The organism is Methylorubrum populi (assembly GCA_036946625.1).
GTDB lineage: Bacteria > Pseudomonadota > Alphaproteobacteria > Rhizobiales > Beijerinckiaceae > Methylobacterium > Methylobacterium populi_C.
In genome coordinates, this window is sequence record JAQIIU010000001.1 from 1 (window position 1) to 112,217 (window position 112,217).

Consider the following 112,217-nt stretch of genomic DNA (forward strand, 5'->3'; position numbering starts at 1 on the left):
CAGGCCGACGCTGACCTTCTCCGGCGTGTTGAGGTTGGCCCGCACGACGCCGAGCGCCAGGGCCTGCCGCGGGTCGGGGAAACCGATCGAGCCTTCGAGGTCGTGATGGACCGAGGAGCGGTAGCCGACGCCGATCACCGTGCCGGCGGCGGGGGTGACCGTCACGCCCGCGGTGAAGCCGACGCCCCAGGAATCGCCCTTGAGGAAGCCCGACGGATAGAGGGCCGGGGACAGGCCGGGCACGGGCACCGCCTGGCGCAGGGTCAGGCGGAAATACTCGATGTTCGGGCCGGCGGCGACGGACAGCCAGTCGTTGACCTTGAAGCCGACCACCGGGTTGAAGGCGAGCGAGAAGATCCGCGAGGAGCGGGCGTAGACCGAGCCCGCCCAGTCGTTGCGCGGCTTGGTGACGAGGCCGTAGGGCGCGCCGGTCTGGAGGCCGACCCAGAGCCGGTCGGTGAGCTGGTAGGAGGTGGCGCCCGAGGGCACCACGGCGCCCTGGCCGATCTCGCCGGAGGAGCCGAAGGGCAGCAGCCCCGGCGCGGTGCCCACCGTCGGCGTGATCTCACCCGAGAGGTTGATGAAGGTCAGGCTCTGCTCGCTGGCAAATCCCGGCCGCATCGTCACGGTCGCCGGGTTCCAGAAGATCGACGAGACGCCCGCCCCGCCCGAGGCCGCGCCCGCGAAGGCGACGCCCGAACCCTGTGCACTCTGCTCACGCAGGCCGAAGGCACCGGCCTGCGCTCCCGTCACGCCCGCCATCGAAGCGGCCGCAACGGCTCCCGCGAGCCCGAGCGCGCGGATCGTCCCCCAGTCATCTTGTCTCTCCGAAGCGTCTTCTTGCAGACCCAAGTTGCACCGACGATCGAAGAGGATTGCGCGCTCCCGGTCCAGAGGGAAAAAGCCGAAAGCTGAATTATAGATCAATTGAGGAGTTTATGTCACGGAACCACGGCTGTCCCGGGCGCTCTCGGGAGGCAGAGGCTGAACCGAGGCCCCGCTTGCACCCCGGACCGGCGACGGCCATGGTCGGGCGCCCCAAGGCAGGCCTCGGGCAGGACGGAGACGCCGACGATGAAGTTGATCCGGCACGGTGCGAGCGGTGACGAGAAGCCGGGCCTCGTGGACGCGAAGGGCGGCTTGCGCGACCTCTCGGGGACCCTGCGCGACATCGCGGGAGCGGGCCTCGCGCGGGAATCGCTCGACCGGCTCGCGCGAATCGATCCGCAGAGCCTGCCGCTGCTGCCGCCCGACACCCGCCTCGGCCCCTGCGTCGGCGGCACCCGCAACTTCGTGGCGATCGGCCTGAACTACGCCGACCACGCCGCCGAGACCGGCGCCGCGATTCCGCCCGAGCCGATCGTCTTCAACAAGGCGCCCTCCTGCATCGTCGGCGCCAACGACACGGTGATCCTGCCCAAGGCCTCCGCCAAGACCGACTGGGAGGTGGAGCTCGCCGTGGTGATCGGCGCCCGCGCCTCCTACGTCCACGCCAACGAGGCCCTGCGCTACGTGGCGGGCCTGTGCATCTGCAACGACCTGTCCGAGCGCGAATTCCAGATGGAGCGCGGCGGCACCTGGACCAAGGGCAAGGGCTGCCCGACCTTCGGCCCGCTCGGTCCCTGGCTCGTGACGCTGGACGAGATCCCCGACCTGAAGAACCTCTCGATGAGCCTCGACCTCAACGGCGAGCGGATGCAGACCGGCTCGACCGCGACGATGATCTTCGACGTCGCCCAGATCGTGGCCTACGTCTCGCACTTCATGATGCTGGAGCCCGGCGACGTCATCACCACCGGCACCCCGCCGGGCGTGGGGCTCGGCATGAAGCCGCCGCGCTTCCTCAGGAGCGACGACGAGATGGTCCTGCGCATCGATCGTCTCGGCGAGCAGCGCCAAAGGGTCGTGGCCTTCGACGACTGGACCGCGAAGGTCGCCGCGGGCGAGCCGACGAACTGACGGCCCACCGGTCGATGAAGGGCGCGGCGGGCCGCTTCGAACAGTCAGGCGCGGAACGGCGAGGCTTGATTTTCCCCCGCCTTCGCCCTCAAGGATGCGCATGAGCGACGCCGTGGTCTCCCTCGCCTCTTCGCCGGCCTCTGGCCCGGCCCCCGCCGCCATCCGTCACGACTGGACGCTGGCCGAGATCCAGGCGATCCACGACATGCCGCTGCTCGATCTCGTGCATCGGGCGGGCCTCGTGCATCGGGCGCACAACGACCCCGCCGACATCCAGCGGGCGGCTCTGCTGTCGATCAAGACCGGCGGCTGCCCGGAGGATTGCGCCTATTGCCCGCAATCGGCCCACCACAAGGGAGCCAACCTGCCCCGCGAGCGGCTGATGCCGGTCGAGGCCGTGCTCGAGGAGGCCGCCGCCGCCAAGGCCAACGGGGCGCACCGCTTCTGCATGGGCGCGGCGTGGCGCAAGCCGAAGGACGGGCCGGACTTCGACGCGGTGCTGGAGATGGTGCGCGGCGTGCGCGGCCTCGGCATGGAGGCCTGCGTCACCCTCGGCATGCTGACCCGGAGCCAGGCCCAGCGCCTCGCGGAAGCGGGGCTGACCTCCTACAACCACAACCTCGACACCGGCCCCGAATTCTACGGCGACATCATCTCGACCCGCACCTACGACGACCGGCTCCGGACCCTGGAGCATGTCCGGCAGGCGGGCATCGGCGTCTGCTGCGGCGGCATCGTCGGGATGGGCGAGCGGGTGCGCGACCGGGCCGAGATGCTGCTCGTGCTCGCCAACCACGCGCCGCATCCCGAGAGCGTGCCGATCAACGCGCTCGTCGCCGTCGAGGGCACGCCGCTGGCGGACCGGCCGCCGATCGATCCCCTCGACCTCGTGCGGATGTGCGCCACCGCCCGCATCGTCATGCCGAAGGCTCGCGTCCGCCTCAGCGCCGGCCGCAAGAGCCTGACCCGCGAGGCGCAGATCCTCTGCTTCCTCGCCGGCGCCAACTCGATCTTCTACGGCGAACGCCTGCTCACCACCGCCAACAACGAGGCCGACGCCGACGCCGAACTGCTGCGCGACATCGGCGTGCCGGTGCCCGAGGTGACGCTCGCCGCCGCGGAGTAGGCGGCACGGCCCGAGGCGGGTCCGCCGAGCGGCCCCGTCGCCTTGACTTCACCCGCCTCCCGTGAATGGTGCCGGCTCCTTCTCAAGAGCCCGTCATGCACCGTTACCGTACCCATACCTGCGGGGCGCTTCGCCCGTCCGACGTCGGCGCGAGCGTCCGCCTGTCCGGCTGGTGCCACCGCGTCCGCGACCATGGCGGCGTGCTCTTCATCGACCTGCGCGACCATTACGGCCTGACGCAGTGCGTGATCGATTCCGACTCGAAGGCCTTCAAGGCCGCCGAGACGGCGCGCTCCGAATGGGTGATCCGCATCGACGGCCGCGTGCGCACCCGGCCCGCCGGCACCGAGAACCCGGAACTGCCGACCGGCGCGGTCGAGGTCTATATCGACGACCTCGAAGTGCTGGGCCCCGCGGGCGAACTGCCGCTGCCCGTCTTCGGCGATCAGGAATACCCGGAGGAGACCCGGCTCAAGTACCGCTTCCTCGATCTGCGCCGGGAGAAGCTGCACGCCAACATGATGAAGCGCGGCGCGATCATCGACAGCTTGCGCCGCCGCATGCGCGAGGGCGGTTTCTTCGAATTCCAGACGCCGATCCTGACCGCTTCGAGCCCCGAGGGCGCCCGCGACTACCTCGTGCCGTCCCGCGTGCACCCCGGAAAGTTCTACGCGCTGCCGCAGGCGCCGCAGCAGTTCAAGCAGCTCACGATGATCGCGGGCTTCGACCGCTACTTCCAGATCGCGCCCTGCTTCCGCGACGAGGACGCGCGGGCCGACCGCTCGCCGGGCGAGTTCTATCAGCTCGACATCGAGATGAGCTTCGTCACGCAGGAGGACGTGTTCCAGGCGGTCGAGCCGGTGCTGCGCGGCGTGTTCGAGGAATTTTCCGCGGGCAAGCGCGTGACGGACAAGTTTCCGCGCATCACCTACGCCGATGCGATGCTGAAATACGGCGTCGACAAGCCGGACCTGAGGAACCCGCTCCTCATCGCCGACGTCACCGACGAATTCGCCGACGACGCGGTGGCGTTCAAGGCGTTCAAGGGCGTGATCAAGTCGGGCGGCGTGGTGCGCGCCATCCCCGCCACCGGGGCGGCGGGCCAGCCGCGCTCGTTCTTCGACAAGCTCAACGACTGGGCCCGCTCGGAAGGCGCGCCGGGCCTGGGCTACATCGTGTTCGAGGAGGAGGGCGTGCATCTCTCCGGCAAGGGGCCGATCGCCAAGTTCATTCCGCCTGAGATCCAGGCACGGATCGCCGAGAAGGCCGGGGCGAAGGCGGGCGACGCGGTGTTCTTCGCCGCCGGCACCGAGGCGAAGGCGGCGGCGCTCGCGGGCAAGGCGCGCATCCGCATCGGCGACGAACTGAAGCTCTCCGACACGGACCAGTTCGCTTTCTGCTGGGTCGTCGATTTCCCGATGTACGAGTGGAACGAAGAAGACAAGAAAATCGACTTCTCCCACAACCCGTTCTCGATGCCGAACTTCGACCGCGACGAGTTCCTCGCGCTCGGCGACGGAGACTCGGAAAAGATCCTTGGGATCAAGGCGTTCCAGTACGACATCGTCTGCAACGGCATCGAGCTGTCCTCGGGCGCGATCCGGAACCACCGCCCCGACGTGATGGAGAAGGCCTTCGCGATCGCCGGCTACGGCCGCGACGTGCTGGAGGAGAAGTTCGGCGGCATGCTGAACGCGCTGCGCCTCGGCGCCCCGCCGCACGGCGGCATCGCGCCGGGCGTCGACCGCATCGTCATGCTGCTGTGCGAGGAGCCGAACATCCGCGAGGTCGTGCTGTTCCCGATGAACCAGCGCGCCGAGGACCTGATGATGGGCGCGCCGGCCGAGGCGACCCCGAAGCAGTTGCGCGAGCTGCACATCCGCCTCAACCTGCCCGAGAAGAAGGGGTGAGGGGCCCAGCAGAGTGCCGAGCGCATCGTCCTGGAAATCGGCTCCAGGACGATGCGCTCGGCTCTTGTTTTTGCATCGTCTTTTTCCGAAAGCCGGAGGCCACCTTTCGGGACGATGCTCTAGCGAGACTGAGCCTCGCGCACAAAATTTCGTTCATAACTCCGAATCCCATCGCCGATGCCGGCAGGGAGGGCGTTCTAGTGATAGCCTCTGGAAGGTGGAGTGATCGACATGAGCAAAAAACTTACCAATCTTCTAGATCGGGCCAAAGCGATTGGAATGTCGTTAAATGAGCGTGAAACACAGCGCAGAAGCTTTGCTTATGGATCCGCTCATATCGAAAATGAACGCGTAACACGCGACACAATCCGATTGGCTGAAGAAGATCTCAAGCGCCACAAAGGTGCGACAGGCGATGTCAGATAGACACAGCGAAACTGATGAGCCGGATCTGATCAAGGATCCGGCAGAGCGAGCATTTGCAGAAGCACGGAATGCTCTTCGACAGTTTGATGTCGGAATGCTTTTACTTGACCACTGGCTTGATGTGGGCCGTCCCTACATCAGGCCGTCGGATCTATTAACTCTTAATCGCTTTGCCATCGCCGGTATTCATAAATTCGCTGGGACATTTCGTAACAGTGAAGTTCGGATTGGAGGCAGCCAGCATCAGCCGCCAAACGCCGCATTCGTGCCTGAGCTCGTCGAAGACTTTTGCGCATATCTAAATGCCAATTGGGATTCGAAGACCGCCGAACATTTAGCAGCCTACGCCCTCTGGAGAATGAACTGGATACATCCCTTTGCAGATGGCAATGGAAGAACTGCCCGCATACTCTCCTATATCGTACTATCAGCAAAAAGCGGGTTTCGGTTACCTGGAACAACAACTATTCCAGAGCAAATCGCGGCCAACAAATCGCCGTACTATGCCGCCCTTGAAGATGCGGATCGCGCCTTTCTGAGAGGACGCATTGACGTATCTAAAGTCGAAGATTTGATTGAGGAATGTTTAGAAAAGCAAATTCTTTCGGCAGAATCACGGCCGGCTACCTCTTCAAAGAGTGAAGATAGGCGCGTCATCATAGACTCGGAATTGCTAGACTCATTGATACCGACAATCGAGCGATCGTTGCTAACGGTACCTGGACGCGAGAAGCACATTTTAAAAATAATCGAGAAAAATCCAGTACTTTTCAATGGATTGTTCAGTCTGCTTTCGGGGATTGGAGGTGCAGCGCTCGGGGCGATTCTAACTCTCACGCTAAGCAAGTAATGCACCTCGAAGCGCTGTGCGCGATCGTTGTCGCCCACGACAGCGCGGACGCCCTGCCCGCCTGCCTCGCGGCGCTGGCCCGCGAAACCGTCCCGGCGATCGTGGTCGACAACGCCAGCCGCGACGGCTCGGTGGCGGTGGCCGAGGCGCACGGCGCGCGGGTGATCGCCAACCCCCGCAACGAGGGCTACGGGCGGGCCAACAACATCGGCGTGCGCGCCGCCGACGGGGCAGGGCACGTCCTCATCCTCAACCCCGATCTCGTGCTGCAACCGGGCGCCGCCGCCGCGCTTCTCGCCGCGGCCGAGGCATGGCCCGATGCCGGACTGCTGGCGCCGCGCATCCACGAGCCGGACGGGCGCTTCTTCTACCAGCCGCGCTCGCTGCTCGCGCCCTACCTCACGAATCCGAAGGGCAGGCGCGCCCTGCCCGAGGGCGATGCCTGCGCCCCGTTCCTGTCCGGCGCCTGCCTGATGGTCGAGCGCGCGTTCTTCCTCGGACTCGGCGGCTTCGACCCAAAAATCTTCCTGTTCTACGAGGACGACGACCTCTGCCGCCGGGTGGCCGAGGCCGGCCGCACGCTGGTCCATGTCCACGGCGCGGTGGCCCTGCACGGGCGCGGGCGCTCCTCGGCGCCGGAGCCGGGCCGCGTGTTCCGCACCCGCTGGCATCAGGCGTGGTCGCGCGCCTACGTCTCGAAGAAGTACGGCCTGCCCGATCCGAGTCCCGGGATGCTCGCCACCAACGTCCCGAAGGCGGCGCTCTCCGCCCTCGCCTTCCGCCGCGCGGGGCTGGAACGCTACGGCGGCTCGGCGGCGGGCGCCCTGGCGGCGCTGCGGGGACGGAGCGCGCTCGCCCGCGAGGGTTTGGAGCCGTGAGCGGCCTCCTCTGCGGTCCCACGGTCGCACAGGCGCTGGCGCGCCCGCACAACGCCTTCTCGGCCCTGCGGCTGGCGCTGGCCCTGATGGTGGTGGTCTCCCACGCCTTCAGCGTCGTCTCCGGCCAGGCGCTCGACGAGCCGCTGGCCCGCGCCACCGGCTTCTCGCTCGGCGAGCACGCGGTGAACGGCTTCTTCGCCGTCTCCGGCTTCCTCGTCACCATGAGCTTCGACCGGCGCGGCTGGCGCGACTACGCCATCGCCCGCTCGTTGCGCATCGTGCCGGGTCTCGTCGCCGCGACGCTGCTCGTGAGTCTCGGCCTCGGCGCGGCCCTGACCCGACTGCCGCTCGCCGAGTACTACGCCGCGCCGGAACTGTGGCGCTTCGTGCGCGGCACGCTCCTGTCCTTCAAGAGCCACGCGAGCCTGCCCGGCCTGTTCGAGGCCAACCCGTTCCGCAGCCCGCTCGGCACGGTCTGGACCCTGAAATACGAGACGATCTGCTATGTCGGCGTGCTGGTCGTCGGCTTGTTCGGATTGTTGCGGCGGCGCTGGGCCGTGCCGTCCCTCACCGCCGCCCTGGCGCTGACCCTGGCCGGGCTCGAAACCTTCCGGCCCGACATGCCGAAGGGCGCCGAGACGGCCCTTCGCCTGCCGCTGATCTTCGCGGCCGGCGCCTGCCTCTACCTGTGGCGCGACCGCGTGCGGCTCGGGGCGTGGCCGCTGCTCGGCCTCGTCGCGGCCGCCCTCCTCCAGGGGCACGCGCCCTCCCGCACGCTGCTGTTCCTCTCGGAGAGCTGCGCGGCGATCTGGCTCGCCTTCCTCCCGGCCCTGGCCCGCCCCGCCTTCGATCCCCCCGCCGACCTCTCCTACGGGGTCTACCTCTACGGCTGGCCGATCCAGCAGAGCCTGCACGCGCTGTTCCCCGCGGCCTCCGCTCCGGTGCTGCTGGTCCCCGCGCTCGGGCTCGCCCTCCTCGTCGCGGCGCTCTCCTGGTACGCCGTCGAGAAGCCGGCCCTGCGCCTGAAGGCGCGGGCGCTCGGGCGGCGCACGCTGGGCACCATCGAGCCCGCCGCGCCCTGACGCGCGATCGATCCGATGGCCGGCTCGCCGCGTTTCCCGCTCCATCGGGAGCGTCAGGCCGCCGCCGTGGCGAGCGGACGGCGCCGCCCTAGCTTATCGCGTCGGCCCGCCGGTTCCGGCGGCCTCCCCGCATCGGCACAGGCAGAGCGAAAGCCTCCCCATGAAGGTCGTCGTGGATCTCAACCGCTGCCAGGCCTACGCGCAGTGCATCTACGCGGCGCCGGGGCACTTTGCGCTGCACGGGCGCGAGGCCCTGGTCTACGACCCCTCCCCCGACGAGGCGGCGCGGGGCGCGATCGAGCGAGCCGTCCAGGCCTGCCCGGTCCGGGCGATCACCGCCTTTCCGGACGCCCCCGAGCAGGCCGGAGAGGCGTCGTGACCGCACGACCCGAGCGCATCGTCGTCGTCGGCGCCTCGCTGGCGGGCCTGGCCGCCGCCCATCGCTTACGCGAGCGCGGCTTTGCCGGCTCCCTCACCCTGGTCGGCGACGAGCCCCACCTCCCCTACGACCGGCCGCCGCTCTCCAAGCAGGTGCTGCGCGGGCTCTGCACCGCCGACACCACCCTGCCCCGCCATCCCGACCTGCGAGCGGAGTTCCGCCTCGGCCGGCCGGCGACCCGGCTCGACCCTGCTGCGCGTACGGTCGAACTCGGCGATGGCAGCCGCCTGCCCTACGACCGCCTGCTGATCGCCACCGGCACCCGGGCGCGGCCCTGGCCCGCATCGGAAGAAGCGGCCCTCGACGGCGTCTTCACCCTGCGCGGTCGCGACGACGCACGGCGGCTCGGCGCACGACTTCAGGCGAAGCCGCGCCGCGTCGTCCTCGTCGGCGGCGGCTTCATCGGCTTCGAGATGGCCTCGACCTGCCGCGACTTGCGTCTCCCCGTCACCCTGCTGGTGCGCGACGCCGTACCGTTGGCCGCCGCCCTCGGTCCGCGCCTCGGCGGCCTCGTCGGCGAGGTGGCGCGCGAAAAGGGCGTCGACCTGCGCCTGAAGACCGAGATCGAGCGGATGGAGGCGGAAGGCGACCGGCTCGCCGCCGTGACGCTGAAGGACGGCGAGCGGATCGAGACCGACTGCCTCGTCGCGGCGATCGGGACGCTGCGCAACGTCGAGTGGCTCGACGGCTCCGGGCTGGAGGCCGACGCCAAGGGTTTGCGCTGCGACGCCTTCTGCCGAGCCCTCCTCCGCGACGGGAGCGTGGCCGCGGGCGTGTTCGCGGCCGGCGACGTGGCGCGCTGGCCGAACCCGCACGACGACGACGCGCTGGTGGCGGTCGAGCACTGGGGCAACGCCCGGGCGCAAGCGGAGACCGTTGCGGACAACATGCTGGCCGGCGACGCCTCGGCCATGCGCCGCCACGACCACCTGCCCGATTTCTGGTCGCAGCAATTCGGCCTGACGATCAAGCTCGTCGGCCTGACCGAGGGCGCCGATGCCTTCGCGGTGATGCACGGCTCCCTGGAGGAGCGCCGCCTCGTGGCCGCCTTCGGACGTGACGGCCGCACCATCGCCGCGGCCTCGATCGACAGCGCCCGCTGGCTGCCGGCCTACAAGGCCGCGATCCGCGAGCGCGCCCCCTTCCCGCCGATCGGGGATGCCCTCGACCAGACCCGCATCCGTGTGCAGGACCCGTGATTCACATTCCAAAGCCCGCGCGGCGCCTGAGCGAAGCGGATTTTCCGCATCGCGCAGCGATCCATCGGAAAATCCCATGAGCGGAAGCACGCTGTTCGAACGGATCCTCGATCCCGCCAACCGGGCGAACCCCTACCCGCTCTACGCGGAGATGCGAAAGACCCCGGTCGCGCGGCAGGAGGACGGCACCTACGTCGTCAGCACCCATGCCGAGCTGGCGCGGCTGATCTCCGATCCGCGGATCAGCTCGGACGATCTGCCCGACCCCCGGAAATTCCGCTGGACCGGGCATCCGGTCACCGACCTGCTGGTGCGCCCGGTGCGGGCCGAGATCCGCAAGCGGCACCGCCCCTTCATCTTCCGCGATCCGCCCGACCACGACCGCCTGCGGGCGCAGGTGATGCGCTGCTTCACGCCGGAGCGGGTGCGCGGCATGCGCGACAAGACGCAACGCATCACCGACGACCTGATCGGCAAGATGCGGGGGAAGGGACGCATCGACCTCGTCGACGACTTCTCCTACCCACTGCCCGTCACGGTGATCTGCGAGCTGCTCGGCGTGCCGCCGGAGGACGAGCCGCGGTTCCACGGCTGGGCGACGCAGCTCGCGACTGCCTTGGAGCCCAACCAGCGCGACGACGCGGAGACCCAGGCCAGGAACGAGGTCTGCTTCAATGAGATCGCCGACTACATCCGGGACCTGATCAAGGACAAGCGCAAGGCGCCGCAGGAGGACATTCTCTCCGATCTCGCGACCGACCGGGACGGGATGAACGACTACGACCTGATCGCCACCGCCGTGCTGCTGCTGGTGGCGGGCCACGAGACCACGGTGAACCTGATCACCAACGGCATGCTGACGCTGCTGCGCTTCCCCGGGCATCTGGAGCGCCTGCGGGCCGAGCCGGAGACCGCGCCGCGCCTGATCGAGGAATTGCTGCGCTACGAGCCGCCGGTGCACTACCGCACCCGGCTGGCGCTGGCCGACATCCCGGTCGCCGGCACCACCATCCCGAAGGACGCGCCGGTGATCCTCCTGCTCGCCGCCGGCAGCCGCGATCCCCTCCGCTTTCCCGATCCCGACCGCTTCGACCCGGACCGGCCCGACAACCGCCATCTCGGCTTCGGCGGCGGCCTGCACTACTGCGTCGGCGCCCCGCTCGCGCGGATCGAGGCGGAGGTGGCTTTGGTCTCCCTGGTGCGGCGGCTGAAGGGGCCGTCGCTGGTCAAGGACCCGCCGCCCTACCGCCCGGGTGCGTCGCTGCGGGGCCCGCGGCATCTGCCGCTGGCGCTGGAGGGGGTGGCGGACGAATGATTTCACCCGGGCGCCGGGCCCCTCTCCCCGCAAGCGGGGCGAGGGGATGCGCACGCGGCGCGCCGGAAAAGATGCGTCGGACGCCATCCGGTCGATGCGTTCGTGTCCTGCGTCCTTGCGAGGCGAAGCCGTGGCAAACCAGGGCGCGCCCTTTCCGGACCTGTCGCGCCCTGGATCGCTTCGCGGCCGCTCGCGATGACGGCGTGAGGCGAGACCCGAAGCGATCAAGCGGAAACGGCAAAAAGAAAAGCGCCCGGCCTCTCGGTCGGGCGCTCTCGCAAAGACGTCCCTGCGGACGCGTCCTACGCGGTCAGGACCGTGGAGGGTTCGACCTTCACGCCCGGGCCCATCGTCGAGGTGACGGCGATGCGCTGGATGTAGGTGCCCTTGGCGCCGGCGGGCTTCGCCTTGGCGACCGCGTCGGCGAAGGCCTTGATGTTCTCGACGAGCTTCCGCTCGTCGAAGGACACCTTGCCGACGCCGGCGTGGATGATGCCGGCCTTCTCGACCCGGAACTCGACCGCGCCGCCCTTGGCGGCGGCGACCGCGCCCTTCACGTCCATGGTGACGGTGCCGACCTTCGGGTTCGGCATCAGGCCGCGCGGGCCCAGCACCTTGCCGAGACGGCCGACGAGCGGCATCAGGTCCGGTGTCGCGATGCAGCGATCGAACTCGATCTTGCCGCCCTGGACGATCTCCAGAAGATCCTCGGCGCCGACGATGTCGGCACCGGCTGACCTAGCGTCGTCCGCCTTGGCGCCGCGGGCGAAGACCGCCACACGGACCGTCCGGCCGGAGCCGTTCGGCAGGTTGCAGACGCCGCGGACCATCTGGTCGGCGTGGCGCGGGTCGACGCCGAGATTCATCGAGATCTCGACGGTCTCGTCGAACTTGGCCGAAGCCTTCGACTTCACCAGCTTGACCGCCTCGTCGATGGCGTAGAGCTTGGTCGGCTCCAGACCCTCGCGGGCGGCGCGGATGCGCTTTCCTTCGCGTGCCATGTCGCCCTCCCTCAGGCCGTGACTTCGAGGCCCATGGCCCGCGCGGAACCGCGGATCATGGCGACGGCGGAATCAACGCTGTCGCAGTTGAGGTCGGGCATCTTCTTCTCGGCGATCTCGCGGAGCTGGGCCTCGGAGATCTTGCCGACGGTCCCGCCCTTGCCCGGGGTCTTGGAGCCGGAGGCCGGCTTCTTGCCGAGCTTCAGGCCCGCCGCCTTCTTCAGGAAGAAGGTGACCGGAGGCTGCTTCATCTCGAAGGTGAAGGAGCGATCCTGATACGCGGTGATGATCACCGGGATCGGGGTCCCCTTCTCCATCTGCGCGGTCTTCGCGTTGAAGGCCTTGCAGAATTCCATGATGTTGAGGCCGCGCTGACCGAGCGCGGGGCCGATCGGCGGCGACGGGTTGGCGGCGCCGGCCGGGACCTGAAGCTTCACGTAGCCCGTGATCTTCTTCGCCATGGGACTGCTCCCAAGATTTGCGCGTCCCCGCGCTGCCTCGGCACGGACGGACGGGCGGTTGCAGGTCGCGGTGCGATCCGAACGCGATCCCGGAGGCGAAGCCGGGCGGATCTCCCGCGGTCGATGGCGAATGGCGAATGGCGAATGGCGAATGGGGCCGTGCCCCAGCTCGCCGGTCGCCAACGACATTGCCGGAGGACGATCGGCGGATGGCTCGGCGCCGGAAGGCCTGACACCTTCCGTTCGCCATTCGCCATTCGCCATTCGCCCCTTACGATCAGGCCTTCTCGACCTGCCCGTATTCCAGCTCGACCGGGGTGGCGCGGCCGAAGATCGACACCGCCACCTTGAGGCGCGAGCGGGCCTCGTCGATCTCCTCGACGGTGCCGTTGAAGGAGGCGAAGGGGCCGTCTGAGACGCGCACCGTCTCGCCGATCTCGAAGGAGACCGTGTGCTTGGGGCGGTCCACGCCCTCCTGCACCTGCCCCTTGATGCGCTCGGCCTCCACATCCGGGATCGGCACCGGCTTGGCCTTGTCGGCGCCGAGGAAGCCGGTCACCTTCGGGGTGTTCTTGATGAGGTGGTAGACCTCGTCCGTCAGGTCGCACTTCACCAGCACGTAACCGGGGAAGAATTTCCGCTCGGCATCGACCTTGCGGCCTCGCCGGACCTCGGTGACCTTCTCGGTCGGCACCATGACCTCGTCGAACAGCTCGGTCAGCCCGCGCTGGGCCGCCTGGTCCTTGATGGACTGGGCGACCTTGTTCTCGAAGTTCGAGTAGGCGTGGACGATGTACCAGCGCTTCGACACGGGTCTTCTCAACTCCTCGGCGTTCTCGAAGAACGCCCGCGATGATTCAGGCGCCGATCCCGAGGATCAGGCTGACGGCGAAGCGCAGCACCTGATCGACGGCGACGAAGAACAGGCTCGCCACCACCACCATGATGAACACCATCACGGTGGTGATCGTGGTCTCCTTGCGGGTCGGCCACGTGACCTTGCGGGCCTCGTCGCGCACCTCGCCCAGGAACTCCGCCGGGCCCACGCGCTTCGGCGCGGGACGGGCCGGCGGGGTCGCGCGCTGGGGCGCTGCGGGCGCCGCGCCGCGATGGGGTCCGCGCGCCGCGTCGGCTTTCTTGGTCGCTTCGTTCGATGCCATGGCGCAACTGAAACCGGACAGGGTTCCGGGAACCGCCGATCGCGGTGCGGGGACGGAAACGTCCCGCACCGACGGCCTCTGAGGATCTCGGAATGCGCCCGCTCTAGCGCAAGTGATCCGGCTTGTCGATGGGTTCGGAAGGGCTGCCGCTCGCGGGCGGTTCGCGTGCGCCGTGGCAGGAGTGGAGGGACTCGAACCCCCAACCCCCGGTTTTGGAGACCGGTGCTCTGACCAGTTGAGCTACACTCCTACGGCGCGCGCGGCGCGGTTCGCCTCATGCCGCAAGCGGGCGCTCAAAGCAAGGGCGGAACGCGGCGTCACCAGGGCCATCGCTTGAAGCGATGGCCCTGGTTTTCTTGCCAGCCTCAGTCGCCGGCGCCCGCCTCCGCGGGCTCAGGCTTTCGCTCCGCTCGATGTTTCTCAGGACGAATGTCCTGACAAACCCGCTCCGCGCGGCGCTCTTGCCCGTGTCCCTTGGCGCCGCGAAGCCGCTCGAGCGGCTTCGAGCGATGCCCTGGCGGCATCACACGGGGCGCCGGCCGTCTTCTCCCTCGTCCGGCTCGCATTCGCCATCCGCGAACGGATAGGCCGCCTCCACGAGGTAGGGACCGCCGCCGCGGGAGGTTCGGGCCGAGAACAGGGCGGCGCGGTGCGCCGTGAAGGCCAGGCGGGGAAACACGCCGGCCTGCGTCAGCACCCGCGCCACCGCCTCCGGCGTGGCCTCGCGGTTGAGGCGGGCGAGCGTGACGTGGGGCGTGAACTTGCGCCGCTCCGGCGCGGCGCCGGCACGGCGGGCGATGCGCTCGTGCTCCTCCTGCAGGCCGGCCAGCTCCGGCGTGGGCACGACCGAGGCGTAGAGCGCCCGCGGCCGGTCGCCGCCGAAGCTCGCGAGCCCGTCGAGCGTGACGGCGAAGGCCGGGCGCGCCCGCGCCTCCCGCAGGCCGGCATCGACATCGGCGGCGACCACGTCGTCGATCTCGCCGAGGAAGAGCAGGGTGACGTGGTAGTCGCCCGGCTCGATCCAGCGGGCGCCGGGCAGGCCGCCGCGGAAGAACGACAGCCGTTCGGCGATCGCCGCCGGGATCTCGAGACCGGTGAACAGGCGCGGCATCGCTACGGACCCTTCCGCTCCAGGCGGTCCACGAAGGTCTCGGCGGTGGGCAGGATGCCCTCGACGATCCGCTCGACGCCCTTGGCCGTGGGGTGCAGCCCGTCATCCATGGTGTCGGCGCGCCGGCCCGCCACGCCGTCGAGGAAGAACGGGTAGAGGACGAGGCCGTGCGCCTTGGCGAGATCGGGATAGATCGCGTCGAAGCGGGCGCGGTACTCGGTGCCGAGATTGGGCGCGGCCAGCATGCCGGCGAGCAGCACCGGGATGCCGCGCTCCTTCAGCCGCACGATGATCGTGTCGAGCGCCTTGCGGGTCACCGTCGGATCGATGCCGCGCAGCATGTCGTTGGCGCCGAGTTCGAGGATCACCCCTTGGGTGCCCTCGGGCACCGACCAGTCGAGCCGGTCGAGCCCGCCGGTGCTGGTGTCGCCCGACACGCCGGCATTGGCGATCTCGACCCGGTGCCCCTTGGCCTTCAAGGCCCGCTCCAGCACCGCGGGGAAGGCGGCCTCGGCCGGCAGGCGGTAGCCCGCGGTGAGGCTGTCGCCGAAGGCGACGAGCTTGAGCGGCGCGTCGGCGGCCCGCCCGGCGCCGGGAAGGAGGCCGGCGGCGCCCGCGAGCGTGGCTGCGGCGAAGAGGAGCATCAGCACGGCCCTGCGCCGGGGGCGGGGCGGCCCCACATCGGGGCGGGGCGTCTCGCGCCGGGGGCGCGAGCGTGACACAAGCCCGTCACCGGATTCGGCTTCCGCCTCGTGCGCGTGGTGCAAGGCCGTGTCCTGGTGCAAAGCCGTGTCCTTTCGCTCGAACCTGTCCGTGTGGCTCTCAAGCCCCTTGCCAAGATCGGTCGGTGCCTGATGTCGAACAAGGCCGTCTCCCTGTCGCAGATCGAGCTGAGCCTCGGCCGTGGCCCGGCGCGGGTGCATGTCCTGCGCGGCATCTCGCTCGATGTCGAGCGGGGCGAGGCGGTGGGGCTCGTCGGCCCCTCGGGTTCGGGCAAGTCGACCCTGCTCACCGTGATGGCCGGGCTGGAGCGGCCCGATACCGGCCGCGTCACCATCGCCGGCACCGATCTCGGCGGCCTCGACGAGGACGGGCTCGCGCGCTTCCGCGGCCGCAACATCGGCATCGTGTTCCAGGCCTTCCACCTCGTGCCGACCATGACCGCCCTGGAGAACGTGGCGCTGCCCCTTGAACTCGCCGGCGCGGCCGATCCGCACGGGCGGGCGGCGGCGGAACTGGAAGCGGTGGGGCTCGGCCACCGGCTGCGGCACTACCCGGCCCAGCTCTCCGGCGGCGAGCAGCAGCGGGTGGCGATCGCCCGCGCGCTCGCGCCCGATCCGGCGATCCTGGTCGCCGACGAGCCGACCGGCAACCTCGACGAGGCGACCGGGCGGCAGATCGTGGAGCTGCTGTTCGGCCTGAAGCGCGACCGCGGCGCGACCCTGGTGCTGGTCACGCACGATCCCGGCCTCGCCCGGCTGTGCGACCGCACCGTGCGCCTGCGCGCCGGCCGGATCGAGGCGCCCGCCGAGGCCTGACGGCAGCGCCTGGAGCGTCGTCTTTTCAGACAAGCCGGCAGCCACCTTTCGGGACGAGGCTCTTAAGCGGAAAACCTCTCGGAGCGCGGCAACCTCCGAAAGGCGAGAAAGCCCAAGAAAGCCGTTGAGTGGTTCAGCCGACCTTCCTCGCACGGCGTCTCGACGCGTGCCGAGGGCGCGGAAAAGCTCAGGCGCTCGGCGGTGCGCCGATTCGGGCGCGGAGCCGGGCCCGCAGGTTCTGGTTGGCGGCGCTGCGGTCGGCATCGAGCGCCCACATCAGGCGCAGGAGCCGGCTGATCGGCAGGGCCCGGTCCTCGATCGCTTCGGCAACCTGCTGCTGGAGGGATTTCGAGGTCGTCATCACCGTCTCGGCCGTGCTCTGCATGGATCGCATCCGGAAGCGGGCTCGCCCCCGCGGGGCGCGCTCTTAAACGGTTCCAAATCGCGACGCCATAGGTTTGCCGGCTCGCGGTTAGCGGCTCCCTCAAGCGGCGGATCGACAGCCCACGGGTTTTCGACGCCCGCTCCCCTCATGCGAGCGGCGAGCGGCCGTAGCCGTCGAGCAGATCCTGCGGATCGCGGTAGATCGCGACGCAGCCGGCCGCCGACAGCTCGGCCTCGGGGAAGCCGCCGCACAGGACGCCGATGGTGGAAAGCCCAGCGCGTGCAGCGGCTTGCGCGTCATAGGGCGTATCGCCGACCACCATCGCCGCCTCCCTGGGAATGCCGGAGAGCTTCTCCAGCACCGCCTCGAAGATGTCGGGATGCGGCTTCGAACGGTCGGCGGCGTCGGAGGTGGTCACCACGTCGACGAGACCGGCGATGCCGAGGATCCTTTGGTACTTCTCCACTTCGTCGGCCTTGCCCGAGGAGGCCAGCGCGACAATCTGGCCTGCATCGCGCACATGGCTCAACAGCGCCTGCACGCCGGAAAACGGCTCAGCCTGCGCCAGATAGGCCCGCTTGAACAGGTCGGAGCGGTAGGATTCGATCGCTTCGCCCTCCCGGGCGAGCCGCGCCGCGTCCACGAAGACGGGCAGAAGCTGGTCGCCGCCCTTGCCGATCTGGCGGCGAACGTCCGCCTCCTGCACACGAATCCCGAAATGCGCGAAGGCCTCGGCCCAGGCACGGGCGTGCAGGTCGACGCTGTCGAGGAGGGTGCCGTCGATGTCGAACACGACGGCCCTGATGCGGGCGCTCATCCGAAAAGCCGGCGCTCAGCGCGGAAAGATCCGAAGGCCGTCGTCCGGCAGGAGGTTGCGGGCCGGACCGCCGGTCTGCTGGCCGCGGCCCTGCTGGTAGTAGGGCAGTTCGGGCCGCCGGTCGTTGCCGCTGCCGGAATCGTATTCCCAGGGCGCATTCCAGGGCGCCCGGCCGCCGACCGCCGGGACCGCGGGCGCGGCGTCGAACGCCGCGTCGCCACGCCCGGGCCCGGCCGCGGCGGGCAGAATCGCCAGGGTCGCCGCGCCGAGCAGCGCGACCGCAACACTCCGTCCGATCAGCGCCTGCATCGCGAAGTCCGTCCCCGGTCCGTGAGATCGCCGCCGCGCGTCGCGGGGCGTGCGATGGGCAACGGCCGGGCCTGCCCCGCGTTCCCCGCGGCCGTTCGTGTGCGCGAAAAGCCTCCCCGAAAAGCGAAAAGCCCGCCGGCCCCGAGGGGCGGCGGGCTCTCGAACCGCATCGGCCTGAAGGTTTTCAGTGCAGGACGGCGGCCTCGGCCCCGGCGCGGGCCTTGGCGCGGCGCGCGGCCGGCTTCTCCGCGGATTTCGCGGAGACCTTGGCAGGAGCCTTCGCCGACTTGGCAACCTTGGCAGCCTTGGCGACGCCCGCCAGCACCTCGGCCGGCGCCTTCACGGCAACCGTTTTCGCCGCGGCCTTGGCTTCCACGGTGGTCTTGGCACGGTCGGCCCGCGGCTTGGCGGCCTCGGCCGGCGCGGCGTCCGCCCTGGCCTCGACCGTCACGCCGGTCCGGCGCAGCTCGGCCTCGGCCTGCAGCCAGTGGGCCTCGGCCCGGCCGAACACCCGGCCCTCGCCCTCCCAGATGTAGTAGGCGCGCTCGCGCACGCTCGTCTCGCACAGCACCATGAAGCTCTCCTGAAATCGTCCGACCCGAGCCCGAACGATGGAAGCCGATGGTTAAGGTACGGTTAACCGCGTTTCGCACCGCGGGAGAGACGGCGCTGGTTCGCCCGGACCTTGCGACGGTAGCCGGCCACCACCGTGCCGTGCGAGGCGCCGGTGGCGAACTGCATCGCCGCCTCGCCGGCGGCGAACACCTTCTCGCTGACCATGCGCTGCGCCTCCAGATGGGCGGCGCTGCCGCCGGTCGCGAGCTTGGCCATCCGCAGGGCGATCACCGACTGCGCCTCGAAGGCGAGCATGGTCGTGTCGAGGCCGAGCTTCCACCACGATGCGAACATCGAATCTTCCCAAGCCGTCCCGAGACATCGTTTCCGAGCGCGACGGCCGCCTTCGGGAACGATACGCATCACAATACGAGGATCGAGGCCGCTCCCGTTCGCCCGGCGAACGGGAGCGGCCCGAACTCAATCGAAACTGCGGCCCTTGGCGGCGGAGCCGCCGAGGCTGATCTTGACCTTCTTCGGCGGGGCCGCCTGGGCGCCCCGGCCGGCGGGAACCTCGACCTCGGGGGCGGCCTGGGCGGGTTTGAGCCGCGACTGGCCGTAGATCACCGCGCCGATCTCGCCCACCGCCCGGATCAGGTCGTCGCGCTCGCAGGCGCGGGCCACCTTCAGGCCGAGCTGGTGCATGTGGCTCTTGCCGTAGAGATAGGCCGCGAGCTTGGCCCGCGTCAGCGCCGGGATCGTCTCCAGGATATAGGGCAGGTCGTACTCGTCGGCACGGTAGACCGCGCCGAGTTGTTCGAGGGAGACCGGGCATTCCGGATCGACGGTCGCGCCGGTGGTCGGATGGGCCTGGGTCATGGATCACCTGCTGTCGGTGCGAAGGGTGAGGGGACGGGCGGAGGCGTGTCGGAGCCCGGGGCTTCCGCCACGGACGAGGGCATGAACGCGCGCAACGTGGAACGCGGGGCGAGACATCCGGCGCAGACCGAGGCGATCGCGATCCGGGCGCGCCGGTCGCTGCGCTCCCACACGGATTCTTCGCGCGGGGGCGCATCGGCGGCGGGCCCGGATGCCGGCCCGGATGTCGGCCCTTGCGCGGCGGCCCCGTCGAGCGGGGCCTCCGGGTTCGAGCGGATTCGCAGGTAGAGCGGTTTGCTCGGCCCGGACAGCGGGGACAGGCCCGCAGAGGCTCGCGAACAGGGCGGCGCAGAGAAGCGTCCGCCTGCGCCCGCCCCGATCGACCGGGGCCATCCGCCGTGCGGTGCGGACTGTCGTGCCGGGTGTCATGCGGATGCCGGGTCTCGCCGTGGCGGTTGCGGGCGCCGGCGCGCGGGCCCCGTGCCGGCAGGATCGGCCAGGATGGTAAGCGAGACCTTAACCGCGGCCGTCGCCCGAGGCGAGGCGCCCGACGCGAAAAAGCCCGGCGCGCGGCCGGGCTTTTCCGAGGACGACCGGCCGTCCGATGAGGGACTGCCGGCTGTTCGGTCTCAGTACGAGCCGAACTTGTAGTTCAGGCCGGCGCGGACGACGGCGAACTCGGTGTCGCGCACCTGCTGGCCGCCGCTGACGAGCACGACGCCCGGGCTGGTCACGGTGACCGTGCGGCCCTGGTTGTCCACCGCGAAGGCGCCACGGCCGCCGGTGCCGCGGTCGAGGTTCACGTAGAGACCTTCGACCTTCAGGGTCACGGCCGAGGACTTGAAGAAGTTCAGGAACGAGTCGGTCGGGAGAGCGTACTCGATACCGCCGCCCGCGGCCCAGCCGGTCTGGAAGTCGTCGCTCGACACGCCGGTGCCGAAGTCGCGGCCGCCGCCGGAGCCGTAGGCGAAGCCGCCGGTGCCGTACACGAGGGTGCGGTCGAAGGCGTAGCCGAGGCGGCCGCGGACGGTGCCGAAGAAGTCGAGGCCCGAGAGACCGGCCGGGTTGAACACCTGCTGGGCGGCCAGCGGGCTGGTCGTCAGGAAGCGGTTCCGGCTACGGCCGAAATCGGCGTACTGGGCGTCGGCCTCGACACCGATCACGAAGCCCGAGCCCGGGGTGAACTGGTAGTTGTAGCCGATCTGGCCGCCGCCGACGAAGCCCTCGTTGGCCTCGCGGTTGTTGAAGGCCACCACGGCCGTGGTGCCGGCGGGGACGAGGAGCGAGGCCGGGCCGACGCCGAGCACGGTCGGGGCACGGTCGTCCTGGGTGCCGAAGCCGTAACCGGCGTTGAAACCGGCATAGAAGCCCGTCCAGGTGAAGACCGGCACCGGCTGGAACACCGGCGGGGGCGCCGCGCGACGGGGCAGGTCGGCGGCCGAGGCGGCGACCGTGGCGGCAACGAGCGCGCTCGAAGCGAGAAGCAGGCTTTTCATCGTGTCGTGTCCTGGTTTGGCGGGAGCCGGTGCTTGTGTGAAGTGGTCCGGGGGATCTCCCCGGTATCCGTCGCCCTCCTGCGATGAAGCGATGAATGCACCCGAACCCGTCAACGAAAGGTGAAGCTTACCCGGCCGTGAGCGTCCGCCCCGGCCCGATGTGCCGTTGCGCACATCGGCGGCTCGCCCTGTCGAAAACCGGCAACAGTCAAACGTTCGGACGAAACCTAACGCCGATACGGTTAACGGAACCCTGCGGCGCCTGGGCAGGTCCTTGGGGCGAGTCCTTGGGGCAGGTCCTCGGGCAAGTCCGCATTAACCCTGTCCGGGCGATGCTGGCCCCTGCCGGCACTCCGCTTCCGGGAGCGGCCGGGCGGACGGATGCGCGCCCATGTCCCTCGATTCCGGCTCCTCCAGACCGCGCGGTCCCCTCGCCTGGTCGATCAAGGTGACACTGGTCCTCGGCCTCGCCGCCACGGCGCTCGCCCACCACGCCGCCAAGCCGACCGACCCGCACCGGCGCTCGGCCCGCCTGCCCGGCGACCCGGAGGTGACCGGCTCGATCGGCCCCCGGGCGCAGGCGACGCGGCTCGACCCATGCGCGCTGGGAGCGCCCCTGCGCGCGGGCGTGCGGTAACTGACGGCACCGGTCCCCGCCGGGCGAATAACAGCGTTGCGGACGCGCGCAGGATGTCCACGGGTGCAGCCGTGCCTTCCCGATGCCCGCGAAGGCCTCAGGCCGCCGCAGTCGATTGACAAGCAGGCACAGGGGTCTAAGTGTCGCGCGCGTTCGGACGCGTGACGGCGTACCGCGCACGGCTCTCGCGATCAGCCGCCGGCGCGAGTTCTGAGCCCCCGATCGGCCCATCCCACGCGCACAATGGTTTTTCCGACCCGATGTCTTTCGCCGATCTTGGACTGAGCGACAAGGTTCTCCAGGCCGTGTCCGCGGCCGGCTACACCGAGCCGACGCCGATCCAGGCCCAGGCGATCCCGCACGTGCTCGCCCGGCGCGACGTGCTCGGCATCGCCCAGACCGGAACCGGCAAGACCGCCGCCTTCACCCTGCCGATGCTGACCATGCTGGAGTCGGGCCGCGCCCGGGCCCGCATGCCGCGCACCCTGATCCTCGAACCGACCCGCGAACTCGCCGCGCAGGTCGAGGAGAATTTCGAGCGCTACGGCACCAACCACAAGCTCAACGTGGCGCTGATCATCGGCGGCGTCTCCTTCGCCGACCAGGACGCCAAGCTCACCCGCGGCACCGACGTGCTGATCGCCACGCCGGGGCGCCTGCTCGACCATTTCGAGCGCGGCAAGCTGCTGCTGACCGGCGTCGAGCTCCTCGTCATCGACGAGGCCGACCGGATGCTCGACATGGGCTTCATCCCCGACATCGAGCGCATCGTGAAGATGGTGCCGTTCACGCGCCAGACGCTGTTCTTCTCCGCGACCATGCCGCCGGAGATCGAGCGGCTGGCGGACATGTTCCTCTCGAACCCGCAGCGGGTCGAGGTCGCCCGCCCCTCCTCCACCGCCACGACCATCGAGCAGCGCCTCGTGGCCACGGGCGCGGAGGGCCACGAGAAGCGCAGGATCCTGCGCCCACCTCATCCGCTCGGCGGATGCGTTGAAGAACGGCATCATCTTCTGCAACCGCAAGCGCGACGTGGCCCAGCTCCAGCGCTCGCTGACCAGCCACGGCTTCAACGCGGCGGCGCTGCACGGCGACATGGACCAGCGCGCCCGCATGGCCGCCCTCGACGGCTTCCGCACCGGCGAGACGCCGCTGCTGGTGGCCTCCGACGTCGCCGCCCGCGGCCTCGACATCCCGGCGGTGAGCCACGTCTTCAACTTCGACGTGCCGCACCACCCCGAAGACTACGTCCACCGGATCGGCCGCACCGGCCGCGCCGGCCGCGCCGGTCACGCCTTCACCCTGGCGAGCCGCGCCGACGAGCGCTCGCTCTCGGCGATCGAGAGCCTGATCGGCCGGCCGATCGAATGGCTCGACGGCGGCCTCGCGACCCTGCCCGAGGACGCGGAGGGCGACGAGCCGCGCCGCCGCCGCGGCAGCCGCCGGGCCAAAGGGCCCGAGAAGGGCGGCGACCACGAGAGCGACCGGGGCGGTGAGAGGGCGGGCGAGGGCCGCTCCCGCGGCGGGCGCCGCCCGGCCGCCGAGCGCGGCCGCGGCGAGGATGCGCGGCGCGATCCGGTCCGCGAGCCGGAGCCGGTCCCGCCCGTGCGCGAGGCCGCCCGCGGCGTCTCCGAGCGCCCGCGCGGCGAGCGGCGCCCCTCCCGCCGGGACGAGGACGACGACACGCCGGTCGGCCTCGGCTCGCACGTACCGGCCTTCCTGCTGAAACCGACCGGGTTCGGGAAGAGCAAGTAGCGGCAGGTTCGCGGATTCAGCCGCGGGTTGCGACGGGGATCGGCGGACGGCGCTTTCCGGCATCTTCTTAACGTCCTGGCGAGGTTCTGGAGCGACACTCCGGGCGCCGGATCAGATTTCGAGGGCGCCGCGCCCCGTCCGGAGGAGTCCACGTCACCGGATGAGCCACGGCCCCGATCCCGACCGTGAACGCAGCCTCGTCCTCGCGCAACGCAGCTTCGAGTTGATGCGCGACTACTGCACCTGCGCCACCCCGCGCGCCTACGCCGTGTGGTATCTCTACGTGGCCGGCACGCAGCCGCTGATGAACGACGCGATCAAGCGGCTCACCACGCAGCACGGCACGCTGACGAGCGCCGACATCGAGCAACTGCACGACACCTACATCGACCGGCGCCGCCTCGCGGTCGAGGTGGACCGGATGAATTCCAGCCTGATCGCCGAGGTCGAGGGCATCATGGAGATGATCGAGGTTTCGATCCGCTCCACCGCACAGTACGGCGAGTCGCTCCAGGCCCTGACCCACGACATCGCCAACACGGCGACCAGCCGGACGAGGCTGCGCGAGATCGTCACCACGATCATCGCCAACACCCGCGACGTGACCGCCAACAACCGCACCCTCGAAGCGCGGATGCGCGAGAGCCGCAGCGAGATCGAGACGCTGCGCGAGACGCTGGAGGCGGCGCGCCTGGAGAGCCTGACCGACGCGCTGACGGGATTGGGCAACCGCAAGAGCTTCGAGGAGGCCCTGCGCCGGACCGTCGGCGTGCCGTCGGCCCCCGGGCGCGGCGGCCGGCCGACCAGCCTGATCGTCCTCGACATCGATTTCTTCAAGCGCTTCAACGACCTCTACGGCCACCTGACCGGCGATCAGGTGCTGCGCCTCGTCGCGATCGTGATGCGCGAGCATGTGGGCCACGAGAACGCCACCCTCGCCCGCTTCGGCGGCGAGGAGTTCGGCATCGTCCTGCCGGAGACGGTCGGAACGGAAGCCCGCGTCATCGCCGAGCGGGTGCGCACCGGCGTGACAGGCCGCGAACTGGTGAAGCGCTCGACGGGCGAGTCGCTCGGCAAGGTCACCGTCTCGCTCGGGGTCGCGACCCAGCGCGAGGACGACAACGCCGTCTCGCTGCTGGAGCGGGCGGATGCCTGCCTGTTCGCCGCCAAGCGCGCCGGCCGCAACCGCACCCTCGACGAGACCGAGGTCGCCGGCTTGCGCGACGTGGCGTGAGGCGGGCCGGCTCCGTCGTCGCCGGAGCGAAGCGTTCCGGCACCCGCGACCTTTTCGGACATCACGGCGCACTGGATTGCTTGCGCCGAGCCTCGCAACGACGGAGAGGCAGACCAGAACCGTCCGCGAGGCGTCAGGCAAAGCCATCTTAAGGGCGCGACGGCGCCGGGAGGGACCATTTCAGGGCTGCCCGACATCGTTCGCCCGCCGTATCGGTCTCGCCTAATGACGGGCGGCGGACTTCCGATCAGGCCGGGGCGCCGGCCGCCAGGCGGTCGGGATTCGCCGGCGTGATCGCCACGGACTCACCGCAGCCGCAGGCCGAGGTCTGGTTCGGGTTGTTGAACACGAACTGGGACGACAGCTTGGTCGTCCGGAAATCCATCTCGGTGCCGAGCAGGAACAGCACCGCCTTCGGATCGATGAACACGGTCACGCCCCGGTCCTCGATCACGTCCTCGCCGGCTTTCCGCGCCTCGGCATATTCCATCGTGTAGGACATGCCGGCGCAGCCGCCGTTCTTCACGCCGACGCGCAAGCCGGCGATCGGCCTCTCCGCATCGGCCATGATCGCCTTGATCCGATCCGCCGCCCGGTCGGTCAGCGTGATCACCTTGAAACCTGACATCGTCGTCTCTCTCCTGCGGCCGGGTTCAAGGCCCGGGCGGGTGAGTCTTTTTCGGGTCTCGAAGAGATAAGCACTCCCGGGGCGGGGGTCCACTGCGAGACCCGATGCGCCGAGTGATTGCAGCCGTGCTATGCTGAATCGGTGACGGAGGGTGCGATGGCCGATCCTGCGCAGCGTCTGATGACGCCGGACGCGTTTTTCGCGTGGCAGCTCCACCAGGACGAGCGCTACGAACTCGTCGACGGCGTTCCGATCCTGCGCCATCGGATGATGACGGGCAGCAGCCCGCAGCACGACCGAGCCACCGTCAACATCATCGCTTCGCTGCATGCACAATTGCGTGGCTCGGGCTGCCGGCCGACGACGGCAGACATCGCGATCCGAACCGGCATTCGCGATCTGCGACGCCCCGACGTGATGGTCGAGTGCGCCGAACTCGTCCGTGACACCGACGAGGCCCGCGAACCGCGGCTGGTCGTCGAGGTCGCCTCCCCCTCGACGAGTGCCGTCGACCGAACGCGCAAGCTGGAGGAGTACAAGCGCCATCCCACTCTGCGCTGCATCCTCCTCGTCGAGACAATCCTGCCGCAGGTTCTTCTCTATCGCCGCAACGACGAGGGCTGGGCGATCGAGACGTTCGACGGTCTCGAGACGATCGTCGATCTGCCCGAGATCGGTGCGCGGCTGACGCTGTCGGACATCTACGACGGATTGACGTTCGGACCGCGCTGGGACCCGGCCGCCCCCTCGCCGGAGGGCTGAATCCTGCCGACCTTGCGGGGGGACGCAAGGTCGGTCGATTGGATCGTCCCTCACCACATGTCCAGCGCGACGCGGGCCTCGTCGGACATCCGGCTCTGGTCCCACGGCGGGTCGAACACCATCGTCACTTGGCAGGACTGAACGCCCGGCACCGCCGAGACCGCGTTCTCGACCCAGCCCGGCATCTCGCCGGCCACGGGACAGCCCGGGGCGGTCAGCGTCATGTCGATCAGCACGCGCCGGTCGTCCTCGATCTGCACCCGGTAGATCAGGCCGAGTTCGTAGATGTCGGCGGGGATCTCGGGATCGTAGACGGATTTCAGCGCGACGACGATCTCGTCCGTCAGGCGGTCGATCTCTTCCGCGGGGATCGCGGAAGCGGCCGCGAGGGCGGGGGTGTTGGTGCCGCCGGTGATGGTGGCGTCGGTGCTCATCGGATCACTCCTTCCGGCCCCCCGCGTCCGGCGGCCGAAACTCCTTCAAGAACTTACGCGAACAACATCTCGGCCTTGGCCAAAGCCTCGGCGAGCGCGTCGATCTCGTGGATCGTATTATACAGGCCGAACGAGGCGCGACAGGTGGAGGTGACGCCGAAGCGGTTCAGAAGCGGCATGGCGCAGTGGGTGCCCGCGCGCACGGCCACGCCCTGACGGTCGATCACCGTGGCGATGTCGTGGGCATGCGCGCCCTTCATCGCGAAGGCGATGACGCCGCCCTTGCCCCGGGCCGTGCCGATCAGCTTCAGCGCGTTCATCGCACCGAGCCGCTCCTGCGCGTAAGCCGTCAGCCCGGCCTCGTGCGCGGCGATCCTGTCGCGCCCCACCGTCATCATGAACTCCAGGGCGGCGCCGAGGCCGACCGCCTCGACGATGGCCGGGGTGCCGGCCTCGAAGCGGTGCGGCGGGTCGTTGTAGGTGATCGCGTCCTGCGTGACGGTGTGGATCATCTCGCCGCCGCCCTGGTAGGGGGGCAGCCGCTCCAGCCACTCCTTCTTGCCGTAGAGCACGCCGATGCCGGTCGGCCCGTAGACCTTGTGGCCGGTGAAGACGAAGAAGTCGCAATCGAGCGCCCGCACGTCGATGGGGCGGTGGACGGCGCTCTGAGCCCCGTCGAGCAGCACCGGCACACCGTGGGCGTGGGCGATTGCCACGATGTCTTCCGCCGGCGTCACCGTGCCGAGCACGTTCGACATGTGGGTGAGCGCCACCATCCTGGTGCGCGGACTGAACAGCTTTTCGTATTCCTCGACGAGGAAGTTGCCCTCGTCATCGACCGGCGCCCACTTGATCACCGCCCCGCGCCGCTCGCGCAGGAAATGCCAGGGGACGATGTTGGAGTGGTGCTCCATGATCGAGAGGATGATCTCGTCCCCCTCCCCGATCAGCCCGGCCCAACCCATGGAGGAGGCGACGAGGTTGTAGGCCTCCGTCGCGTTGCGGGTGAAGACGATCTCGTCGGTGGAAGCCGCGTTGAGGAACTGGCGCGTGGTCTCGCGCGCGCCCTCGAAGCCTTCGGTGGCGGCATTGGCCATGTAGTGCAGGCCGCGGTGGACGTTGGCGTAGCCCGTCTCCATGCAGGAGACCATGGCGTCGACGACCGCCTTGGGCTTCTGCGCCGAGGCGGCGTTGTCGAGGTAGACCAGCGGCTTGCCGTAGACCTTTTCCGAGAGGATCGGGAATTCCTTTCGAATTGCCTCGACGTCGTAGCTCATGGTGCCTCGATCGGTGCGCAGTGGTGCGTTCATGGCGTCGCTCCGTCGGCAAGTCCCGCGAAGTCGTCGTGGATCAGCGTCCCGTAGAGGCCAGCGATGGCTGCCGCGATCACGACGGATGCGAGAACCGTCGCGCCCAGTGCGAGGCCGGTGCCGGCGCGGGCATCGAGACCCGTGGCTTCGGACAGGCAGAGGCCGGCATAGGCCGTCCACAGGCCTAGCATCAGAACCCCGCCGACGGTCTCGAACCCGGCGAGGGAGGCCACCAGACCGGTGGCGAGGATCGGGAGCGTCGAGACCCAGCTCGCGACCGCGACCGCCGTGCGCAGGGCCGCGAACGCGGGCTTGGCGGGACTCGGCCGCGTGAACAGCCACAGCGTTCCGGCCACCCCGCCGTAGAAGAGCGGCAGAACCGCGAGGAGGCAGACGCTCCACAGGGCGACCTCCCCGAGTGAGGCCGCAAGGGTCGCCCTGTTCGCCGCCTGCGCGGCGACGAAACGCGGAAAGCCGTCCTCGGCCGGATCCGCCAGCACGACGATGGCGCCGGACAGGATGACGAGGCCAAGCCGCCGCCCCTCGCCGATCGTCCTTCCGGCCTCGCGCATCGCCGCCCGCGGCGATCGCCAGCCGAGCGCCAGATGGCGCCCGGCCGTCGCAGCGTCGGAGCGGTCTCCGCTCACCCCCGTGCCGCCAGCCACGCCTCGATCCCGCCGATCAGCGCGTCGCGCGCGCCCTCGTGCGTGACCGATTCCACCGCCTCGCCGACGAAGGCCTGGACCAGCAGGCTCTCGGCGGCGGCGCGCGGCAGGCCGCGGGCCATGAGGTAGAACAGCAGATCCTCGTCCGGCGCGCCGCAGGTGGCACCATGGCCGCAGGCCACGTCGTCGGCGAAGATCTCCAGTTCCGGCTTGTTCATCATCTGACCGTCGTCGGCCAGCAGCAGGCAGTCGGACTTCATCTTGCCGTCGGTCTGCTGCGCGACCTGCCGGACGATGATCTTGCCCTGGAACACGCCGGTGGAATCGCCGTCGATCACCGTCTTGAACATCTCGCGGCCCACGCCCCCGGTCGCCGCGTGGTCGGCGAGCAGGGTCGAGTCCGCGAGCTGGCCGTGGCCGAGCAGCGCCGCGCCGTTGACCACGGCGTCGGCGTCCTCGCCCGCGACGTGCAGGTAGATCTGATGGCGCGAGAGCCTGGCGCCGGTGACGAGGTTGACGGTCTCGAGTCGCGCCCGGGCGTCGAGCCGCACCGAGAGCGTCGAGAGGGCGATGGCCGCATCCCCCTCCCGGTTGAGCCGGGTGTGGCGGAAGGCGGCCTCGTCACCGATGCGCACGTCGAGGGCGTCGTTGGGCTGGTAGGTCAGCCCGGCCGGGCCCTCGTGGCTCTCGAGCAGGAAGAACTCGGACGCCGCGCCGAGTTCGACCAGCACGCGGGTCGCGGTCGAGAACGCGGCTCCGCCGGTGCCGACGAAGCGCAGGTGCACCGGAACCTGCGGCTTGGCACCGGGGGCGACCGAGATCAGCGCGCCGTCCGCCAGGAAGGCGGTGTTGAGCTGATAGATCGGGTTCTCGCGCACCTGCTCGACGGGGGCGAGCAGCTTCAGGCGGGCATCGCCCTGCGCAAGCGCTTCGTTGAGCGGCGTGACCGTCACGCCCTCGGGCAGGCGGCCGAGATCGGACAGCGCGGCCACGAGATGGCCGTTGACGAAGGTCAGGCGCGCGGCCTCGATCTCGTCGAAGCCCGTCGCACCGGCAACCGCGGCCTTGGCCGCATCCTCGGACGGCGCCTCGGCGGGCGGGGCGGCCTCCGTGATGGCGGCGCGCAGGTCCGTGTACTTGAACGCCTCGACCCGGCGGCTCGGCAGGCCGGTCGCCTCGAAGAAGCGGAACGCCTCCTCGCGGCTGATCGCCTGCTCGGTGGCGAAGCTTTTCCGCGCGGACTCGAAGAGTTTGGAGAGGCCGGCCTCGGCGGGGGAGCGGAGATTGGTGACGTCGGCCATCACGCAGCCTCGCTCGCGCGGTACTCGGCGTAGCCGCTGGCCTCGAGTTCGAGCGCCAGTTCCTTGCCGCCGGTCTTCACGATCCGGCCCTTCGACATGACGTGCACGGTGTCGGGCACGATGTGGTTGAGGAGCCGCTGGTAGTGGGTGATGACGAGGAACGAGCGTCCTTCGGCGCGCAGCGCGTTCACCCCCTCGGAGACGATGCGCAGGGCATCGATGTCGAGGCCGGAATCGGTCTCGTCGAGGACGCAGAACTTCGGGGCCAGCAGCGCCATCTGGAGGATCTCCATGCGCTTCTTCTCACCACCCGAGAAGCCGACGTTGAGCGCGCGCTTGAGCATCTCCTTGTCGATCTCGAGCTTGTCGGCCGCCGCGTTCACCGCGCGGATGAAATCGGGGGTCGAGAGTTCGTCCTCGCCCCGCGCCTTGCGCTGTGCGTTGAGGCAGGCCTTGAGGAAGGTCATGGTGCCGACGCCCGGGATCTCCAGCGGGTACTGGAAGGCCAGGAAGATGCCGGCGGCCGCGCGCGCGTCGGCCTCCATCTCCAGCACGTTCTGCCCGTCGAGCAGGATCTCGCCGTCGAGGACCTCGTAGTCCTCCTTGCCGGCGATGACGTAGGAGAGCGTCGACTTGCCGGACCCGTTCGGGCCCATGATCGCGGCGACCTCGCCGTCGTTCACGGTGAGGTTCAGGCCGTTGAGGATGCGGTTGTCCTCGATCTGCACGACGAGGTTTTTGATTTCGAGCATTTTTGGAACGTCCTAATTTGACATCCATCCACCACGGGACGGCCTACGCCTTGTAGCCAAGCGTGCTTTGCGTTCGGCCTCGTTACGGGCGAGAATCGCTTTAGCCACCATTTTACCAAGCTCTTCAATGCACCCCTCAGCATCACCACTGAACGATTGCGATTGTGAGCCGACTTTTATCTTGAATTCATCGCCTGACGCAGCAGGAGAAATCTTTGCAAACTCATTCTCACCGAACATGAGAAATAGCTCTCCCTCCCTCACGATGGGCGAGAGATGATTCTCATGGAGGCGAGATGAACTGGCATTAAGGATATCGAAAAGGATGCCGACCTGTGCTCGCTTGGCTTCTGCATCCCGCTGCCGAGCAGTATTTTCAGCATCTTGCTCGGCACGAAATGCGTCGAAACCTTTGTCAAAGGCAGCCATCCAAATCCTCCCTATCCAACACTGCCCTCAAGGCTGATCGAGATCAGCTTCTGGGCCTCCACCGCGAACTCCATCGGCAGTTGCTGTAGCACGTCGCGGACGAAGCCGTTGACGATGAGGGCGGTCGCCTCCTCCTCGGAGAGGCCGCGCTGCTGGCAGTAGAATTTTTGCTCTTCGGAGATCTTCGAAGTCGTTGCTTCGTGCTCGAACACCGCGCTCGCGTTCTTCGACTCGATGTAGGGCACGGTGTGCGCGCCGCACCGGTCGCCGATCAGCAGGCTGTCGCAGTTGGTGAAGTTGCGGGCGTTCTTGGCTCGTCTGTGGGCCGAGACGAGGCCCCGGTAGGTGTTCTGCGATCGCCCCGCCGAGATGCCCTTCGAGATGATCCGGCTGGTGGTGTTCTTGCCCAGATGGATCATCTTGGTGCCGGAATCGACCTGCTGCATGCCGTTCGACACCGCGATCGAGTAGAATTCTCCGCGCGAGTCGTCGCCCCGGAGGATGCAGGACGGGTACTTCCAGGTGATGGCCGAGCCGGTCTCGACCTGCGTCCACGAGATCTTCGAGCGGGCGCCACGGCAATCGCCGCGCTTGGTCACGAAGTTGTAGATGCCGCCCTTGCCGTCGTTGTCGCCGGGATACCAGTTCTGGACGGTCGAGTACTTGATCTCGGCGTCCTCCAGCGCCACCAGCTCGACCACCGCGGCGTGGAGCTGGTTGTCGTCGCGCTTCGGGGCGGTGCAGCCTTCCAGATACGAGACGTAGGAGCCCTTGTCGGCGATGATCAGCGTGCGCTCGAACTGGCCGGTGTCGCGCTCGTTGATGCGAAAGTAAGTCGACAGCTCCATCGGGCAGCGCACGTCCGGCGGGATGTAGACGAACGACCCGTCTGAGAACACGGCCGAGTTGAGGGTCGCAAAAAAATTGTCGGTCACCGGCACGACCGAGCCGAGATACGTCTTCACGAGGTCCGGGTACGCGCGCACGGCCTCGGAGATCGGCATGAAGATCACGCCGGCCTTCTCGAGCTCCTTCTTGAATGTCGTGGCGACCGAGACCGAGTCGAACACGGCATCGACCGCGACGCGGCGCTCCGGCGCGATGCCTTCCAGCACTTCGACCTCGCGCAAGGGGATGCCGAGCTTCTCGTAGGTCTTCAGGATCTCGGGATCGATGTCGTCGAGCGATTCCGGGCCCTGCCGCTTCGGCGCGGCGTAGTAATAGATGCCGTTGTAATCGACCCGGTCATACTCGACCCGCGCCCACTCCGGCTCCTTCATCGTGAGCCAGCGCTTGTAGGCGTCGAGGCGCCATTCGAGCAGCCAGGCGGGCTCGTTCTTACGCGCCGAGATGAAGCGGATCACGTCCTCGGAGAGGCCCTTCTCGGACTTCTCCATCTCGATCACGGTCTCGAAACCGTACTTGTACTGGTCGAGGTCGATCGAACGAACCCGATCGATGGTCTCCTGCACTGCAGGCATTCAACGTCTCCTACCGACTCCGGCGTCAAGGACCGGGGGTTTCCAACGACACGGCGGGTATCCCGCCGAAAAATGGCTTGGGCGGGCGGCGTTCAGGCGGCCTGCCCTCGCCGCTGATATAGGGACGAAACGACCCGTTCGAACCCCGCGACGAAGCGTTCGAGATCCGTACCTTGCGAATTCCAGCCGAAGCTGACGCGCAGCGCTCCCGCGGCGAGCGCAGGGCTCACGCCCATCGCCGCGAGCACGGGGGAGCGGGCCACCTTGCCCGAGGCGCAGGCCGAGCCCGACGAGACGGACAGGCCGGCGAGATCGAGGGCGATCAGCGCCGTGGCGGCCTCCAGGCCCGGCACGGCGAAGCTGAGGGTGTTGGGCAGGCGCGGCGCGCCCTCGCCGAACACGACGAAGCCGGGCGCGAGCGCCCGCAGGCGCGCTTCGAGGGCGTCGCGCAGGCCGGCGAGCCGCACCGCCTCGGCGGCCTCCAGGGCCGCCTGGGCGATCGCCGCCGCCTCGCCCATGCCGACGATCCCCGAAAGGTTCTCGGTGCCGCAGCGCAGGCGCGCCTCCTGGCCGCCGCCGCGCAGGAAGGGCGCCTCCAGGCTCACCCCCTCGGCCAGCACCATCGCGCCGACGCCCTTCGGAGCGGCGAACTTGTGGCCGGACAGGGTCAGGGCATCGAGGCCGAGCGCGGAAAAATCGAGCGGGATCTTGCCCACCGCCTGCACCGCGTCGCTGTGGACCAGGGCGTTTCCGTGATCGCGGGCGAGCCGCACGATCTCGGACAGCGGCTGCACCACCCCGGTCTCGTTGTTGGCCGCATGAACCGAGATCAGCACGACCTCGCCGCGGGCCGCGTCGAGCCGCGCCGCCAGCGCGTCGAGGCGAAAGCGGCCGGCCGCGTCGACGGGCAACACCTCCACCGCCTCGGGTGCGAAGCGGTGGCCGGCGGCGACGCAAGGGTGCTCGGTGGCCGAGATCATCAGCCGGGCCGGGGCGGGCCGGCCGGCCTTGCGCAACGCGCCGGAGAGCACGGCGTTGGCGGCCTCGGTGCCGCCGCTGGTGAAGGTCACGCGCTCAGGGTCCGTCCCGAGCAGGGCGGCGAGCCGTCCCCGCGCCGTCTGGAGCGCGTGGCGGGCGGCGCGGCCTTCCGCGTGGATCGAGGAGGGGTTGCCGGGCAGTTCGAGCGCGCGCGCGACCGCCGCCGCGACCTCCGGCCGCACCGGGGAGGTCGCATTGTGATCGAGATAGCTGCGAGCACCTGACATCATCCCGCCGTTCCGCTCCGCATCGTCTTGTCGATTCCTGATTTTCTTGATTTCGCCCCCCTCCCCCGTGCTAAGCCGCGCGGATCGCGCGCCTCGTGCATCGCGGTCGAGGTCCGATGTTCAGTTTAGAATGACTCCAATCGCCTAGAATTATTCTAAGAGCGCTTGTAAGTGGCGCGCCCAGCGAGTCAAGCCATGGCCGGCGCCGTGCCGGCCCGCGCCCCTGCGCCCTCCGAAAGCGTGAGGGGTGGGGTCGGATCATCCCGAGGACACCATGCCCGAAGTCATCTTTTCCGGCCCCGCCGGCCGCCTGGAAGGCCGCTATCAGGCCCCCAAGAAGAAGGGTGCGCCGATCGCGATCGTGCTCCACCCGCACCCCCAGTTCGGGGGCACGATGAACAATCAAATCGTGTACAATCTTTTCTACACCTTCGCCAATCGCGGATTCGCAGCCCTGCGCTTCAATTTCCGCGGGGTCGGGCGCAGCCAGGGCGCGTTCGACCACGGTTCGGGCGAACTCTCCGACGCGGCCGCCGCCCTCGACTGGGTGCAGTCGGTCAACCCGGAGGCGAAGTCCTGCTGGATCGCCGGGGTCTCGTTCGGCTCGTGGATCGGGATGCAGCTCCTGATGCGGCGCCCGGAGATCGAGGGCTTCATCTCGATCGCCGCCATGGCCAACCGCTACGACTTCACCTTCCTCGCCCCCTGCCCCTCCTCCGGCCTGTTCGTGCACGGCTCCGAGGACCGGGTGGCGCCGGCCCGCGAGGTGATCCCGGTGATCGAGAAGGTGAAGACGCAGAAGGGCGTCATCATCGAGCACCAGATGGTCGAGGGCGCCAACCACTTCTTCGACGGCAAGGTCGACGAACTGACCCGGACGGTCGACACCTACCTCGACCAGCGCCTCGGGGCGAAGACCGAGGCGGCCTGAGGCCCGCGCCGGCGCTCCGAGCAGGGTTCGTCCCGCGTTCCTCCGGGCATCGCCGACGGCCGGAGCAGGATGCACGGACAATGCACGGACATGGCAAGGGGTCCGGAACGGGGTTCGGCACGCCCGTTCCGGCGGTTGGCGAATCCCCGCCTTCCGGGGACGAGCCGTCCGTTGCGGCCTCACGCGATGCGGGAAGAAACCTTGTGCGCGCCGAAACGGTCCGGGCAGCGCCGCTCGTTACGATTCGTCAACCATGCGGAACAAGTTGTTAGGGAGCCGCACCGGCGACTGCACCCTTTTCTCACATCCGATGGTTTATGTTCGTATGCGTTCGGAGCCGGTGAGATGTCGCTCAAACGTATCGAGACCGACCACTTGCCACGCACCCGGCCGATGCGCTGGCTGACGGCCTCCGGGCCGCACGTGCCGGACGAGGTCCAGGCACGCTTGGTCAAGGATTTCATGGTCCCGCTCCGTGCCGGCGCGGTCGGCGTGATCGGCGACGGCAGCCTGCAGTTGATCGCCGCCATCCGGCATCCCGATGGCCCGTTCCTGTACCTGCTCGGCGCCGGGCTGCTGATCCTCGGCCTGCGCGCGGCCTTCGATCTGGCTCGGCGGCAGCCCGGATGGGGGCGCCGGGTTCCCATCGATCTCTACTTCCTGCTGGGGCACCTGTCGCTGGCGGTCGTCGGCATCGGCAGCGCGCTGGTGTTCGCAACCGGCGACCCGCTGCTCCAGATCCTCGCTCCGGCCATCATGATGGGCATCGCCAGCGGCGTGACCATGCGCGACAACGGGGCGCCGCGCTTCCTCGTCGTGCAGATCCTGCTGTGCACCGTGCCGATGATGGTGGCGATCGCCCTCAGCGGCCAGCCCCTGCTCTCCATCCTCCTCGTCCACATCCCGATGTTCGACGCCTACGTCATCGCGAAGGTGTTCGAGCTGAACCGGCTCCACCTCGCCTCGGTGCTGGCGGAGCGCGAGAGCGAGCGCCGCGCCATGCGCGACGTGCTCACCGGGCTCTCCAACCGGGCCGGCCTGATGGAGGCCCTGACCCGCAACCTGCAGCGCCGGGGCGCGGGGCCGTTTTCGCTGCTCTATCTCGACCTCGACGGCTTCAAGGCGGTCAACGACACCTACGGCCACGCCACCGGCGACCTGCTGCTCCAGGCGGTGGCCGCACGGATCGGCGAGACGATGCCGGAGCGCTGCGTCGCGGCCCGGCTCGGCGGCGACGAGTTCGTGGTGCTCATCCCCGATTGCGGCGACCGGACCGCCGCGAAACTCGGCACGAGGCTCGTCGCCGCGGTCTCCCGTCCCTACACGGTCGGCGCGGGCACGGTGCAGGTCGGGGTCAGCATCGGAATCGCCTGCGCCGGGGCCGATCTCTGCCCGGACGAGCTCCTCGCCCGGGCCGACGCGGCGCTCTACGCCGCCAAGGCCGCCGGCAAGGGCCGCTGCGCCCTGGCCGAGGCGAAGGCGGACGCGCGCCTCGCCGCCTGATCCCTCCGACGCTACGCCGCCCCGTGCACCACCGGCACGGCGGGTGCGCCCTCCCACTCGGAATGCGGGGGGATCGACTCGCCCTTCATGACGATGGTGAGCGGGCGCAGCCGCGCGTAGTCGCCGACATGGCTGTCGTAGAGCACGGTGGAGAAGGCGCCGACCGAGACGCCCCGGCCGACCACGACGCGGCCGACCTTCATGATGCGGTCCTCGTAGAGATGGGTCTGGAGCGCCGCCGAGCGGTTGACCGCCGCGTAGTCGCCGATGGTGACGCAGTCGAACTCGGTGATGTCGGTCATCAGCAGGCAGGTGCCCCGGCCGACCTTCACGCCGAACAGCCGCAGCAGCCAGGGCAGGAACGGCGTGCCCATCAGGTGTTCGAGGAGCACCTTGCCGGCCAAGCCCCAATAGGCCACCGCGATGGCCTCGGTGCGCATCGCCCACCACGACCACATCGGCCGCATGCCGGGGCGGTAGACGCCCATCAGCAGCCACTTGAGGGCGATCACGCTCGCGGTCTGGATCAGCGCGATGACGACGCTCGCGGCGACGAAGGCGAATCCCAAGCCGATCCAGTCCCCTTCGAGGATCTCGGGATAGAACACCCAGTCGATCGCGCAGATGGCGAGCGAGATGTAGAGCATCGGCGAGAACGAGGTGGCGAAGGCCTCGAACAGGCCGCGTCTCAGCTTGGCCGCCTTGCTCGGCTCGAAGGTCTGGGCGGCCGAGCCGAGATCGACCCGCTGGCGCACCGGCAGGCGGATCGGCGGCGAGCCGAACCACGTCTCGCCCGGCCCCATGGCCTCGTTCGCCGGCGGCTTCGACTTGATGCCGATCAGCACGTCGTCGGGGATCTTCGCCCCCGGCGGCAGCACGCCGTCATTGCCGACGAAGACGCGCGCGCCGGTCTCGACCGGATGGAGATGCATCCAGCCGCGGCGGATCTCCTCCTCGCCGACCACCACCTCGTCGGCGATGAAGTTGTCGGCGCCGACCGAAACGAGGTCGTGGCGCGAGCCGAGATTGGTCGAGATCTCGGCGCCCCGGCCCATCCGCGCGCCCATCAGCCGGTACCACGCCCGCATGTAGACGGTGGCGAACAGCGAGGAGAGCGTCTCCAGCGTCACCTCGGAGGCGAGCGCCACGAGCCACTTGCGCAGATAGAGGCCCGACCAGATCGAGACGGTGCCGTGCGTCGCCCGCGGCAGCACCACCCAGCGGATGGCGGCGATGAGCAGCACCGTGCCCGCCGTCATCAGCATGGCGGTGGGCCAGGTCAGCAGCGGCAGGTAGAGGTGGTAATCGACGTCGGTCATCTCCGAGAGATTGTCCGAGATCTGGTCGAAGATGTAGAAGGCCGGGAAGATCGGCAGCAGCCCGATCGCCGGCACCGCCGCGAGCAGGAAGGCATAAGCCCCGCCGAAGGCCGCCCGGCGGCCGGGCGAGGCGGTGGCCGGTTCGGGGAGCGCGGAAAAGTCGACCGTGCCGACCCGGCGGCCCGGCGAGCCGTCCCAGGCCTCGGCCGGACCGATTTCGGTGCCGGCGGGCACGGTGGTCAGATCGGCGATCTCGGCGTGATCGCCGATCACGGTGCCGGGGCCGATGACGCAGGAGGTGCCGATGGCCACATCCTCGCCGATGGCGACCCGGCCGATGACGAGTTCGTTGCCGACGACCTCGGCATTGGCGATGACGAGCCGGCCGCCGAGCGAGGCGCCGCGGCCGACGCTGAGGAGGTCGGGGGCGCCGACATCGAGGTCGGAGATCAGCACGTCGTCGCCGATCTTCGCGCCGAGCAGGCGCAGATAGGCGACGACGGCGGGCGAGCCTTGCAGCCACTTGACGTGCACCAGCGGCGTCAGCCGCTGCGCCAGCCACCAGCGGTAATAATAGACGCCCCAGAGCGGGTAGCGGCCTGCCTTGGTCCGCCCGAGGATCAGCCACTTGGCGACGATCGCGATCGTCGCGGTCACCGCGTTGATGCCGATGTAGACGAGCAGCAGGACGCCGAGTTCGCCCCAGAATCCGAGCCCGCCGCCGGTCAGCAGCAGGTAGGTGACGAAGATGCCGAGCCACTGCGCCGTGGAGAGCGCGATCACGAAGGGCAGCGCCACGGCCTGCGCCAGCCCGCACAGGGCGCGGCGCAGGAGCGGGGGCGGATCGAAGCTCAGGTTCCGCAAAGCCGCCTGCGCGCCGACGCCGCCGCTGCGCTCGATCAGGCTTGCTGCCATCGCCCGCAGGGTCCGGCCGGCATAGACGTCCTGCAGGGTGATCCCGGCGAGCGCCGGGGTCTCGCGCACCGCGCCGACGAAGCGGGCGGCGAGCAGCGAGTGGCCGCCGAGCCCGGAGAAGAAGTCGGCCTCGAGCCCGATCGGCCCCCCGCCGAACACCTTTCTCGCCGCCGCCAGCAAAGCGGCCTCGGTCTCGTTGTCGGGGGCTTCCTGCTCGCCTTCCGGCCCGGCGACGGTCAGCGGGGCGATCCGCAACGCCTTGCGGTCGACCTTGCCCGATGTGAGCCGGGGCAGGGTCTCCACCGTCTCGAAATGGCCGGGCACCATGTAGGGCGGCATCTGCGCCGCCAGATTCCTTCGCACGTTCGCCCGGTCGAGGGTGGCGCCGCGCTCGGGCACGAGAAAGGCCACCAGCCGGTCCACCTCGTCGTCCCGGCGCAGCACCACCGCCGCCTGGTTGATCCCGTCCTGCGCCCGGATGCGGGCCTCGATCTCGCCGAGTTCCACGCGAAAACCGCGGATCTTGACCTGATCGTCGATGCGGCCGTGGAAGACGATGTCGCCTTCCGCCGTCATCGAGACGGCGTCGCCCGAGCGGTAGAGCACCGGATCGGTCCCGTCGGACGGATAGGGGTTGGCGACGAACTTTTCCGCCGTCAGTTCGGGCCGCTTGAGGTAGCCCGCCGCGACGCCGGGGCCGCCGATCAGCAATTCACCTTGTTCGCCGGGCCCGAGCAGGTTCAGCGCCTCGTCGGCGACGTAGACGGAATAGTTCGGGATCGGGCCGCCGATCGTCACGGGCCGGCCCGGCCGCATCTCGGCGGCGGTCGCCACCACGGTGGCCTCGGTCGGCCCGTAGGTGTTGAACAGGCGCCGCCGATCGGTCGCCCAGCGCGCCACCAGCGGCTCGGGCAAGGCTTCGCCCCCGAGCAGGACGAGGCGGACGGTGGGCAGGTCGCTCGCGATCATCGCGAGCAGGGTCGGCACCGTGTCGAGCACGGTGACGCGCGCCTGCGCGATGATCGCGGGCAGGGACTCGACGTCGCCCATCATGGCGGGGCTCGCCACGAACAGGCAGGCGCCGACGAGATAGGGAACCCAGATCTCCTCCATCGAGAGATCGAAGGCGACGGAAGCGCCCTGGAACACCACGTCGTCGGCGCGCAGGCCGTAGACGGCGTTGCCCGCGCGCAGGAAGTGGCAGATGTTGGCGTGGCTGATGACGATGCCCTTCGGCACGCCGGTCGAGCCCGAGGTGTAGATCAGGTAGGCCGGGTGCTCGGGGCCGAGGCCGGCGGCATCGAGATCGGGTATGGGCGCGCCCTGCCCCGCCGCCAGCAGCGCCGCACCCGTGACGGCGGGCGTGCCCTCCGGCGCCTGGGGCCGCAGGGCGTCGGAGACGAGCAGCGCCTTGGCCGCGGCGTCGCCCAGGCACACCGCGACCCGGTCGGCCGGCGCCTCGGCGTCGAAGGGGAGCCACGCGGCGCCGGATTTGGTGATGCCGATCTGCGCGACCAGCAGCTCCGTGCCGCGGGCCATCCAGAGGCCGACGACGTCGCCGGGGCCGATGCCGCGGGCGGACAGTCCCGCGGCGATCGCGTCGGAGCGGGCATCGACCTCGGCGTAGCTCAGGACCGGGCGGCGGCCCTCCGCATCGGCGCTCGCGGCATCGATCAGGCAGGGCGCGTCGGCATGCGCGGCCGCGCTCGCCCGGAACAGGGCGGCCAGGGTTTCCCGGCGGATCAGGTCGGGTCGCGCAGGGCCCCGCAGGACGGCGCGGCCTTCGTCCCGTCCGCCGTCCTGCCGGTTCCGGCTCTTCTCGGCGAGACCGCTCATCGATGCTCCGCTGCCGCTCTTCCAATGCGTTCGGGATTCGCCGCACGACGCGCCCGATCGAGCGGCCCCATGGGCGCCGCCCTTGGCGGTTTTGCGACGAAGATCGCGCCGTTCGCGGGATTTCTCGGGCCGAGGCCCGTCTCCGACGGTCTCTTACACACGCATGCTCTTACACGCGCACGGCAGCGAAGGACCACCCGTTCGAAAACGTCGTATCGGCCCGCGCGATCCGCCCGTCCGGGATTCCTACCCGGCGACCAATCGAAGCGTGCGGGCGGCGGGCGCGAGCCGCACCTGCCGGCCCCAGCCGAAGCCCAGGAAATCCTGCTCGATCCCGTCGGCGAACACGACGCCGCCCTCGTTCATCCGCGAGGTGACGACCAGCGCGGCGTCGGCGAGCTTGCCGGCGCGCAGCCGCGTGGCGGTGGCGACGCTGGGAAACGGCTCGCGCACCCAGTAGCCGACCGCCCGCTCGTCGGGGGCGAGGCGAAAGGACAGACCGGTCGCCTCGGCGATCGAGCGGGCCCAGCCGGTGGCCCCGGTGCCGGAGGCGACGATGAGCCCGCTGGAGGAATGCTCCTCCGCCGCATCCGCCGCCTCGATCCGGTAGCGGGCGGATTGGTGGCCGCGGTGGCCGACGAAGATCTCGTTGAGGGCGAACAGGCGCTCGCCGCCGTCGAGCACCGCCTGGACCATGGTGCGGCGCTCGCATCCGACATCGCCCGCGAGGCTTGCCGGCAGCAGGCGGGGGAGCCGCTCGACGGGATGGCGCGCCAGCACCCCGTCGTAGAGGTCGGGCGCCGGGTTGACCCCGATCACCGGCTGCTCGCCCAGATACTTCGCGACGTTGGCGATCAGCCCGTCCTGACCGACGGCGACGATGACGTCGTCGTCCGCGAACAGGAAGCGGTCGAGGTCGGGTCGCCGCACCAGGGCCTGACGCCACGCGCCGGGCACGGCGGCCCGCGCCCGGGCCAGCACGGCGTGGAAGCGTTCGTGGCGCGCCTCGACCTCGGCGAGCCCCTGGCCGCGGCTCTCCAGGAAGAAGCGGGCCTGACCCCGCGTGGCGTGCCGGGCGATCAGCAGCTCGTAATCGGTCTCGCGGGTGACGAAGACCGCCCGCGGGGTGAGCGCGGCCATGGGACCCTCCCTCAGCGCGCCGGAAGGCCGGTGGGCCGGCGGACCTCGCCGAGCAGAGTGGCGAGCAGGTCCGGCGTCACGTTGACGTGCTCGATCGTGTCGAGCTTGCCCGCCAGCGCCTGGGCGGCGAGGCCGAGCAGGGTGCCCGGCGCCACGTCGCGGTAGATCGCGATGCGCGCCTGCTCGGCTTCCGCCCGGGCGCCCTCGACCGCGCGGATGCGCTCGGCCTCGGCGCCGGCCGCGATGCCTTCCGCCTCGGCCCGTCCCTGCGCCCGGTTGCGGGCGTTCTGCGCCTCTTCCGCGATCAGCAGGGCCTCGCGCCGGGCCAGTTCGGTCCTGGTGGCGAGTTCGTTCTCGGCGATCGCCCGCTCCTTCTCCACGGCCAGCGCCCGGCGGGCGAAGGTGGCCTCGTCCGCCTTCTGCTGCAGCGCCTCGTAGGTCGGCGTCTGGAGCGCGCGCTCCAGTTCGCTCGACGGGGCGAGGTCGGTGAGGCGCACCGACACCACGGCGACGCCGATCTCGGCGAGCGACGGCTCGGCGGCGAGCGCCGCCTGCAACGGCCCGCGCAAGGCTTCCGGTCCGGCATCGAGCAGGGCGCGCACCGGCGCCTGTCCCAGGAACTGGAGCACGGTCTGGTTGGCCAGCCCCGCGATGCGCGCCTCGATCCGCTCGACCGGCTCGCCCTGGAGCCGGCCGGTGCGCAGGTCGAGGGAGAAGTCGACCCGGGCGGCGAGGCGTTCGGGATCGGCGACGTGCCAGCCGACGCTGCCCTGCACCGCCACGGTCTGGAAATCGCCGCTGCGCCCGCGCACGAACAGCGTCATCTCGCGGTCGTCCATCGGCAGTTCGCTGATGCTCGCGGTCTCCGGCCGGAACCAGAACACGAGGCCGCGCCCGCTCTGGCGCGGGCGGCCGTTGCGGTAGCGGATGACGTGGTGGCTGGCCTCGCTGCGAAGCTGCGAGAGGACGCCGAACCGGCGGATCGTGGCCATGTCAGTCTCCTTGCGAAGAGGTTTGCGAGGGGGGTTGGCGGAAGCGGTAGAGTTCGGCGGGGCGGTAGGAGACCCCGGTCTCGAGCCGGCCGGTGGGCGCGAGCCAGCCGCGGTCGAGCATCCGGCGGCGGAAGGCCGGCTTGTTGAGGCGCGCACCGAGGATCGCCTCGTGCACGTCCTGGAGCTGGCGCAGGGTGAACAGCTCGGGCAGCAGGGCGAAGCCGACCTCCGACGTGTCGAGCTTGCCCCGCAGGCGCCGGATGGCCAGCGCGACGATCCCGGCGTGGTCGAAGGCGAGGGTGAGCGCCTCGCCCGTCCGCGACAGCACCGTCACCGGGCCGCCGGCCTCCCCCGCCCGAGGCGGTATGACCGTGCCCGGATGCAGGGCGGGGGCGCGCTCCAGCGCCTCGGTGAAGGCCGCCTCGGTCAGGAGCGCGAGATGGGCCACCGTGACGATGCGCATGCGCGGATCGCGCTCCACGGCGCCGAAGGTGTAGAGCTGCTCCAGATGCGCCCGCGCCCCACCCGCCTTCTCGCGCAGGACGCGCCCGGCGGCCGCGTCGAGCGCCTCGTCGATCCCGACGAAGCCGCCGGGCAGCGCGTGGCGCCCCGCATGCGGGTGCCGGGCGCGCCGCAGCAGCAGGATGGCGGGGCGCCCGCCGGCGAGGCCCAGCAGCACCAGATCGACGGCCAGCGCCGGCCGCGCGTAATCGGCGGGATCGTAGCGGGCCAGGAACTCGGATTCCGACTCGGCTCGGCTCATCGCAGCGTCTCGTCGATCTTATATCCAATGTGCGATTTAGTTATTTTTGTTTTGAATATATGTCAAGCGGTCGGTCGGAGCCGCCGCGAGGATCGGCCGGAAAGGGTCGGCAGCGGGAGGGGTGGAGGCCGCTCGGCAGGGGGCCCGGCTCGCCCCTGGCCACGGGTCGGGCCGCCCGCCGACGGAGCGCCGAACCGCGCGCCGAACCCGCCGCGCATCATGGTGCACCGCAACCAAGCGACCGTGCCGTGTGTTGGGGACCGCAACCCATCTCAGAAAACGGGAGCCCCGCCATGACGACCACCCAGACGACCACCACCCAATCCACGATGCGCACCCGCGTCCTGCGCCTGACCGCCGCCGCCGGCCTGCTGGCCCTGACGACGGGCGTCGCCGCGGCCCAGAACCCCGACCTGACCAAGAACCCGGAGAACACCGGCCGCGCGCCGACCGCGACGGAGGCCACCAAATCCAACGGCAACCTGAAAGAGTGGCAGGTGGCCAAATCGGCCAAGACCGGCCTCGCCCAGGCGATCGCCACCGCCGAGGGCGCGGGCGAGGAGAAGGGCGGCCGGGCGATCGACGCCGATTTCGAGAAGGCCGACGGCAAGAACCCGGCGCATTACGCGATCAAGGTGGTCTACCCGAGCGGCAAGCTCGTCGAGCACGGCATCGACGCCGACACCGGCGCCCTCTACAAGTCCGAGAACCAGCCGATCGAGCGCTACTTCACCCGCCTGAAGGTCAGCGACTTCCAGAACGCCAAGGTCTCGCTGAAGGACGCGATCGCGCTCGCCGAGAAGAAGGCTCCCGGCGGCAAGGCCTACGAGGCCGAGGTCGAGCGCGAGGGCAAGGCGGTCGAGTACGAGATCAAGGTGGCGCTCACCGACCGCGAGCAGGAGATCAAGGTCGGCCCCGACGGCACCGTGAAGAACGACTGATCGTTTCCCGGACCCACGGCGGAGCGGTCCCGCTCCGCCGTGGGACGGCAGGCCCGTCGTGACGGGGCGGCCCTCCGGGCGATCGGCCCGCCCTCTGCCCAAAATCGTCGCCCGTCATCGCGCGCCTCGGCGAAGCGATCCAGGGGCGCGACCTTTTTCGGAGAAAGGCGCTCCGGGCCACCTCGCCGTTGGGTGCGCGGAGACGGGCGACCGATGCCGCGGCGCCCTCCCCCAAAAAATTCCGGCCCTCAGGCCCAGCGCCAGCCGCCGGGCTCGATGACGAGGATGTGGCCCTGGCGGATGCCGAGCCGCGGGGCGGCGTGGACGTCGAGATGGCCGACGATGACCAGGAGCGCCCGGGCGACGCCGCCATGGGCGACCATCACCGTCGGGCGGCGCAGCTCCGCCACCACCTCCTCCACCCGCGCCTCGACCATGGCGTAGCTCTCCGCCCCCTCCCCGCGGGGCCGGTAGCCCCAGCGGTCGCGGTCGCGCGCGGCGGCGCCCGCCGCGTCGCGCCGCCGGATCTCGGCCCAGGTCCGGCCCTCCCAGGCGCCGAAGCCGATCTCCTTCAGCCGCGGATCGGCGCGGTAGCCCGCCGCGGGCAGGCCGATGCCGGCGCGCAGGATCTCCATGGTCCGGCGGGTGCGGGTCAGCGGGCTCGCCACGTAGTCGGCGGTCGGCAGTTCCGCCCCGGCGACGCGGCGCAGGCGCTCGGCAGCCTCCGCCGCGTGGGCGAGGCCGTTGGCGTTGAGGTCGGTGTCGCGGTGGCCCTGGAGGCGGCCTTCCGCGTTCCAGTCGGTCTGGCCGTGGCGCACGAACCAGATCGTCGGCACCCCGCTCACGCCCCTGCCCCGCTCCGGCCGGAGCGTCCCGCGAAAAACCCCGGCACGCCGGATCGGGAACGGCGGAGGCGGCACATCTGTTGGGGCTCCAAGCTTGTCCCTTCCTGCGGGTCCGGGCCGGCGGCCTCGCAATCGGCTCGTGAGCGGGTAATTTTCGGCATGGCGCACAAGAACGGCAAGGACGGCGACGGTTCCCGGCGTGACAAAGCGCGGGAAACAAAGCCGCAGGACGGCGTTCCCGGCGGCGATCCCCCGCCCTCCTCCGCCGGCCAGGCGCGTGCGGCGGAGGCGGGCGCCGGCACCGCGCCGAGCCTGTCGCCGCATCTCCACCCCGTCCTGCCGCCTGCGGCCCGGGGCATCGTCACGGTCGAGCCCGGCCGGGGCTTCACCCTCGCCTCGGTCGATCCGGACGCCGCCGGCGGCCTCGACAAGGCGCAGGCCAAGGGCGCGCTCACCGAGGAGCGGGCGCGCATCAGGGCGCTGCAGGAAAGGCTCTACGCCGAGCGCCGCCGCTCCCTGCTGGTGGTGTTCCAGGCCATCGACACCGGCGGCAAGGACGGCACCATCCGCAACGTCCTGGAGGGGGTGAACCCGCAGGGCTGCCGGGTCTGGTCGTTCAAGGTGCCGAGCGCCGAGGAGCTCGATCAGGACTTTCTCTGGCGCTATCACGCCCGCGTCCCCGGCCGCGGCCTGATCGGCGTGTTCAACCGCAGCCACTACGAGGACGTGCTGGTGGTGCGGGTGAAGGGGCTGGTGCCGGAGGAGACGTGGCGCGAGCGCTACGGGCTCATCAACGATTTCGAGCGGCTGCTGACGCTCTCAGGGGTCGTGATCCTGAAGTTCTTCCTGCACATCTCCAAGGACGAGCAGAAGGAGCGCCTGGAGGCGCGCCTCGCCGACCCGAAGAAGCACTGGAAGTTCGACCCCGCCGACCTCGTGGAGCGGAAAAGCTGGGATGCCTACCAGACCGCCTTCGACGACGCGCTGACCCGCTGCTCGACCCCTTACGCCCCCTGGCACGTGGTGCCGGCCGACCGCAAATGGGCCCGCAACCTGATGGTCGCGAAAACCATCGCCGACACGCTGGAGGCGATGGACCCGCACTTCCCGGAGCCGCGCGAGGGGCTGGAAGGCCTCACGGTGCCGGATTGAGGTCCGTTTCCGGATCGAGGCCGACGCCCCGGCAGGCGGGAAGGCTGGAACGGGACGCCGCAGGTCACCGCGAGCCAGTTCAGCCGCCGCACCATCTCGGCCGCCTCGGGCGCTGCATCGGGCATGCGATCGAGGCGCGCGGCCATCCGTTCGAGGGAGAAGAGCCGAGCCCTGATCCCGGATGCGATCCAGCTTCTGTCCTTGATCCCTCCAAGCCACGACTTTCGCCAAGGCCACGTCATCGATGTCAGGGACGATGGCGGTCACGCCGGGGCATCCGCCGCCCTGGTAGGGGCTGTGCGCGATCCTTCCAATCGGTCGGCATCACCGCTGTTCCGGGCGAGACGCCATCGGCGTAGTATCCGTACTGGTTGTGGAAGGCCGAACCCTGGCCGATATTGGCGTCGATCGCGCCCGACAGCGCCTCGGTGTCGGGCGTGCCGGGAACGAAGATGTCGGCCTCCCGCGTCATCAGCATGTCGCCGGGAATAGTCCTGCATCGGACGACGATCACCGAGGAGCCGACCAGAACGAAGGTGTCGTGGCCCGTCACCCCCGCTGCCGCGCGCAGGATGTGGTCGAGCCGGTCCCTCCGCATCATCCGTGGCGGTCCGGGCTCGCCGACGGCCGATCCTGAAGTCCGGCCACCTCGACCATTTCGATCCGCTCCCGCGGGGACAGGACCGCGAAGACGGGCTGCGTATCCCGGAGCAGGTCGCCTCGCGGCGTATCCTCCAGCAACTGGCGCACGACCTGCCTGATGTCCTGGTCCAGAAGAGCGGTCCAGAGGATGTAGGCATGGGCCTGTGCCGGATCCGGGCGGACCAAGCGCTCCAGATAGGACCTGCCGTTGGCGACGAGGCCGGGATCGTCGATCAGACGCGCCGCGATCCGGCGCGTCAGCTCGTAGGACCGGCGCTTGTTGCGGTCGTGGAAGTCGGCCTTGCGCGGAAACGATCCGACGAAGCGCTCTCCTTCCGTCATGCGGCATCCCCGGTAATCGGCAACGGTCGTCCTCGGATGCTAACCTCTTCCCGCCACGGGAAGAAGATGGGCGGTGGCGATCAGGGGCCGGCAGCCGCATCTCCCTCCTCGAATCGTCCTCCGAACGGTCTAGACTGGCCCGCTCCAACGCGCGGGAGGTCACCGTTGCCGATGGTTCGGGAGATCGAGGCGGCCGGGTATCGCTCGTTGAAGAGCATCCGGTTTCCGGTCGGGCCTCTGTCGGTCTTCGTCGGCGGCAACGGCACCGGCAAGACCAACCTGTACCGGGCCCTCGCCCTGCTCCAGACGGCTTCCACCGGCACGCTGACGCGGGCGCTCGCCGCCGAGGGCGGGATGGAATCCGTGCTCTGGGCGGGTCCGCGCCGCCGTGGCGAGCCGGCCCGGGTGCGGCTGTCCGCCGAACTGTTCGACGAGGCCACCGGCCATGCTTACACCTACGCGGTGGAGGTCGGCCTCGTGTCACAGGCCGGGGATCGGATCTTCGGGGCGGCCTTCGCCCTGGAGCCCCAGGTGAAGAGCGAGCGACTCACCGTGCAGGCGGGTGCACGGCCTGTGACGGTGCTCGACCGCGACGGCCCGGCAGGCTTCGTGCGCGACGAGGCGGGTCGCAAGCGCGCCTTCGGCCTCGACCTGCTGCCCACCGAGACGGCGCTCGCCGCGCTTCAGGACGCCGTGCGCTTCCCCGAGTTGCAGAGCGTCCGCCAGGCGCTGGATGCGTGGCGCTTCCATCACGGCGTGCGCACCGATGCCGACTCGCCCCTGCGCCGTCCCTGCCTCGCGGTGACGACGCCGACGCTCTCGTCCGACGGCGCCGACCTCGCGGCGGTCTTCGCCACCCTGGTCCATATCCGTGCCGACACGGCCGACCTCGACGCCGCGATCGCCGATGCCTTCCCCGGTGCGCGCCTCGTGGTGCCGCCGCCGGGCCGCGAGGCGCGGTTCGGCGTGATCTTTTCCGATTATCCGAAGCGGGTATTCGAGCCGTCCGAACTCTCCGACGGGACGCTGCGCTACCTCGCGCTCGCCGGCACGCTGCTCGCCTACCGGCTGCCGCCCTTCCTGGCGCTCAACGAGCCCGAGACCAGCCTGCATCCGGACCTGATGGCGCCGCTCGCACGGATGATCGTGCAGGCTTCGAAGCGCACGCAGGTCTGGCTGGTGACGCATTCCGAGCGCCTCGCCGCCGCGGTGGCCGAGCACGGCGGCGTGCGCCCGCGCGTCGTGCTCAAGCGCGAGGGCGCGACCTGGATCGAGGGCCTGCGCCTGGCCGGCGATTTCTCCGATGAGGACGATTGAGCGATGCGGGTCGCGATTCAGGCCGTGCTGACCGGACGTGTCGCGCCGCTCGGGACGGCGACGAGTGCCATTGCCAAGGCGCCCGTGGAGGGGCCGGTCGCGGTGGGGCCGCTCGGGCTTTCGGGCGACGAGCAGGCCGACCGGCGCGTCCACGGCGGCCCGGAGAAGGCCGTGCATCACTACGCCCTCGACCACGCCGCCGCGTGGCGCGCGGACCTGCCCGGATTGCCGGACCTGCTGGAACGGCCCGGTGCCTTCGGCGAGAATTTTTCCTCGCACGGCCTGACGGAGGGGCAGGTCTGCGTCGGCGACCTGTGGCGGGCGGGCGGCGCCCTGCTCCAGGTCTCCCAGGCGCGCCAGCCCTGCTTCAAGCTGAACCTGCGCTTTTCCGTGCCGGACATGGCCCGCCGCGTCCAGGCGAGCGGGCGCACCGGCTGGTACTACCGGGTGATCGAGCCGGGGAGCGTGGCGGCGGGGGATACCCTGGACCTCGTGGAGCGCCCGCATCCGGACTGGCCGCTCGCGCGGCTCCTCCACCACTTTTACGTCGACCGCCTCGACGCGGCGGCCTTGCGGGCGATCGCGGTGCTCGCCCCTCTCACGGAATCCTGGCGCACGCTGGCCGCCCGCCGGCTCGCGAGCGGCGCCGTGGAGGATTGGCGCCGGAGGCTCGGGGAAGACGTTTGAGGCCTGTGCGGGTTCAGGTCGAGGCGAGAGGATGCTTACCCACCTCGACCGGATGCCTGGAAGCAGAGTCTATTCCCGCTCGCGGGTGATGTCCGGTGCCTCGGGGTTCTTCATGCCGACGACGTGGTAGCCGGCATCGACGTGCAGGATCTCGCCGGTCATGCCGCGGGACATGTCGGAGAACAGGTAGGCCGCCGTCTCGCCGACCTCCTCGATGGTCACGGTCCGGCGCATCGGCGCGTTGTACTCGTTCCACTTGAGGATGTAGCGGAAGTCGCCGATGCCCGACGCCGCCAGCGTCTTGATCGGGCCGGCCGAGATCGCGTTGACGCGGATCTGCTTCGGGCCGAGATCGGCGGCGAGGTAGCGCACGGAGGCCTCCAGCGCGGCCTTGGCGACGCCCATCACGTTGTAGTGGGGCATCCACTTCTCGGCGCCGTAATAGGTCAGGGTCAGCATCGAGCCGCCCTCGCGCATGATCTTTTCCGCCCGCTGCGCCACCGCGGTGAACGAGTAGCAGGAGATCAGGAGCGACTTGGTGAAGTTGGCCTCCGAGGTCTCGATGTAGCGGCCGGTCAGCTCGTCCTTGTCGGAGAAGGCGATGCAGTGGACGACGAAATCGAGCCCCTCGGGGAACACCTCGGCCGTGGCGGCGAAGGCGGAATCGATCGAGACCGGGTCGGTCACGTCGCAATGGCCGACCACCTGCGCGTTCAGTTCGCGCGCCAGCGGCTCGACGCGCTTCTTCAGCGCCTCGCCCTGGTAGGTGAAGGCCAGTTCCGCCCCGTGGGCGGCGGCGCTGCGGGCGATGCCCCAGGCGATCGAGCGGTTGTTGGCCACTCCCAGCACCAGCCCGCGCTTGCCCGCGAGCAGCCCGCCCGGCTTCCGATCCGACATGCGTCACCTTCGCTTCGGCCGCGCGGGCGCCCCCGAGGGGCGACCCTGCGCCGGGGGCTTCCTTAGCGGAGGGCCGCCAGGGGGGGAAGCCTGAAGGCGACATGCGGGCCCGATCCGGCCGATGCCGGGTCGGGCCGGATTCCCCTCCGGCCCTACACCGTCCCGGCCTTCGCCTCGCGGCGGCGGCGGGCGTAGTCGGTCAGCGCCGCGTCCTCGCCCGCGGGCAGGGCCACGGCGGTCGTCGCGAACAGGTCGCCGCGGGTGCCGTCCTTCTTCGGCAGGCCCTTTCCGCGCAGGCGGAAGGTGCGGCCGGAGCCCGTCATCGCCGGCACCTTCATCTCGACCGCGCCGGTCAGCGTCGGCACGCGCAAGAGGCCGCCCAGCACCGCATCCTCCAGCGGCAGGTCGACGGTGGTGCGCAGGTCCGCCCCCTCGACCTCGAACAGCGGGTGGGGCTGGATGCGGATGGTGAGCAGCGCGTCGCCCGGTTCCGCGCGCGGGCCGCCCGGGCCGCCGAGGCCCCGCAGGCGGATGGTCTGGCCGTCGACGACGCCCTTGGGGATCATCACGTCGACGTCGCGCCCGCCGGGCAGGCCGATCCGCATCTTCTCCTCGCCCGCGACCTGCTCCAGCGTCACGCCGAGTTCGGCCGCCACGTCCTCGCCGCGCGACGGACCGCCGCGGCCGAAGCCGCCGGCTCCCGCGGGGCCCGCCCCGCCCGCGCGAAAGGCCTCGCCGAAGATGTGGCTGATGAAGTCCTCGCCGATGCCGCCCGGGCCCGCCCCGCCGGCGCCGCCGCGCCTCTGGGTGAAGCCCTCGAAGTCGAAGCCGCCGCCCCCGCGCCCGCCGCCGAAGCCGGAAAAGCCCTCGAAGCCGGTCGCGCGCGGCTTGCCCTCGGCGTCGATCTCGCCGCGGTCGAACTGGGCGCGCTTCTCCTTGTCGCCGAGGATCTCGTAGGCGGTGTTCGCCTCCGCGAAGCGCTCGGCGGCCTTCGAATCCTTGTTGCTGTCGGGGTGATAGGCCTTGGCGAGCTTACGGAAGGCCTTCTTGATCTCGGCCTCGCCCGCGCCCTTGGGCACACCCAGAACGTCGTAGGGGTTTCGCATCGGGGCTCTTTTGAAGGGATCGCAACCGCCGAGGGATACGGCCTCTGCCGCGTCGCTTCAACGTGGGAAGGGCGTTGCGGTTCTGCAACACCCCTCGCGATCATCGCTCGACGATTGCGGGGAGCCCGTCAGGACTTCGCCGCGCGCAGCCGCTTCAGCGCCCACTCGCCGCCGGAGGGCTTGCAGCCGGTGCCGCGCACGAAGCGGCTGGTCGCGCCGCCGACCACCGTCGCGAGGAAGTCGCGGCAGATCTCGTCGCCAGCCACGTAGGGCAGGCCGGTCGGGTTGATCGAGCCGCGCAGGGCGGTCTCCGGGTTCTCCCACTTCACCGGGCGCCCGTTGCCCTGCGGGTCGAGGGCGACCGAGAGCGCCGCGTGGGCGCGCCGCCAGTCCTCGCCGTCGAGGTCGCGCCCGAAGCTCGCGGACCGCTTCGGGATGCTGCCGGTGACGAGCGGTTCGGGCGCGGCCGGCGCCTCCTCCGACCGGAACGACAGGATCGGCCCGCTGCACGCCCCGCAGGCGGAGGCGAGCAGGCCCGCGGCCAGAAGGGACACGGCCCGCGGCGCGGCGCGATCCTGCGCGCGGCCGGCATCCGTTGCGGCGGAGCGCGCCCGGGCGAGGGCTTGACCGAGGGCTTTACACGGACGCAGACGCATTACACCTGAACTCGAGACAGACGGGGGTCCGACAGGGTGTGCCGCCCGACGTCGGTGCCCCCCGACCCGGCTGCCACAGGGACGAAAATGGCCATCGATCGGTTAAGAGAGGGTGAGCCCGGCGGATCGGCGGTCCACCCCGAGGATTTCACGTTGTCGTCGGATCCCTGGGCGCTGTTTTCCGCCTGGATGGCGGAAGCGGAGGCCTCCGAACCCGCGGACGCCAACGCCATGGCGCTCGCCACCGCCGGCCCCGACGGCCTGCCCGACGTGCGGGTGGTGCTGCTGAAGGGCCTCGATCCCCGCGGCCTCGTCTTCTACACCAACGCGGAATCGGCCAAGGGCGAGCAGCTCCTCGCCAACCCGCAGGCCGCGACCGTGCTGTACTGGAAGTCGCTCGGCCGGCAGATCCGCGCCCGCGGCCCCGTCTCCCGCGTCACGCGCGAGGAGGCCGACGCCTACTTCGCCAGCCGCCACAGGGACAGCCGCATCGGCGCGCTCGCGAGCCGGCAGTCGCGCCCGCTCACCGACCGCCCGACCCTGATGGCCGAGGTCGCCGCCCTTTCGGAGACGTACGAGAACGGCCCGGTGCCGCGCCCCGAGCACTGGCTGGGGTTTCGCATCGCCCCGGTGCAGCTCGAGTTCTGGCGGAACGGCACCTACCGCCTGCACGACCGGGTGCGCTTCACCCGCGAGGGCGACGGCTGGGCCCGCTCGCGGCTCTATCCCTGACCGGACGCCCGGAAGACGACCATCGGCCGGCTTCCGGGCCGTTTCGGGATCAGTCCATCACCGAACGGATCGCCGCCAGGAGCTCCTCCTCGGTGTAGGGCTTGCGGATGAACAGGCCGTCGGGCGGCACGTCGCCCGGGGCCGGCCGCACCTTGCCGGAGGTGATGACGATGCCGATGCCGGGCCAGCGCCGGGCGATGCAGGCGGCGAGCTTGATGCCGTCGATGCCGAGCGGCATGTCGATGTCGGTCACGACGGCGCGCACGCCCGCCCCGGCCTCCCCGCCCTCGTCGAGGACGCGGATGGCCGCATTGCCGTTGGTGGCCTCGCACACGGCATAGCCGGCTTCCGCGATCGTCTCGACCGCGGCGTGGCGGGTCACGGCATCGTCCTCGACGACGAGCACGACCGGCTTGGCTTCCGCTTCGCTCACGCGTCTTGATTCCCGAACCGACCGCAAGCCCCCCTCCTTCCGCTCGCACGAAGGCCGCCCGGGAGCAAGCGTGGGCTGCCTCGCTCCGCGACACGCCCTTCGCGATGCGGCGCGGACCCTGGATTTCCGGCGAGGCGCGGCTTATCCCTTGGGACGAAGGCCCGCCTCGCGTGCAGCGCGGCGCTTCTCTTCGAGAGCGCTCCCGTCGCCGAAGCGGATGTCGCTTCGGCGACGGGAGCGTGCGTCAAAACAAGGGCTTGGAGCCGTGCCCGTCGCGTCGCGGCCGGGCGGCTCGAAGCGGACAGCGAGGGACCGGCCTTGGCCTCATCCAACGACCGTCGACGGGTGATGCTGCTCACCGGCGCCAGCCGGGGCATCGGGCACGCCACCGTGAAGCGCTTCTCCGCCGCGGGCTGGCGGGTCATCACCTGCTCGCGCCACGCCTTCCCCGAGAACTGCCCCTGGGAGATGGGGCCGGAGGACCACCTCCAGGTCGATCTCGCCGACGCGGCCGACACCGTGCGCGGGGTGCGCGAGGTGGCCGAGCGGCTCGCCGCCGAGGGCGGCCTGCTGCACGCGCTGGTCAACAATGCCGGCATCTCGCCCAAGGGCCCCGGGGGCGAGCGGCTCGGCGCCCTGACCACCGAATACGAGGACTGGGCCCGCGTCTTCCAGGTGAACTTCTTCGCGCCGATCCTGCTGGCGCGCGGCCTCACCGACGAGCTGACCCGGGCGCGCGGCTCGATCGTCAACGTCACCTCGATCGCCGGCTCGCGGGTCCACCCCTTCGCGGGCGCGGCCTACGGCACCTCGAAGGCGGCGCTCGCCGGCCTGACCCGCGAGATGGCCGCGGATTTCGGGCCGCTCGGCGTGCGCGTCAACGCGATCTCGCCCGGCGAGATCGACACCTCGATCCTTTCGCCGGGCACCGACAAGCTGGTGCGGCAGATCCCGCAGCGCCGGCTCGGCACCCCCGACGAGGTGGCCAAGGCGATCTACTTCCTCTGCACCGAGGCCTCCTCCTACGTGAACGGCGCCGAACTCCACATCAACGGCGGACAGCATGTCTGACCGCCGGGCGGCGCCGATCGCGCTGCTGCTGTCGCTGGCCGCCCTCCCCGCCCTCGCGGCGGAGGCCGGAGCGGTCGAGCCGGTGGCGCTGCCCTTCCCGGTCGAGGCGATGCGCGGTCCCGGCAGCGACGTGGCCCTCTCGGTCGCGACCTCGGGGCTGCTGCCGGTCGCCCGCGCCCCCGCCGGCGCCGACCCGAAGGCCGCGGCCGGTGCCGCGCCGCCCTCCGTCGTCGTGGTCTGGGGCGGGGGCGGGGGCGGCGGCGCCGTGCTCAGCCTGGAGGGCGACCGCTTGCGCACCACGCTGATCGGCGCGGAGGCGATCGAGGGATTCGCCGCCGCCGAGACGCCGCGCGGGGCCGTGCCCGGCTCGCGCCGCGCCCTCGACGGCCCCTTGAGCGCCTATCTCACCGGGCCGACCCGGGCGCTGGGCGGCGCGCCGGGCCAGGGCGCCGCCCTCACCCTTCGCGAGCGCCAGCCGCTCGGCGTCACCGCCGAGCCGAAGGCGGTGCCGGTGACGACCCACACCCTCGCGCCGGGCGACGACCGGGTCTTCGCCGGCCGCACGCCCCGCATCGCGCAGATCGACGGCCGTCCGGCGGTGGTGGCCGTGACCGCGCAAGGCACGGCCGGCTCCGGCCTCGCCCTCGCGGTGAAGGCGAAGGACAAGGGCTGGACGCTCGCTGCACAGACGCCGCCGCAGGCCGGCAAGGCGCCGCAGGCCGATGAAGGCCCCGGCGGCGCGCCGCTGTCGCTCGCCGGCATCGCCGATTTCCTTGGCACCGGCCACCCGCAGATCGCCGCGATCCGCGCCCCCGACGGCGAGGGTGGGCTCCAGCTCTGGCGCACCGGCGACGGGGCCTTGACGCTCGCGGGCGAGTGGCCGGGCTATGCCGGCCCGGCGGCCGGCGAGGAAGCCGACCTCGCCGCCCCGGTGCCCCGCGGCGCCGGCACCCCGCCCGACCTCGCCCTGCCGGTCGCGGGCCGCGGATCGCTCGCCGTGCTCTCCCTTGAGGGCGGCGGCCCGCGCGAGCGCTGGCGCGCGGCCCTGCCCGCCCCCGCCGCCCACGGCGTCGCCGTGCTCGAAGCGGGCGGAACCGCCAAGACGATTCTCGTCGGCCTCGCCGACGGGCGCCTCGTCGCGCTGCCGGCGGAGGCGCCGTGAGCGGCTCCCCCCAGGACACCGCTCGGGACGACGGGCGGCTGTTCCCGGCCCGCCCGCTGATCGGCGTGTCGATCGCGGTGATCCGGGACGGCCGCGTGCTGCTCGCCGCCCGCGCCAACGCGCCGATGCGCGGCGTCTGGACCTTGCCGGGCGGGCTCGTCGAGGCCGGCGAAACGCTGGCGGACGCCGCCCTGCGCGAATTGCGGGAGGAGGTCGGCGCGGAGGCCGGGATCGTCGGCCCGAGCCTGACGCCGACCGAGATCATCCTGCGCGACGCGGGCGCGCGCGTCCGCCACCACTACGTCATCCATCCCCATGCCGCCCTCTGGCGCGGGGGCGAGCCGGCGCCGGGGCCGGAGGCGCTCGCCGTGCGCTGGGCGCGTCTCGAAGAGGTCGAAGGCTTGCCTACCACGCCAGGACTGCTCGACACCCTGCGCGCGGCGTTCTTTCGCGTGACGTCGCAGGATGAAGGCTCGGCAGAAGGTTCGGCATGAGGGGTTCGATCGTTCCCCGGCGGCTGCCCGTGAGTCCCCTCTCCCCGCGTGCGGGGAGAGGGGAAACCCGCGGCCGGTCCGGCATGCGGGCGGCATCGTCTCGCGGCCGGGGATCTCTCCCGCCTCGCCTGATCCTCGCCGCCCTGCTCGCCCTGGCCCCGGTGGCGGACGCGTTCGCCCAGCAGCGCCCGGGCCCGGCCAAGTCCGCGCCGAAGCCGCCGGAGAAGGACAGGGAGCCGCCGCCGTCCGAGCCGCCGCCCGCGCCCTACGACCGCGACCTGATGCGGCTCGCCGAGATCGTCGGGGCGCTGGCCTTCCTGCGCCATCTCTGCACCGCGCCCGACGCCGCCGAGTGGCCGGCGCGGATGAAGGCGATCCTCGACACGGAAGGGCTGACGCAGAACCGCCGCGACCGGCTGGCCGGCGCCTACAATCGCGGCTTCCGCGGCTACAGCCTGACCTACCGAGTCTGCACCCCGGCCGCGGGCGAGGCCGCCCGCCGCTTCCTCGCCGAGGGCGAGCGCCTGTCGCACGCCATCGCCGGACGGTTCGGGGGATGAGCGTGGCTGCGACGCATCGCCTGTGGCAAGGGCATCACACTGCGCCGCCGTTGCGAAATTCCTTCGCAATCGAGCCTCCGCGTTAACCTCTTCGCAATTCCCTGCTTCCCGGCCTGTCGAGGCTGCCGTATCGTGGCGATGTCTTGCCGGCACCGTTCCGGCCGAGAAGCGAAGCCGCCCCCGCCATGATCCACGACGCCGACACCGCTCCCTTCGACGCCGATGCGGAGAGCAAGCGCCTCGCGCTCGGCCTCGTGACGGAAGCCTTCGCGGAGGGCTGCCTCGACGGGATCGACGGCGACTGCATGGCCCAGGCCGCCCTGTTCGCGGCCTTCCAGGAACTCGTCGCCACCTACGGCGAGGACGCCACCGCCCGCTACGCCGAGACCCTGCCCGAGCGCATCCGCGGCGGCGGCTTCACCACGACGCTGCAGCACTGAGGCGGGCTGCTCTGTCACACCCGGCCAGCGTCGCGGAACTGGATTGCTTCGGCTGCGCCTCGCAATGACGGAAGAGGCAGACTCACACCGTCATTGCGAGCCGTCAGGCGAAGCAATCCAGCCGCGCGGACCTTTCCGGAAAGGTCGCCGCCGGCCCTATCCCGCCGGCAGCGCCTCCTCGAACACCACCGCCTCGCCCCGCGACGGGTTGGCCAACTCGCCCTGCCACATCACGGGAATGCCGCGCACCAGCGTTCCCACCGGCCAGCCGGTGACGGTGAGCCCGTCATACGGCGTCCAGCCGCATTTCGAGGCGATCCAGTCGTTGCGGATCGTCTCGCGGCGCTTGAGGTCCACCACCGTCACGTCGGCGTCGCAGCCCACCGCCAGCCGTCCTTTCCGGGCGATGCCGAACAGGCGCTTGGGGCCGGCGCTGGTCAGGTCGACGAACCGGGCGAGCGAGAGCCGGCCGGCATTGACGTGGTCGAGCATGATCGGCACCAGCGTCTGCACCCCGGTCATGCCCGAGGGCGAATCCGGGTAGGGCTCGGCCTTCTCCGCAAGCGTGTGCGGCGCGTGGTCGGAGCCGAGCACGTCGACCACGCCGTCGCCGAGCCCGCGCCAGATTCCTTCGCGATGGGCGGCGTCGCGCACCGGCGGGTTCATCTGCACCAGCGTCCCGAGCCGGGCGTAGGCTTGCGCGCCGTCGAGCGTCAGGTGGTGCGGCGTCACCTCGACGCTCGCCACGTCCTTCGCCTCGGCCAGGATCGGCATCTCGTCCATGGTCGAGATGTGCAGGATGTGGATGCGGGCCCCCGTCTCCCGCGCGAGCGCGATCAGCCGCTGCGTGGCCTTCACCGCGACCTCGGGCGAGCGCCAGACCGGGTGCGAAGCGGGATCGCCCGGCACGCGAAGACCTTTTCGCTCACGCAGCATCGGCTCGTCCTCGGAATGGAAGGCGGCGCGGCGGCGGATGCGCTTCAGGATCGCGCGCACGCCGGCATCGTCCTCGACCAGCAGCGAGCCGGTGGAGGAGCCGATGAACACCTTGATCCCGGCCGCCCCCGGCCGCCGTTCGAGCTCCGCCGCCTCCCCCGCATTCTCGTGGGTGCCGCCGACCCAGAAGGCGAAGTCGCAATGCATCCGGTGGTGGGCGCGGGCCACCTTGTCGGCGAGCGCTTCGGCGCTCGTGGTCTGCGGGTTGGTGTTGGGCATCTCGAACACCGCCGTGACGCCGCCCATCACCGCCGCGCGCGAGCCCGTCTCCAGATCCTCCTTGTGGTCGAGGCCGGGCTCGCGGAAATGCACCTGGCTGTCGATCACGCCGGGCAGCAGGTGCAGGCCGCGGCAATCCCGCCGCTCCGCGGCGGCCGCCCGCGAGAGGTCGCCGATGGCGGCCACGCGCCCCGCGCGGATGCCGAGGTCGGCGATCGCCTCGCCGTCGTGGTTCACCAGCGTGCCGCCGGACAGGACGAGGTCCAAAGGTGATTCCATCGGGCTCTCCCGGTTCGCATCGTGCGATTGAGACGAAGGTGAGCGCGGCTTATGTCAGGCGTCTTACGCGCGCAACGCCGCCGTCCTCTCGAGGAGATGCCATGCCGATCGCCCTGCTGCCGGACCGCGCCGTCGTCGCCGTGTCGGGGCCGGACGCGCTCCCCTTCCTGCAAGGCATCCTCACCTGCAACGTCGAGACCCTGCCCGAGGGCGAGGCCCGGCTCGGCGCGCTACTGACGCCCCAGGGCAAGATCCAGTTCGATTTTCTGGTGTCCCGCGCCGGGGACGGCTTTCGGCTCGACGTGGCCGCCGAGCGCGTGGCCGACCTCGTCAAGCGGCTCGGGCTCTACCGCCTGCGCGCCAAGGTGAGCGTCGCCGCCGACCCGACGCCCGGCGTCGCCGCCGCCTGGGCAGGAGCCGAGACCATGGCGGAGACGACCCGTGTCCGCGACGGACGCCTGCCCGCCCTCGGCGAGCGGCTGTACGTCTCGCAAGGCGCCTTCTCGGCGGATGCGACGGAGGACGCCTATCACGCCCACCGCATCGGCCTCGGCGTGCCGGAGGGGGGTCGCGACTTCGCGTTCGGCGACGCCTTCCCGCACGAGGCGCTGATGGACCAGCTCGGCGGCGTGGACTTCCGGAAAGGCTGCTACGTCGGCCAGGAAGTGGTCTCGCGGATGCAGCACCGCGGCACCGCCCGCACCCGCATCCTGCCGCTGGTCTACCGCGACGGCCCGGCCCCGGAGCCCGGCACGGAGGTGACGGCGGGGGCGCGCAGCCTCGGCACCACGGGGAGCGCGGCGGGGAATCGCGGGCTCGCCACGATCCGCCTCGACCGCCTCGGCGACGCGCTGGCCGCCGGCGAGCCGGTGCGGGCCGGCGGCGCGGTCGCGGGCGTGGGCAAGCCCGATTTCGCCAGCTTCGCCGTCCCCGCCGACACGGCCGCCGCCGGATGAGCGCGGACGCGAGCGGTCTCGTCATCCATCCCGACGGCTGCCCGCGCTGCTGGTGGCCGGGGCTCGACCCTCTCTACGTCGCCTATCACGACACCGAGTGGGGCGTGCCGGAATACGATTCCCGCGCCTTGTACGAAAAGCTGATCCTCGACGGGTTCCAGGCGGGGCTCTCCTGGATCACCATCCTGCGCCGCCGCGAGGGGTTCCGCCGGGCCTTCGAGGGGTTCGCGCCGGAGCGCGTCGCCCGCTTCACCGACGCCGATGTCGAGCGGCTGATGGGCGACGCCGGCATCATCCGCAACCGCGCCAAGATCCGCGGCGCGATCGCCGGCGCGCGGGCGTGGCTCGCCATCGAGGAGGCGGGACCGGGCTTCTCGCCCTTCCTCTGGGATTTTTGCGACGGCCGGCCGATCCGGACCGACGCGGCCACCCGCGCCGCGATCGCCACGGAGACGGACGTGTCCCGCCGGATGGGCAAGGCCCTGAAGGCCAAGGGCTTCACCTTCTGCGGGCCCACCATCGTCCACGCCTTCATGCAGGCGGTCGGCATGGTCAACGACCATCTCACCGGCTGCCACCGCCACGCCGCGTGCGCCGCCCTCGGCGAGGACCGCCATCCGTGAGTGTCGCCGCGGGGACTTCCAAGAAACCGGTGCGGGCGTGGCAGCGGATGCTGTCGGGCCGGCGGCTCGACCTGCTCGACCCCTCGCCGCGCGATGTCGAGATCGGCGACATCGCCCACGGGCTCGCCCGCGTCGCCCGCTGGAACGGGCAGACGGCGGGGCCGCACGTCTTCTCCGTGGCGCAGCACTCGCTGCTGGTCGAGGCGATCGGCGGCGCCCTCGACCCCCGGCTCGGGGCGCCCGAGCGGCTCGAACTGCTGCTGCACGACGCGCCGGAATACGTCATCGGCGACATCATCTCGCCCCTGAAGAACGCCATCGGCGACGCCTATCGCAGCGTCGAGCGGCGCCTGCTCGCGGCGATCCGCCAGCGCTTCGGCCTCACCGCCCCCTCCCCGGCGCTCGCCCGCCTCGTCAAGCGCGCCGACCGGATCGCCGCCGCGATCGAGGCGACCCGGCTCGCCGGGTTTTCGGAGACCGAGGCCGACGGGATCTTCGGGCGTCCCCCGGCCTTGCCGGAGGTCTTTCGCGATGAGATCGAGCGGCTGATCGCCGGCCGGCCGACCGCGGAGGCGCAGGCGTGCTATCTCGCCCGCTTCGAGGCGCTCCGGCGCGGGGCGTGAGAGCCTGTTTGACCGGCCGCCGTGTCTTGGCAACGGCAAGACGAGAGGAAGATCATACTCCCATCCCCACCCTCATCCTGAGGTGCCGGAGCGGAGCGGAGACCTCGAAGGGGGCTCCAGGAATCGCGCGGAACCTGGAGCACCCTTCGAGGCCGCTCACGCGGCACCTCAGGATGAGGGGCGAGAGGGGATCACTACAGTCAAACAGGCTCTGAGACGGTTGTCGGGCGATCGCCTCAGGTCTTGCCGCACTCCGTCATCGCGAGCGGTAGCGAAGCGATCCAGGGCGCGACTTCTCCGTATGATGCGGCGCGCTGGATTGCTTCGGCTTCGCCGCGCAAGGACGGAAAGAGGCACCGAAACGATCAAGCGGATACCATGAGACTTCCAAAAAAATGCCGAGCCTCCACGTCTGCCCCCTCTCGCGCCTGCCCGACACGATCGCGGCCAGCGGGGCGAGCCATCTCGTGACGCTGGTCACCCCCGGCAGCGCGGTGGAGCGCCCGGCCGAGATCTCTCCGGAGCACCACCTGCGGGTGGCGTTCAGCGACATCGTCGCGCCGTTGGACGGCCATCGGCCGCCGGGCGAAGAGCATGTCCGGGCGGTGCTCGACTTCGTGCAGGCCTGGCCGCGCGAAAACCCGATGGTGATCCACTGCTATGCCGGCATCAGCCGCTCCACGGCGGCGGCTTTCGCCGCGGCCTGCGCCCTGCGGCCGGACCGGGACGAGGCGGCACTCGCTCATGAGCTGCGCCGGCGCGCGCCGAGCGCCACGCCGAACCGCCTGTTCGTGGCGATCGCCGACCGCCTGCTCGGGCGCGCGGGCCGGATGAGCGCCGCCGTCAGCGGGATCGGCCGGGGCGCCGAGGCGTTCGAGGGGACGCCGTTCCGGCTCGACCTGGAATGAGGGAACGGGGCGCTTCCGCCCCCTCCGGTCGGTCGCACGCAATCGACCCGGACTTGTGCGACCGCACCGCGCCCGTCATAACCCGCCCCAAAGGGGATCCGGGATGAACGCTCACACACCCGACGCGCCTGCGGAGGAGATCGCGGCGAAGACGCCGGACGACCTGCCGTTCGAGCGGGCGATGGAGCAGCTCGAAGAGATCGTGCGCCGCCTGGAGCGGGGCGACGTGCCCCTCGACGAGTCGGTGGCGATCTACGAGCGCGGCGAGGCGCTCAAGCGCCATTGCGAGGCCCTGCTGAAGCGGGCCGAGGCGCGCATCCAGAAGATCGCGATCGGGCCGGACGGCCGGGCCGCCGGCACCGCGCCGCTCGACGTCGAGTAGGCGGCCGGATGCGGCTTCGATCTCGGGAACACTCATCGCGCGCAAGGATTTGCGCGCCGTTTTTTACTGCGGACATGAGGCTGGTCCGGTGGCACTAGCGGACACGACGATCCTCGAAGGTCTTGAGACGCCGGATCGTCTCCGGCTTCTGCCGGAGGGCGAGTTGCAGCGGGTGGCCGACGCGGTGCGCGCCGAGATGATCGACGCGGTCTCGATCACCGGGGGGCATCTCGGCTCGGGGCTCGGCGTGGTCGAACTGACGGTCGCGCTGCACCACGTGTTCGACACCCCCGACGACCGCATCGTCTGGGACGTCGGGCACCAGTGCTACCCGCACAAGATCCTGACCGGGCGGCGCGACCGCATCCGGACGCTGCGCCAGGGCGGCGGGCTGTCGGGCTTCACCAAGCGCTCGGAGAGCGCCTACGATCCCTTCGGCGCGGCGCATTCCTCCACCTCGATCTCGGCCGCGCTCGGCATGGCGGTCGCCCGCGACCTCGACGCGGCGCAGGCGAAGGCCAGGGGCGAGGCGCAGCCGAAGCGCCGCAACATGGTGGCGGTGATCGGCGACGGCTCGATGTCGGCGGGCATGGCCTACGAGGCGATGAACAACGCCGGCGCCCTGCACTCGCGCCTGATCGTCATCCTCAACGACAACGACATGTCGATCGCGCCGCCGGTCGGCGCCATGTCGGCCTACCTCGCAAGGCTCGCCTCGGGCGGCACCTACCGCTCCTTGCGCGAGACCGCCAAGCAACTGGGCAAGCTCCTGCCCAAGGCGCTCTACCAGCGCGCGGCGGCAGCCGAGGAATACGCCCGCTCGCTGATCGTCGGCGGCGGGACGATGTTCGAGGAGATGGGCTTCCACTACGTCGGCCCGGTCGACGGGCACAACCTCGACCACCTGCTGCCGGTGCTCAAGAACGTGCGCGACTCGGACCAGGGCCCGATCCTGCTCCACGTGGTGACGCGGAAGGGCAAGGGCTACGCGCCGGCCGAGGCCTCGGCCGACCGCTACCACGGCGTGGTCAGGTTCGACGTGGTGTCGGGGATCCAGGCCAAGGCCAAGGCCAACGCCCCGGCCTATACCCGGGTGTTCGGCGAGAGCCTGATCAAGGCGGCGGACGCCGATCCGAAGGTGGTGGCGATCACCGCGGCCATGCCCGGCGGCACCGGCATCGACCTGTTCGGCAAGGCGCACCCGGACAGGACGTTCGACGTCGGCATCGCCGAGCAGCACGCGGTGACCTTCGCCGGCGGCCTGGCGACGGAAGGCTGCAAGCCGTTCGTGGCGATCTACTCGACCTTCCTGCAGCGGGCCTACGATCAGGTCGTGCACGATGTCGCGCTTCAGAACCTGCCGGTGCGCTTCTGCCTCGACCGGGCGGGCCTGGTCGGCGCGGACGGGGCGACCCATGCGGGCGCGTTCGATCTGGCCTATCTGTGCTGCCTGCCGAACATGACGGTGATGGCGGCCGCCGACGAGGCGGAGCTGGTGCACATGGTGGCGACCGCCCACGCGCACGACGCGGGGCCGATCGCGCTGCGCTATCCCCGCGGCGAGGGCGTGGGCGTCGAGCTGCCCGAGCGGGGCGAGCCTCTGGCGATCGGCCGGGGCCGCGTGGTGCGGCGTCCGGAGGGGGCGCGGGTGGCGCTGCTGTCGCTCGGCACGCGTCTGTCGGAGGCGCTGAAGGCGGCCGACGCGCTGGAGGCCGAGGGCGTGGCGGCGAGCGTGGCGGATGCGCGCTTCGCCAAGCCGCTGGACGCGGAACTGATCGTGGATCTGGCGAACAGCCACGAGGTTCTGGTGACGGTGGAGGAGGGCTCGGTCGGCGGCTTCGGCGCACAGGTGCTGCACCTGCTGTCGGAGCGGGGCGTTCTGGATGCGGGCCGGGTCAGGGTGCGCACCCTGACCCTGCCCGATGCGTACCAGGACCACGACAAGCCCGAAAGGATGTACGCCGAGGCCGGGCTCGATGCCGACGGCATCCGCAACGCCGTCCGCGACGCCATGCCGGAGAAGCCGGCGCAGCGCGAGGGCAGCGTGGTGAGCCTGAAGCGGTAACGGCTCACGGACCCCGCTCCCCTCCGCGGGAGAGGGCGGCCCCCGAGGGGGTCGGGTGAGGGGAGCGACGCTTCGGATGGACCTGAGCCGGCCCCGCTCCCGCCTCGCATCCGCGAGGCACCCTCCCCCGCAGAGGGAGGGTTGAAGGGTCGCCCCCTACTTGATCACCGCGCAGGCGATGCGCGGACCCGCGCCGCCGATCGGCTGGCTGGTATGGTCGTCCTCGTTGGCGTGGATGATCAGCGCCGAGCCGTCGCCGTCGCGCAGGCCCCCCTCGCCGGTCAGCGGGGTCTCGCTCGACACCTCCGCGTTCACCGAGCCGTCGGCGTTGGCGTAGACGTTGGGCAGGTCGCCCTCGTCCGGCCCGTCGGCGTTGAGCAGGCCGTGCTTGCTCTGGTCGTGGTTCACGTGGGCCTTCGACTTCTCGAACTTCTCAAGGTCCGAGCAGTCGCCGACCGCGTGGAAGTGGATGCCGTGCCAGCCCGGGGGCAGGCCGCCGGTCTGAATCGTCACCCGCATCACCAGGGAGTTCGCCCCGTCGCGGATCATGATCTTGCCGATGGTCTCGCCCTTGCCGTTGGTGATCCCGCTCTCGTAGGTCTGCGGCGCACCGGCGGTCTCGGTCTTGGCGGGCGGCTGGGCCGGCTCCTTCTGGGCGTTCTGGGCGAGCGCGGGCCAGGCGAGGCCCGCGAGCAGGGCCGCGGCCGCAGGAACACGCAGGGACGTGCGTCGGGTCGCAGGCGTCGTCGCCGCTGGCATGATGGCACCTCTCATGAGCTGATCGTCTCCCTTGCCGGTCTCCTTGCCGGCCCCTTCGGGCCCGCGCGGTCGCTTGAGGCGCCGCGGGATGCGGGCTACCCGGCAGAGGCGGGCGACCGGCCTCGCGCGACGCGAAACGGCTTCCGGAACATCGTCTTTTCAGACAAGCCGGCAACCACCTTTCGGGACGATACTCTCGGTTTTTGATTGTGCATCGTCTTTTCAGACACGCCGGCAGCCACCTTTCGGGACGATGCTCTCGGTAAGGCAAAGCCGCGCCCTTCGACAGGGGCGGGCCGGACCGCCCCATCACGATGACGCGGCGGCGCTTCCGCCGGAGGAGGATCCATGACGGGCGAGCGGCGGCGCGCCGACCGGTTCCTGGTCGAGCGCGGGCATTTCCGCAGCCGGGCGCAGGCGCGGGCGGCGATCGAGGCCGGCCTCGTCAGCGCCGACGGCCGCCTCGTGACGCGGCCGTCCGACCCGATCGGGGAGGGCGCGCGGATCGAGGCGTCGGCCCCGCATCCTTACGTCTCCCGCGGCGGCCTCAAGCTCGCCGCGGCGCTCGACGCCTTCGGCCTCGACCCCACCGGCCTGCCCTGCCTCGATGTCGGCGCCTCGACCGGGGGCTTCACCGACGTGCTGCTGCGCCGGGGCGCCGCGCATGTCCACGCCGTCGATGTCGGCCGCGACCAGCTCGACGCGTCCTTGCGCGCCGACCCGCGGGTGACCAGCCTGGAGGGCACCGACATCCGCGCCCTTCCCCCCGGCGCGATCGCCCCCGCTCCGCGGCTCGCCACGATCGACGTGAGCTTCGTCGGCCTGCGGCTGGTCCTGCCGACGGTCGCCGCGCAGCTTTCCGAAGAGGCGGCGATCGCCGCGCTGATCAAGCCGCAATTCGAGGCCGGGCGCGAGCGGATCGGGCGCGGCGGCATCGTGCGCGACGCGGAAGTCCATGCCGAAGTCTGCGAGGGCGTGCGCGCCGTGCTCGCCGGCCTCGGCTTCACCGTGGCGGGGCCGATCCCCTCCCCCATCGAAGGTGGCGACGGCAACAGGGAATTCCTGGTCGCCGGCCGCCGCAACGCCCATGACTGAGAGCCTGTTTGACCGGCCGACATGTCTTCGCCAAGCAACGGCAAGAAGGCCATGCTCCCATCCCCACCCTCATCCTGAGGTGCCGCGTGAGCGGCCTCGAAGGGTGTTCCGGATCCCCGCGCGATCCCTGGAGCACCCTTCGAGGCCTCCGCTGCGCTCCGGCACCTCAGGATGAGGGGCGAGATGGGATCACCGCTGTCAAACAGGCTCTGAATCGATGACCGACACCCCCGACGAGACCCTGACCATCGCCCGGCTCGGCGCCCGCGGCGACGGCCTCGCCGCGGACGGCCTGCCCGTGCCCGGCGCCCTGCCCGGCGAGCGCGTTCGCGTGCGCCGCGAGGGCCGCATCGGCGCGCTTCGCGCCGTGGAGGCGGCCTCCCCGGAGCGGATCGCGCCGTTCTGCCCCTCCTTCCCGGCCTGCGGCGGCTGCGCCGTGCAGCACCTCGCCCCCGATCCTTACGCGGACTGGAAGCGCGGCATCGTCGTCCAGGCGCTGGCCCAGGCGCGCATCGAGACCGAGGTCGCGGCCCTCGTCGATGCCCGGGGCATGGGGCGGCGGCGGATCACCCTGCACGTGCGGGAGATCGAGGGCCGGGCGCGGGCCGGGCTGATGGCCGCGCGCAGCCACGCGCTGGTGCCGATCGCGCATTGCCCGATCACCGTGCCGGGCCTGCACCGGGCGCCCGCCGTGGCGGAAGCGCTCGCCGCCCCGCTCGGGCACGGCCGCAAGCCGCTGGACGTCGCCGCCACCGCGACCGCGGCGGGGCTCGACGTGGACATCCGCGGCCACGGGCCGGTGAGCGAAGGCGTGCGCGGCGTCCTCACCCGGCTCGCCGGGGAACTCGACCTCGCCCGGCTGTCGATCCACGGCGACGTGGTGGTCGAGCGCCGCCCGCCGGCCGTCGGCGCGGGGCCGGCCCGGCGCGTGCCCCCGCCCGGCGGCTTCCTCCAGGCGACCGAGGCCGGCGAGGCGGCCCTGACCGCCCTGGTGCTGGAAGCCGTCGAGGGCGGAAAGAAGGTGAAGCGGCTCGCGGACCTGTTCTGCGGCAGCGGCCCCTTCGCCCTGGCGCTCGCCGCCGGGGGGCGGGAAGTCCACGCGGTCGAGGGCGAGGCCGCCTCGATCACCGCCCTCACCCGCGCCTACCGGGCCGGGGCCGGCCTCGGGCGGATCACCCCCGAGGCCCGCGACCTCTATCGCCGCCCCCTGCTCGGGCCGGAGCTCGACGCGCTCGACGCCCTGGTGTTCGACCCGCCGCGGGCCGGGGCCGAGGCCCAGGCGCGCCGGATCGCGGAGGCGAAGCTGCCCCTCGTCGTCGGCGTCGCCTGCGATCCCGGCACCTTCGCCCGCGACGCGGCGACCCTGATCGGCGGCGGCTACCGGCTGGAGCGGGTCACGCCGGTCGACCAGTTCGCGTGGTCCGGCCATGTCGAGCTGGTCGGGGTGTTCCGCAAGGACGTGCGCAAGGGGGGCGGCAAGGGGAGCGACACGGGATCGGGCCGGACGCTGCGGCGCCCGCGCTAAGGCATTGTCCAGAAAGGTGGTGACCGGCTTGTCCGAGAAGACGATGCGAAATCAGGAATCGTGAGCATCGTCCCGAAAGACGGTTTCAAATCATCCCGTTTCGGATCGATCGCTTCGGGTTTCGCCCCACTCCGTCATCGCGAGCGCTGGCTGTGGATTGATGCAGCCTGTGAGGCCGCGAGGAGCGGTCCTGCAGTCACCTCGGTCACGCCGAGAGCTCGGATCACATCGGCCACACTTTGACCTTGCGCGATCAACACGTCCGCCGGCCGCAGCTTGGCGACCACGTCCTCGGGCTTGTGCCGCTTCGTTCCCATCGGTCCGTCCTCGTCCTGGCCCGCAGGCCATACCTCAGGGCGGACCACTCATGTGGGGGCCGATCAAAGCTACAGCGCGCCCGGGGCAGGACGGCGGCGGGGATGGCGGAAGCGGATGGGAATCGAACCCACCCTACGCTGTTGGCGTAGCACTGGTTTTGAAGACCAGGGGGGCCACCAGGCCCCGTTCGCCTCCGATTCCGGATCTAGCACGGCGGCGCGTGGAAGGCACCGCGACACGGGGGCACAAACGCGTCAGGCAGGCACGCGTGCCTCAAGGGACGCGAGGAAGCCCGGCTCGTCCTCGAGCGTGCGCAGGTCGAGGCGCAGCGCTCCGTCGGAGATCCGGCCCACCACCGGCACCGGCAGGGCCCGCAGCGATGCGGCGAGGCGCTTGAGCCAAGCCCCCTCCCCCCGGCGCCCGGCGGACGGCGGCGGCCGGAACGCGAGGCAGGCGCTCGGCAGGGTCTCGACGGGGAGCGCGCCGGAGCCGATCTGGCTGGTGCAGGGCTCGACCGTGACCCGCGCGCCCTCCCCCATGCGTTCGGCCACGGCCGGCCGCAGGCGCTCGGCCTGGGCGGCGATGTCGGCCTGCGCCCGCGTCAGCAGGCGCAGGGTCGGCAGCCGCTCGTGCAGGCGCTCGGGATGCAGGTACAGGCGCAAGGTCGCCTCCAGCGCGGCGTAGGTCATCTTGTCGACCCGCAGCGCGCGCTTGAGCGGGTTCTTGCGCACGCGGGCGACGAGGTCGCGCCGGCCCGCGACGATCCCGCACTGGACCGCGCCGAGCAGCTTGTCGCCGGAGAAGGTGACGAGATCGGACGTGGCCAGCGCCGCGCGCACGGTCGGCTCCGGCGGCAGGCCGTAGGCGGAGAAGTCGATCAGGTTGCCGCTGCCGAGATCGACCGCGAAGGGCACGCCCCGCTCGCCGCAGAGGCGGTGGAGGTCGCCCTCGGAGACGGCCGCGGTGAAGCCCCGGATCGCGTAGTTGCTGGCATGCACCTTCATCACCAGGCCGGTGCGGGGACCGATCGCCTCCTCGAAATCGCGCCGATGCGTGCGGTTGGTGGTGCCGACCTCGCGCAGGCGGCAGCCGGCCCGGGCCATCACGTCGGGCACCCGGAAGGAGCCGCCGATCTCGACGAGTTCGCCGCGGGAGACGACGACTTCCTTGCGCATCGCCAGCGCGTTGAGCACGAGCAGGACGGCCGCCGCGTTGTTGTTGACGACGACCGCCGCCTCCGCCCCGGTGAGCCGGCAGACCAGCGCCTCGACATGGTCGTCGCGCTCGCCCCGCTCGCCGCGCTCCAGATCGAATTCGAGGTTCGAGGCCCCCGTCATCACCGCGGCCACCGCCCGCGCCGCCTCCGGCGGCAGGGGCGCGCGGCCGAGATTGGTGTGCAGCACGGTCCCCGTCAGGTTGAAGACCGGGCGCAGCGAGGGCCGGTTCTCCGCCTCCAGGCGCCCCTCGGCGCGGGCGAGCAGCGCGTCCGCGCCCGCCGGTTCGGTGCGGCCCTCGCGGATCTCGGCGAGGACCGCGCGGACGGCGTCGGTCAGCGCCCGGCGCCCGTAGGTCGCGGTCGCGGCGGCGGCGGCCTCGTGCGTGAGCAGGCGCTCGACGGACGGGGGACGGTCGGGCGGGGGAGCGCTCATGTCAGGGCTTTTCGCGGGTGGGCCGGGCGCATCTCAACCGCCCTCGGGCGCGGCAAGCGGCCGCGACAGCCGCGTCGGCAGGGTCGCGATCCGCAGCGCACGCCGCAGGCGGCGGGAGAGCGCCTCGACGGCCATGGTGAGCAGCATGGTGGCGAGGATGAGCACGAGCGCCACGTCGATGCGCAGTTCGCTGATCGCGGCATCGACGTGGAAGCCGAGCGTCGCGACCCCGAGCAGCCCGAGGATCGCGCCCTCGCGCAGGATCAATTCCCAGCGGTACAGGCAATAGGCCAGGAACTGGCCGTAGAGCCGCGGCAGCGTCTCGTAGGCGTAGAGGTTGAGCCCTGTCGGCGCGTCGAGCCGGTCTTCGAGCCCGTCGGCATGGCGGCCCATCAGAGTGCCGACGATGCCGGCATTGTGGATCGCCAGCGCCAGGATCGCCGGCAGCATCGACGGCCCGATGAGCTGCAACAGGAGGTAGGCCAGCATGTATTCCGGGGTCGAGCGGACCACCACGAGCAGCGTCCGCCCGAGCGGCCGGCCGAGGCGCCCGGAGAAGCGGCGGGCGGTGAGCGGGAACAGCGCCAGGGCGCCGAGCGCGCTCGCCACCAGCGCGATCTGCGCCAGCACCAGGGTCTGCACCGTTCCCGGCAGAATCTGCTGCGTCAGGATCGGCCGGAACCAGCCCCACAGCCGCGTCCAGGTGTCGGGATCGGCGAGCGCGCCCTCGCGCGGCGGCGCCGGCACGATCGCCTGGGTGAAGAAACGGACGAGCCCGGCGCCGACACCGGTGGTTCCGACCGTGGCCGGCAGGGCGAACAGGCTTGCCGCGACGAGAACCGGCAGCGTGCGCGCCCGGACCCAGATCCGGCGGGTGCCGATCAGCGCGTAGAACACGAGGAGGAGCGCCGCCGCCTCGCCGTAGCGGCCCTGGCGGAAGGCGGATTCGAGGTGGAAGCCCATCGTCGGCAGGCCGATGAAGCCCAGCACCAGGGTCGAGCGCAGGCCGCACTCGAAGCGGTAGAGGGTGTAGTGGCGCAAGGCGGCGGCCACCTCCGGCAGGCGGGCATAGGCGAAGGCCGAGACGGTGCCCGTGCCCGGCGGCAGTACCCGTAAGCCCGAAAGGTCGGCCTCCTCGATGATCTCGGAATAGACCTTGGCGCAGATGCCGGCATAGGGCAGCGCGATCGCCAGAAGCCCGGTCGTGGCCGAGAGCCCGAAGACCTGCATCAGCAGCAGCGCCCAGAACAGTTCGTGCACGGCGCGAAAGCCCGCGCAGACGAGGCGCACGGCCCGCGAGCGCGGATAGACCAGGGCGAGCCCGAAGCCGGCCGTCGCGCCGAGGCCGACGCCGAGCACGGCGAAGGCCACCGTATCGGCGATGCCGGCCGGCACCACGGCGGCGAAGTCGGGCCGGAGCAGCCCGGCGAGCAGCCGGCGCAGGTCCGCCCACGGATCGAGGCTCGCCACGCGCAGGTCGGCGACGAACAGCGCCGCAACGGCCGCGGCGGCGAAGCCCGCGCTGGCGGCGCGATAGCTCAGGGGCTGCCGGAGGAGGCCGACGCTCACGGCGGCGGCTCGTAGAAGCGCGCCAGCGCCGCCGCGTCGAGGTCGCGCGCGGGGGCGTCGAGGACGATGCGGCCGGACGCGAGCACGACGATCCGCTGCGCGAAGGCGAGCGCCAGGGGCACGTCGTGCAGCGCCAGGATCAGGGTCTCGTGGCGTTCGCGCAGCCGCTCCAGCACCGCGGCGCCCTGCCGCCGGTCGAGGGCGGAGACCGGCTCGTCGCCGAGCAGGATCGGACGGCCGTTGTAGAGCGCGCGGGCGATCGACACGCGCTGCTGCTGGCCGCCGGACAATTCGCCCGCCCGCGCCCAGAGCGTGTCGGCGAGACCGACGCATCCCAGCACGCCGCGCACCGCCTCGACGTCGGCGCGGGCCGGGCGGACCAGGGTGCGCAGGTTGTGCAGGGTCGAGCGGCGGTCGAGCCGGCCCATATAGACGTTGTGGAAGACGGAGAGCGGACGCACCAGGGCCGCCGCCTGCGGCACCAGGGCGATGTCGCGGGCGGCTTGCGCGTGGATCAGGCCGATCAGCGTCGACTTGCCGGCGCCCGAGCGGCCGAGCAGCGCCACCCGCTCTCCCGCCCGGATCGTCAGGTCGATGCCCGTGAGCACGGTCCGGCCGCGATAGGCGGCCGAGGCGTCGGCGAGCACGATCGGGGGATGGGGCAAGGCCGGCCCGGAAGAAATCAGTCGAGCAGGCCGGTTTCGCGGCCGACCTGTTCCAGGGGCGCGTAGGCGGCGTTGTCGACGGGGACGAATTTCGAGCGGCCGAACGGCGCCAGGATCACCGGATCGTCGAGGCCGATCAGCGCCTGCCGCAGCCGCTCGGTGAAGCCGGCGCCGTAGGTCGCCTCGACATCGCCGCGCACGGTCCACTGGTAGTCGGGAAAGGGCGGGCTCTCCCAGATCACGCGGACCGCCGCCGGATCGACCTTGCCGGCCTTGGTCTCGAGATCCCAGACGGAAAAATCGACCGCACCGACCGCGAAGGCGCCGGACTGGACGAGCTGGATCGTGCGGCTGTGGTCGCCGGAGAAGCCGACGCGGGAAAACACCTGCTCCGGCGTGCGGCCGGGGAAGGCCTGCCGGATGAAGAAGTCCGGCATCAGCCGCCCCGAGGTCGAGGCGCGCGCGCCGAAGGTGAAGGTTTTTCCCTCGATCGCCTTCGGGAAGTCCCTCGAGGCGTCGAGGCCGGCCCGCGTGTTGGCGATGAGGTAGGTCCTGAAGGCGGCGTCCTCCGCTCCTTGCGCGATCGCCCGGGCGCCCGGCACGGCCCGACGGGCCTGGACGCCGGTGAAGCCGCCGAACCATGCGAGCTGCACCTGCCCGTTGGTGAAGGCCGTCACCGCGGCCGGGTAGCTCTTCACCGGGATGTAGCGCACCGGCACCCCGAGCTTGGCTTCGAGCGCGCGCGCGACCTTGCCGAAGCGCTCGACGAGGCGGCTCTCGTCCTGATCGGGGATGCCGGTGAAGACGAGGGGCGGCTTGGCGCCTTCCTCCGCGGCGGAGGGCGCGGGGGCCACGACGCTCCGGGCGAGCACGGCGAGCATCGTGACGGCGGCAAACCGCGCAATCATATCGGAAACTCCGACGATCTGGCACCCTTCGGGCGGGACGCCGCCCGGTGCGGACCTCGACTTGAGCGATCGCGGCTCTTTGCATCGAGCGACGATACGCTTCTTCCAACAGGACGCGCGCGACTTACAAAGGGGCGAATGGTCGCGACACGCCCGCTCGATCACGCATCCACAGGAGACGACGCCATGGACGAGAAACCGGTGCGCCTGAGCGCGCTCGCCCACGGCGGCGGCTGCGGCTGCAAGCTCGATCCGGGCGTCCTGCGCCGGCTGCTCGCCGACCAGCCCGCGGCCGGGCCGTTCGAGCGCCTCCTCGTCGGCAACGAGACCTCGGACGACGCCGCCGTCTGGGCGCTCGACGACGGCACCTGCGTGATCGCCACCACCGACTTCTTCATGCCGATGGTGGACGACGCCTTCGATTTCGGCCGCATCGCCGCGACCAACGCCATCTCCGACGTCTACGCCATGGGCGGACGGCCGATCATGGCGCTCGCGATCCTCGGCATGCCGGTGGGCAAGATCGCGCCGGAGACCGTGGCCGAGATCCTGAAGGGCGGCGCGAGCCTCTGCGCCGAGGCCGGCATCCCCGTCGCGGGCGGCCATTCCATCGACACGCCGGAGCCGATCTACGGGCTCGCCGTGATCGGCACCTGCCGCCGCGAGGACGTGCGCCGCAACGCCGATGCCCGGGCGGGCGACGCGCTGATCCTGACCAAGCCGCTGGGCGTCGGGGTCTATTCCGCGGCGATCAAGCGCGCGGCGCTGTCGCGGGAGGACTATGCCGCCTTCATCGACACCACGACGCGGTTGAACCGCATCGGCGCCGATCTGGCGAAGGACGCAGGCGTCCACGCCATGACCGACGTGACCGGTTTCGGGCTCCTCGGCCACGGGCTCGAACTCGCCCGGGCCGGCGGCGTGCGCGTGGTGATCGAGGCGGATCGCGTGCCGGTGCTCGCCCGGGCCGAGGGGCTCGCGCGGGACGGCTTCGTCACCGGCGCCTCGCACCGCAACTGGGCCGCCTACGGCGAGGCGGTGACGCTGCCCGACGCCTTCCCCGAGTGGCGCCGCCACCTGCTCGCCGACCCGCAGACCTCCGGCGGCCTGCTCGTCGCCTGCGCGCCCGAACGGGCCGGGGCGCTGCTCGCCGCGATCCGGGCCGGCGGCTTCGCCCAGGCGGCGGTCGTCGGGCGGATCGAGGCCGCCGCTCCGGGTCTTCGGGTGAACTGATCCGGGGGCCGTCGCGGTCCGGAAACGCCACGGTGCCGGCAGGGATGCAGCTCAGAGTGCCTGACGAAACGCCCGGTCACCGGTCGTCTCCCCTTCTCGGGCGCGGCGGCACAGCGGGCGTTTCGTGAGAGACCCTCATTCCGCCCCCTCCCCCAGGATCACCCGGCGGTCGCCGATGCGGCGGGTGAAGCGGACCGCGTCGAGGTGTTCGAGCAGCGGGATCGAGAATTTTCGCGAGATGCCGAGCGCCGCACCGGCCTCCTTGGCGAGGAAGCCCGGCGCCTCGGTTCCGAATTCCGCCGCGAGCCGGGTCCTGCCGGTCTGGATCGCCTCGCGATGGAACAGGATCGCGCGCTTCTGCACCCGGTCGACCGCGCGGATCAGCGTGCCCGAGGCCAGCAGGTATTTCAGCGCCTGCTGGCGGCGGAGGTCGCGGCCGACCGCCTCGCTCTCGTCGGGCGGCGTGAGGCCGCCCTTCCGGAACAGGGCCTCCAGGGCCCGCACGTGCTCGGTCTCGTTGCGCGCCGGATCGAAATCCGCACGCCGGAACAGCGGCCCCGCCTGCACCGCCTCGCGGGTGCCGACGAGATCGCGCAGCGCCGCCGAGACGATCCCCTCGTCCTGCCGCACCGCGCGGGCGAGCCGGTCGAGGGTGAGCCCGTGCTCCATCGGGTGGTCGCGGTGATGCCGGCCGAGCGCGTCGAGCAGGGCGGCGCGCAGGGTTGCGAAGGCGGGGCCGCCGAGGAAGCGGTCGCCGATCTCGCGCGCGCCGATCTCGGCGAGACCGCGCCGGACCCGATCGGGGGCGATGCCGACGAGCCGGGCGAGGTCGATCAACGGTGCGCCCGCGGCCCCCTCGCGGGCGAGCCGGGCCGCGAGGATCTCCTTCGGCCGCCCCTCGGCCAGCACCGCCAGTTCGGCCAGGACCCGCGCGTCGTTGCGGCGGCGGCGGCGCGAGAGCGGATCGAGCACCCGTCCGCCGGCGATGGTGGCCGGCGGCGCGTCGCTGCGCAGGATGAACGGCTCGCGGGCCGGCACCGCCACGTCCTCCTCCGCCTGGACCTGCGCCGGCGCCGTCTGCCCCGGCTCCAGCACGTCGCGGTCGAGCAGGCGCAGACGCACGCTCACCTCCGCCGTGCCGGCGAGCAGGCGCGCCCGCGTCCCGCTCGGCAGCGGATCGGCGCCCGCGACGGCCGAGAGGCCGACATCGATCCAGCGCCCGGCCTCCAACAGGTCGGGGGCGGCGAGCGCCTGGCCCCGGTGCAGGTCGGCCCGTTCGACGCCGCGCAGGGCGACCGCCGTGCGCCGGCCGAGTTCGGCGCTCTGGACCGGGCGGCCGTGGATCTGAAGGCCGCGCACCGTGGCGACGGCGCCGCCCGGCATCACCGCGACCCGGTCGCCCACGGACAGACGCCCGCGGCGCAGCGTCCCCGTCACCACCGTGCCGAAGCCGGGGCGTGCGAAGACGCGGTCGACCGGCAGGTAGGGGAAGCCGTCGTCCCGGGCGGCGGGCGCCGCGCGCAGCAGGGCGGCGAGCGCGGCGTCGAGGTCGCCCAGGCCGGTGCCGGCGACGACCGAGGTCGGCACCACGGTGACGGCCTCGAGCCCGGCCCGCGCGGCGATGCCCGCGACCTCCGCCGTCCGCGCGGCGATGGCCTCCGGCCCGACGAGGTCGCACTTGGTCAGCGCGACCACGCCGCGGCGCACGCCGATCAGGCGGGCGATCTCCAGATGCTCGATCGTCTGCGGCTTCAGTCCCTCGCGGGCATCCACCGCGAGCAGCACCGCCCGCATGCCGGTGGCGCCGGAGACCATCGCCCGCACGAAGCGCTCGTGGCCGGGCAGGTCGATCAGGTCGATCTCGCCCTCCTCACCCGCCGGCCGCAGCAGGGCGAAGCCCGGCACGATCGAGACGCCGCGCTGCTTCTCCTCCTTGAGCCGGTCCGTGTCGGTGCCGGTGAGCGCGCGCACGAGCGCGGTCTTGCCGTGATCGACATGGCCGATCACGCCGACGAGGAGCGATTTCTTCGCTGCAGGGATGCCGCGATCCGGAATGGGCAAGGTCGAACGATCTCGATGGTCAGGACATCGGACGCCGCGCGGCGGGCGCGGCCTCGACGGCTCAACTCACGAACAGCAGGTTCAGCCCCGCCTTGCGGAAGCCCGCCTCGGCGATCTTCAGGTCGAGGCCGTAGGAGGCGATGTCGTCGGCCACCGGGTCGAGGGCCGCGTCCCGGTGCTGGTGCAGGTGCTTGAGGTAGCTGTGGCAGGCCGTGCAGGTCTCGACCTGAACGTCCTTCGAGACCTCGTCGAGGCCGTAATAGCTCACGCCCTCGCCCGAGCCGCAGGCGGTGCAGCGGATGCGCACGTGGTTCCACAGCGTGCCGCATTGCGAGCAGGACAGGTAGCGGGCCTTGTCGGCCGGGGTCCAGCCGACGATCAGGCTCGCGGTCGGGGCGCCGCCGCAGGCCGGGCAGACGCCGTCGGCGACGGGCTTGAGCGCCGTCCGGCCGAGCGCCGCGGCGCAGGCCGCGAGATGGACCTGAAGCCCGGCGGCGACGAACACGCATTCGGCGATCCGTTCCACCGGGAACGCGCCCTCGAAGATCTGCGTCGCGAGGTCGAGCCGGTCCTCCGCGCTCGCGGCGCGCAGGCCGTCGCGGGCCGCCGCCGCCTCGGCCGGAGCGCCCGTCAGATCGACCGCCGCGATCAGCGCGTCGATGCAGGCGAGGCAGGCGGGATCGTCGGTGACGAGGTTGCGGGCGAGCGCCGGCATGCCGTGCTCCAGCCGCAGGTCGAGGTCGGTCGGCGGGACGGGCGCGATCGCCCGTCCCGCCTGCACCTTCGCCTGCGCCTCGGCGACGCGGGCCATGAAGCCGAGATAGGCGCCGAGCGCGTGACCGGGGGCGAGGGCCGCGAAGCGCTTGGCCCGCTCCGCGAACAGGCGCGCGGGGTCCGGCAGCCGCACGAAGGGGACCGAGCCGGAAATGCCGATCTGGTCGGGATCGGGCTGGATCTCGCGGGGGCGGCGCTCCGGCCGCGGCGCGTCGGAGACGGCATCGCCCGCGCTCGCGGGCGTGCGCTTGAAGAAACGGGCCAAGGTTCGCGTGCTCCGGATCAGCCGCCGCGCTTGTCGACCGAGCCGGTCTTCACCGGGCGCTCGCCGACGATCTGACGGAGCCACTTGCGGTGATGGCGGTAGGCCCAGCCGCCCGTGACCGTCCCGCGCACCATCGCCCGGCCGGTGCCGCGCACCCAGATGCCGGCATAGACGTGCACGACGATGATGGCGATGGCGACGACGGCGGCCAGCGAATGGGCGAGCAGGGCCCAGCGCTTCGTCTCGATGGTGGTCAGCGGGTAGAAGTACTGGTCCCAGATCACGAGGCCGGTGACGAACATGATCAGGATCAGCGCGGTCTGGCCCCAGAACACGCCCTTCTGGCCGGCATTGTACTTGCCGAGTTCCGGCAGCCGGTCCTCGCGGTTGGTCACCACGTCGCCGATGCGCTTCGACCACTCGACATCGTCCCGGTTGGGGATGTTGAGGCGCCAGAACCGGACGAACAGCAGCGCGAAGCTCGCCATCAGCGCCACGCCGAACCACGGGTGGATCGCCCGCGTCGCTTGGCCCCCGCCGAACAGGCCGGTGAGCGCGAACAGGTAGGGCGTGAACATCGCCAGCCCCGAGAGGGTCAGCAGCGTGAACAGGATCGCGGTGATCCAGTGGTTGACGCGCTGCACGCCGGTGTAGCGCGGGACGTACATCACCTCCGGCGCGTCCGACCTCACCTCCCGGATGGGGCGGGATTCGCCGTCGCGGAGATCCGTGTGGATGGTCATGGCCGACTTCGACTCGACGATTCGAACGAGGGACGCGCCCGCGACGGGCGCGTCCCGAGGGGTTCAGGCGGAGGGGCGGTTCTCGCCCCGGTCGTGGCCGGAGGCGTGGCCGCGGCCGTCCTTCATGTCGATGGCCTCCTCCTCCTCCTCCGGCGCCACCTCGTTGGGGCCGGCGGTGACGTAGTGGAAGAAGCCCGCCAGCGCGGCGAAGCCCATGGTGGCGAGGCCGAACACCTTGGCGCCGCCCTTCCAGAAGGCGACCAGGGCCGAGATCTTCGGATCGTCCGGCAGGCCGTTGTAGAGGTGCGGCTTGTCGTTGTGGTGCAGCACGTACATCACGTGCGTGCCGCCGACGCCCTTGGGATCGTACAGGCCGGCCTGATCGAAGCCGCGGGACTTGAGGTCCTCGACCCGGTCGTACGCCTGCTCGACCATCGCCTCCTTGGTACCGAACATGATCGCGCCGGTCGGACACGACTTGGCGCAGGCCGGCGCCTGGCCGACCGCGACCCGGTCCGAGCACAGGGTGCACTTGTAGGCCTTGTTGTCGGTCTTCGAGATGCGGGGAATGTTGAAGGGGCAGCCCTTCACGCAGTAGCCGCAGCCGATGCAGTGATCCTCGACGAAGTCGACGATGCCGTTGGAGTACTGCACGATCGCGCCGGGCGACGGGCAGGCCTTGAGGCAGCCCGGCTCGGTGCAGTGCATGCAGCCGTCCTTGCGGATCAGCCATTCGAGGTGGTTGGTCTCCGGGTTCTCGTACTCGGTGAACCGCATCAGGGTCCACGACTTCGGGGTGAGGTCGTGGGGGTTGTCGTAGACGCCGACATTGACGCCGACGTCGTCGCGCAGGTCGTTCCACTCCTCGCACGCCGCCTGGCAGGCCTTGCAGCCGATGCACTTGGAGACGTCGATGAGCTTGGCGACCTCTTCGTGCCGCCGGATCGCCGGCGCCGTCTCGGTGGAGGCGGAGCGCTGGCGGATGTCGAGGGAGCTGTAGTCTGCCATGTCTCAGCCCTCCCTCACGCGACCCGGTCCGCCGGAGGCGTCGTGGGCTCGATGTTGACGAGCCACGCCTTGAACTCCGGCGTCTCCGTGTTGGCGTCGCCGACCACCGGGGTCAGCGAGTTCGGGTGCCATCCTTTCTTGGTCTGGCCGATGAAGCCCCAGTGCTGGGGCATGCCGACGACGTGGACCTGCCTGCCGTCGCAGATCAGCGGCTTGATGCGCTTGGTCACCACCGCCTTGGCCTTCATCGAGCCGCGCTTCGACCAGACGCGGACCCAGTCGCCCTTGGCGATGCCCTTTTCCTTCGCGAGTTCCTCGCCGATCTCGACGAAGGCCTCCGGCTGGAGGATCGCGTTGATCCGGGCGTGCTTGGTCCAGCCGTGGAAGTGCTCGGTGAGCCGGTAGCTCGTCGCCGCGTAGGGGAACTCGTCCGAGGTGCCGAGCTCGGCCAGGTCGCCCTTGAAGATGCGGGCGGCGGGCGCCCCCTTGATCTTCGGGAAGACGACGTTGGCGACCGGCGACTCGAACGGCTCGTAATGCGTCGGGAACGGCCCGTCGCGCATCAGCCCCCGGGTCCAGAGACGGGCGACGCCCTCCTGGTTCAGGATGAACGGGCCCATGCCCTTGTCGGGCGCGACGGCGGCGCCGTAGTCCGGCACGTCGAAGCCGACCCAACTCTTGCCGTTCCACTCGATGAGCTTCTTCTTCTCCGACCACGGCTTCCCTTCCGGGTCGCAGGAGGCGCGGTTGTAGAGCACGCGCCGGTTGGCCGGCCACGCGAAGGCCCAGTTCGGCGCGATGCCGCGGTTGCCGGGATCGGTGTTGTCCCGGCGGGCCATCATGTTGCCCTTCTCGGTGTAGCAGCCGGAATAGATCCAGCAGCCGCAGGCCGTCGAGCCGTCGTCCTTGAGCTGGGCGAAGCCGTCCACCTGCCTGCCGGCGGGAATCGTCGCGCCGGTCGGGTCCTGGATCGGAGCCAGCGTGTAGCCGTTGAGCTCACGCGCCAGCTCGCCCGCCGTCGGCGACTCGCCGATGGCGTAGTTCCAGGTGAGATTCACGATCGGATCGGGGAAGGCGCCCCCATCCTTCTGGTACATCGCCTTCATGCGCAGGAAGATCCCGGACATGATCTCGATGTCCGAACGGCACTCGCCCGGCGGCTCCTGCGCCTGCCAGTGCCATTGCAGCCAGCGCGAGGAATTCGAGAGCGAGCCCTCCTCCTCGGCGAACAGCGTCGTCGGCAGCTCGAAGACCTCGGTCTGAATCTTCGCGGGATCGACGTCGTTGTACTCGCCGTGGTTCTCCCAGAAGCGCGCCGTCTCGGTCTGGAGCGGGTCCATGACCACGAGGAACTTCATCTTGGAGAAGGCCTCGGTCATCTTGGCCCGGTTGGGGAACGACAGCAGGGGGTTGAAGCCCTGGATGACGTAGCCCGTCATCTTGCCCTGCTTGGCGAGCTCGAACCCGCGCAGCACGTCGTAGGTCGGCACGTCGAGCTTGGGCAGGTAGTCGTAGGCCCAGTCGTTCTCCTTGGTGGCGTGCTCGCCCCACATCGACTTCTGGAACGAGACGAAGAACTTGTTGTAGTTCTGCCAGTAGCTCATCTGGCCGGGACGCAGCGGCTTGAACTGCCGCTTGGCGATGTAGCTCGCGTAATCCGGCTCCTTCTCGATCGGGATGTTGAGATAGCCGGGGATGAGGTTGCTCATCAGCCCGATATCGGTCAGCCCCTGGATGTTGGAGTGACCGCGCAGCGCGTTCATGCCGCCGCCGAGCATGCCGATATTGCCGAGCAGCGTCTGCACGATGCACATCGAGCGGATGTTCTGCGAGCCCTTGGAATGGTGCGTCCAGCCGAGGGCGTAGAGCGAGGTCATCACCTTGTCGGGTGTCGACGTCTCCGCGATCATCCGGCAGACCTTGAGGAAGGTCTCCCTGGGCGAGCCGCAGACCCGCTCGACCATCTCGGGCGTGTAGACGGCGATGTGCTTTTTCAGAAGCTGCATCACGCAGCGCGGATGCTGCAGCGTCTCGTCGACGACCGCGTAGCCGTCCGGCCCGATCTCGTAGTCCCAGGTGGTCTTGTCGTAGTCGCGCTTGTCCTCCGAGTAGCCCGAGAACAGGCCCTCGCTGAAGTCGAAGCCCTCCTTCACGACGAAGGCGGCGTTGGTGTAGGCCGCGAGATAGCGGTGCTGAAGCTTGTCGTTGTCGATCAGGTACCTGGCGACGCCGGACAGGAACGCGATGTCGGTCCCCTGCCGGATCGGGCAGTAGAGATCGGCCACCGACGCGGTGCGGGTGAAGCGGGGATCGATGACGATGAGCTTGGCGTTGTTGTGCGCCTTGGCTTCCACCACCCACTTGAAGCCGCAGGGGTGCGCCTCGGCGGCATTGCCGCCCATCACGGTGATGAGGTCCGCGTGCTTGATGTCCATCCAGAGGTTGGTCATCGCACCGCGGCCGAAGGAGGGCGCCAGACTGGCGACCGAAGGACCGTGTCAGACCCTGGCCTGATTGTCGAAGACCAGGGCCCCCATGCTTCGGACCGTCTTGTAGGTCAGCCACGCCGTCTCGTTGGTGGTGGCCGAGGCGGCGAGGAAGCCGGTGGTGGTCCACCGGTTGACGGTGAGGTCGCCGTTCTTCGCCAGGAAGTTCCTGTCGCGATCCTCCTTCAGGAGCGTCGCGATGCGCTCCAGCGCGAAGTCCCAGGAGACGCGCTTGAACTCGGACGAGCCCGGGGCCCGGTATTGCGGGTACTTGGTGCGGGTCTCGGAGCGGACGAAATCGAGCAGGCTCGAACCCTTGGGGCAGAGCGTGCCGCGGTTGACCGGGTGATCCGGATCGCCCTCGACGTGCATCACCGCCGAGCGGGCGTTCTTCGAATGGTCGCCGAGGCTGTAGAGGATGACGCCGCAGGCCACCGAGCAGTAGGGGCAGGTGTTGCGCGTCTCGCGCATCTGCGCGAGCTTGAAGGGCCGCACGGCGGCGGCCGCAGCCGGCTGGAGGTCAGCGAAGCCGAGGGCGCCGAGCGTCCCCCCGGCCAAGCCGACGCCGATGCCTTTCAGCAATCCGCGCCGGGATACCTGCACCGTCATCGCACGTCCTCGTTAGAGCTGTTCTTACTCCAAGACCTCGCAGGAACGCGCTCCGGAGGCAAGTGCCGGCATGCCGCGCCGGCATCTTTCGCCGCAATCAATCGCGCGCGTCCTGTCCGGTCGGCCGATCACTTCGTGGGCTGAGCCGGATTGTGTCCGGAGGGGCCGGGCGTGCGGTGGTCGAGGGGCTGCTGCGGATCGGTGCCGTCGCCGCCGCCCTCGCCGGCCTTCGGCACCGGACGATCCTTGTTCCGCTCCGTCGACCGGCCGCCGGGATCGGGCGCGTCCTTGGCCGCGGATTCCTCGCGCGGGACCGGCGCCTGGCTCCAGCCGTCGTTGGCGCTGCGGCTCTTGTCGCCCATCACGTCCTGGCCCTTGATCTGGCCGGGATCGGCCCGGGCGATCGTCGGCTCGGCGCCGAGCAGGGCGAGGGCGGCAAGCGCCGCGAGGGGGCGGGGAAACGAGGACATCGGGATCTTCCGGCTCCGGTCGGGACGGTGGCCGGGTAACGTCAGGTGCCGGGGGCGGTTCCGGAACGCGGGTCCGGAGCGGGCGCGCTGCCGACCGCGGTTCAGGGCCGGCCGCTTTCCCCGGGCGGGGCAGCCTTCGCTTCGGCCGGGCCCGGCGTCAGGTCGAGCGAGAGGTGCAGGGTGTCGCCCTCCCTTCCCTCGACCGCGAAGCCGAGCGCCTCGTACAGCCGGCATGCGCCGGCCCGCCGATCGACCGAGAGGGCGAGCTGCCGGAAGCCGAGGCCGCGCGCATGCACGATGGCCGACCTCAGGAGGCGGCGTCCGAGGCCGGCGCGGGCCCGCTCGGGCGCCACGCTGACATTCGTCACGAAGGCGCGGCTGCGTTCGGGGTCGTTGCAGTAGACGGCAACGAGGCCGACCAGCGCCGGACCCGCCCAGGCCTCGAACCGCTCGGCCCGCGCCGCCAGCTTGGCGGCGTAGTCCGGGAGATCGACGCGCTCGCCCAGCGGCGGCGTGAAGGCTCCCGCGCAGGCCGTCAGATGGGTGCGGACATCCTCGGGGCCGGAGCGGTTCCGGTGGAAGCACGGTTCGATCACGGTCTCCAACGTCGGCAAGGGCCGCCGGTCCCGGGGTGGCTCAGAGCCTGTTTGACCGGCTGCCGTGTCTTCGTCAGGCAACGGCAAGGCGAGAGGAAGATCCTACTCCCATCCTGAACCCTCATCCTGAGGTGCCGGAGCGGAGCGGAGGCCTCGAAGGGTGCTCCAGGTTCCGCGCGGGATCTGGAGCACCCTTCGAGGCCGCTCACGCGGCACCTCAGGATGAGGGGCGAGATGGGATCACTACAGTCAAACAGGTTCTCATACCGTTTCCGATCGATCGCTTCGGATTTCGTCGCCCTCCGTCATCGCGAGCGGCAGCGAAGCGATCCAGGACGCGACAGGTCCGGAAAGGGCGCGCCCTGGATTGCCACGGCTTCGCCTCGCAAGGACGCAAGAGAGGCCGAACTCATCGACCGGATGGCGTATCAGTCCTCGCCCCGCCCGCAGATCAGATAGATGCTGGCGGTCATGTCCGGGTACTGGTTTCCCAGGTGATAACAGCCCTCGACATAGGCGTCGGAAACGATGCCGGCGGCCAGCGCCGCGTCGAACTGGTAGTTCGCCAGCGCCTTGAAGATCAGGCCGCCGCGATGCAGCGTCGCGAGGCCGGCATCGCGGGTGGCGCGCTCCAGCGTATCGAAGGAGAAGGTGTTCCGGTGCCCGTTGGCGGCCTCGGCCGGGGTCACGGCGCTGTTGTGCGTGATCAGCCCCATCTTCACGGCGATCTGGCGCGACGGAGCGTTCGCGTTCGGCACGAGAAGGAACAGCCGTCCCGTCGGCGTGAGCCAGCGGCGGACCCTCTTCAGGACGAGGACGGGATCGTCCAGGTGTTCGAGGGTGTTGATCAGGAAGATCGCGTCGAACGTCTCCTCCAGGTCCAGCGCCTCGAAGGTCGAGCAGATGAAGCGGGGCGCGCCCCCCACCTTCTCCCGCGCCTTCTCGACCAGCGTCGGCGCCGCCTCGACCACGGTGAGGTCGGTGTACAGCCCCGTCAGCCACTCGGTCGATTCCCCGAGATAGCAGCCGAGTTCGAGCGCCCGGCCCTGCGGCAGGAACGGCGTGAACGCGCGCATCATGTAGCGCCGGGTGATGGCGTCGAAGTCGTAGTTGTAGCGGCGGTCGCCGATCTGGGCGCCCTCGCGGTCGTAGTCGCGGGCCTGCGTCATCCCTGGTTCGCCTGGTAGAGCCGGCGCGCGGCGGGCTGGTAGAACTCGTCGTAGGAGGTCGGCACCATGGCGTTGAAGCCGAGGAGCTGGCGCATCCGCGGCGAGGCCGTCCCCCCGTAATCCGGTCCGAGGAAGCGCGGATAATCCATCTGCTGCTTGACGAAGGCCCGGCTGAAGCTGAGCGTGAGCGCGGTGCGGGTGGTGTCCGTGACGTTGCTGCCCGCCGCGTGCCAGAGATTCGAGTCGAACAGCACGATGCTGCCGGCCGGACCGACCAGCCGCTCGGACTCGGCCCGGAACACCGCTTCCGGCGGCGGCGCCGGCGCATGATGCGAGCCCGACAGGACGTGCGTGGCGCCGTTCTCGGTGGTGAACGGGTCCACCATCACCAGCATGTTCAGCATCAGCCGGAAGCCGCCGCCGAAGGTGCGCACGTCGCGGTGGACGCGGTGGAGATAGCTCGTCGCGGACGGGCCGACGCTCGCCGGATTGAAGGCGTGCAGGATGTAGGCCGCCCCGTCGAAGTAGCGGGAGATCAGGCCGTCGAGCCAGTCCTGTTCGAGGAAGCGGTCCAGGGCCGGATACTGGCCGACGGCGTGGTGCGCGGTCCCGTCCGGCGCGGCCGTCGCCCCGCCCTCGACCTGGCGGCGCCCGCAATCGGCGACGCTGTCGAGCACGGCCCGGCGGAGGGCGGGAAGGTCGGCGGCGGGCACGACGCCCTCGAACAGGACCCAGCCCTTGCGCTGCATCTGTTCGTCGAACCACGCGGCGTCGTGCGAAGCGGGGATGGCCATGGATTTCTCCTCGGGACGGAACAGGGTGATCAGGCCGCCGCTTCGTGGCCGGGCTCGGACGAGGCGGCAGGCCCGCCGGGCCCGGCGATCGCCTCGCCCGCGATCAGGTCGTAGCCACTGGCCAGGACGGCGGTGAGCGTGGGTCGCGGGTTGAACATCAGCACGTCGAGGATCGACAGCCACGGCACGAAGGGGTGCGGGCCCTGCGGGTAGGCGAAGGGCCGGGTGCGCAGGAAGCGCAGGGCGATCCCGCGCCGCGCGAAGGCGGCCGGGTCGTAGAGGGCCGTGCCGCCGATCGGGTTGACGTAGGTCGAGGCCCCGAGGCGCTCGCAGAGATCGATCACCCGATCCTGCCGCCGCAGGTCCGTCGCCTCCTCGATCTCGGAGGCCGTGCGGATCGGCGTCCCGAGACCGAGATGCGCGCAGGTCCGCACCAATCCGTGCCGGAGGTGGTCGAACAGGTCGGCACCGGCATAGCCCAGAACCTCCTCCACCAGCGGCATCGTCTCGCGGACATGCGGCGCGCGACGGTAAGCCTGCGCGATCTGGGCGCAGAGCCGGCCCGGCTCGAACCCCGCCGCCACGCGCCGCTCGCGGATGTCGAGGTGGTCCGAATCCCGTTCCAGCGGCAGCGTGAAGGTCACCGGCGCGCCGTCGCGCAGGAAGCGGTTGCGGTTGATCCAGCCCTTCTTGGTGTACTTCACGCGGTCGTAGATCACGAACCGGTCGACGGCCGCGATGAGCTGGAAGTAGCCGATATAGGGGAAGAGGTACGGCTGCATGATCGCCGCCGTGACGGGCGTCGTCATGGCCGCGCGATCCTTTCGACGATCCGGGCCACGGTCGCGGCGTCGAGATCCGGGTAGATCGGCAGGCACAGCACCCGGTCGGCGGCGGCGGCGGCCACGGGCAGATCCTCCCGGCGGGCGCTGGGCAGCGTGCGGTAGGCGGGGAAATCCGAGATCAGCGGATGGAAGTAGCGCCGCGGATGGATGCCCTCTCGCCGGAACGCCTCGTAGAGCGCGTCGCGTCCGAGCGGATGATCGGGCCCGACCAGGATCGGGAAATAGGCGTAGTTGGCCGAGCCGTCCGCCGCCGCGTCGAGGCAGCGGATGCCGGGAATGTCGCGCAAGCCCTCGCGGTAGGCCGCATCGACCGCCTTCCGGTGGGCCAGCGCCGCGTCGATGTGCCGGAGCTGGACGAGGCCGAAGGCCGCGTTCAGCTCGCTCATCTTGCCGTTGAGCCCGACCCCGATCACGGACGTCTCGTCGTCGAAGCCGAAGTTCTTCAGCTTGTCGATCCGGTCCTTCATGCCGGCATCGGCGCAGACGATCGCGCCGCCCTCGAAGGTGTTGAACACCTTGGTGGCGTGGAAGCTCAGGACCGACAGGTCGCCGTGGTTCAGCACGCTTGCGCCGCGGTGGCGCACGCCGAAGGCGTGGGCGGCGTCGTAGATCACCTTGAGCCCGTGCCGGTCGGCGATGGCCCCGATCGCCTCCACGTCGCAGGGCCGGCCGTAGCAGTGGACCGGCAGGATCGCGCGGGTGCGCGGGGTGATGGCGGCCTCGATCCGGGCGGGGTCGAGGTTGAGGGTCGCCGGATCGATGTCGACGAAGACGGGGGTCAGCCCGCTCCACAGCAGGGCGTGCGAGGTCGCCACGAAGGAATAGGGCGTGGTGATCACCTCGCCCGTGAGGTCGAGCGCCCGCAGGGCCACGATCAGCGCGGTGGTCGCGTTGTTGAACAGCGCGACCTGCCTCACGCCGAGATGGGTGCACAGGCGCTCCTCCAACTCCCGGTGGAACGGGCCGCCGTTGGTCAGGATCCGCGTGCGCCAGATCTGCCGCAGCAGCGGCTCGAACTCTTCGAGCGGCGGCAGGAAGGGCCGCGTGACGTAGATCGGGTCGGTCGCGCTGTCCGCCCCGATGGCGGCCGCGTCGAGGATGTCGGAGAATTCCTGCCCCAGCCGGCGCAGGGCCGCCTGCACCGGAAGCTCCGGCAGGAGGGGGCTGTCCGCTGCGCGGGCGGGTTCAAGCGGAGCGGGCTGCATCGACCCAACGCCTCCACATGGTGCGGAAGGCCTCGCCCACATCCGCAGCGAGGCGCGGATGATCCATCAGCGGGCTGGCGAAGACGCGCTCGCGAAGCCCGGCTCGCATGGCGCGCAGGCGGTCGGGATCGCGCGCGAGGGCGACGGCGCGTGCCACGTAGTCCTCCCGCGTCTCGGCGACGAACTCGGTCAGCCCGACGGCCGTCAGGACGGCGACGCCGCCGCGCGCCACCGCGTGGCTGCCCTCCAGGGCGATCAGCGGCACGCCCATCGCGAGCGTGTCGCAGCTCGTCGTGCCGCCGTTGTAGGGGAACGAATCGAGGGCGATGTCGAACGTGTGGTAGAGTTCGAAGTAGGTGGCGGTGACGCGCGGGTGGAGGCGTATCCGCTCCAGCGGCAGCCCGGCCTGCGACAGCCGCGCCTCGACCTGTGCCCGGATCTCCGGCGTCTCGACGTCGGCGACGACCATGAACAGGCGCGCCTCGGGAAGCACCCGGAGGATCTCGGCCCAGGTCTCCAGGGCGCCGTCGCCGATCTTCTCGAAGCGGTTCATGGCGCCGAAGGTGACGAAGCCGTTGTCCGCGAACGGCGGCCGTTCGCGCACCGGAGGGATCCCATCCGGCGCCTCGTAGGTGGCCGAGACGCCGGGCAGCCGCCACACCGTCTCGGTATGCAGGGGCTCCGACAGGCCGGGCGCGTCATGGCCGGAATCGGTCAGCCGGTAGTCGATGGCGCGCAGGCCCGTCGTCGCCGGATGGCCCATCCACGTGACCTGAACCGGCGCCGGCTTGCGGGCGAAGACGAGCAGGCGGTGGCCGGCGCTGTGGCCCGAGAGGTCGACGAGGATGTCGATCGCATCCGCCTCGATCAGGTCGGCGGTCTCGTCGTCGTCGAGGCCGGCGACGTTGTGCCAGCCGTCGAACAGCGTGCGCAGGCGGGCCGAAACCGCGTCTTCCGCAGCCTGGGTCATGTAGGCGCGCGCCGCGAACCGCGTCCGGTCCAGGTGGCGCAGGAACGGCTCGATGAAGCGGGCGAGGGCGTGGGTGCACAGGTCGCCCGAGACGAAGCCGATCCGCAGCCGGCGGTCGGGATCGCGGTCGTTGGCGAAGGAGCGCCGCCGCAGCAGCGGGTCGGCGAAGCGCGCGCCGAAGCTGCGCGCGTCGGCGGCGTAGTCGGCGGGCGGAACGCCCTCGGCGTAGAGCTTGGCGAACAGGCGGTTGGAATGGGCCGTGAGATGGCCGGGATCGGCCGCGAGTGCCCGATCGAAGCTCGCGATCGCGTCGCGCAGTCGGCCGAGGCTCTTCAGGCTGCAGCCGAGATTGTTGTGCGCGTTGGAGAGTCCGGGATCGAGCGCGATCGCGCGCCGCGCATGGGTCACGGCCGCGCTGTGACGGCTGACGCGCTGGTGGACGCCGGACAGGTTCGCATGCGCGATCGCCAGGTCGGGGTCGAGGGCGACCGCCCGCTCCAGGGCCGAGACGGCGCCGGTGTAGTCGCCCATCGTGATGAGGACGGCGCCGAGGCTGCTGAAATAGGCGGCGTTGTCGGGCTCGCGGTAGATCGCGATGCTGAACAGGTCGAAGGCCTGCTGGTAGCGGCCCTTCGTCGCGGCGACGGCGCCGGCGAGATGGGTCGCGTTGGCGTGGGTCTCGTCCAGGCCGATCACGAGACCGGCCAGGATCTCCGCCGTGGCCGGATCGCCCGCGTTGTAGCGCTCCTGCCCCCGGGCGAAGGCATGGTCGGCGAACTCCCTCAGGACGGAGCGGGATTCGTCGTCGAGGCCGCGATCGCGAAACTGCTCCATCAGGGCGCGCGCCTCGCCGATCCGGTTCAGCACGAGCAGCGTGACCGCGAGGGCGAGCCAGTAGCGCGGCTGCTCGGGCTCCGCCCTGAGGGCGGCGACGAAGTGCGGCACCGCCGGTCCCGGCGCCTCGGTCCGGCTGGTCAGCACGCCGAGTTCGAAATGGGCGACGGCATGGTCCGGCGCCGCTTCGAGCGCGAGCTGGAGGTTGCGCCGCGCCTTGTCGATCCGCCCGCCCGCGCTGTGCGCGGCCGCCTTGGCGAGGTAGCGCGCGACCGGTTTCGCGGCGGCCTGCCGCCCCGGGGCGTGCGCTGTAGGATGATGGACCATGCCCGGCCTTCCTGAACCGGACAGCAGTTAAGATTCGTAGGGCTAACGTACCGTTAACGCCGTGCCGGCACGGCGCGCACGACCGCCCGAAACGACGGAAATCCGTCTTGCGGCGGCTGTCCGCAGGTCGGTCCTGACGAGGAAACCGGGGCTCCAAGCCCCTCGTGTGCCGCGCCTTCCGCTTCCGAACCTTCGGTCTCGCGCCGAGCGTGCCGGTGCCTTCGGTTCAGTCGCGCGCGAACCGGGCCCGGAGCGGACGCGATCGCCCGCGCGCCGCCAGCCCAAGGTAGACGAGGGAAGCGAGGTGCCCGGCGCCCACCGCCGCCGCCGCGCCGCCGACGCCGCCCCAGCGCATCAGGGGAAAGGCGGCGGCGAGCGAGACGACCATGCTCAGGCACAGCGCCTCGAACAGCACGCGGGTGTCGTGCTTGGCGCGGAAGTAGTTGGCGGTGAGGTCGCGCGCGAGCACCACCACGACGCTGGCCGAGAGGATGCGCAGGCAATCGGCGTAAGGGGCATACTCCGCCCCGAAGATCAGGCGCAGCCACATCGCGGCGGGCACGGCGAGCGCCGCCAGGATCGCGACGATCGGCAGGCCGAGCCGCAGGCCGGTCCGGAACAGGTAGGTGCGCAGGGCCGCCTCGCCGCTCTCGGCGTAGACGCGCGCGGCGGACACCGGCAGGACGTTCTCGGTGGCCGAGAGCAGCAGCAGCACGGCGCCGACGAGGTACTGCGCCGCCCGCAGGCCGCCCAGCGCGTCGAGGCCGAGCGTCGAGCCCGCCACGAGCCAGACGAGCTGCTCCTGCAGGAAGGTGACGAACACGATCGGCAGGAGCCAGCGCGCCAGCGGGATGTGGCGCCGGGCGACGGCGCCGATTCGCAGGCAGCCGGGCCGGCGCAGGATCGGCCGCCCGATCGAGACGACGAAGGGCAGGCTCGTGGCGAGCGCGGTCGCGGCGAGCAGCCAGACGAAGCCGTTGCCGCCGATGAGGTCGTGCCTCAGCCAGGCCAGCCCGGCCACGACGGGAAAGCTCGCGGCGCGGGCGGCGTCCATCAGCAGGGCCTGCATCCCCTTGCCCTGGGCGAAGAGCAGGCGGCGCAGGATCAACTGGACGTTCTGCGCCAGCATCAGGGCGCAGGCGGCGAGGAAGGTCGACCCCGACAGGCCGCCGATGGCGAGCGCGATCACCACGAAGGCCGCGCCCGGCACCGAGAGCAGGAAGGCGCCCGCCAGGAGACTCGCGGCGTAGGCCCGCGCGATCCCGCTGCGCGCCCCGGCCAGCGTCATCATCGGCGCCGCGATCAGGGCGTTGTGCAGCGCCTGGGCGAAGGCGAGCACGATCATGATCATCGCGAAATGCCCGAATTCGGCGATGCCGAGCAGGCGGGCGGCGGCGATGCCGCTGAGGAAGCCGAAGCCGCTGACCACGCCCTGGTCGGCCAGGGCGACGAGCGCGGCCGGCGGATGCCGGACCAGTCCGGCGGCGCGCCGGTGCAGGCTCTCGGGTTTGGCGCGCACTGAAGTTGCGTCGGTCATCGCATCCGTTCTGCGGGAGCCTCGCCCAGGATACCGGACCCGGACCGATGCTTTAATACCGACCGGCGATGATCCCGCCTCATCGTCGGCTGCCCCGCGACCGCGGGGCGGCGGCCATCCGCCGGATGCGCCGATCCCGACCATCGGTCGGGATCGGCGCCGCTTGGTATGATACGCTATCCGGTTGCTGACTTCGGCCTCTCCTGCGTCATCGCGAGGCGAAGCCGTGGCGATCCAGGGCGCGACCTTTCCGGACCGGTCGCGCCCTGGATCGCTTCGCGGCCGCTCGCGAGGACGGAGGGGGGCGAAACCCGAAGGCTGGAAACCGCGGTTTCGGGATGCGGGTCTCGCGCGCTCCGCCGAACCGGCGTCCCCTTCGGCGAGAAGCGCGCTACCACGCGACCATCCAGCCCGTCGCGACGTCGCGCACCAGCCGCGTTCGGCTGAAGAGCCAGAGGGGATCGGAGGCGACGACGTCGCGGCAGACGCCGCGCTTGAACTCGTAGACGCCGGGATTGCCGGCCGGATCGATCCCGCCGAGATCGAGAACGCGGCATCCGTCCCGCTTGGCCCGCTCGATCAGGCGCCAGACCGCGAGCCGGCCCGCGCCGGTGAGCTTGGCCCGCTCGTTCGAGGCGACGTAGAAGTCGGTCCAGCGGCGGGCGGACCGGTGGACGATCCGCACCAGGATGGGCTCGTCCCGCTCGCGCACCTCCAGGAACAGCAGGTTCGGGTCGGCCGCGGCGATGTCGCGGAAGGCGCCCGTATCGAGGCTGTTGCGAAAACCCTTGCGCCGCTTCAGCTCGCCGTACAGGCGGCTGAAGGTGTCGAAGGCGGCGAGCCGCTCGGCCGGATCGGTCGGGAAGGCGACCGCGAGATCGCGGTTGCGCTCGGCCGCCTTGAGCACGTCGCGCCAGCGCCCCTCCATGCGGGCGCGGATCCGGTCCGTCTCCTGCGTGAGATCGACCTCCAGCGTGTGCGTCCGGACGGTGACGACCGGCGCGAAGCCGTGGCCGAGCAGGGCCAGCACCGCCTCCGGGGTCTGGAACTGCTGGTAGTTCACCCCGAGCAGATCGAGGCGGCCGAGATCGAGATGGTCGAGGACCGCGCGCAACACGGCCTCGGCCCGGGGCGCGCCGAGGCGGGTGAGGATCGGGCAGCCCTGCGCCAGGACGAAATGGCCCGGACCGCAGCGGCGGCGCTGGACCTGCGCGTAGGCGAGCGCCTGCCCGTCGCAGCCGCGGACGGCGATCCGCCTCACCGTCCAGCCGACGCGGCTCTTGTAGTCGCCCCACCGACGCGAGGCGTAGAGGTTGGCGTCCTGCTGCCGCCACACCGCCGCGTCCCATCCGGGATCGTCCGTAAGGTCGGCGACCGTGAGATGGCCCACTCTCGAATATCCTCTCCGTGCCGGCCGTTCCGCCGTGGGACGGGTTTTGGTCCGGCTTCCGTCGGCCGGCAAGAGATGAGCCCCGGCGCGAGAGCCAATCATCAAATCGATGTCGCAGGTTAACCACAGCTTCCGGGGATCGGATGTCGAGATGCCGACAGATCCGCCGCGTGGTATGCGAATGGATCGGGGGGCGAGGCGGGCATGGATCACTGGGTCAAGACGACGGTGCGCCGTGTCCCCGCCCTGCGCAGGCTCGCGCTGCGCGGGGCCGCCCTGCTGCGGTCGCTGGCCGAGGCCGAGGCCGGCCTCTACACCCTGTGCTACCATCAGGTGCCGGAGGCGCAGCAGGATCGCTTCGAGGCCCAGCTTCGCCATCTCGGCCGGCACGGCGACTTCATCGACGCCGACACCGCCCTGGACCGCCTCGCGGCGGGCTGGCCGGCCCGCGAGCGCGCCTTCCTCGTCACCTTCGACGACGGCTACGCCGACACCTTCGACATCGCCCGGCCCGTCCTCAAGGCGCTGAACGTGCCCGGCCTCGTCTTCCTGATCAGCGACTGGATCGACGCACCGCCGCGCGTCCCGCCCGGCCTCGACCGCGCCGACGCGATGCCCGCGAGCGGACGCCTCTACATGAACCGCGCCGAGATCGCGGCGTGGTGCGAAGACGGTCTCGACGTCGGCTCGCACACCGCCACGCATTCCCGGCTGAGCCGGCTCGACCGCGCGCAGGTCGCCGACGAGTTCGCCCGTTCGCGGCGCGACCTCGCCGCGCTGACCGGCCGGGAGATCCGCCACTTCGCCTGCCCCTGGGGCGTTGCCGGCCGCGACTTCGACCCGGACCGCGATCCCGCCCTCGCCGGGGAGAGCGGCTACCGGACCTTCTTCACCACGCGGCGCGGCCGTGCCCTGAGCGCGGCGGATCTTCCGCGGATGCCCCGCCACGTGGTCGAGCCGCACTGGCCGATCTCCGATTTCGAGGCCCTGATGGGCGGCCCGCGGCTCGGCCGAATCCCGGCCTGATATCGAGCCGCACGGACGCCCGCCGCCCCGCCGTCGCGGGGGCCGACCGGCGATGAGAGCCTGTTTGACAGCGGTGATCCCCTCTCGCCCCTCATCCTGAGGTGCCGCGTGAGCGGCCTCGAAGGATATTCCAGGTTCCGCGCGATCCCTGGAGCCCCCTTCGAGGCCTCCGCTCCGGCACCTCAGGATGAGGGTTCAGGATGGGAGCAGGGCTTTCCTCTCGCCTTGCCGTTGCCTGACGAAGACACGGCGGCCGGTCAAACAGGCTCTGAGTCGGGATCATCGCCGATCGGTATGAAACCGCTTGAGAACGGTTCCCGTCTATCGACGGAGCCTGATCCGCACGCCGGCGAATTCGGCCGGGCCGCACGACCGGAGACCGCGAGGCGATGCAACAGGGCACGACACCGGCCGCCGATGCGCTCGCGGGACGCCCCGTCGTCGTCGTGACCGGGGCGCTCGCCCCCTACACCCATGTCCTCTACGAGCGGTTGGCGGAGCGGCTCGCGGGCCGTTTCGGCCGGGCGCTGCACGTCCTGTCCTGCACCCCCCGGGAGAGCGCCCGGCAATGGGTCCTGGAGCCGTCCCGGCTCTACCGGCACGCGGTGCTGCCGGGCCTGCGCTGGCACCGCTCCTCGGTCCGCAACCTCTACGTCAATCCCGCGGTGGTGCCGCGGCTCGCCGCCCTCGACCCGGCGGTGATCGTGCTCAACGACTTCTCGCCGACCATGCTGATGGCGGCGGGTGCCGCGCGGCTGCGGCGCATCCCCTACCTGATCCGCACCGACGGGGTTCCGCAGACCGATCCCGGCCGGCACTCGGCGCCCCACCGCCTGCTGCGCCGCGCCATCGTCTCCGGGGCGGCCGGCGGGATCGGCCCGAGCGAGGACAGCCGGGCGCTGCTCGCCGGCTACGGACTGGCGCCCGGATCGATCGTGCCGAGCCCCCTCTTCCCGGCCTGGACGCCGCCCGGCCCGCCGCCGCCGGATACCGAACGGCCCTTCGACCTCCTGTTCTGCGGCATGCTGAACGAGGCGGTGAAGGGCGCCCGCTTCTTCACCGAGGTCGTGCTCGGCTGCCTCGCCCGCGGCCGGCGCCTGTCGGTCCGGGTCGCGGGCGACGGCCCGCTGCGCGGCGAGATGGAGGCGCGCTTCGCCGAGGCCGGAATCCCGGCGCGGTTCGACGGCTTCCTGGCGCAGGCGGCCCTGCCCGAGACCTACGCCTCGGCCAGGCTGTTCCTGTTTCCGAGCCGTGGCGACGTGTGGGGGATCGTGGTGCAGGAGGCGCTCCAGAGCGGCACGCCGGTGCTCGCCTCGCCCCATTCCGGCGCGGCCCGCGGCCTGCTCGAAGCGTGGCATTGCGGCGAGGTGCGGCCGATGGCGGTGGCGGAGTGGGTCGAGGCGAGCCTGTCGCTCCTCGACGACGCCGGTCGGCGCCGGGCCCTGCGGGCGGCGGCGGAGCGGGCGCTGCCGCGCTTCACCGCGGAGGCGGCCGTCGCCGGCTATCTCGATGTCCTGGGGCCGCTGCTCCCGGGCCGGATTCCCGTCCGGTGATCGGCAGCGCGATCCGGCATGGCGGTTCAACGGACTTTGACGGATCCCGCTCCTCGAAAACGGATTCCGGCGACGGGTCCGTCGCGCGGCCTCAACGCCGCGCGGGCGGGAACGGCGAGGGCGGCAGGGCGTCACGGCGCATCGCGGCGGGGTCGAGCCCGAGCGGGATCTTCCGTTCGGACGCGAGCCGGGACAAGGCGTCGAGCGCGTCGGGATCGCCGGATTTCCCGGCCGGGTCGTCGAGGCGGGTGTTGAACAGCACGATCTGCCGGCCGGGATCGGCCTCCTCGTGGAGCGCGAGGAGATCGCCGCCGATCAGCACGTTGTCGACGATCTGGTTGTCGCGCGCCACGCCCGGCTCGTCGGAGAGCGCGTCGGCGAGCCGCGGGTAGCGCATCCGCCAGGGGGCCGAATCGAGCGGCACCGCGGCGAAGGCGGCGCGGAACTCCGAATCCGCCTCGGTCAGGGACGGCTTCATCCAGGTCAGCCCGCGCGAATCGAGGGTGACCATCGGGCTCGACCGGACGAAGACGTTGCGGGAGACGACGGTGTCGCTGCCGCCGCCGATGAAGACCGGCTGCTGCACGCCGACGAACAGGTTGCGCCGGATGGTGAAGCCGCTCGCCATGTCGTCGAGATAGACGCCCTTCACCTCCATCCCCGGCTCGGTGCGGATGTCGTGGACGTAGTTGTCCTCGATCACCGTGCCGCGGGCGGTGAAGTCGCGGCCCGCATAGATCGCGCCGGTGTCGGACAGGCCGTGGATCAGGCGGCCCACTTCGTTGCGGCGGACGACGTGGTCGTTGCCGCGCAGGTGCACCGCGTAGCCGATCGCGTCGGCGATCAGGTTCCCGCTGGCCTCGGCGCCGACGCCGTCGAGTTCGATCGCCGCGTTCTGGGTCGGGGCCAGCCGGGCGAAGCGGGTGAAGCGGGTGTCGCGCACGAACAGGCCGCCGCGCCGGAGGGTGGCCCGGTCGCCGCCGACGAGGCGGACCGCGCCCGCGCCGATGTCGTGGATCGCGCTGCCGGAGAGGCCGCCCCCGGTCACGCCCTCGAACGACGCGGCGCGGCCGGCGGCCCAGGCGAGTTCGCTGCCCCGGATCTCCACGTCCGCCCCGCCCCGCACGACGATCAGGTCGCCCCGGGCGCGCTCCAGCCGCAGACCCTCGATGCGCAGGTGCCGGACGTTCTCGGCGCGGATCAGCGTCTCGGCGAGACTCGCCTCCAGTTCGGCCGAGGGCGCCCGCGGCCAAGCCAGCAGCAGGCCGCCCGCGCGGTCGCGCCACCATTCCCCCGGCGCGTCGAGCTCGCCCAGCGCGTGGACCAGCCGCACGCGGGCGCCGGGGCGGATGCCCTCGTAGGGCGGGAGCGACAGCGCGAACCGCCGGCCCCGCGCGCCGATCCGTGCGACGGGGATCGTCTCCGCGAGCCAGTCCCAGCGCCAGAAACCCTCGGCCCACAGGTCCGTCTCCGCGGCCGGATCGAGCGGGCGCGGCGGCCCGCTCTCGAGCGTGAAGCCGAGACCGTCCGGCTCGGCCGTGCCGACCGCCGCCCAGCCGGCATCCGGCCACTGCGCCGGATGCAGGGCGCCCTCCGCGTCGAAGATCTCGGTGACCCGCGCGGCCGGGTCATGCAGCCGCTGCGGGGCGCGGACGGACGGCTCCGCGCGCAGGGGTTCGGGCAGGCGGTAGGCCCGGACCGCGCCGCGCGCGGCCTCCGGCAGCCGCTCGCGCAGGCGCGGCGGCAGCGGGGCGGGCGCCAGCGGCACGCTGCCGGTGAGCCGGCTCGTCCCGTCGGCGGCCCCGCGCAGGACCAGCGGCGCTTCGGCGCTGCCGCCGTGCTCCGGCCCGATCCGCACGGGCTCGGCGATCCGGTGCGTGCCGGGCTCCAGCTCGACGACGATGGCCCGCCGCTCGCCCTGCCGGCGCAGCGCGGCGACGCGGGCGAGCGCCTGCGGCAGGCCGGCGAACCGGTTCTTCTGGCGGAGGCCGTCCGTCCCGGCCGGCGCGACCCGCAGCACCAGGGGCGCCTGCGCGCTGCCGGCTCGGACCGGCCCGGCGAGGCCGAGGAGAGCGGACGCGAGTGCGGCGGCGATCCGCCGGGGGCCGAGGCTCACGCCTCGGCGTCCGCGTCGGTCAGGACGAGATGCACCCGCGGCTCGCGGCCGATGGCGTCGAGCACCCGCCGCAGGCGCGCGGCGCGGCTGCGGCCGGCGCTCACCGTCAGCAGCAGGGTCGGGAAGCGCTGGTCCTGGGCGAGGCGCTCGGCCGCGACATCGGTGCCGATCAGCCCGATATCGACGAAGACCGTGTCGAAGGAGGCCGCCACCGACAGGATCGCGCCGGCATAGGCCGCGGTGCCGAGGCGCAGCGCCCCCTCGTCGAAGGGCATGACCTTGACGCCGGTCGGCCCCTCGACGAGCGCGTCGCCGAGCCCGGAATGCTGGCGCAGCACCTCGGCGACGCCGCGTTTCGGCCGCTCGCGCAGGTCGCGCGAGAGGAGCGCGTCGGGGTCGGCATCGACGAGCAGCACCCGCTGGCCGTCGAGGGCGGCCGAGGCGGCCAGGCTGCGCGCCAGTTCCGACTTGCCGGCCCGGTCGTCGCCCGAGGTGACGAGGACGAGGGTCGGCCGCGTCGTGCCGAGGTCGCGCTGGAGCCGGCTGCCGAGCCGGGCGACGGCCACGTCGTAGGCGGTGTCGGCGCGCAAGGCCCCCACCTTCCCCTCCTCCGTCTTCCCTCCGGTCCTTCCCTGGCCGCCGACCCGCCTGGGCAGGGCGGCCAGGACCGGCAGGCCCGCGATCTGCTGGAGCCGGCGGCGCGAGCCGATCCGGCCGGCGGCCGGCACGGCCAGCAGGGCGAGCACCACGCCGAGGCCGAGCCCGGCCGCGAGCGCTGCGGCGAACACCACCGGCACCGGCGGCCCGAGTCGGCGCGCCGGCAGCGAGGCGGGCGAGATGATGCGCGAGGACGAGGTGTCGAGGCGCTGCTGCTCCTGCAATTCGCGCGCGCGGACGAGGAAGGCCTCGTAGACCGCCCGGCTCGCCTCGACCTGCCGCTCCAGCTCGCGCAGGCGCACGAAGCTCCTGTCGACGGAGAGGGCCTCCTTCTTGCGGCTCTCCAGGGTGGCGGCCAGCGAGGCCTCGTTGGCCTGGGCCGACTTGTACTCGTTGCGGGTGGCCGCGGCGATGCGCCGGATCTCGGCGTCGATCTGGCCGCGCAGGCTCTGCACCTGCAATTCGCTGGTGCGCAGGGTCGGGTGGCGCGGCCCGAGATTGGCCACCGTGTCGGCCCGGGCCGACTCGACCTGGGCGAGCTGGGCGCGCAACTGCGCGATGGTCGTGGACTGGACGATCTCGGTCACCGAGTTGAGGTCGGCCCGCCCGTTGGCGACCGCCTCGATCTGGGCGAGCCGCCCGCGCAATTCGCCCGCCCGGGCCCGGGCGGCGCCGAGCTGCTGGTTGAGCTGCGTCAGCGCCTGCTCGCTGACGAGCTGGCCGCGGGTGCCGACGAGGTTGTTGGCGGCGCGGAACTGCTGCGCCTTGTCCTCGGCCCTGCGCAGCTCGTCCTGCAATTCGCCGAGCCGGCTCGATACCGACGCGCCGGCCTTGCGGGTGATCCGCGCCTGCGCCTCCGAGACGGTGGCGAGGTAGGTCTCGGCGATCGCCTGCGCGAGGTCGGCGGATTTCTGGCGGCTCTCGCTGGTGACGGCCAGTTCCACCACGAAGCTGCGCTCCAGGCGGCGCGCGTTGGTGCGGTCGCGCAGGGCCCGCAACGCGGCGAGCTTCTCGTCCGGCGCGCCGCCGCCGGAGGCGCCGAGCAGCGCGGACAGGTTGCCCTTGACCGTGTCGAGCAGCGAGGAAGGCCGGACGAATTCCGGGTCCTGATCGAGCTTGAACCGGTTCACGACCTGCCGCAGCACGTCGTCGGAGATCAGGACGCGGATCTGGCTGTCCACGAGCAGCAGGCTCGCATCGCTCGCCTGATCGGCGGGCGTCACGCCGTCCTTGACCACCTGGATGCCGCGCGGATCGATCAGGATCTGCGTCACGGCGGCGTATTGCGGCGGCACCAGGGCGAGCCACGCCACCGCCGCCAGGGCGAACAGCAGGGCCGGCGCCAGAACCAGCGTCCAGCGCGCGCGCAGCGCCCGGCGGATCTCGCGCGGGTCGAGGAACCAGGGCTCCGGCGTCACGTCGGGCTTGCCCGGCTCGCTGCCGACGAAGATCCTCGATGGCATCCGCTCGACCATCGTCATCGCGATACTCTCAACACGGGGCGGTTTAGGGCCGGACCGGCCCACGGACGGAGACCCGGCCCGGGACGTCTGTCCCGGAACGGAACGTTCGCAGGCCGTCCGTTCCGGATCGGGACATCGGCGGCGGGCCGGGGGCTCGATCGGTCGTCATGCTTCAAGACGCGCGCCAAGCGGGGTGCCAAGCGGGGCACCAAGGGGCGCGCCAGGCGGGCGCAAGGCATGCCCCGGCGCCAGCGGCCCGAGGCCGGCGGCGGGTTCGGCCGCAGGGTCGGCTGCGGGTCTCGCGGCCGGGCCCCTCGCCGGCTCGCGGCCCATGGCGCCGATGCGGGCATAGGCCAGCACCGCCACGAAGGCGAGGACGTGGATGTTCCAGTCCTGGAAGATGCCCGGCGTGGTCATCCCGTTGAGGATCAGGAAGAACACGCAGGTCGCGACGAAGCGGCGCCCGGCGATGGCGAGCTTCAGCCCCCAGCGGACGGCGCTTCCCAGCACCACGGCGCAGAAGCCGAGACCGATCAGGCCGGTGCCGGCCCAGGCGCTCAGCAGCATGTTGTGCGAACTCTGGATCGCCATGCCCTCCGGGCCGAGGATGTCGGTGTAGGCGGCCGGCGGCACGAGGAGCTGGATGAACCGGTCCGCGGCCGAGAAGCCGGAGCCGACCAGATGGTCCTGGGTGCCGGCGATGAAGATCGGCCAGAAGGTGCCGCGCCCGGTGGCGCCCGCCAGTTCCTCCGCCGGCTTCTGCAGCACCACGGACAGCACGTCGAGAAGGCCCGGGAAGGCCGACAGGCCGAGCATCAGCACCATGAAGACCGCGAAGACGGCGGCGAAGGTGACGAGGCCGAGGATGCGCAGCCGGCGATGCGGCGAGGCGACCATCATGCCCGGCGCCGCCGCCACCAGCGCGCCGGTGCTCGAGGCCGAGCCCGCGACGATGAAGCCGGCCAGCGCCAGCAGCAGGTGGCCGCCCCGGTGCCGCACGCGATCGTCGAAGACGACGAGGAAGGCGTGCGCCGCGCAGAGATAGGGCACCATGTTGTGCTTGGCCGAGGAGAACACGATCCCGCTCGCGAGGCTGGCGAGGATGATCGGCGTGACCGCGACCAGCCAGATCAGCGTGAACAGCGCGAACAGGTTGGCCAGCCGCCGCTCGATGTCGGCGCGGTCGAAGATCACGATCGCGGCGAGGTAGAGGACCGCCAGCTCGACCGTCCGGTAGGCCGTGTAGGCCGGCACGATCGACCACGCGGTGCTGAGGCCGTTCACGAGGATCATCAGCGTGAACGGCAGGTAGGGCATCGAGAACGGCACCAGCAGGATGCGCCTGTCGATCGCGGTCCGGACGGCGAGATAGAGCCCGGTCAGCCCGGCGATGACGAGGGTGACGACGTTGGAGGCCGTCAGGCCCTCGTCGAGCACCGCGTTGCCGTCCTCCCGCGGGACGGTGAAGACGAGCGGCATCAGCGCGAAGGTGGCCACCAGGATGAAGGGCACCGTGAGCGGCCCGTTGAGCGGTCCCGTTTCCGTCGCGAGGTTGTGGCGCGCCAGCGGGTAGAGCAGCGCGAACCAGACCGCCACGGCGACGACGAGCAGGACGCTCAGCATTCCGGCGGTTCCTCGAAGACGTCGGCGCGTTTCGGTCGAATGGCCAAGACGCCGCTCCCGCTCCGCGCCGATCCTCGCCGAATCGGTGCCGGGTGAGGAATGGGTCGATCGATGTCGGCGAAGCGTCTCATACGACATCCGGTCGATGACTTCGGCCTCTCCTCCGTCATTGCGAGGCGAAGCCGTGGCCATCCGGGGCGCGCCCTTTCCGGACCTGTCCGCGCCCTGGATCGCTTCGCGGCCGCTCGCGATGACGGAGGGGGGCCAAACCCGAAGCGATCGATCGGAAACGGCATCGTTCGCCGGCGATATCGCCGCCGCGCGAAGACGCGCCGACGCGCCGGTCCGGAGGGTGGAGGGCAGGCCGCTTCGGATTGCCTGTCGCGTCTCCCTCCGGCCCCGGCACCCGCGGGAGGCCGGCTCTCCGGAGCGGTATGCGTCGTGAACATCGACGGCCTCCTCGATTCGCGGCGGCGCCCGGGGTGCGGACCCCATGGGATCACGCGATCCGACCGGGCGGGAGCGATTTCGTCCCGCCCCAGCCCGCATCCGAAATTGCGCGAAATCGACGCCAAGACGTGAATGCCGTGCCGCAACCGTATTGAGCGCCGATCGTCAGGCTTGGCAAGTCCTGGGGCGCGATCCTGGCGCGCGGATCGATTCGATCGATGGTTTCGAGTTTACCTTGAGAGCCTGTTTGACCGGCCGCCGTGTCTTCGTCAGGCCACGGCAAGGCGAGAGGAAAGCCCTGCTCCCCTCCCCACCCTCATCCTGAGGTGCCGGAGCGCAGCGGAGGCCTCGAAGGGGGCTCCAGATCCCGCGCGATCCCTGGAGCACCCTTCGAGGCCGCTCACGCGGCACCTCAGGATGAGGGCGAGATGGGAGCACCGCAGTCAAACAGGCTCTGACACTGGGGCGAGTCAGAATTCTTCTCCGCCGCGGCCGTGCACTCCGGAACCGCCCCTCCCGAGCGCCGCTCACGGACCGGACCGCCGACGCCCGAACCTCAAGAAATCACGGCTCCGGCGGCGCGCCCGGATTCTTCTCAATGCGGTCGCGGTGGGCGGCGGCGCGGGCGAGCAGCAGCATCGTCATCGGGGTGGTGATGGTGATGAACAGGCCGATCAGCGCGTCGCGCAGGACCACGTGGCCCTCCACCAGCGACAGCAGCAGCATCGAGCCCGTCAGGATCAGGACACTGCCGAGGGTCGCTCCCAGCGTCGGGGCGTGGACGCGCTCGTAGAAGGTCTCGAGGCGGATCAGACCGAGCGCCCCGGTCAGCGAGAAGCCGGCGCCGGTCAGCGCCAGCAGGACCACGAGGCCCGCGGCCCAGGCGGACAGGTCGGCGCCGGTCACCGGATCACCTCGCCCTGCATCAGGAACTTGGCGAGCGCCACCGTGGCGGTGAAGCCGATCATGCCGATGATCAGCGCGGCCTCGAAATAGAGCCCGCTGCCGGTGCGCATGCCGTGGACGACGATCGCCAGCATGCCGTTGAGGTAGAGCGTGTCGAGGCCGAGGATGCGGTCCTGGGCGCGGGGTCCCCGCAGCATCCGCCACGCGGCCAGCGCCATCGCCAGCACCAGCATGCCTTGCGCGAGGCCGAGGCCCCAGTCGAGGACGGAGGCGGCGCTCACGGGAAGATCTCCATCAGGGGGCGCTCGTAGCGGTCCTTGACGCGGCGGACCCAGCCCGCGCCGTCGGTGTCGTCGAGCAGGTGCATCAGCAGGCGCCCGCTATGGGAATCGTACTGCACCCACAGGGTGCCGGGCGTCGCCGTCAGGATGATCGACAGCACCGACAGCCCGAACGGCGCCGTCATGTCGAGGGGGATCGAGACGAAGCCGGGGCGCCGCGGGCCGCGATGCAGGCCGAGGATGATCCGCGCCACGTCGATATTGGAGCGCAGCATGTCGTAGAGCACGGTGACGGCGAGCCGGGCGGCCGTGCCGGGGCGGCGCACCCGCACCGGCGCCGGGCGCAGGGCCCGCATCACCGCGGGGACGGTCAGCCCGATCAGCAGCGCCAGCACGATGCCGCCCGGGCTCGGCGGCGCGTTCAGCAGCAGCCAGGTCAGGGCGAGGCCGGCGGAGAGGAACGGGTGGGGCAGGAGGCGGCGCAGGAGGCGGCTCATGATCCCGCTCCCGGCGCGGTGACGCCGTCGAGCACGGCGCGGACGTAGGCCTGCGGCTGCGCCAGCCAGCGCACGGTCGCCTCGGCATAGGCGAGCGCCGGTCCGCCCCACAGGGCGAGCGCGACGCAGGCCGCGAGCAGGAGGCTCAGGCTCGCGAATTCCGGCGGGCGCAGCACCGGGGGCGGATCGTCGTGGGGCACCCACAGGCTGAAGATGCCGAGCCGCACCAGCGGGATCAGGGTGCCGAGGCTGGAGAGCGTCAGCGCGGCGATCAGGCTCCAGGCCGCGGCGGTCATGGGGCCGTCGGCGAGCCCGGAGAACATCGCCAGCTTGCCGACGAAGCCGGCGAGCGGCGGGATGCCGGCGAGCATCAGCGTGCAGAGCAGGAAGCCGCCGCCGAGGATCGCCACCGCGGCGGGGATCGCCCGGCCGACCTCGGTGGCGCCGGCATCGTCGAAGGGGTCGCGGTACTCGTCGGCGAAGACGGGCTGCGCCGCGTCGGCCGGGTCGCGGCCCCGCTGCAGGATCTCGGCGAGCAGGAACAGCGCCCCGGCGGCGCAGGTCGAGCCGGCGAGGTAGTAGAGCGCGCCCGACAGCGCCGCCTCGCTGCCGGTGCCGAGGGCGGCGAGCACCGTGCCCGACGAGATCATCACCGCGTAGCCCGCCGCCCGCGTCAGGTCGCGCGCGGCGAGCAGGCCGACCGTGCCGAAGGCGACCGTCGCGAGGCCCGTGGCGAGGATCCAGTCCAGCCCGAAGCCCGCCGAGGTGCCGGCGCCGAACAGCAGCAGGCTCAGGCGCAGGACGACGTAGACGCCGACCTTGCTGAGGATCGCCAGGATCGCCGCCGCCGGGGCGGTGGCGGCGGAATAGGTGGTCGGCAGCCAGAAGCCGAGGGGCCAGGCGCTGCACTTGATCAGGAAGGCGATGCCGAGCACGGCGCAGCCGACCTCGAACAGGGCGGCCTCGGCGGGCGGTGCCGCGAGGCGCCGGGCGAGGTCGGCCATGTTGAGCGTGCCCATGGTGCCGTAGATCAGGCTGACGCCGACGAGGAAGAACAGCGAGGCGACGAGGTTGACGGCGATGTAGCCCAGCCCCGCCCGGATGCGGGTCTCGCCGGAGCCGTGCAGCACCAGCCCGTAGGAGGCCGCCAGCATCACCTCGAAGAACACGAACAGGTTGAACAGGTCGCCGGTGAGGAAGGCGCCGTTCACGCCCATCAGCAGCAGCAGGAACAGGCCGTGGAAGCGCGGTCCCGCCCGGCCCCAGCGGGCGAAGGAGAAGACGAGGGCGGCAAGCCCCAGCGTCGCGGCGAGCGTCAGCATCATCGCCGAGAGCCGGTCGGCCACCAGCACGATGCCGTAGGGCGCGGCCCAGTTGCCGAGGCGGTAGACCTCCGGCGCCGCGCCCGCCCGGCCGACGAGGACGAGGGCGGTGGCGAGCAGCACCAGCATCGTGGCGAGGCTCAAGCCCGCCTTCAGGCGGTGGCGCCGCTCGTCCATCAGGAACATCGCCCCGGCCGCGGCGATCGGCAGGACGACGGGCAGGACGACGAGGTGCTCGGACCAGGCGATCGGGGAGGCGCCGCTCATGGATGCGGGTTCTCCGGCGTGGGCTCGGCGTGGTGGGGCTCGCGGCCGTCGACGTGGTCGCTGCCGGTGACGCCGCGGGCGGCGAGCAGCACGACCAGGAACAGGGCGGTGAGCGCGAAGCCGATCACCAGAGCGGTCAGCACCAGCGCCTGCGGCACCGGATCGTCGACGGAGACGGTCTCCGGCCCGGCCCCGAGCACCGGCGGCGCGCCGACGGTGAGCCGGCCCATGGCGAAGATGAACAGGTTGACGGCGTAGCTCAGGAGCGCCAGCCCGAGCGCCACCTGGAAGGTGCGCGGGCGCAGCACCAGCCAGACGCCCGAGGCGGCGAACACGCCGATGCCCAGCGACAGCACGATCTCCATCTACGCCGCCCCCTCGCCGGCCGGTTCCGCTTCGGCCTCCGCGCTGCGGGTGCGGCGCAGGGATTGGTGCGCCAGGGCGACCAGCATCAGCGCGCTCGCGCCCACCACCAGCACCATGATCCCGAGATCGAACACCAGGGCGCTGGCCGCCGGCACCTTGCCGAGCACGGGCAGTTCCCAATAGGCGAAATAGGCGGTGAGGAAGGGGCGCCCGAAGGCCCACGAGGCCGCCCCGGCCGCCACCGCGATCAGCAGGCCGACGCCGATCCACGCGATCGGCTGGATGCGCAGGCGCTCCTCCACCCACTGCGCGCCGCAGGCCATGTATTGCAGGATGAAGGCCACGGTGAGCGCGATGCCCGCCGCGAAGCCGCCGCCGGGCAGGTCGTGCCCGCGCAGGAACAGGTGCAGCGACAGGAGGACGATGAAGGGAAACAGCCACGTCATCACCACCCGCGGCACCAGCAGGGCGTCGGCGGCGGTGTCGCCGGGCTTGCGGCCCTCGCGGGCGCGGTCGTAGGCGTCGTGGTGGCGCTGCTGCTTGGGCCGCTCCAGGCTGTCGGGCGCGGGGCGGAAGCGGCGCAGCAGCGCGAACACGGTCAGCCCGACGATGCCGAGCACCGAGATCTCGCCGAGCGTGTCGAAGGCGCGGAAATCGACCAGCAGCACGTTGACGACGTTGCGCCCGCCCGCCTGCGGATAGGCCGCCTCGACGAACCAGCGCGCCAGTCCGTCCGGGGCCGGGCGGGTCATCACCGCGTAGGCGAGGCCGGCGAGGCCGCACCCGGCGAGGAGCGCGATGCACAGGTCGATGATCCGGCGACGCCGGGCGCGGGCCTTCTCGGAGGCGGGGGCGGGAATCGCCGCGTCGCGCTTGGGCAGCCAGCGCAGGCCCAGCAGCAGCAGCACCGTGGTGACGATCTCGACCAGGATCTGCGTCACCGCGAGGTCCGGCGCCGACAGCCAGAGGAAGGTCAGGCTGCTGACCAGACCCGCTCCGCCGACGAAGATCGCGGCCGACAGGCGGTGATACTTCGCCCGCTCCGCCGCGCCGACCGCGCAGGCCGCGCCGACGGCCCACATCAGCGCGAAGGCGGGATCGAACGGCGTCAGGCGGCCCGGCCGGGACAGGTCGAGCCCGCGGGCCACGCCCGCGGCGAGAGAGGCCAGGAGCGCGGCCAGGAACAGGATGCGCAACTGCGGCTGGAGGCGCTCGGCCCCGAGCCAGCGCTCCAGGGCGCGGGCGCCCCTGGTCAGGCCGGTCATCGCGCGCTCGAACAGCCAGCCGCCGTCGAGCCGGTCCATCAGCCAGGGGCCGCCGCGGGGATTGGTGTTGATGCGCTGCCGGAACAGGAGATAGAGCGCCACGCCCCCGCCGAGCGCGCTCATGCTGAGCGCCAGCGGCAGGTTGAAGCCGTGCCAGATCGCGAGGCTGTAGGACGGCGTGTTCTCACCGAGCACCGCGCGCACGGCGCGCTCCAGGGCCGGGCCGATGGTCAGGTTCGGCACGAGGCCGATGGCGATGCAGGTCAGCACCAGAAGCTCGATCGGGATGCGCATCCAGCGCACCGGCTCGTGCGGCGCGTGCGGCAGGTCGTGCGGCGGCGGGCCGAAGAAGGTCTGCCGGATGAAGCGCAGCGAGTAGAGCATGGTGAAGGCGCTGGCGAGCGTCGCCAGCACCGGCAGGGCGTAGTGGAGCGGGTGGTCGCCCATGCCGTCGACCGCCTCCGACAGGAACATCTCCTTGGAGAGGAAGCCGTTGAGCAGCGGCACGCCGGCCATCGCCGCGGCGGCGACCATGGCGAGCGTGCCGGTATAGGGCATCGCCCGCCACAGGCCGGAGAGGCGGCGCATGTCCCGGGTGCCGGTCTCGTGGTCGATGATGCCGACCGCCATGAACAGCGACGCCTTGAAGGTCGCGTGGTTCACGGTGTGGAAGATCGCGGCCACCACGGCGAGCGGCGAGTCGAGCCCGAGCAGCAGGGTGATCAGCCCGAGATGGCTGAGGGTCGAGTAGGCGAGCAGACCCTTGAGATCGTGCTGGAAGATCGCGCTCCACGATCCGATCAGCAGGGTCGCCATGCCGGCGCTGCCGACGATCCAGTACCACGCGTCGGTGCCCGCCAGCACCGGCCACAGGCGGATCATCAGGAAGATGCCGGCCTTCACCATCGTGGCCGAGTGCAGGTAGGCGCTGATCGGCGTCGGCGCCGCCATGGCGCGGGGCAGCCAGATGTGGAACGGGAACTGCGCCGACTTGGTGAGGGCGCCCACGAGCACCAGCACCAGGGCCGGCAGGTAGAGCGGGCTCCGTCGGATCGTGTCGCCGGAAGCCAGCACGGCGTCGAGGTCGTAGCTGCCGACGATGCGCCCGATCAGGATCGTCCCGACCAGCAGGCACAGGCCGCCGGCGGCGGTGACGGTGAGCGACATCCGCGCCCCGTCCCGGGCCGCGGCGTTGTCGTACCAGTAGCCGATCAGCAGGAACGAGACGATGCTCGTCAGCTCCCAGAACAGGACGAGCTGGATCAGGTTGCCGGCCAGCACGATGCCGAGCATCGCCCCGACGAAGGCGAGGAAGTAGGAGAACAGCCGCGGCACCGGATCGGCGGCGGCCATGTAGTAGCGCGCGTAGAGCACCACGAGCGCGCCGATGGCGAGCACCAGCACCGCGAACAGCCAGGCGAGGCCGTCGAGCCGCAGCACGAGGTTCACGCCGAGGCCCGGCAGCCACTCGACCGCGTGGACGACGGTGCCGCCCCCGGAAAGCCGAGGCGTCAGCGCGAGGATGCAGCCGAGGCTTGCCAGCGTCACGAGCCCGGCCAGAGCTGCGGCGGCGTTGCGGGCTCGGCTCGGCAGGGCGCCCGTGAGCACGGAGCCGGCAAACGGCAGGATCGCGGCGGCGAGTAAGGCGTTGGACGACATCGACCCGGGCGAGATGCAGGCTCGGGAACGGCCTGAAGGACGAAAGGGGGGCGGCGAGTGCGAGCGGTGCCGACCGCCCGGAGGGCGCGGCGCTCGCGGAAGCATGTAGGGCATGCCTCGCGGTTCGGCAGCAAGAGAAAGGGGAAATGCACCCTTTCCTGGTGCCGCGTGAGAAACCGCACGTCGCCCGGGGTGGCGATACGCGCCGTCCGGATGGGGCTCGACGATGCAACCGTTGGAAAACGGAGGAGTCGGGGCGCGGCGGTTGCCTCACGCAGCCGGGCACCCGCCGGGCCCTTCCTGCAACGAAGCTCCCGAACGAGGATGCATGATCGTCACGACCGCCGACGGCACGACGGACCCGTCCGGGACGGATCGTCTGTACGCTCTCGGCGAACGGATCTGGCTCGCCGCGGAGATGGCGAGCGATCCGATCTGGGACCTTCACGAGAACCGCCTGGGCGTCGAGCCGCCCCTGCAGACCGTCGGCGGCATCCTCGCCACCACCCGCGATGCGTTCGATCCGCGGGCGCAGATCGAGGCGTTGCGGATCGCCGCCGAGCTCGGTGACGACACCGTCGCACGGCTGGCGGAACGGCTCCTCCAGGCGCGGCGGGCGCGCGCGATCCTGCAGGCGCCGCGTTCGGCCTATCTCCGATCCCTCGTCACCGTCGCCGCGGCGCGTGCCGCGACGCCCCCTCCCCCTGCCTGACGCGAGGGCTTCGATCCGGCCGCACCGGCTTCGTCAGAAGGGCAAGGCCGACAGGGCCCGTTCGAGGGCCTGACGCGCCATCTGCCGGGCCGCGCTCTCCGTCTGCGTCTCCGACGCGATGGCCGGCACGCGCACCGTCGCGGCCACCTCGACGATCCCGCGATCCGCCTCCGACCGGTCGAACAGCACCCGCACCACCACCTGCCGCCGGCCGTCGATCACGTCCTGCGTTTCCTGGGTCATCCGAACCGGCATCCGCATCTCCTCCCAGGCGGCCGCGCCCTTGCGCGGCTTCGACGCCTGCGGGAGAACGAACGACGATCGGGCCGAAGCGTTGCCTTCGATGGATCGAGACGGGCCGAGGCTCTCGGTTTTTGCTTTTGCATCGTCTTGTTCCGAAAGCCGGCAGCCACCTTTCGGGACGATGCTCCATGCGCCGCGCGAAGGAGAGGGATTGGCGGACGACGGCAGCCGGAGGGATGCGAAAGGCCGGAATCGAAGCGCGGTCCTTCCCGACGACCGGCCGACGCTTCGGAAAATCCTGAGCGTTTCATCGGCCGCGGTCCCGAAATCTGCACGGGCTGAGGCCGGAGTGTCCGGAGGCTGGACCCGGATCCCGTTTTGAAACGGATTTTCCAAGGAACATATCTTGCTGAAAGGGGACGAAGCTCAACCATCGACGTCTCCTCCGTCCCCGGTTGGGATCGGTGACGCTGTGCCGAGACGGCGATCGCCACGGGTCGCAGTTGCAAGTCGGACGAGATCTTGTTGAGATCCATCGGATACGGGACCGGACAATGGACGTGAAGAAAGCTCCCAACGTCGTCATCATCGGTCTCGGCTATGTCGGCCTGACCCTGTCCGTCGCCCTGGCGCGCCGCGGCGTCCAGGTCTACGGCATCGAGAAGCGGCCCGAGGTCGTCGAGAAGACCAATGCCGGGGTTCCGCATTTCGCCGAGGTCGGCCTCCGGGCCGCGCTCGCCGACGTGGTGAAGAAGGGCCGCTTCGTCGCCGGCACCACGACCGAGGGCGTGCCGCGGGCCGAGTTCTACATCGTCACGGTCGGCACGCCGCTCTATCCCGGCTCCCACGAGCCCCGCCTCGACATGATCGAGGAGGCGACGCGCGAGGTGGCCGAGCACTTCGGCGACGGCGCGACGGTGATCCTGCGCTCGACGGTGCGGGTCGGCACGACCACGGGCGTGGTCAAGCCGATCCTCGACCGCACCGGCACCGCCTACCATCTCGCGATGTGCCCCGAGCGGACGCTGGAGGGCGACGCCATGCGCGAACTCATCAACCTGCCGCAGATCATCGGCGGTGAGACGCCGGACGCCTCCGACGCCGCGGCCGCCCTGTTCAGCCGCCTGACCCACACCATCGTCCGGGTCGCGAGCCCGGAGACGGCGGAGATGATCAAGCTCGTCGACAACACCTCGCGCGACGTCCGCTTCGCCTTCGCCAACGAGGTGGCCCGCGCCTGCGACGCCCTCGGCATCAACGCCAACGACGTGATCCGCTACGGCAAGCTCGGCTACACCCGCACCGACGTCGCCGCCCCGGGCCTCGTCGGCGGCCCCTGCCTGGAGAAGGATCCGCACATCCTGCTGTCCTCGGTCTCGGGCCGGGGGATCGGCCTGGAGATCACCGCGGCCTCCCGGCTCGTGAACGAGCGCCAGCCGGCGGAGACGGTGGGAAGCCTCGTCGCGCGGCTGAAGGCGCGGCGGCCCGGGCCGTACAAGGCGGTGGTGGCGGGCCTCGCCTTCAAGGGCCGGCCGGAGACCGACGACCTGCGCGGGTCGATGTCGCTCCACGTCATCCGCGAGATGATGGCCACGCAGCAGTTCTCGGAGATCCGGGTCTACGACGGCGTGGTCCCGATCGAGCACATCCGGGCGATCGGGTCGGGCATCACCCCCTACGAGCGTCTCGCTTCGGCCTGCGAGGGGGCGGACGTGCTCGTCATCGCCAACAACCACCCGGAATATTCGAAGATCGATCTCGAGACGATCGTCGGCACGATGTCGGCCGACGCCTTCGTCTACGATTACTGGAACAATCTCAGCGAGATGCCGGCCGAGGTGCTGGAGGATCGCTACGTCACCGTGGGCAACCTCGTGGGTCGATTTCAATGAGCAGACTGGCTGTCACCGGCGCGGGCGGGTTCATCGGCGCCCATCTGACCCGCGCCCTCCTGGCCGAGGGCCACGAGGTCGTCGCGATCGACAACTACATCCGCGGCCGGGAATCGCGTCTGTCCGGGGCCGAGGGCGCGATCCGGCGGGCCACGCTCGACGTGCGCGACAAGGAGGCGCTGGTCGAGGCGCTGTCGGGCGTCGCGTGCGTCTTCCACCTCGCCGCCGTCAACGGCACCGAGAACTTTTACACGCAGCCGCAACTCGTGCTTGATGTCGGCGTGCGCGGGGCGCTCGCCGTCACCGAGGCCTGCATCGAGGCGGGCGTGCCGGACCTCGTCGTCGCCTCCTCGGCGGAGGTCTACCAGACCCCGCGGGTGGTGCCGACGAACGAGGACATCGAGATGGTGATCCCCGACGCGCTCAACCCGCGCTACTCCTACGGCGGCTCGAAGCTGATCTCGGAACTGATCGCCTTCAACTACGGCCGGGACACGCTGCGCAAGGTCCAGGTCTTCCGGCCGCACAACGTCTACGGGCCCGACATGGGCTGGAAGCACGTCGTGCCGCAACTGATCGAGAAGATCGTCGCCGCCGGCGACGGCGGGTCGATCACCCTCCAGGGCGACGGCAGCGAGACCCGGGCCTTCTGCTACGTCGGCGACGTGGTCGACGGCATCGTCCGGATGTGGCGCTCGGGCGAGACCATGAACGTCTATCACATCGGCTCGATGGAGGAGGTGGCGATCCGCGACCTCGCGCGGATCGCCGCGGACGCGCTCGGGCGACGCGTCGAACTGATCGCCGGGCCGGCGGCGGCCGGGGCGACGCCGCGCCGCTGCCCCGACATCGCCAAGATGGCGCGCCTCGGCTACGCGCCCGCCGTCTCCCTGCGCGAGGGCATCGCGCGCACGGTGGCGTGGTACCGCGACAACCCCGCCCCGGCCGATTCCAACCCGCTTCTGTGAGGGACGGCCCGATGGACAGCCTGGCGGGCAAGACCGTTTTCGTCGCGGGCCATCGCGGCCTCGTCGGCGGCGCCCTGGTCCGACGCCTGGACAGCGAGGATTGCGAGATCCTCACCGCCACCCGCGCGGAACTCGACCTGCGCGACCAGGCCGCCGTGCGCGCCTGGATGCGCGACCGGCGGCCGGACGCGGTGTTCCTGGCGGCGGCCAAGGTCGGCGGGATCCTCGCCAACGCCACCTATCCGGCCGACTTCCTCTACGAGAACCTGATGATCGAGGCGAACGTCATCGAGGCCGCCTTCCGCGAGGATGTCGAGAAGCTGCTGTTCCTCGGTTCGAGCTGCATCTACCCGAAATTCGCCGAGCAGCCGATCGTCGAGTCGAGCCTGCTGACCGGCCCGCTGGAACCCACCAACGCGTGGTACGCGGTCGCCAAGATCGCCGGGATCAAGCTCGCTCAGGCCTACCGCCGGCAGCACGGCCGCGACTTCATCTCGGCCATGCCGACCAACCTCTACGGGCCGGGCGACAATTTCGACCTGACCTCGAGCCACGTCCTGCCGGCCCTGATCCGCAAGGCGCACGAGGCCAAGCGCGGCGGGGCGAGCGAGATGGTGATCTGGGGAACCGGATCGCCGCGCCGCGAATTCCTGCACGTCGACGATTGCGCCGACGCCTGCGTACACCTGATGAAGACCTACTCGGGGGACGAGCACGTCAACGTCGGCTCGGGCGAGGACATCCCGATCCACGACCTGACCCGCCTCGTCTGCGACGTGGTCGGTTTCGAGGGCGAGATCGTCCGCGACACCGGGAAGCCCGACGGCACCCCGCGCAAGCTGATGTCGGCGGAGCGGCTGCGCGGGCTCGGCTGGGCGCCGAAGGTGCCGCTGCGCGCGGGCATCGCGGCGACCTATGCGTGGTTTTGCGAGCACGTCGCCGATGCCTGAGATCGATGCCGCCGCGGTTCCGGCCTCGGAGCCCTACGCGCTCCGGATCAACCGGGACGATCCCTACCTCGTCCCCGCGGACGGGGGGGACGCGCGCCGCCTGCCGGCGACCCGCATCCTCGGCGTGCCGGTGAGCGTCGTCGACATGCCGACGGCGAAGCGCACCATCGTCGATTGGGCACGGGCGCGGCGCACCAGCATGATCTGCGTGCGCGACGTGCACGGCATCATGTGCGCCCAGGACCGGCCCGACCTCAGGGCCGCGCACGAACGGGCCAGCATGATCACCCCCGACGGGGCGCCGCTCACCATCATCAGCCGCTACGTCCGCTCGCACGGCACCGGCCGCGTGCCGGGCCCCACGCTGATGGAGGAGATGTTTTCCGCAACGCAAGGGAGCGGCCTGCGCCACTACCTCTACGGCGGCAAGGAGGGCGTGGCCGAGCGGGTGGCGGCGAACTTCGCCCGCAAGTATCCGGGCAGCGAGGTCTGCGGCCTCGCCTGTCCGCCCTTCGGCGCGGTCGCCCCGGACCTCGACGCGCAGCTCACCGAGGCGATCCGGCGGGCCGAGCCCCATATCGTCTGGGTCGGCATGTCGACGCCGAAGCAGGACATCTGGATGAACGACCATCTCGACCGCCTGCCGGGCATGGTGCTGATCGGGGTCGGGGCGGCCTTCGACTTCCATTCCGGAGCGGTGAAGCGGGCGCCGAAGTTCATG

General features: G+C 71.0%; 106 protein-coding genes, 2 tRNA genes and 2 pseudogenes (1 of these 110 running past the window's edge). 43 read left to right on the forward strand and 67 right to left on the reverse strand.

Annotation, left to right across the window (positions count from 1 at the left end):
* Positions 1-762, reverse strand: a 762-nt coding sequence (locus PGN25_00005; protein ID MEH3116039.1) for an outer membrane protein transport protein, incomplete at its 3' end; no start/stop codon positions are given.
* 312 nt (positions 763-1,074) lie between these two features.
* On the opposite strand from PGN25_00005, the gene PGN25_00010 reads away from it, so the two are divergent.
* The 10 genes from PGN25_00010 (at position 1,075) to PGN25_00055 (ending at position 11,184) form a co-directional block, all read left to right on the forward strand.
* Positions 1,075-1,959, forward strand: coding sequence for a fumarylacetoacetate hydrolase family protein (locus PGN25_00010; GenBank protein ID MEH3116040.1), 885 nt, complete (start codon positions 1,075-1,077; stop codon positions 1,957-1,959).
* A gap of 100 nt (positions 1,960-2,059) precedes the next feature.
* Complete coding sequence (bioB, locus tag PGN25_00015; GenBank protein MEH3116041.1) at positions 2,060-3,085, forward strand: biotin synthase BioB; 1,026 nt, start codon at positions 2,060-2,062, stop codon at positions 3,083-3,085.
* 95 nt (positions 3,086-3,180) lie between these two features.
* On the forward strand, positions 3,181-4,995 hold the full coding sequence (gene aspS, locus PGN25_00020) for an aspartate--tRNA ligase (protein MEH3116042.1): 1,815 nt from the start codon (positions 3,181-3,183) through the stop codon (positions 4,993-4,995).
* A gap of 231 nt (positions 4,996-5,226) precedes the next feature.
* The gene (locus tag PGN25_00025; protein MEH3116043.1) at positions 5,227-5,421 is read left to right on the forward strand and encodes a hypothetical protein; all 195 of its coding nucleotides are present in this window, start codon (positions 5,227-5,229) and stop codon (positions 5,419-5,421) included.
* The gene (locus PGN25_00030; protein MEH3116044.1) at positions 5,411-6,271 is read left to right on the forward strand and encodes a Fic family protein; all 861 of its coding nucleotides are present in this window, start codon (positions 5,411-5,413) and stop codon (positions 6,269-6,271) included. The genes PGN25_00025 and PGN25_00030 overlap by 11 nt, the downstream gene beginning before the upstream one ends.
* On the forward strand, positions 6,271-7,149 hold the full coding sequence (locus PGN25_00035) for a glycosyltransferase family 2 protein (GenBank protein ID MEH3116045.1): 879 nt from the start codon (positions 6,271-6,273) through the stop codon (positions 7,147-7,149). The genes PGN25_00030 and PGN25_00035 overlap by 1 nt, the downstream gene beginning before the upstream one ends.
* Positions 7,146-8,231 (forward strand): acyltransferase, encoded by a 1,086-nt coding sequence (locus tag PGN25_00040; protein ID MEH3116046.1) that lies wholly within the window; start codon positions 7,146-7,148, stop codon positions 8,229-8,231. Before PGN25_00035 ends, PGN25_00040 begins: the two co-directional genes overlap by 4 nt.
* 160 nt (positions 8,232-8,391) lie before the next feature.
* A complete protein-coding gene (locus PGN25_00045) occupies positions 8,392-8,610 on the forward strand; it encodes a ferredoxin (protein ID MEH3116047.1) in 219 nt (72 codons plus the stop codon).
* A complete protein-coding gene (locus PGN25_00050; GenBank protein ID MEH3116048.1) occupies positions 8,607-9,869 on the forward strand; it encodes an FAD-dependent oxidoreductase in 1,263 nt (420 codons plus the stop codon). Before PGN25_00045 ends, PGN25_00050 begins: the two co-directional genes overlap by 4 nt.
* A 76-nt stretch (positions 9,870-9,945) precedes the next feature.
* Positions 9,946-11,184 carry a cytochrome P450 gene (locus tag PGN25_00055; GenBank protein MEH3116049.1) on the forward strand — a complete coding sequence of 413 codons (1,239 nt, stop codon included), beginning with the start codon at positions 9,946-9,948 and terminating at the stop codon, positions 11,182-11,184.
* A 302-nt stretch (positions 11,185-11,486) separates the two neighbouring features.
* On the opposite strand, the gene rplA is transcribed toward PGN25_00055, so the two are convergent.
* The 7 genes from rplA to PGN25_00090 all read right to left on the reverse strand — a co-directional run bounded on the left by rplA (position 11,487) and on the right by PGN25_00090 (position 15,561).
* Positions 11,487-12,185, reverse strand: a complete 699-nt coding sequence (gene rplA / locus PGN25_00060; protein ID MEH3116050.1) for a 50S ribosomal protein L1 — start codon at positions 12,183-12,185, stop codon at positions 11,487-11,489.
* 11 nt (positions 12,186-12,196) lie between these two features.
* Positions 12,197-12,646, reverse strand: coding sequence for a 50S ribosomal protein L11 (gene rplK / locus PGN25_00065; GenBank protein ID MEH3116051.1), 450 nt, complete (start codon positions 12,644-12,646; stop codon positions 12,197-12,199).
* Positions 12,647-12,923: 277 nt separating this feature from the next.
* Positions 12,924-13,457, reverse strand: coding sequence for a transcription termination/antitermination protein NusG (gene nusG / locus PGN25_00070; protein ID MEH3116052.1), 534 nt, complete (start codon positions 13,455-13,457; stop codon positions 12,924-12,926).
* A gap of 46 nt (positions 13,458-13,503) precedes the next feature.
* Positions 13,504-13,806: a preprotein translocase subunit SecE gene (gene secE, locus PGN25_00075; protein MEH3116053.1), complete on the reverse strand. Its 303-nt coding sequence runs from the start codon at positions 13,804-13,806 to the stop codon at positions 13,504-13,506.
* A gap of 173 nt (positions 13,807-13,979) precedes the next feature.
* A tRNA-Trp gene (locus tag PGN25_00080) sits at positions 13,980-14,056 on the reverse strand.
* 273 nt (positions 14,057-14,329) lie between these two features.
* On the reverse strand, positions 14,330-14,917 hold the full coding sequence (gene thpR / locus PGN25_00085; protein ID MEH3116054.1) for an RNA 2',3'-cyclic phosphodiesterase: 588 nt from the start codon (positions 14,915-14,917) through the stop codon (positions 14,330-14,332).
* Between the two features lie 2 nt (positions 14,918-14,919).
* Positions 14,920-15,561 (reverse strand): arylesterase, encoded by a 642-nt coding sequence (locus PGN25_00090; protein MEH3116055.1) that lies wholly within the window; start codon positions 15,559-15,561, stop codon positions 14,920-14,922.
* Positions 15,562-15,771: 210 nt separating this feature from the next.
* Here PGN25_00090 and PGN25_00095 point away from each other — a divergent pair, with 210 nt between their 5' ends.
* Complete coding sequence (locus PGN25_00095) at positions 15,772-16,455, forward strand: ABC transporter ATP-binding protein (protein MEH3116056.1); 684 nt, start codon at positions 15,772-15,774, stop codon at positions 16,453-16,455.
* Positions 16,456-16,642: 187 nt separating this feature from the next.
* On the opposite strand, the gene PGN25_00100 is transcribed toward PGN25_00095, so the two are convergent.
* The 7 genes from PGN25_00100 to PGN25_00130 all read right to left on the reverse strand — a co-directional run bounded on the left by PGN25_00100 (position 16,643) and on the right by PGN25_00130 (position 20,896).
* On the reverse strand, positions 16,643-16,840 hold the full coding sequence (locus PGN25_00100) for a hypothetical protein (GenBank protein MEH3116057.1): 198 nt from the start codon (positions 16,838-16,840) through the stop codon (positions 16,643-16,645).
* Positions 16,841-16,985: 145 nt separating this feature from the next.
* Complete coding sequence (locus PGN25_00105; protein ID MEH3116058.1) at positions 16,986-17,657, reverse strand: HAD family hydrolase; 672 nt, start codon at positions 17,655-17,657, stop codon at positions 16,986-16,988.
* A gap of 15 nt (positions 17,658-17,672) precedes the next feature.
* On the reverse strand, positions 17,673-17,966 hold the full coding sequence (locus PGN25_00110; protein MEH3116059.1) for a hypothetical protein: 294 nt from the start codon (positions 17,964-17,966) through the stop codon (positions 17,673-17,675).
* Positions 17,967-18,150: 184 nt separating this feature from the next.
* Positions 18,151-18,540, reverse strand: coding sequence for a DUF2934 domain-containing protein (locus PGN25_00115; GenBank protein ID MEH3116060.1), 390 nt, complete (start codon positions 18,538-18,540; stop codon positions 18,151-18,153).
* 62 nt (positions 18,541-18,602) lie between these two features.
* On the reverse strand, positions 18,603-18,875 hold the full coding sequence (locus PGN25_00120) for a hypothetical protein (GenBank protein ID MEH3116061.1): 273 nt from the start codon (positions 18,873-18,875) through the stop codon (positions 18,603-18,605).
* Positions 18,876-19,001: 126 nt separating this feature from the next.
* Positions 19,002-19,400 carry a hypothetical protein gene (locus tag PGN25_00125; protein ID MEH3116062.1) on the reverse strand — a complete coding sequence of 133 codons (399 nt, stop codon included), beginning with the start codon at positions 19,398-19,400 and terminating at the stop codon, positions 19,002-19,004.
* Between the two features lie 629 nt (positions 19,401-20,029).
* Positions 20,030-20,896, reverse strand: coding sequence for a porin family protein (locus tag PGN25_00130; protein ID MEH3116063.1), 867 nt, complete (start codon positions 20,894-20,896; stop codon positions 20,030-20,032).
* Between the two features lie 391 nt (positions 20,897-21,287).
* On the opposite strand from PGN25_00130, the gene PGN25_00135 reads away from it, so the two are divergent.
* From PGN25_00135 to PGN25_00145, 3 genes and pseudogenes are all read left to right on the forward strand, one after another.
* Positions 21,288-21,533, forward strand: a complete 246-nt coding sequence (locus PGN25_00135; protein ID MEH3116064.1) for a hypothetical protein — start codon at positions 21,288-21,290, stop codon at positions 21,531-21,533.
* 260 nt (positions 21,534-21,793) lie between these two features.
* Positions 21,794-23,288, forward strand: a pseudogene (locus PGN25_00140) (DEAD/DEAH box helicase).
* Positions 23,289-23,448: 160 nt separating this feature from the next.
* A complete protein-coding gene (locus PGN25_00145) occupies positions 23,449-24,522 on the forward strand; it encodes a diguanylate cyclase (protein ID MEH3116065.1) in 1,074 nt (357 codons plus the stop codon).
* Positions 24,523-24,769: 247 nt separating this feature from the next.
* Here PGN25_00145 and PGN25_00150 read toward each other — a convergent pair whose 3' ends face one another.
* Positions 24,770-25,150, reverse strand: a complete 381-nt coding sequence (locus tag PGN25_00150; protein MEH3116066.1) for an iron-sulfur cluster assembly accessory protein — start codon at positions 25,148-25,150, stop codon at positions 24,770-24,772.
* 156 nt (positions 25,151-25,306) lie between these two features.
* Between PGN25_00150 and PGN25_00155 the strand changes: the two genes are divergently transcribed.
* A complete protein-coding gene (locus PGN25_00155; GenBank protein ID MEH3116067.1) occupies positions 25,307-25,912 on the forward strand; it encodes a Uma2 family endonuclease in 606 nt (201 codons plus the stop codon).
* A 50-nt stretch (positions 25,913-25,962) separates the two neighbouring features.
* Here PGN25_00155 and PGN25_00160 read toward each other — a convergent pair whose 3' ends face one another.
* The 8 genes from PGN25_00160 to PGN25_00195 form a co-directional block, all read right to left on the reverse strand.
* Positions 25,963-26,346, reverse strand: a complete 384-nt coding sequence (locus PGN25_00160) for an SUF system Fe-S cluster assembly protein (protein ID MEH3116068.1) — start codon at positions 26,344-26,346, stop codon at positions 25,963-25,965.
* Between the two features lie 53 nt (positions 26,347-26,399).
* On the reverse strand, positions 26,400-27,656 hold the full coding sequence (locus PGN25_00165) for a cysteine desulfurase (GenBank protein ID MEH3116069.1): 1,257 nt from the start codon (positions 27,654-27,656) through the stop codon (positions 26,400-26,402).
* A complete protein-coding gene (locus PGN25_00170; protein ID MEH3116070.1) occupies positions 27,653-28,321 on the reverse strand; it encodes a hypothetical protein in 669 nt (222 codons plus the stop codon). Before PGN25_00170 ends, PGN25_00165 begins: the two co-directional genes overlap by 4 nt.
* On the reverse strand, positions 28,300-29,622 hold the full coding sequence (locus PGN25_00175; protein MEH3116071.1) for a SufD family Fe-S cluster assembly protein: 1,323 nt from the start codon (positions 29,620-29,622) through the stop codon (positions 28,300-28,302). Before PGN25_00175 ends, PGN25_00170 begins: the two co-directional genes overlap by 22 nt.
* Complete coding sequence (gene sufC, locus PGN25_00180; GenBank protein MEH3116072.1) at positions 29,622-30,374, reverse strand: Fe-S cluster assembly ATPase SufC; 753 nt, start codon at positions 30,372-30,374, stop codon at positions 29,622-29,624. Before sufC ends, PGN25_00175 begins: the two co-directional genes overlap by 1 nt.
* Before the next feature lie 12 nt (positions 30,375-30,386).
* The gene (locus tag PGN25_00185; protein ID MEH3116073.1) at positions 30,387-30,803 is read right to left on the reverse strand and encodes a hypothetical protein; all 417 of its coding nucleotides are present in this window, start codon (positions 30,801-30,803) and stop codon (positions 30,387-30,389) included.
* 11 nt (positions 30,804-30,814) lie between these two features.
* The gene (gene sufB / locus PGN25_00190) at positions 30,815-32,284 is read right to left on the reverse strand and encodes a Fe-S cluster assembly protein SufB (GenBank protein MEH3116074.1); all 1,470 of its coding nucleotides are present in this window, start codon (positions 32,282-32,284) and stop codon (positions 30,815-30,817) included.
* 92 nt (positions 32,285-32,376) lie between these two features.
* On the reverse strand, positions 32,377-33,552 hold the full coding sequence (locus PGN25_00195) for a cysteine desulfurase family protein (GenBank protein ID MEH3116075.1): 1,176 nt from the start codon (positions 33,550-33,552) through the stop codon (positions 32,377-32,379).
* Between the two features lie 271 nt (positions 33,553-33,823).
* On the opposite strand from PGN25_00195, the gene PGN25_00200 reads away from it, so the two are divergent.
* Complete coding sequence (locus PGN25_00200; GenBank protein ID MEH3116076.1) at positions 33,824-34,480, forward strand: alpha/beta hydrolase; 657 nt, start codon at positions 33,824-33,826, stop codon at positions 34,478-34,480.
* A gap of 345 nt (positions 34,481-34,825) precedes the next feature.
* Complete coding sequence (locus PGN25_00205; protein ID MEH3116077.1) at positions 34,826-35,983, forward strand: GGDEF domain-containing protein; 1,158 nt, start codon at positions 34,826-34,828, stop codon at positions 35,981-35,983.
* 11 nt (positions 35,984-35,994) lie between these two features.
* On the opposite strand, the gene PGN25_00210 is transcribed toward PGN25_00205, so the two are convergent.
* The 4 genes from PGN25_00210 to PGN25_00225 form a co-directional block, all read right to left on the reverse strand.
* Positions 35,995-40,053 carry an amino acid adenylation domain-containing protein gene (locus PGN25_00210; protein MEH3116078.1) on the reverse strand — a complete coding sequence of 1,353 codons (4,059 nt, stop codon included), beginning with the start codon at positions 40,051-40,053 and terminating at the stop codon, positions 35,995-35,997.
* 246 nt (positions 40,054-40,299) lie between these two features.
* A complete protein-coding gene (locus PGN25_00215) occupies positions 40,300-41,193 on the reverse strand; it encodes a hypothetical protein (protein MEH3116079.1) in 894 nt (297 codons plus the stop codon).
* A gap of 11 nt (positions 41,194-41,204) precedes the next feature.
* Positions 41,205-42,185 carry an SPFH domain-containing protein gene (locus PGN25_00220; GenBank protein MEH3116080.1) on the reverse strand — a complete coding sequence of 327 codons (981 nt, stop codon included), beginning with the start codon at positions 42,183-42,185 and terminating at the stop codon, positions 41,205-41,207.
* A gap of 1 nt (position 42,186) precedes the next feature.
* Positions 42,187-42,948, reverse strand: coding sequence for an NUDIX domain-containing protein (locus tag PGN25_00225; GenBank protein ID MEH3116081.1), 762 nt, complete (start codon positions 42,946-42,948; stop codon positions 42,187-42,189).
* A gap of 329 nt (positions 42,949-43,277) precedes the next feature.
* Here PGN25_00225 and PGN25_00230 point away from each other — a divergent pair, with 329 nt between their 5' ends.
* Positions 43,278-43,889, forward strand: coding sequence for a PepSY domain-containing protein (locus PGN25_00230; protein MEH3116082.1), 612 nt, complete (start codon positions 43,278-43,280; stop codon positions 43,887-43,889).
* 248 nt (positions 43,890-44,137) lie between these two features.
* Here the strand turns inward: PGN25_00230 and PGN25_00235 are convergent, their stop codons facing one another.
* Positions 44,138-44,734: a histidine phosphatase family protein gene (locus PGN25_00235; GenBank protein MEH3116083.1), complete on the reverse strand. Its 597-nt coding sequence runs from the start codon at positions 44,732-44,734 to the stop codon at positions 44,138-44,140.
* Positions 44,735-44,893: 159 nt separating this feature from the next.
* Between PGN25_00235 and PGN25_00240 the strand changes: the two genes are divergently transcribed.
* Positions 44,894-45,886 carry a polyphosphate kinase 2 family protein gene (locus PGN25_00240; protein ID MEH3116084.1) on the forward strand — a complete coding sequence of 331 codons (993 nt, stop codon included), beginning with the start codon at positions 44,894-44,896 and terminating at the stop codon, positions 45,884-45,886.
* Positions 45,887-46,133: 247 nt separating this feature from the next.
* Here PGN25_00240 and PGN25_00245 read toward each other — a convergent pair whose 3' ends face one another.
* Positions 46,134-46,487, reverse strand: a complete 354-nt coding sequence (locus PGN25_00245) for a hypothetical protein (protein ID MEH3116085.1) — start codon at positions 46,485-46,487, stop codon at positions 46,134-46,136.
* Entirely contained in the window at positions 46,484-46,870 is a 387-nt protein-coding gene (locus PGN25_00250) for a hypothetical protein (protein ID MEH3116086.1), read from the reverse strand. Before PGN25_00250 ends, PGN25_00245 begins: the two co-directional genes overlap by 4 nt.
* 165 nt (positions 46,871-47,035) lie before the next feature.
* Here PGN25_00250 and PGN25_00255 point away from each other — a divergent pair, with 165 nt between their 5' ends.
* Positions 47,036-48,187, forward strand: a complete 1,152-nt coding sequence (locus PGN25_00255; GenBank protein MEH3116087.1) for an AAA family ATPase — start codon at positions 47,036-47,038, stop codon at positions 48,185-48,187.
* A 3-nt stretch (positions 48,188-48,190) separates the two neighbouring features.
* Entirely contained in the window at positions 48,191-48,874 is a 684-nt protein-coding gene (locus tag PGN25_00260) for an MOSC domain-containing protein (protein ID MEH3116088.1), read from the forward strand.
* 69 nt (positions 48,875-48,943) lie between these two features.
* On the opposite strand, the gene fabI is transcribed toward PGN25_00260, so the two are convergent.
* The 3 genes from fabI to PGN25_00275 all read right to left on the reverse strand — a co-directional run bounded on the left by fabI (position 48,944) and on the right by PGN25_00275 (position 51,533).
* Entirely contained in the window at positions 48,944-49,771 is an 828-nt protein-coding gene (gene fabI, locus PGN25_00265) for an enoyl-ACP reductase FabI (protein MEH3116089.1), read from the reverse strand.
* A 152-nt stretch (positions 49,772-49,923) separates the two neighbouring features.
* Positions 49,924-50,877 carry a DnaJ domain-containing protein gene (locus tag PGN25_00270; GenBank protein ID MEH3116090.1) on the reverse strand — a complete coding sequence of 318 codons (954 nt, stop codon included), beginning with the start codon at positions 50,875-50,877 and terminating at the stop codon, positions 49,924-49,926.
* Positions 50,878-51,005: 128 nt separating this feature from the next.
* Positions 51,006-51,533 (reverse strand): RT0821/Lpp0805 family surface protein, encoded by a 528-nt coding sequence (locus PGN25_00275; protein ID MEH3116091.1) that lies wholly within the window; start codon positions 51,531-51,533, stop codon positions 51,006-51,008.
* Positions 51,534-51,620: 87 nt separating this feature from the next.
* On the opposite strand from PGN25_00275, the gene pdxH reads away from it, so the two are divergent.
* A complete protein-coding gene (gene pdxH, locus PGN25_00280; protein ID MEH3116092.1) occupies positions 51,621-52,265 on the forward strand; it encodes a pyridoxamine 5'-phosphate oxidase in 645 nt (214 codons plus the stop codon).
* Positions 52,266-52,314: 49 nt separating this feature from the next.
* On the opposite strand, the gene PGN25_00285 is transcribed toward pdxH, so the two are convergent.
* Positions 52,315-52,698 carry a response regulator gene (locus tag PGN25_00285; protein ID MEH3116093.1) on the reverse strand — a complete coding sequence of 128 codons (384 nt, stop codon included), beginning with the start codon at positions 52,696-52,698 and terminating at the stop codon, positions 52,315-52,317.
* Positions 52,699-53,046: 348 nt separating this feature from the next.
* On the opposite strand from PGN25_00285, the gene PGN25_00290 reads away from it, so the two are divergent.
* The 5 genes from PGN25_00290 to PGN25_00310 all read left to right on the forward strand — a co-directional run bounded on the left by PGN25_00290 (position 53,047) and on the right by PGN25_00310 (position 56,425).
* Positions 53,047-53,769: an SDR family NAD(P)-dependent oxidoreductase gene (locus PGN25_00290; GenBank protein ID MEH3116094.1), complete on the forward strand. Its 723-nt coding sequence runs from the start codon at positions 53,047-53,049 to the stop codon at positions 53,767-53,769.
* Positions 53,762-54,931: a hypothetical protein gene (locus PGN25_00295; GenBank protein MEH3116095.1), complete on the forward strand. Its 1,170-nt coding sequence runs from the start codon at positions 53,762-53,764 to the stop codon at positions 54,929-54,931. The genes PGN25_00290 and PGN25_00295 overlap by 8 nt, the downstream gene beginning before the upstream one ends.
* A complete protein-coding gene (locus PGN25_00300; protein ID MEH3116096.1) occupies positions 54,928-55,425 on the forward strand; it encodes an NUDIX hydrolase in 498 nt (165 codons plus the stop codon). The genes PGN25_00295 and PGN25_00300 overlap by 4 nt, the downstream gene beginning before the upstream one ends.
* Positions 55,426-55,508: 83 nt before the next feature.
* Positions 55,509-55,985: a TIGR02301 family protein gene (locus PGN25_00305; GenBank protein MEH3116097.1), complete on the forward strand. Its 477-nt coding sequence runs from the start codon at positions 55,509-55,511 to the stop codon at positions 55,983-55,985.
* 185 nt (positions 55,986-56,170) lie between these two features.
* Complete coding sequence (locus PGN25_00310) at positions 56,171-56,425, forward strand: hypothetical protein (protein MEH3116098.1); 255 nt, start codon at positions 56,171-56,173, stop codon at positions 56,423-56,425.
* Positions 56,426-56,581: 156 nt separating this feature from the next.
* Here the strand turns inward: PGN25_00310 and PGN25_00315 are convergent, their stop codons facing one another.
* Positions 56,582-57,919: a dihydroorotase gene (locus PGN25_00315; GenBank protein MEH3116099.1), complete on the reverse strand. Its 1,338-nt coding sequence runs from the start codon at positions 57,917-57,919 to the stop codon at positions 56,582-56,584.
* Positions 57,920-58,020: 101 nt separating this feature from the next.
* Here PGN25_00315 and PGN25_00320 point away from each other — a divergent pair, with 101 nt between their 5' ends.
* The 6 genes from PGN25_00320 to dxs all read left to right on the forward strand — a co-directional run bounded on the left by PGN25_00320 (position 58,021) and on the right by dxs (position 63,476).
* Positions 58,021-58,875, forward strand: a complete 855-nt coding sequence (locus PGN25_00320) for a folate-binding protein YgfZ (protein MEH3116100.1) — start codon at positions 58,021-58,023, stop codon at positions 58,873-58,875.
* Positions 58,872-59,498 (forward strand): DNA-3-methyladenine glycosylase I, encoded by a 627-nt coding sequence (locus PGN25_00325; protein ID MEH3116101.1) that lies wholly within the window; start codon positions 58,872-58,874, stop codon positions 59,496-59,498. The genes PGN25_00320 and PGN25_00325 overlap by 4 nt, the downstream gene beginning before the upstream one ends.
* Positions 59,495-60,121: an HD family hydrolase gene (locus tag PGN25_00330; protein ID MEH3116102.1), complete on the forward strand. Its 627-nt coding sequence runs from the start codon at positions 59,495-59,497 to the stop codon at positions 60,119-60,121. The genes PGN25_00325 and PGN25_00330 overlap by 4 nt, the downstream gene beginning before the upstream one ends.
* Before the next feature lie 395 nt (positions 60,122-60,516).
* Positions 60,517-61,029, forward strand: a complete 513-nt coding sequence (locus tag PGN25_00335) for a protein tyrosine phosphatase (GenBank protein ID MEH3116103.1) — start codon at positions 60,517-60,519, stop codon at positions 61,027-61,029.
* Between the two features lie 103 nt (positions 61,030-61,132).
* Positions 61,133-61,411 carry an exodeoxyribonuclease VII small subunit gene (locus PGN25_00340; GenBank protein ID MEH3116104.1) on the forward strand — a complete coding sequence of 93 codons (279 nt, stop codon included), beginning with the start codon at positions 61,133-61,135 and terminating at the stop codon, positions 61,409-61,411.
* 88 nt (positions 61,412-61,499) lie between these two features.
* Positions 61,500-63,476 (forward strand): 1-deoxy-D-xylulose-5-phosphate synthase, encoded by a 1,977-nt coding sequence (dxs, locus tag PGN25_00345; GenBank protein MEH3116105.1) that lies wholly within the window; start codon positions 61,500-61,502, stop codon positions 63,474-63,476.
* Positions 63,477-63,632: 156 nt separating this feature from the next.
* Here dxs and PGN25_00350 read toward each other — a convergent pair whose 3' ends face one another.
* Positions 63,633-64,235, reverse strand: coding sequence for a superoxide dismutase family protein (locus PGN25_00350; GenBank protein ID MEH3116106.1), 603 nt, complete (start codon positions 64,233-64,235; stop codon positions 63,633-63,635).
* A 348-nt stretch (positions 64,236-64,583) separates the two neighbouring features.
* On the opposite strand from PGN25_00350, the gene PGN25_00355 reads away from it, so the two are divergent.
* Positions 64,584-65,330 (forward strand): TlyA family RNA methyltransferase, encoded by a 747-nt coding sequence (locus PGN25_00355; GenBank protein MEH3116107.1) that lies wholly within the window; start codon positions 64,584-64,586, stop codon positions 65,328-65,330.
* Positions 65,331-65,547: 217 nt separating this feature from the next.
* The gene (locus PGN25_00360) at positions 65,548-66,855 is read left to right on the forward strand and encodes an RNA methyltransferase (GenBank protein ID MEH3116108.1); all 1,308 of its coding nucleotides are present in this window, start codon (positions 65,548-65,550) and stop codon (positions 66,853-66,855) included.
* 194 nt (positions 66,856-67,049) lie between these two features.
* Here the strand turns inward: PGN25_00360 and PGN25_00365 are convergent.
* The 6 genes and pseudogenes from PGN25_00365 to PGN25_00390 all read right to left on the reverse strand — a co-directional run bounded on the left by PGN25_00365 (position 67,050) and on the right by PGN25_00390 (position 71,964).
* A pseudogene (locus PGN25_00365) lies at positions 67,050-67,172 on the reverse strand (IS3 family transposase).
* Positions 67,173-67,275: 103 nt separating this feature from the next.
* A tRNA-Sec gene (locus tag PGN25_00370) sits at positions 67,276-67,368 on the reverse strand.
* A 59-nt stretch (positions 67,369-67,427) separates the two neighbouring features.
* Positions 67,428-68,822, reverse strand: a complete 1,395-nt coding sequence (gene selA / locus PGN25_00375) for an L-seryl-tRNA(Sec) selenium transferase (GenBank protein ID MEH3116109.1) — start codon at positions 68,820-68,822, stop codon at positions 67,428-67,430.
* Between the two features lie 33 nt (positions 68,823-68,855).
* Positions 68,856-70,391: an ABC transporter permease gene (locus tag PGN25_00380; protein ID MEH3116110.1), complete on the reverse strand. Its 1,536-nt coding sequence runs from the start codon at positions 70,389-70,391 to the stop codon at positions 68,856-68,858.
* Positions 70,388-71,056 (reverse strand): ATP-binding cassette domain-containing protein, encoded by a 669-nt coding sequence (locus PGN25_00385; GenBank protein MEH3116111.1) that lies wholly within the window; start codon positions 71,054-71,056, stop codon positions 70,388-70,390. Before PGN25_00385 ends, PGN25_00380 begins: the two co-directional genes overlap by 4 nt.
* A 17-nt stretch (positions 71,057-71,073) precedes the next feature.
* Positions 71,074-71,964, reverse strand: a complete 891-nt coding sequence (locus tag PGN25_00390) for a putative selenate ABC transporter substrate-binding protein (protein ID MEH3116112.1) — start codon at positions 71,962-71,964, stop codon at positions 71,074-71,076.
* A 186-nt stretch (positions 71,965-72,150) separates the two neighbouring features.
* Between PGN25_00390 and selD the strand changes: the two genes are divergently transcribed.
* Positions 72,151-73,197: a selenide, water dikinase SelD gene (gene selD / locus PGN25_00395; GenBank protein MEH3116113.1), complete on the forward strand. Its 1,047-nt coding sequence runs from the start codon at positions 72,151-72,153 to the stop codon at positions 73,195-73,197.
* 135 nt (positions 73,198-73,332) lie between these two features.
* Here selD and selB read toward each other — a convergent pair whose 3' ends face one another.
* From selB to PGN25_00465, 14 genes are all read right to left on the reverse strand, one after another.
* Positions 73,333-75,258 (reverse strand): selenocysteine-specific translation elongation factor, encoded by a 1,926-nt coding sequence (selB, locus tag PGN25_00400; GenBank protein ID MEH3116114.1) that lies wholly within the window; start codon positions 75,256-75,258, stop codon positions 73,333-73,335.
* A gap of 61 nt (positions 75,259-75,319) precedes the next feature.
* Positions 75,320-76,297, reverse strand: coding sequence for a formate dehydrogenase accessory protein FdhE (fdhE, locus tag PGN25_00405; protein ID MEH3116115.1), 978 nt, complete (start codon positions 76,295-76,297; stop codon positions 75,320-75,322).
* A gap of 17 nt (positions 76,298-76,314) precedes the next feature.
* Complete coding sequence (locus PGN25_00410) at positions 76,315-77,040, reverse strand: formate dehydrogenase subunit gamma (protein ID MEH3116116.1); 726 nt, start codon at positions 77,038-77,040, stop codon at positions 76,315-76,317.
* A 63-nt stretch (positions 77,041-77,103) separates the two neighbouring features.
* Positions 77,104-78,048 (reverse strand): formate dehydrogenase subunit beta, encoded by a 945-nt coding sequence (gene fdxH / locus PGN25_00415; GenBank protein MEH3116117.1) that lies wholly within the window; start codon positions 78,046-78,048, stop codon positions 77,104-77,106.
* 14 nt (positions 78,049-78,062) lie between these two features.
* Positions 78,063-81,143, reverse strand: coding sequence for a formate dehydrogenase-N subunit alpha (fdnG, locus tag PGN25_00420; protein ID MEH3116118.1), 3,081 nt, complete (start codon positions 81,141-81,143; stop codon positions 78,063-78,065).
* A 128-nt stretch (positions 81,144-81,271) separates the two neighbouring features.
* The gene (locus PGN25_00425) at positions 81,272-81,613 is read right to left on the reverse strand and encodes a hypothetical protein (protein MEH3116119.1); all 342 of its coding nucleotides are present in this window, start codon (positions 81,611-81,613) and stop codon (positions 81,272-81,274) included.
* A 101-nt stretch (positions 81,614-81,714) separates the two neighbouring features.
* Positions 81,715-82,209 carry a GNAT family N-acetyltransferase gene (locus PGN25_00430; GenBank protein MEH3116120.1) on the reverse strand — a complete coding sequence of 165 codons (495 nt, stop codon included), beginning with the start codon at positions 82,207-82,209 and terminating at the stop codon, positions 81,715-81,717.
* A 428-nt stretch (positions 82,210-82,637) separates the two neighbouring features.
* Complete coding sequence (locus tag PGN25_00435) at positions 82,638-83,378, reverse strand: class I SAM-dependent methyltransferase (GenBank protein ID MEH3116121.1); 741 nt, start codon at positions 83,376-83,378, stop codon at positions 82,638-82,640.
* On the reverse strand, positions 83,375-84,172 hold the full coding sequence (locus tag PGN25_00440) for a phytanoyl-CoA dioxygenase family protein (protein ID MEH3116122.1): 798 nt from the start codon (positions 84,170-84,172) through the stop codon (positions 83,375-83,377). The genes PGN25_00435 and PGN25_00440 overlap by 4 nt, the downstream gene beginning before the upstream one ends.
* Positions 84,173-84,201: 29 nt before the next feature.
* The gene (locus PGN25_00445; protein MEH3116123.1) at positions 84,202-84,981 is read right to left on the reverse strand and encodes a WbqC family protein; all 780 of its coding nucleotides are present in this window, start codon (positions 84,979-84,981) and stop codon (positions 84,202-84,204) included.
* Positions 84,978-86,222: a DegT/DnrJ/EryC1/StrS family aminotransferase gene (locus PGN25_00450; protein ID MEH3116124.1), complete on the reverse strand. Its 1,245-nt coding sequence runs from the start codon at positions 86,220-86,222 to the stop codon at positions 84,978-84,980. Before PGN25_00450 ends, PGN25_00445 begins: the two co-directional genes overlap by 4 nt.
* A complete protein-coding gene (locus PGN25_00455) occupies positions 86,203-88,353 on the reverse strand; it encodes a tetratricopeptide repeat protein (protein ID MEH3116125.1) in 2,151 nt (716 codons plus the stop codon). Before PGN25_00455 ends, PGN25_00450 begins: the two co-directional genes overlap by 20 nt.
* Before the next feature lie 226 nt (positions 88,354-88,579).
* Positions 88,580-89,890 carry a lipopolysaccharide biosynthesis protein gene (locus tag PGN25_00460; GenBank protein MEH3116126.1) on the reverse strand — a complete coding sequence of 437 codons (1,311 nt, stop codon included), beginning with the start codon at positions 89,888-89,890 and terminating at the stop codon, positions 88,580-88,582.
* 391 nt (positions 89,891-90,281) lie between these two features.
* On the reverse strand, positions 90,282-91,280 hold the full coding sequence (locus PGN25_00465) for a GNAT family N-acetyltransferase (GenBank protein MEH3116127.1): 999 nt from the start codon (positions 91,278-91,280) through the stop codon (positions 90,282-90,284).
* 204 nt (positions 91,281-91,484) lie between these two features.
* Between PGN25_00465 and PGN25_00470 the strand changes: the two genes are divergently transcribed.
* Both PGN25_00470 and PGN25_00475 read left to right on the forward strand, forming a co-directional pair.
* On the forward strand, positions 91,485-92,306 hold the full coding sequence (locus PGN25_00470; protein ID MEH3116128.1) for a polysaccharide deacetylase family protein: 822 nt from the start codon (positions 91,485-91,487) through the stop codon (positions 92,304-92,306).
* A 389-nt stretch (positions 92,307-92,695) separates the two neighbouring features.
* A complete protein-coding gene (locus PGN25_00475) occupies positions 92,696-93,859 on the forward strand; it encodes a glycosyltransferase family 4 protein (GenBank protein ID MEH3116129.1) in 1,164 nt (387 codons plus the stop codon).
* A 91-nt stretch (positions 93,860-93,950) separates the two neighbouring features.
* Here PGN25_00475 and PGN25_00480 read toward each other — a convergent pair whose 3' ends face one another.
* The 9 genes from PGN25_00480 to PGN25_00520 all read right to left on the reverse strand — a co-directional run bounded on the left by PGN25_00480 (position 93,951) and on the right by PGN25_00520 (position 106,731).
* On the reverse strand, positions 93,951-95,975 hold the full coding sequence (locus PGN25_00480; protein ID MEH3116130.1) for a right-handed parallel beta-helix repeat-containing protein: 2,025 nt from the start codon (positions 95,973-95,975) through the stop codon (positions 93,951-93,953).
* The gene (locus PGN25_00485) at positions 95,972-98,095 is read right to left on the reverse strand and encodes an exopolysaccharide transport family protein (GenBank protein ID MEH3116131.1); all 2,124 of its coding nucleotides are present in this window, start codon (positions 98,093-98,095) and stop codon (positions 95,972-95,974) included. Before PGN25_00485 ends, PGN25_00480 begins: the two co-directional genes overlap by 4 nt.
* Before the next feature lie 165 nt (positions 98,096-98,260).
* Positions 98,261-99,718: an O-antigen ligase family protein gene (locus PGN25_00490; GenBank protein MEH3116132.1), complete on the reverse strand. Its 1,458-nt coding sequence runs from the start codon at positions 99,716-99,718 to the stop codon at positions 98,261-98,263.
* Positions 99,719-100,732: 1,014 nt separating this feature from the next.
* The gene (gene mnhG, locus PGN25_00495) at positions 100,733-101,074 is read right to left on the reverse strand and encodes a monovalent cation/H(+) antiporter subunit G (protein ID MEH3116133.1); all 342 of its coding nucleotides are present in this window, start codon (positions 101,072-101,074) and stop codon (positions 100,733-100,735) included.
* On the reverse strand, positions 101,071-101,355 hold the full coding sequence (locus tag PGN25_00500) for a K+/H+ antiporter subunit F (GenBank protein ID MEH3116134.1): 285 nt from the start codon (positions 101,353-101,355) through the stop codon (positions 101,071-101,073). Before PGN25_00500 ends, mnhG begins: the two co-directional genes overlap by 4 nt.
* Positions 101,352-101,840: a Na+/H+ antiporter subunit E gene (locus PGN25_00505; GenBank protein ID MEH3116135.1), complete on the reverse strand. Its 489-nt coding sequence runs from the start codon at positions 101,838-101,840 to the stop codon at positions 101,352-101,354. The genes PGN25_00500 and PGN25_00505 overlap by 4 nt, the downstream gene beginning before the upstream one ends.
* 8 nt (positions 101,841-101,848) lie before the next feature.
* A complete protein-coding gene (locus PGN25_00510; GenBank protein MEH3116136.1) occupies positions 101,849-103,441 on the reverse strand; it encodes a monovalent cation/H+ antiporter subunit D in 1,593 nt (530 codons plus the stop codon).
* Positions 103,438-103,806, reverse strand: a complete 369-nt coding sequence (locus PGN25_00515) for a Na+/H+ antiporter subunit C (GenBank protein ID MEH3116137.1) — start codon at positions 103,804-103,806, stop codon at positions 103,438-103,440. The genes PGN25_00510 and PGN25_00515 overlap by 4 nt, the downstream gene beginning before the upstream one ends.
* On the reverse strand, positions 103,807-106,731 hold the full coding sequence (locus PGN25_00520) for a monovalent cation/H+ antiporter subunit A (GenBank protein MEH3116138.1): 2,925 nt from the start codon (positions 106,729-106,731) through the stop codon (positions 103,807-103,809).
* 328 nt (positions 106,732-107,059) lie between these two features.
* On the opposite strand from PGN25_00520, the gene PGN25_00525 reads away from it, so the two are divergent.
* On the forward strand, positions 107,060-107,443 hold the full coding sequence (locus PGN25_00525) for a hypothetical protein (GenBank protein ID MEH3116139.1): 384 nt from the start codon (positions 107,060-107,062) through the stop codon (positions 107,441-107,443).
* Between the two features lie 33 nt (positions 107,444-107,476).
* Here PGN25_00525 and PGN25_00530 read toward each other — a convergent pair whose 3' ends face one another.
* Positions 107,477-108,082: a hypothetical protein gene (locus PGN25_00530; GenBank protein MEH3116140.1), complete on the reverse strand. Its 606-nt coding sequence runs from the start codon at positions 108,080-108,082 to the stop codon at positions 107,477-107,479.
* Between the two features lie 158 nt (positions 108,083-108,240).
* On the opposite strand from PGN25_00530, the gene PGN25_00535 reads away from it, so the two are divergent.
* The 4 genes in view from PGN25_00535 to PGN25_00550 are tightly spaced (at most 11 nt apart) and all read left to right on the forward strand, a layout consistent with a single transcriptional unit that may run on beyond the window.
* Positions 108,241-109,578, forward strand: coding sequence for a nucleotide sugar dehydrogenase (locus PGN25_00535; GenBank protein ID MEH3116141.1), 1,338 nt, complete (start codon positions 108,241-108,243; stop codon positions 109,576-109,578).
* Positions 109,575-110,546 (forward strand): NAD-dependent epimerase/dehydratase family protein, encoded by a 972-nt coding sequence (locus tag PGN25_00540; GenBank protein ID MEH3116142.1) that lies wholly within the window; start codon positions 109,575-109,577, stop codon positions 110,544-110,546. The genes PGN25_00535 and PGN25_00540 overlap by 4 nt, the downstream gene beginning before the upstream one ends.
* A gap of 11 nt (positions 110,547-110,557) precedes the next feature.
* Positions 110,558-111,496: a GDP-L-fucose synthase gene (locus tag PGN25_00545; protein ID MEH3116143.1), complete on the forward strand. Its 939-nt coding sequence runs from the start codon at positions 110,558-110,560 to the stop codon at positions 111,494-111,496.
* On the forward strand, positions 111,489-112,217 hold the 5' portion of the coding sequence (locus PGN25_00550) for a WecB/TagA/CpsF family glycosyltransferase (protein MEH3116144.1). Its footprint extends 129 nt past the window's final position; only the first 729 of its 858 coding nucleotides appear in the window; the start codon lies at positions 111,489-111,491; the stop codon falls past the right edge of the window. The genes PGN25_00545 and PGN25_00550 overlap by 8 nt, the downstream gene beginning before the upstream one ends.

What these genes read in the sequence shown, in the direction of transcription:
- PGN25_00515 (MEH3116137.1), bottom strand. Translation starts at nt 103,806, where the DNA reads ATGGAGATCGTGCTGTCGCTGGGCATCGGCGTGTTCGCCGCCTCGGGC.
- PGN25_00215 (MEH3116079.1), bottom strand. Translation starts at nt 41,193, where the DNA reads ATGGCCGCGCTCACCCCGCGGGCGGTCTTCGTCACCCGCGAGACCGAT.
- PGN25_00490 (MEH3116132.1), bottom strand. Translation starts at nt 99,718, where the DNA reads ATGCTGAGCGTCCTGCTCGTCGTCGCCGTGGCGGTCTGGTTCGCGCTG.
- PGN25_00035 (MEH3116045.1), top strand. Translation starts at nt 6,271, where the DNA reads ATGCACCTCGAAGCGCTGTGCGCGATCGTTGTCGCCCACGACAGCGCG.
- PGN25_00435 (MEH3116121.1), bottom strand. Translation starts at nt 83,378, where the DNA reads ATGACGCAGGCCCGCGACTACGACCGCGAGGGCGCCCAGATCGGCGAC.
- PGN25_00545 (MEH3116143.1), top strand. Translation starts at nt 110,558, where the DNA reads ATGGACAGCCTGGCGGGCAAGACCGTTTTCGTCGCGGGCCATCGCGGC.
- bioB (MEH3116041.1), top strand. Translation starts at nt 2,060, where the DNA reads ATGAGCGACGCCGTGGTCTCCCTCGCCTCTTCGCCGGCCTCTGGCCCG.
- pdxH (MEH3116092.1), top strand. Translation starts at nt 51,621, where the DNA reads ATGGCCATCGATCGGTTAAGAGAGGGTGAGCCCGGCGGATCGGCGGTC.
- rplK (MEH3116051.1), bottom strand. Translation starts at nt 12,646, where the DNA reads ATGGCGAAGAAGATCACGGGCTACGTGAAGCTTCAGGTCCCGGCCGGC.
- PGN25_00470 (MEH3116128.1), top strand. Translation starts at nt 91,485, where the DNA reads ATGGATCACTGGGTCAAGACGACGGTGCGCCGTGTCCCCGCCCTGCGC.
- PGN25_00260 (MEH3116088.1), top strand. Translation starts at nt 48,191, where the DNA reads ATGCGGGTCGCGATTCAGGCCGTGCTGACCGGACGTGTCGCGCCGCTC.
- PGN25_00520 (MEH3116138.1), bottom strand. Translation starts at nt 106,731, where the DNA reads ATGTCGTCCAACGCCTTACTCGCCGCCGCGATCCTGCCGTTTGCCGGC.
- PGN25_00440 (MEH3116122.1), bottom strand. Translation starts at nt 84,172, where the DNA reads ATGGCCATCCCCGCTTCGCACGACGCCGCGTGGTTCGACGAACAGATG.
- PGN25_00115 (MEH3116060.1), bottom strand. Translation starts at nt 18,540, where the DNA reads ATGGTGCTGTGCGAGACGAGCGTGCGCGAGCGCGCCTACTACATCTGG.
- PGN25_00335 (MEH3116103.1), top strand. Translation starts at nt 60,517, where the DNA reads ATGCCGAGCCTCCACGTCTGCCCCCTCTCGCGCCTGCCCGACACGATC.
- PGN25_00340 (MEH3116104.1), top strand. Translation starts at nt 61,133, where the DNA reads ATGAACGCTCACACACCCGACGCGCCTGCGGAGGAGATCGCGGCGAAG.
- PGN25_00120 (MEH3116061.1), bottom strand. Translation starts at nt 18,875, where the DNA reads ATGTTCGCATCGTGGTGGAAGCTCGGCCTCGACACGACCATGCTCGCC.
- secE (MEH3116053.1), bottom strand. Translation starts at nt 13,806, where the DNA reads ATGGCATCGAACGAAGCGACCAAGAAAGCCGACGCGGCGCGCGGACCC.
- PGN25_00090 (MEH3116055.1), bottom strand. Translation starts at nt 15,561, where the DNA reads ATGCTCCTCTTCGCCGCAGCCACGCTCGCGGGCGCCGCCGGCCTCCTT.
- PGN25_00225 (MEH3116081.1), bottom strand. Translation starts at nt 42,948, where the DNA reads ATGAGCCGAGCCGAGTCGGAATCCGAGTTCCTGGCCCGCTACGATCCC.
- PGN25_00110 (MEH3116059.1), bottom strand. Translation starts at nt 17,966, where the DNA reads ATGCAGGCGCTGATCGGACGGAGTGTTGCGGTCGCGCTGCTCGGCGCG.
- PGN25_00485 (MEH3116131.1), bottom strand. Translation starts at nt 98,095, where the DNA reads ATGCCATCGAGGATCTTCGTCGGCAGCGAGCCGGGCAAGCCCGACGTG.
- PGN25_00165 (MEH3116069.1), bottom strand. Translation starts at nt 27,656, where the DNA reads ATGAACGCACCACTGCGCACCGATCGAGGCACCATGAGCTACGACGTC.
- PGN25_00290 (MEH3116094.1), top strand. Translation starts at nt 53,047, where the DNA reads ATGCTGCTCACCGGCGCCAGCCGGGGCATCGGGCACGCCACCGTGAAG.
- PGN25_00030 (MEH3116044.1), top strand. Translation starts at nt 5,411, where the DNA reads ATGTCAGATAGACACAGCGAAACTGATGAGCCGGATCTGATCAAGGAT.
- PGN25_00270 (MEH3116090.1), bottom strand. Translation starts at nt 50,877, where the DNA reads ATGCGAAACCCCTACGACGTTCTGGGTGTGCCCAAGGGCGCGGGCGAG.
- fdxH (MEH3116117.1), bottom strand. Translation starts at nt 78,048, where the DNA reads ATGGCAGACTACAGCTCCCTCGACATCCGCCAGCGCTCCGCCTCCACC.
- PGN25_00540 (MEH3116142.1), top strand. Translation starts at nt 109,575, where the DNA reads ATGAGCAGACTGGCTGTCACCGGCGCGGGCGGGTTCATCGGCGCCCAT.
- PGN25_00295 (MEH3116095.1), top strand. Translation starts at nt 53,762, where the DNA reads ATGTCTGACCGCCGGGCGGCGCCGATCGCGCTGCTGCTGTCGCTGGCC.
- PGN25_00240 (MEH3116084.1), top strand. Translation starts at nt 44,894, where the DNA reads ATGGCGCACAAGAACGGCAAGGACGGCGACGGTTCCCGGCGTGACAAA.
- PGN25_00150 (MEH3116066.1), bottom strand. Translation starts at nt 25,150, where the DNA reads ATGTCAGGTTTCAAGGTGATCACGCTGACCGACCGGGCGGCGGATCGG.
- PGN25_00245 (MEH3116085.1), bottom strand. Translation starts at nt 46,487, where the DNA reads ATGATGCGGAGGGACCGGCTCGACCACATCCTGCGCGCGGCAGCGGGG.
- PGN25_00130 (MEH3116063.1), bottom strand. Translation starts at nt 20,896, where the DNA reads ATGAAAAGCCTGCTTCTCGCTTCGAGCGCGCTCGTTGCCGCCACGGTC.
- fabI (MEH3116089.1), bottom strand. Translation starts at nt 49,771, where the DNA reads ATGTCGGATCGGAAGCCGGGCGGGCTGCTCGCGGGCAAGCGCGGGCTG.
- PGN25_00210 (MEH3116078.1), bottom strand. Translation starts at nt 40,053, where the DNA reads ATGAGCGGTCTCGCCGAGAAGAGCCGGAACCGGCAGGACGGCGGACGG.
- PGN25_00525 (MEH3116139.1), top strand. Translation starts at nt 107,060, where the DNA reads ATGATCGTCACGACCGCCGACGGCACGACGGACCCGTCCGGGACGGAT.
- PGN25_00200 (MEH3116076.1), top strand. Translation starts at nt 33,824, where the DNA reads ATGCCCGAAGTCATCTTTTCCGGCCCCGCCGGCCGCCTGGAAGGCCGC.
- PGN25_00510 (MEH3116136.1), bottom strand. Translation starts at nt 103,441, where the DNA reads ATGAGCGGCGCCTCCCCGATCGCCTGGTCCGAGCACCTCGTCGTCCTG.
- PGN25_00410 (MEH3116116.1), bottom strand. Translation starts at nt 77,040, where the DNA reads ATGACCATCCACACGGATCTCCGCGACGGCGAATCCCGCCCCATCCGG.
- PGN25_00390 (MEH3116112.1), bottom strand. Translation starts at nt 71,964, where the DNA reads ATGATTGCGCGGTTTGCCGCCGTCACGATGCTCGCCGTGCTCGCCCGG.
- rplA (MEH3116050.1), bottom strand. Translation starts at nt 12,185, where the DNA reads ATGGCACGCGAAGGAAAGCGCATCCGCGCCGCCCGCGAGGGTCTGGAG.
- PGN25_00010 (MEH3116040.1), top strand. Translation starts at nt 1,075, where the DNA reads ATGAAGTTGATCCGGCACGGTGCGAGCGGTGACGAGAAGCCGGGCCTC.
- sufC (MEH3116072.1), bottom strand. Translation starts at nt 30,374, where the DNA reads ATGCTCGAAATCAAAAACCTCGTCGTGCAGATCGAGGACAACCGCATC.
- PGN25_00305 (MEH3116097.1), top strand. Translation starts at nt 55,509, where the DNA reads ATGCGGGCGGCATCGTCTCGCGGCCGGGGATCTCTCCCGCCTCGCCTG.
- PGN25_00160 (MEH3116068.1), bottom strand. Translation starts at nt 26,346, where the DNA reads ATGAGCACCGACGCCACCATCACCGGCGGCACCAACACCCCCGCCCTC.
- PGN25_00175 (MEH3116071.1), bottom strand. Translation starts at nt 29,622, where the DNA reads ATGGCCGACGTCACCAATCTCCGCTCCCCCGCCGAGGCCGGCCTCTCC.
- PGN25_00310 (MEH3116098.1), top strand. Translation starts at nt 56,171, where the DNA reads ATGATCCACGACGCCGACACCGCTCCCTTCGACGCCGATGCGGAGAGC.
- PGN25_00185 (MEH3116073.1), bottom strand. Translation starts at nt 30,803, where the DNA reads ATGGCTGCCTTTGACAAAGGTTTCGACGCATTTCGTGCCGAGCAAGAT.
- selA (MEH3116109.1), bottom strand. Translation starts at nt 68,822, where the DNA reads ATGAGCGCTCCCCCGCCCGACCGTCCCCCGTCCGTCGAGCGCCTGCTC.
- selD (MEH3116113.1), top strand. Translation starts at nt 72,151, where the DNA reads ATGGACGAGAAACCGGTGCGCCTGAGCGCGCTCGCCCACGGCGGCGGC.
- PGN25_00355 (MEH3116107.1), top strand. Translation starts at nt 64,584, where the DNA reads ATGACGGGCGAGCGGCGGCGCGCCGACCGGTTCCTGGTCGAGCGCGGG.
- PGN25_00220 (MEH3116080.1), bottom strand. Translation starts at nt 42,185, where the DNA reads ATGGCCACGATCCGCCGGTTCGGCGTCCTCTCGCAGCTTCGCAGCGAG.
- PGN25_00155 (MEH3116067.1), top strand. Translation starts at nt 25,307, where the DNA reads ATGGCCGATCCTGCGCAGCGTCTGATGACGCCGGACGCGTTTTTCGCG.
- PGN25_00315 (MEH3116099.1), bottom strand. Translation starts at nt 57,919, where the DNA reads ATGGAATCACCTTTGGACCTCGTCCTGTCCGGCGGCACGCTGGTGAAC.
- PGN25_00445 (MEH3116123.1), bottom strand. Translation starts at nt 84,981, where the DNA reads ATGACGACGCCCGTCACGGCGGCGATCATGCAGCCGTACCTCTTCCCC.
- PGN25_00100 (MEH3116057.1), bottom strand. Translation starts at nt 16,840, where the DNA reads ATGCAGAGCACGGCCGAGACGGTGATGACGACCTCGAAATCCCTCCAG.
- PGN25_00450 (MEH3116124.1), bottom strand. Translation starts at nt 86,222, where the DNA reads ATGCAGCCCGCTCCGCTTGAACCCGCCCGCGCAGCGGACAGCCCCCTC.
- PGN25_00535 (MEH3116141.1), top strand. Translation starts at nt 108,241, where the DNA reads ATGGACGTGAAGAAAGCTCCCAACGTCGTCATCATCGGTCTCGGCTAT.
- PGN25_00425 (MEH3116119.1), bottom strand. Translation starts at nt 81,613, where the DNA reads ATGTCCTCGTTTCCCCGCCCCCTCGCGGCGCTTGCCGCCCTCGCCCTG.
- PGN25_00455 (MEH3116125.1), bottom strand. Translation starts at nt 88,353, where the DNA reads ATGGTCCATCATCCTACAGCGCACGCCCCGGGGCGGCAGGCCGCCGCG.
- PGN25_00125 (MEH3116062.1), bottom strand. Translation starts at nt 19,400, where the DNA reads ATGACCCAGGCCCATCCGACCACCGGCGCGACCGTCGATCCGGAATGC.
- PGN25_00095 (MEH3116056.1), top strand. Translation starts at nt 15,772, where the DNA reads ATGTCGAACAAGGCCGTCTCCCTGTCGCAGATCGAGCTGAGCCTCGGC.
- PGN25_00275 (MEH3116091.1), bottom strand. Translation starts at nt 51,533, where the DNA reads ATGCGTCTGCGTCCGTGTAAAGCCCTCGGTCAAGCCCTCGCCCGGGCG.
- PGN25_00230 (MEH3116082.1), top strand. Translation starts at nt 43,278, where the DNA reads ATGCGCACCCGCGTCCTGCGCCTGACCGCCGCCGCCGGCCTGCTGGCC.
- sufB (MEH3116074.1), bottom strand. Translation starts at nt 32,284, where the DNA reads ATGCCTGCAGTGCAGGAGACCATCGATCGGGTTCGTTCGATCGACCTC.
- PGN25_00195 (MEH3116075.1), bottom strand. Translation starts at nt 33,552, where the DNA reads ATGATGTCAGGTGCTCGCAGCTATCTCGATCACAATGCGACCTCCCCG.
- PGN25_00105 (MEH3116058.1), bottom strand. Translation starts at nt 17,657, where the DNA reads ATGAGCGCCCGCATCAGGGCCGTCGTGTTCGACATCGACGGCACCCTC.
- PGN25_00250 (MEH3116086.1), bottom strand. Translation starts at nt 46,870, where the DNA reads ATGACGGAAGGAGAGCGCTTCGTCGGATCGTTTCCGCGCAAGGCCGAC.
- PGN25_00325 (MEH3116101.1), top strand. Translation starts at nt 58,872, where the DNA reads ATGAGCGCGGACGCGAGCGGTCTCGTCATCCATCCCGACGGCTGCCCG.
- PGN25_00145 (MEH3116065.1), top strand. Translation starts at nt 23,449, where the DNA reads ATGAGCCACGGCCCCGATCCCGACCGTGAACGCAGCCTCGTCCTCGCG.
- PGN25_00055 (MEH3116049.1), top strand. Translation starts at nt 9,946, where the DNA reads ATGAGCGGAAGCACGCTGTTCGAACGGATCCTCGATCCCGCCAACCGG.
- PGN25_00025 (MEH3116043.1), top strand. Translation starts at nt 5,227, where the DNA reads ATGAGCAAAAAACTTACCAATCTTCTAGATCGGGCCAAAGCGATTGGA.
- thpR (MEH3116054.1), bottom strand. Translation starts at nt 14,917, where the DNA reads ATGCCGCGCCTGTTCACCGGTCTCGAGATCCCGGCGGCGATCGCCGAA.
- PGN25_00360 (MEH3116108.1), top strand. Translation starts at nt 65,548, where the DNA reads ATGACCGACACCCCCGACGAGACCCTGACCATCGCCCGGCTCGGCGCC.
- PGN25_00350 (MEH3116106.1), bottom strand. Translation starts at nt 64,235, where the DNA reads ATGCCAGCGGCGACGACGCCTGCGACCCGACGCACGTCCCTGCGTGTT.
- PGN25_00475 (MEH3116129.1), top strand. Translation starts at nt 92,696, where the DNA reads ATGCAACAGGGCACGACACCGGCCGCCGATGCGCTCGCGGGACGCCCC.
- PGN25_00320 (MEH3116100.1), top strand. Translation starts at nt 58,021, where the DNA reads ATGCCGATCGCCCTGCTGCCGGACCGCGCCGTCGTCGCCGTGTCGGGG.
- PGN25_00460 (MEH3116126.1), bottom strand. Translation starts at nt 89,890, where the DNA reads ATGACCGACGCAACTTCAGTGCGCGCCAAACCCGAGAGCCTGCACCGG.
- aspS (MEH3116042.1), top strand. Translation starts at nt 3,181, where the DNA reads ATGCACCGTTACCGTACCCATACCTGCGGGGCGCTTCGCCCGTCCGAC.
- PGN25_00205 (MEH3116077.1), top strand. Translation starts at nt 34,826, where the DNA reads ATGTCGCTCAAACGTATCGAGACCGACCACTTGCCACGCACCCGGCCG.
- PGN25_00135 (MEH3116064.1), top strand. Translation starts at nt 21,288, where the DNA reads ATGTCCCTCGATTCCGGCTCCTCCAGACCGCGCGGTCCCCTCGCCTGG.
- PGN25_00045 (MEH3116047.1), top strand. Translation starts at nt 8,392, where the DNA reads ATGAAGGTCGTCGTGGATCTCAACCGCTGCCAGGCCTACGCGCAGTGC.